The 112,518-nt window shown below is 62.9% G+C and carries 104 protein-coding genes, 1 tRNA gene and 1 pseudogene (2 of these 106 only partly in view); 43 read left to right on the top strand and 63 right to left on the bottom strand.

Features of this window, described 5'->3' with window-relative positions; all coding sequences use genetic code 11:
* A protein-coding gene (locus IE053_RS00530; RefSeq protein ID WP_189570418.1) for a cisplatin damage response ATP-dependent DNA ligase crosses the window boundary here: on the top strand, positions 1-993 show its 3' portion. Its footprint begins 603 nt before the window's first position; only the last 993 of its 1,596 coding nucleotides appear in the window; its start codon lies off the left edge, out of view; the stop codon is at positions 991-993.
* A 49-nt stretch (positions 994-1,042) separates the two neighbouring features.
* On the opposite strand, the gene cysN is transcribed toward IE053_RS00530, so the two are convergent.
* The gene (gene cysN / locus IE053_RS00535; protein WP_189570420.1) at positions 1,043-2,941 is read right to left on the bottom strand and encodes a sulfate adenylyltransferase subunit CysN; all 1,899 of its coding nucleotides are present in this window, start codon (positions 2,939-2,941) and stop codon (positions 1,043-1,045) included.
* Positions 2,941-3,834 carry a sulfate adenylyltransferase subunit CysD gene (cysD, locus tag IE053_RS00540; RefSeq protein ID WP_189574591.1) on the bottom strand — a complete coding sequence of 298 codons (894 nt, stop codon included), beginning with the start codon at positions 3,832-3,834 and terminating at the stop codon, positions 2,941-2,943. Before cysD ends, cysN begins: the two co-directional genes overlap by 1 nt.
* A gap of 365 nt (positions 3,835-4,199) precedes the next feature.
* On the opposite strand from cysD, the gene IE053_RS00545 reads away from it, so the two are divergent.
* Positions 4,200-4,700 (top strand): PH domain-containing protein, encoded by a 501-nt coding sequence (locus tag IE053_RS00545; protein ID WP_189570422.1) that lies wholly within the window; start codon positions 4,200-4,202, stop codon positions 4,698-4,700.
* On the opposite strand, the gene IE053_RS00550 is transcribed toward IE053_RS00545, so the two are convergent.
* Both IE053_RS00550 and IE053_RS00555 read right to left on the bottom strand, forming a co-directional pair.
* Positions 4,697-7,942, bottom strand: coding sequence for an error-prone DNA polymerase (locus IE053_RS00550; protein WP_189570424.1), 3,246 nt, complete (start codon positions 7,940-7,942; stop codon positions 4,697-4,699). The genes IE053_RS00545 and IE053_RS00550 overlap by 4 nt on opposite strands.
* Before the next feature lie 12 nt (positions 7,943-7,954).
* On the bottom strand, positions 7,955-9,451 hold the full coding sequence (locus tag IE053_RS00555) for a DUF6504 family protein (RefSeq protein ID WP_189570426.1): 1,497 nt from the start codon (positions 9,449-9,451) through the stop codon (positions 7,955-7,957).
* Positions 9,452-9,572: 121 nt separating this feature from the next.
* On the opposite strand from IE053_RS00555, the gene IE053_RS00560 reads away from it, so the two are divergent.
* The 3 genes from IE053_RS00560 (at position 9,573) to IE053_RS00570 (ending at position 11,220) form a co-directional block, all read left to right on the top strand.
* Positions 9,573-9,968 (top strand): hypothetical protein, encoded by a 396-nt coding sequence (locus tag IE053_RS00560; protein ID WP_189570427.1) that lies wholly within the window; start codon positions 9,573-9,575, stop codon positions 9,966-9,968.
* A 129-nt stretch (positions 9,969-10,097) separates the two neighbouring features.
* Complete coding sequence (locus IE053_RS00565) at positions 10,098-10,811, top strand: hypothetical protein (RefSeq protein ID WP_189570429.1); 714 nt, start codon at positions 10,098-10,100, stop codon at positions 10,809-10,811.
* Complete coding sequence (locus IE053_RS00570; RefSeq protein ID WP_189570431.1) at positions 10,801-11,220, top strand: PaaI family thioesterase; 420 nt, start codon at positions 10,801-10,803, stop codon at positions 11,218-11,220. Before IE053_RS00565 ends, IE053_RS00570 begins: the two co-directional genes overlap by 11 nt.
* 19 nt (positions 11,221-11,239) lie before the next feature.
* Here the strand turns inward: IE053_RS00570 and IE053_RS00575 are convergent, their stop codons facing one another.
* From IE053_RS00575 to murJ, 5 genes are all read right to left on the bottom strand, one after another.
* A complete protein-coding gene (locus IE053_RS00575; protein ID WP_189574594.1) occupies positions 11,240-13,102 on the bottom strand; it encodes a DEAD/DEAH box helicase in 1,863 nt (620 codons plus the stop codon).
* Positions 13,103-13,690: 588 nt separating this feature from the next.
* Positions 13,691-14,542 carry a S41 family peptidase gene (locus IE053_RS00580; RefSeq protein ID WP_189570433.1) on the bottom strand — a complete coding sequence of 284 codons (852 nt, stop codon included), beginning with the start codon at positions 14,540-14,542 and terminating at the stop codon, positions 13,691-13,693.
* Positions 14,543-14,637: 95 nt separating this feature from the next.
* Positions 14,638-15,648, bottom strand: a complete 1,011-nt coding sequence (locus IE053_RS00585; protein WP_189570435.1) for a peptidoglycan -binding protein — start codon at positions 15,646-15,648, stop codon at positions 14,638-14,640.
* Positions 15,649-15,651: 3 nt separating this feature from the next.
* Entirely contained in the window at positions 15,652-16,590 is a 939-nt protein-coding gene (locus tag IE053_RS00590; RefSeq protein WP_189570437.1) for a hypothetical protein, read from the bottom strand.
* Between the two features lie 80 nt (positions 16,591-16,670).
* A complete protein-coding gene (gene murJ / locus IE053_RS00595) occupies positions 16,671-18,254 on the bottom strand; it encodes a murein biosynthesis integral membrane protein MurJ (RefSeq protein WP_189570439.1) in 1,584 nt (527 codons plus the stop codon).
* A gap of 167 nt (positions 18,255-18,421) precedes the next feature.
* Here murJ and IE053_RS00600 point away from each other — a divergent pair, with 167 nt between their 5' ends.
* Positions 18,422-18,919, top strand: a complete 498-nt coding sequence (locus IE053_RS00600) for a hypothetical protein (RefSeq protein WP_189570441.1) — start codon at positions 18,422-18,424, stop codon at positions 18,917-18,919.
* Here IE053_RS00600 and IE053_RS00605 read toward each other — a convergent pair.
* Complete coding sequence (locus IE053_RS00605) at positions 18,916-20,361, bottom strand: hypothetical protein (RefSeq protein ID WP_189570443.1); 1,446 nt, start codon at positions 20,359-20,361, stop codon at positions 18,916-18,918. The genes IE053_RS00600 and IE053_RS00605 overlap by 4 nt on opposite strands.
* Positions 20,362-20,445: 84 nt before the next feature.
* Here IE053_RS00605 and IE053_RS00610 point away from each other — a divergent pair, with 84 nt between their 5' ends.
* Positions 20,446-20,943 (top strand): peptide-methionine (S)-S-oxide reductase, encoded by a 498-nt coding sequence (locus IE053_RS00610; RefSeq protein WP_189570445.1) that lies wholly within the window; start codon positions 20,446-20,448, stop codon positions 20,941-20,943.
* On the opposite strand, the gene IE053_RS00615 is transcribed toward IE053_RS00610, so the two are convergent.
* The 6 genes from IE053_RS00615 to IE053_RS14390 all read right to left on the bottom strand — a co-directional run bounded on the left by IE053_RS00615 (position 20,940) and on the right by IE053_RS14390 (position 24,241).
* A complete protein-coding gene (locus IE053_RS00615; RefSeq protein WP_189570448.1) occupies positions 20,940-21,455 on the bottom strand; it encodes an SH3 domain-containing protein in 516 nt (171 codons plus the stop codon). The genes IE053_RS00610 and IE053_RS00615 overlap by 4 nt on opposite strands.
* 75 nt (positions 21,456-21,530) lie before the next feature.
* Positions 21,531-21,722: a Trm112 family protein gene (locus IE053_RS00620; RefSeq protein WP_189570450.1), complete on the bottom strand. Its 192-nt coding sequence runs from the start codon at positions 21,720-21,722 to the stop codon at positions 21,531-21,533.
* 7 nt (positions 21,723-21,729) lie between these two features.
* Entirely contained in the window at positions 21,730-22,389 is a 660-nt protein-coding gene (locus IE053_RS00625) for an LON peptidase substrate-binding domain-containing protein (RefSeq protein ID WP_229785997.1), read from the bottom strand.
* Positions 22,390-22,441: 52 nt separating this feature from the next.
* Positions 22,442-23,392 (bottom strand): thioredoxin, encoded by a 951-nt coding sequence (gene trxA, locus IE053_RS00630; RefSeq protein ID WP_189570454.1) that lies wholly within the window; start codon positions 23,390-23,392, stop codon positions 22,442-22,444.
* Between the two features lie 51 nt (positions 23,393-23,443).
* Complete coding sequence (locus IE053_RS00635) at positions 23,444-23,944, bottom strand: prolyl-tRNA synthetase associated domain-containing protein (protein ID WP_189570456.1); 501 nt, start codon at positions 23,942-23,944, stop codon at positions 23,444-23,446.
* A 48-nt stretch (positions 23,945-23,992) separates the two neighbouring features.
* A complete protein-coding gene (locus IE053_RS14390) occupies positions 23,993-24,241 on the bottom strand; it encodes a MarR family winged helix-turn-helix transcriptional regulator (protein ID WP_229785998.1) in 249 nt (82 codons plus the stop codon).
* Between IE053_RS14390 and IE053_RS00645 the strand changes: the two genes are divergently transcribed.
* The 3 genes from IE053_RS00645 (at position 24,240) to IE053_RS00655 (ending at position 26,393) form a co-directional block, all read left to right on the top strand.
* Positions 24,240-24,695, top strand: a complete 456-nt coding sequence (locus tag IE053_RS00645) for a hypothetical protein (protein WP_229785999.1) — start codon at positions 24,240-24,242, stop codon at positions 24,693-24,695. The two genes, IE053_RS14390 and IE053_RS00645, sit on opposite strands and share 2 nt — an antisense overlap.
* 86 nt (positions 24,696-24,781) lie before the next feature.
* Positions 24,782-24,856 (top strand) — tRNA-Gly (locus tag IE053_RS00650).
* 127 nt (positions 24,857-24,983) lie between these two features.
* The gene (locus tag IE053_RS00655) at positions 24,984-26,393 is read left to right on the top strand and encodes a DUF6538 domain-containing protein (protein ID WP_189570461.1); all 1,410 of its coding nucleotides are present in this window, start codon (positions 24,984-24,986) and stop codon (positions 26,391-26,393) included.
* A 282-nt stretch (positions 26,394-26,675) separates the two neighbouring features.
* Here IE053_RS00655 and IE053_RS00660 read toward each other — a convergent pair whose 3' ends face one another.
* The gene (locus IE053_RS00660; protein WP_189570463.1) at positions 26,676-28,199 is read right to left on the bottom strand and encodes a hypothetical protein; all 1,524 of its coding nucleotides are present in this window, start codon (positions 28,197-28,199) and stop codon (positions 26,676-26,678) included.
* Positions 28,200-28,272: 73 nt separating this feature from the next.
* Between IE053_RS00660 and IE053_RS00665 the strand changes: the two genes are divergently transcribed.
* Positions 28,273-28,890, top strand: a complete 618-nt coding sequence (locus IE053_RS00665) for a TetR/AcrR family transcriptional regulator (protein ID WP_189570465.1) — start codon at positions 28,273-28,275, stop codon at positions 28,888-28,890.
* Here the strand turns inward: IE053_RS00665 and IE053_RS00670 are convergent.
* Positions 28,875-29,498: a TetR/AcrR family transcriptional regulator gene (locus IE053_RS00670; RefSeq protein ID WP_189570467.1), complete on the bottom strand. Its 624-nt coding sequence runs from the start codon at positions 29,496-29,498 to the stop codon at positions 28,875-28,877. The two genes, IE053_RS00665 and IE053_RS00670, sit on opposite strands and share 16 nt — an antisense overlap.
* A 47-nt stretch (positions 29,499-29,545) precedes the next feature.
* Between IE053_RS00670 and IE053_RS00675 the strand changes: the two genes are divergently transcribed.
* The 8 genes from IE053_RS00675 to IE053_RS00710 all read left to right on the top strand — a co-directional run bounded on the left by IE053_RS00675 (position 29,546) and on the right by IE053_RS00710 (position 35,621).
* The gene (locus IE053_RS00675; RefSeq protein WP_189570470.1) at positions 29,546-30,460 is read left to right on the top strand and encodes an alpha/beta hydrolase; all 915 of its coding nucleotides are present in this window, start codon (positions 29,546-29,548) and stop codon (positions 30,458-30,460) included.
* Positions 30,461-30,601: 141 nt separating this feature from the next.
* On the top strand, positions 30,602-31,189 hold the full coding sequence (locus tag IE053_RS00680) for a hypothetical protein (RefSeq protein WP_189570472.1): 588 nt from the start codon (positions 30,602-30,604) through the stop codon (positions 31,187-31,189).
* An 11-nt stretch (positions 31,190-31,200) separates the two neighbouring features.
* On the top strand, positions 31,201-31,629 hold the full coding sequence (locus IE053_RS00685) for an SRPBCC domain-containing protein (protein WP_189570474.1): 429 nt from the start codon (positions 31,201-31,203) through the stop codon (positions 31,627-31,629).
* A 62-nt stretch (positions 31,630-31,691) separates the two neighbouring features.
* The gene (locus tag IE053_RS00690) at positions 31,692-32,042 is read left to right on the top strand and encodes a YciI family protein (RefSeq protein ID WP_189570476.1); all 351 of its coding nucleotides are present in this window, start codon (positions 31,692-31,694) and stop codon (positions 32,040-32,042) included.
* Positions 32,039-33,271, top strand: a complete 1,233-nt coding sequence (locus IE053_RS00695; protein WP_189570478.1) for an RNA polymerase sigma factor — start codon at positions 32,039-32,041, stop codon at positions 33,269-33,271. The genes IE053_RS00690 and IE053_RS00695 overlap by 4 nt, the downstream gene beginning before the upstream one ends.
* A gap of 156 nt (positions 33,272-33,427) precedes the next feature.
* Complete coding sequence (locus tag IE053_RS00700; protein WP_189570480.1) at positions 33,428-33,646, top strand: type II toxin-antitoxin system Y4mF family antitoxin; 219 nt, start codon at positions 33,428-33,430, stop codon at positions 33,644-33,646.
* Complete coding sequence (locus IE053_RS00705) at positions 33,643-34,905, top strand: type II toxin-antitoxin system HipA family toxin (protein ID WP_189570482.1); 1,263 nt, start codon at positions 33,643-33,645, stop codon at positions 34,903-34,905. The genes IE053_RS00700 and IE053_RS00705 overlap by 4 nt, the downstream gene beginning before the upstream one ends.
* On the top strand, positions 34,905-35,621 hold the full coding sequence (locus IE053_RS00710; protein WP_189570484.1) for a hypothetical protein: 717 nt from the start codon (positions 34,905-34,907) through the stop codon (positions 35,619-35,621). The genes IE053_RS00705 and IE053_RS00710 overlap by 1 nt, the downstream gene beginning before the upstream one ends.
* Before the next feature lie 17 nt (positions 35,622-35,638).
* Here the strand turns inward: IE053_RS00710 and IE053_RS00715 are convergent, their stop codons facing one another.
* From IE053_RS00715 to IE053_RS14645, 13 genes and pseudogenes are all read right to left on the bottom strand, one after another.
* Positions 35,639-35,947 (bottom strand): DUF736 domain-containing protein, encoded by a 309-nt coding sequence (locus tag IE053_RS00715; protein WP_189570486.1) that lies wholly within the window; start codon positions 35,945-35,947, stop codon positions 35,639-35,641.
* A 4-nt stretch (positions 35,948-35,951) separates the two neighbouring features.
* Positions 35,952-36,188, bottom strand: coding sequence for a DUF2274 domain-containing protein (locus tag IE053_RS00720; RefSeq protein ID WP_189570488.1), 237 nt, complete (start codon positions 36,186-36,188; stop codon positions 35,952-35,954).
* Positions 36,185-37,456, bottom strand: a complete 1,272-nt coding sequence (locus IE053_RS00725; RefSeq protein WP_189570490.1) for a TraB/TrbI/VirB10 family type IV secretion system protein — start codon at positions 37,454-37,456, stop codon at positions 36,185-36,187. Before IE053_RS00725 ends, IE053_RS00720 begins: the two co-directional genes overlap by 4 nt.
* Before the next feature lie 4 nt (positions 37,457-37,460).
* The gene (gene trbG, locus IE053_RS00730) at positions 37,461-38,498 is read right to left on the bottom strand and encodes a P-type conjugative transfer protein TrbG (protein WP_189570492.1); all 1,038 of its coding nucleotides are present in this window, start codon (positions 38,496-38,498) and stop codon (positions 37,461-37,463) included.
* A gap of 5 nt (positions 38,499-38,503) precedes the next feature.
* The gene (trbF, locus tag IE053_RS00735) at positions 38,504-39,196 is read right to left on the bottom strand and encodes a conjugal transfer protein TrbF (RefSeq protein WP_189570494.1); all 693 of its coding nucleotides are present in this window, start codon (positions 39,194-39,196) and stop codon (positions 38,504-38,506) included.
* 207 nt (positions 39,197-39,403) lie between these two features.
* On the bottom strand, positions 39,404-40,714 hold the full coding sequence (gene trbL, locus IE053_RS00740; RefSeq protein WP_189570496.1) for a P-type conjugative transfer protein TrbL: 1,311 nt from the start codon (positions 40,712-40,714) through the stop codon (positions 39,404-39,406).
* A 6-nt stretch (positions 40,715-40,720) separates the two neighbouring features.
* Entirely contained in the window at positions 40,721-41,419 is a 699-nt protein-coding gene (gene trbJ, locus IE053_RS00745) for a P-type conjugative transfer protein TrbJ (RefSeq protein ID WP_189570498.1), read from the bottom strand.
* Between the two features lie 10 nt (positions 41,420-41,429).
* Positions 41,430-43,901, bottom strand: a complete 2,472-nt coding sequence (trbE, locus tag IE053_RS00750; protein ID WP_189570500.1) for a conjugal transfer protein TrbE — start codon at positions 43,899-43,901, stop codon at positions 41,430-41,432.
* Positions 43,895-44,152 carry a VirB3 family type IV secretion system protein gene (locus IE053_RS00755; protein WP_189570502.1) on the bottom strand — a complete coding sequence of 86 codons (258 nt, stop codon included), beginning with the start codon at positions 44,150-44,152 and terminating at the stop codon, positions 43,895-43,897. The genes trbE and IE053_RS00755 overlap by 7 nt, the downstream gene beginning before the upstream one ends.
* On the bottom strand, positions 44,152-44,487 hold the full coding sequence (locus tag IE053_RS00760; protein WP_189570504.1) for a TrbC/VirB2 family type IV secretion system protein: 336 nt from the start codon (positions 44,485-44,487) through the stop codon (positions 44,152-44,154). Before IE053_RS00760 ends, IE053_RS00755 begins: the two co-directional genes overlap by 1 nt.
* Positions 44,484-45,479 carry a P-type conjugative transfer ATPase TrbB gene (gene trbB, locus IE053_RS00765; RefSeq protein WP_189570506.1) on the bottom strand — a complete coding sequence of 332 codons (996 nt, stop codon included), beginning with the start codon at positions 45,477-45,479 and terminating at the stop codon, positions 44,484-44,486. Before trbB ends, IE053_RS00760 begins: the two co-directional genes overlap by 4 nt.
* Positions 45,480-45,817: 338 nt before the next feature.
* Positions 45,818-47,980: a protein kinase domain-containing protein gene (locus IE053_RS00770; RefSeq protein WP_229786001.1), complete on the bottom strand. Its 2,163-nt coding sequence runs from the start codon at positions 47,978-47,980 to the stop codon at positions 45,818-45,820.
* A 219-nt stretch (positions 47,981-48,199) separates the two neighbouring features.
* Positions 48,200-48,502: pseudogene (locus IE053_RS14645) on the bottom strand (winged helix-turn-helix domain-containing protein); the annotation flags it as partial.
* A 132-nt stretch (positions 48,503-48,634) separates the two neighbouring features.
* Between IE053_RS14645 and IE053_RS00775 the strand changes: the two are divergent.
* Genes IE053_RS00775 through IE053_RS00790 form a run of 4 tightly spaced genes read left to right on the top strand, consistent with a single transcriptional unit; the run spans position 48,635 to position 51,992 of the window.
* Complete coding sequence (locus tag IE053_RS00775) at positions 48,635-49,606, top strand: hypothetical protein (protein WP_189570509.1); 972 nt, start codon at positions 48,635-48,637, stop codon at positions 49,604-49,606.
* Entirely contained in the window at positions 49,603-50,433 is an 831-nt protein-coding gene (locus tag IE053_RS00780) for a hypothetical protein (protein WP_189570511.1), read from the top strand. Before IE053_RS00775 ends, IE053_RS00780 begins: the two co-directional genes overlap by 4 nt.
* The gene (locus IE053_RS00785) at positions 50,433-51,542 is read left to right on the top strand and encodes a thioredoxin domain-containing protein (protein WP_189570513.1); all 1,110 of its coding nucleotides are present in this window, start codon (positions 50,433-50,435) and stop codon (positions 51,540-51,542) included. Before IE053_RS00780 ends, IE053_RS00785 begins: the two co-directional genes overlap by 1 nt.
* Positions 51,543-51,554: 12 nt before the next feature.
* A complete protein-coding gene (locus IE053_RS00790; RefSeq protein ID WP_189570515.1) occupies positions 51,555-51,992 on the top strand; it encodes a hypothetical protein in 438 nt (145 codons plus the stop codon).
* 73 nt (positions 51,993-52,065) lie between these two features.
* Here the strand turns inward: IE053_RS00790 and IE053_RS00795 are convergent, their stop codons facing one another.
* Complete coding sequence (locus tag IE053_RS00795) at positions 52,066-52,479, bottom strand: ribbon-helix-helix protein, CopG family (RefSeq protein WP_189570517.1); 414 nt, start codon at positions 52,477-52,479, stop codon at positions 52,066-52,068.
* A gap of 3 nt (positions 52,480-52,482) precedes the next feature.
* Positions 52,483-54,444 (bottom strand): conjugal transfer protein TraG, encoded by a 1,962-nt coding sequence (locus tag IE053_RS00800; RefSeq protein WP_189570519.1) that lies wholly within the window; start codon positions 54,442-54,444, stop codon positions 52,483-52,485.
* Between the two features lie 231 nt (positions 54,445-54,675).
* Here IE053_RS00800 and IE053_RS00805 point away from each other — a divergent pair, with 231 nt between their 5' ends.
* Genes IE053_RS00805 through IE053_RS00820 form a run of 4 tightly spaced genes read left to right on the top strand, consistent with a single transcriptional unit; the run spans position 54,676 to position 65,132 of the window.
* Positions 54,676-55,518, top strand: coding sequence for a helix-turn-helix transcriptional regulator (locus tag IE053_RS00805; protein ID WP_189570521.1), 843 nt, complete (start codon positions 54,676-54,678; stop codon positions 55,516-55,518).
* Positions 55,515-59,027, top strand: coding sequence for a DUF8742 domain-containing protein (locus IE053_RS00810; protein ID WP_189570523.1), 3,513 nt, complete (start codon positions 55,515-55,517; stop codon positions 59,025-59,027). Before IE053_RS00805 ends, IE053_RS00810 begins: the two co-directional genes overlap by 4 nt.
* Positions 59,024-61,825, top strand: a complete 2,802-nt coding sequence (locus tag IE053_RS00815) for a DUF1156 domain-containing protein (RefSeq protein WP_189570525.1) — start codon at positions 59,024-59,026, stop codon at positions 61,823-61,825. Before IE053_RS00810 ends, IE053_RS00815 begins: the two co-directional genes overlap by 4 nt.
* Positions 61,826-61,838: 13 nt before the next feature.
* Positions 61,839-65,132 carry a DUF499 family protein gene (locus tag IE053_RS00820; RefSeq protein ID WP_189570527.1) on the top strand — a complete coding sequence of 1,098 codons (3,294 nt, stop codon included), beginning with the start codon at positions 61,839-61,841 and terminating at the stop codon, positions 65,130-65,132.
* A 61-nt stretch (positions 65,133-65,193) separates the two neighbouring features.
* Here IE053_RS00820 and IE053_RS00825 read toward each other — a convergent pair whose 3' ends face one another.
* The 17 genes from IE053_RS00825 to IE053_RS00905 form a co-directional block, all read right to left on the bottom strand.
* Complete coding sequence (locus tag IE053_RS00825; RefSeq protein ID WP_189570529.1) at positions 65,194-67,125, bottom strand: DUF3363 domain-containing protein; 1,932 nt, start codon at positions 67,123-67,125, stop codon at positions 65,194-65,196.
* Positions 67,126-67,333: 208 nt separating this feature from the next.
* On the bottom strand, positions 67,334-67,834 hold the full coding sequence (locus IE053_RS00830; protein ID WP_189570531.1) for a S26 family signal peptidase: 501 nt from the start codon (positions 67,832-67,834) through the stop codon (positions 67,334-67,336).
* Entirely contained in the window at positions 67,831-68,058 is a 228-nt protein-coding gene (locus IE053_RS00835; protein ID WP_013300171.1) for a helix-turn-helix transcriptional regulator, read from the bottom strand. The genes IE053_RS00830 and IE053_RS00835 overlap by 4 nt, the downstream gene beginning before the upstream one ends.
* Positions 68,059-68,132: 74 nt before the next feature.
* Entirely contained in the window at positions 68,133-68,972 is an 840-nt protein-coding gene (locus IE053_RS00840; RefSeq protein WP_189570533.1) for a DUF2285 domain-containing protein, read from the bottom strand.
* 148 nt (positions 68,973-69,120) lie between these two features.
* Entirely contained in the window at positions 69,121-69,444 is a 324-nt protein-coding gene (locus IE053_RS00845) for a DUF736 domain-containing protein (RefSeq protein ID WP_189570534.1), read from the bottom strand.
* A 454-nt stretch (positions 69,445-69,898) separates the two neighbouring features.
* The gene (locus tag IE053_RS00850) at positions 69,899-71,671 is read right to left on the bottom strand and encodes a ParB/RepB/Spo0J family partition protein (RefSeq protein ID WP_189570536.1); all 1,773 of its coding nucleotides are present in this window, start codon (positions 71,669-71,671) and stop codon (positions 69,899-69,901) included.
* A gap of 44 nt (positions 71,672-71,715) precedes the next feature.
* On the bottom strand, positions 71,716-72,192 hold the full coding sequence (locus tag IE053_RS00855; RefSeq protein ID WP_189570539.1) for a hypothetical protein: 477 nt from the start codon (positions 72,190-72,192) through the stop codon (positions 71,716-71,718).
* Positions 72,189-72,401 (bottom strand): hypothetical protein, encoded by a 213-nt coding sequence (locus IE053_RS00860; RefSeq protein ID WP_189570540.1) that lies wholly within the window; start codon positions 72,399-72,401, stop codon positions 72,189-72,191. The genes IE053_RS00855 and IE053_RS00860 overlap by 4 nt, the downstream gene beginning before the upstream one ends.
* A gap of 14 nt (positions 72,402-72,415) precedes the next feature.
* On the bottom strand, positions 72,416-72,979 hold the full coding sequence (locus IE053_RS00865) for an antirestriction protein ArdA (protein ID WP_189570542.1): 564 nt from the start codon (positions 72,977-72,979) through the stop codon (positions 72,416-72,418).
* Between the two features lie 566 nt (positions 72,980-73,545).
* Complete coding sequence (locus IE053_RS00870) at positions 73,546-73,839, bottom strand: UBP-type zinc finger domain-containing protein (protein WP_189570544.1); 294 nt, start codon at positions 73,837-73,839, stop codon at positions 73,546-73,548.
* 63 nt (positions 73,840-73,902) lie between these two features.
* Positions 73,903-75,390: an AMP nucleosidase gene (locus IE053_RS00875; protein ID WP_189570546.1), complete on the bottom strand. Its 1,488-nt coding sequence runs from the start codon at positions 75,388-75,390 to the stop codon at positions 73,903-73,905.
* Positions 75,387-76,673 carry an NADH:flavin oxidoreductase/NADH oxidase family protein gene (locus IE053_RS00880; RefSeq protein WP_189570548.1) on the bottom strand — a complete coding sequence of 429 codons (1,287 nt, stop codon included), beginning with the start codon at positions 76,671-76,673 and terminating at the stop codon, positions 75,387-75,389. Before IE053_RS00880 ends, IE053_RS00875 begins: the two co-directional genes overlap by 4 nt.
* Positions 76,670-77,503 carry an S-formylglutathione hydrolase gene (gene fghA / locus IE053_RS00885; RefSeq protein WP_189570550.1) on the bottom strand — a complete coding sequence of 278 codons (834 nt, stop codon included), beginning with the start codon at positions 77,501-77,503 and terminating at the stop codon, positions 76,670-76,672. Before fghA ends, IE053_RS00880 begins: the two co-directional genes overlap by 4 nt.
* Positions 77,504-77,572: 69 nt before the next feature.
* Entirely contained in the window at positions 77,573-78,430 is an 858-nt protein-coding gene (locus IE053_RS00890; protein WP_189570551.1) for a pirin family protein, read from the bottom strand.
* Between the two features lie 78 nt (positions 78,431-78,508).
* Complete coding sequence (locus IE053_RS00895) at positions 78,509-78,802, bottom strand: hypothetical protein (protein ID WP_189570553.1); 294 nt, start codon at positions 78,800-78,802, stop codon at positions 78,509-78,511.
* 264 nt (positions 78,803-79,066) lie between these two features.
* Positions 79,067-79,330, bottom strand: coding sequence for a hypothetical protein (locus IE053_RS00900; RefSeq protein WP_189570555.1), 264 nt, complete (start codon positions 79,328-79,330; stop codon positions 79,067-79,069).
* Entirely contained in the window at positions 79,331-80,437 is a 1,107-nt protein-coding gene (locus tag IE053_RS00905; RefSeq protein WP_189570558.1) for an S-(hydroxymethyl)glutathione dehydrogenase/class III alcohol dehydrogenase, read from the bottom strand. It abuts the gene before it with no gap.
* Positions 80,438-80,573: 136 nt separating this feature from the next.
* Between IE053_RS00905 and IE053_RS00910 the strand changes: the two genes are divergently transcribed.
* The 3 genes from IE053_RS00910 (at position 80,574) to IE053_RS00920 (ending at position 85,798) form a co-directional block, all read left to right on the top strand.
* On the top strand, positions 80,574-82,616 hold the full coding sequence (locus IE053_RS00910; protein ID WP_189570560.1) for an alpha/beta hydrolase family protein: 2,043 nt from the start codon (positions 80,574-80,576) through the stop codon (positions 82,614-82,616).
* A gap of 257 nt (positions 82,617-82,873) precedes the next feature.
* A complete protein-coding gene (locus tag IE053_RS00915) occupies positions 82,874-85,045 on the top strand; it encodes a sodium-translocating pyrophosphatase (protein ID WP_189570562.1) in 2,172 nt (723 codons plus the stop codon).
* Positions 85,046-85,096: 51 nt separating this feature from the next.
* Positions 85,097-85,798 carry an HAD family hydrolase gene (locus IE053_RS00920; protein WP_189570564.1) on the top strand — a complete coding sequence of 234 codons (702 nt, stop codon included), beginning with the start codon at positions 85,097-85,099 and terminating at the stop codon, positions 85,796-85,798.
* Between the two features lie 165 nt (positions 85,799-85,963).
* Here the strand turns inward: IE053_RS00920 and IE053_RS00925 are convergent, their stop codons facing one another.
* Both IE053_RS00925 and IE053_RS00930 read right to left on the bottom strand, forming a co-directional pair.
* The gene (locus IE053_RS00925; protein WP_229786003.1) at positions 85,964-86,359 is read right to left on the bottom strand and encodes an MmcB family DNA repair protein; all 396 of its coding nucleotides are present in this window, start codon (positions 86,357-86,359) and stop codon (positions 85,964-85,966) included.
* Positions 86,360-86,424: 65 nt separating this feature from the next.
* Complete coding sequence (locus tag IE053_RS00930) at positions 86,425-86,745, bottom strand: 2Fe-2S iron-sulfur cluster-binding protein (RefSeq protein WP_189570566.1); 321 nt, start codon at positions 86,743-86,745, stop codon at positions 86,425-86,427.
* Positions 86,746-86,828: 83 nt separating this feature from the next.
* On the opposite strand from IE053_RS00930, the gene tsaE reads away from it, so the two are divergent.
* From tsaE to trxA (IE053_RS00960), 6 genes are all read left to right on the top strand, one after another.
* Positions 86,829-87,296 (top strand): tRNA (adenosine(37)-N6)-threonylcarbamoyltransferase complex ATPase subunit type 1 TsaE, encoded by a 468-nt coding sequence (gene tsaE / locus IE053_RS00935; RefSeq protein ID WP_189570568.1) that lies wholly within the window; start codon positions 86,829-86,831, stop codon positions 87,294-87,296.
* Complete coding sequence (locus IE053_RS00940; protein ID WP_189570570.1) at positions 87,293-88,342, top strand: aminoglycoside phosphotransferase family protein; 1,050 nt, start codon at positions 87,293-87,295, stop codon at positions 88,340-88,342. The genes tsaE and IE053_RS00940 overlap by 4 nt, the downstream gene beginning before the upstream one ends.
* Positions 88,339-89,046 carry a nucleotidyltransferase family protein gene (locus tag IE053_RS00945; RefSeq protein ID WP_189570572.1) on the top strand — a complete coding sequence of 236 codons (708 nt, stop codon included), beginning with the start codon at positions 88,339-88,341 and terminating at the stop codon, positions 89,044-89,046. The genes IE053_RS00940 and IE053_RS00945 overlap by 4 nt, the downstream gene beginning before the upstream one ends.
* A gap of 16 nt (positions 89,047-89,062) precedes the next feature.
* The gene (gene addB, locus IE053_RS00950) at positions 89,063-92,128 is read left to right on the top strand and encodes a double-strand break repair protein AddB (RefSeq protein WP_189570574.1); all 3,066 of its coding nucleotides are present in this window, start codon (positions 89,063-89,065) and stop codon (positions 92,126-92,128) included.
* Positions 92,121-95,558 (top strand): double-strand break repair helicase AddA, encoded by a 3,438-nt coding sequence (gene addA, locus IE053_RS00955; protein ID WP_189570576.1) that lies wholly within the window; start codon positions 92,121-92,123, stop codon positions 95,556-95,558. The genes addB and addA overlap by 8 nt, the downstream gene beginning before the upstream one ends.
* 87 nt (positions 95,559-95,645) lie before the next feature.
* Complete coding sequence (gene trxA / locus IE053_RS00960) at positions 95,646-95,969, top strand: thioredoxin TrxA (RefSeq protein ID WP_189570578.1); 324 nt, start codon at positions 95,646-95,648, stop codon at positions 95,967-95,969.
* A 57-nt stretch (positions 95,970-96,026) separates the two neighbouring features.
* Here the strand turns inward: trxA (IE053_RS00960) and IE053_RS00965 are convergent, their stop codons facing one another.
* The 4 genes from IE053_RS00965 to hemC all read right to left on the bottom strand — a co-directional run bounded on the left by IE053_RS00965 (position 96,027) and on the right by hemC (position 101,569).
* Positions 96,027-97,571, bottom strand: a complete 1,545-nt coding sequence (locus tag IE053_RS00965; protein WP_189570579.1) for a heme biosynthesis protein HemY — start codon at positions 97,569-97,571, stop codon at positions 96,027-96,029.
* 36 nt (positions 97,572-97,607) lie between these two features.
* Positions 97,608-99,839 (bottom strand): mitofilin family membrane protein, encoded by a 2,232-nt coding sequence (locus IE053_RS00970; protein WP_189570582.1) that lies wholly within the window; start codon positions 99,837-99,839, stop codon positions 97,608-97,610.
* Between the two features lie 61 nt (positions 99,840-99,900).
* Positions 99,901-100,635: a uroporphyrinogen-III synthase gene (locus IE053_RS00975; protein WP_189570584.1), complete on the bottom strand. Its 735-nt coding sequence runs from the start codon at positions 100,633-100,635 to the stop codon at positions 99,901-99,903.
* Positions 100,616-101,569 carry a hydroxymethylbilane synthase gene (gene hemC / locus IE053_RS00980; RefSeq protein ID WP_189570586.1) on the bottom strand — a complete coding sequence of 318 codons (954 nt, stop codon included), beginning with the start codon at positions 101,567-101,569 and terminating at the stop codon, positions 100,616-100,618. Before hemC ends, IE053_RS00975 begins: the two co-directional genes overlap by 20 nt.
* Before the next feature lie 27 nt (positions 101,570-101,596).
* Between hemC and tsaD the strand changes: the two genes are divergently transcribed.
* Both tsaD and IE053_RS00990 read left to right on the top strand, forming a co-directional pair.
* Positions 101,597-102,676 carry a tRNA (adenosine(37)-N6)-threonylcarbamoyltransferase complex transferase subunit TsaD gene (tsaD, locus tag IE053_RS00985; RefSeq protein WP_189570588.1) on the top strand — a complete coding sequence of 360 codons (1,080 nt, stop codon included), beginning with the start codon at positions 101,597-101,599 and terminating at the stop codon, positions 102,674-102,676.
* Positions 102,676-103,671 carry an NAD(P)H-dependent glycerol-3-phosphate dehydrogenase gene (locus IE053_RS00990; protein ID WP_189570590.1) on the top strand — a complete coding sequence of 332 codons (996 nt, stop codon included), beginning with the start codon at positions 102,676-102,678 and terminating at the stop codon, positions 103,669-103,671. Before tsaD ends, IE053_RS00990 begins: the two co-directional genes overlap by 1 nt.
* Here IE053_RS00990 and IE053_RS00995 read toward each other — a convergent pair.
* Both IE053_RS00995 and IE053_RS01000 read right to left on the bottom strand, forming a co-directional pair.
* Positions 103,668-104,072: a hypothetical protein gene (locus IE053_RS00995; protein WP_189570592.1), complete on the bottom strand. Its 405-nt coding sequence runs from the start codon at positions 104,070-104,072 to the stop codon at positions 103,668-103,670. The genes IE053_RS00990 and IE053_RS00995 overlap by 4 nt on opposite strands.
* 132 nt (positions 104,073-104,204) lie before the next feature.
* Positions 104,205-104,342, bottom strand: a complete 138-nt coding sequence (locus IE053_RS01000; protein WP_189570594.1) for a hypothetical protein — start codon at positions 104,340-104,342, stop codon at positions 104,205-104,207.
* 28 nt (positions 104,343-104,370) lie between these two features.
* On the opposite strand from IE053_RS01000, the gene IE053_RS01005 reads away from it, so the two are divergent.
* On the top strand, positions 104,371-104,676 hold the full coding sequence (locus tag IE053_RS01005; protein WP_189570596.1) for an autorepressor SdpR family transcription factor: 306 nt from the start codon (positions 104,371-104,373) through the stop codon (positions 104,674-104,676).
* Positions 104,673-105,050 (top strand): hypothetical protein, encoded by a 378-nt coding sequence (locus tag IE053_RS01010; RefSeq protein ID WP_189570598.1) that lies wholly within the window; start codon positions 104,673-104,675, stop codon positions 105,048-105,050. The genes IE053_RS01005 and IE053_RS01010 overlap by 4 nt, the downstream gene beginning before the upstream one ends.
* Here the strand turns inward: IE053_RS01010 and rlmN are convergent, their stop codons facing one another.
* Both rlmN and IE053_RS01020 read right to left on the bottom strand, forming a co-directional pair.
* Positions 105,051-106,220 carry a dual-specificity RNA methyltransferase RlmN gene (gene rlmN / locus IE053_RS01015; protein WP_189570600.1) on the bottom strand — a complete coding sequence of 390 codons (1,170 nt, stop codon included), beginning with the start codon at positions 106,218-106,220 and terminating at the stop codon, positions 105,051-105,053.
* Positions 106,221-106,324: 104 nt separating this feature from the next.
* Entirely contained in the window at positions 106,325-107,473 is a 1,149-nt protein-coding gene (locus IE053_RS01020) for an acyltransferase family protein (protein WP_189570602.1), read from the bottom strand.
* 111 nt (positions 107,474-107,584) lie between these two features.
* Here IE053_RS01020 and IE053_RS01025 point away from each other — a divergent pair, with 111 nt between their 5' ends.
* Positions 107,585-108,439 carry a LytTR family DNA-binding domain-containing protein gene (locus tag IE053_RS01025; RefSeq protein WP_189570603.1) on the top strand — a complete coding sequence of 285 codons (855 nt, stop codon included), beginning with the start codon at positions 107,585-107,587 and terminating at the stop codon, positions 108,437-108,439.
* On the opposite strand, the gene IE053_RS01030 is transcribed toward IE053_RS01025, so the two are convergent.
* Positions 108,436-108,849, bottom strand: coding sequence for a DUF3052 domain-containing protein (locus tag IE053_RS01030; protein ID WP_229786004.1), 414 nt, complete (start codon positions 108,847-108,849; stop codon positions 108,436-108,438). The two genes, IE053_RS01025 and IE053_RS01030, sit on opposite strands and share 4 nt — an antisense overlap.
* Positions 108,850-108,853: 4 nt before the next feature.
* Positions 108,854-109,060, bottom strand: a complete 207-nt coding sequence (locus IE053_RS01035; RefSeq protein ID WP_189570606.1) for a helix-turn-helix domain-containing protein — start codon at positions 109,058-109,060, stop codon at positions 108,854-108,856.
* Between the two features lie 111 nt (positions 109,061-109,171).
* Between IE053_RS01035 and rdgB the strand changes: the two genes are divergently transcribed.
* Both rdgB and hemW read left to right on the top strand, forming a co-directional pair.
* The gene (rdgB, locus tag IE053_RS01040; protein WP_189570608.1) at positions 109,172-109,768 is read left to right on the top strand and encodes an RdgB/HAM1 family non-canonical purine NTP pyrophosphatase; all 597 of its coding nucleotides are present in this window, start codon (positions 109,172-109,174) and stop codon (positions 109,766-109,768) included.
* Positions 109,765-110,907: a radical SAM family heme chaperone HemW gene (hemW, locus tag IE053_RS01045; protein ID WP_189570610.1), complete on the top strand. Its 1,143-nt coding sequence runs from the start codon at positions 109,765-109,767 to the stop codon at positions 110,905-110,907. The genes rdgB and hemW overlap by 4 nt, the downstream gene beginning before the upstream one ends.
* Here hemW and IE053_RS01050 read toward each other — a convergent pair.
* Positions 110,853-112,518, bottom strand: the 3' portion of a protein-coding gene (locus IE053_RS01050) for a response regulator (RefSeq protein ID WP_189570612.1). It continues 167 nt past the right edge of the window; the window shows 1,666 of its 1,833 coding nt (coding positions 168-1,833); its start codon lies off the right edge, out of view; its stop codon occupies positions 110,853-110,855. The two genes, hemW and IE053_RS01050, sit on opposite strands and share 55 nt — an antisense overlap.

Raw genomic sequence — 112,518 nt, forward strand, 5'->3', positions numbered from 1 at the left:
GTCATGCTCAGCCATCCCGTTGAAGAAGCGGACAAGCCGAAGATCGACCTCGACAGAATGGCGGCGGAGTGGAAGTGGGACGGTATCCGCGTGCAACTCGTGCGCGAGGGTGGCGAGGCAAGGCTCTACTCACGCACCGGCGATGACATCTCGGATGCATTCCCCGACGTGATCGAAGGCTTCCCTGCTAATGCCGCGCTCGATGGAGAGCTCCTGGTCTTCGACCCCGACACCACCGACCATTTCGCTGTTCGTCCGTTCAATGACCTCCAGCAGAGGCTCAACCGCAAGAAAGTGTCGGCGAAGATGCTGAAGACCCATCCCGCCTTCGTCCGCGCCTATGACATATTGTGGGAAGAGGGCGAGGATCTCAGGACCCTGACGCTTGAGGAGCGTCGTCGGCGCCTCGAAGCAGTCATCGGCGAGGGCCTGCCGCGCGTCGATCTCAGTAAACGGATCGAAGCTGCTGACTGGGACGAACTGGCCAGGCTCCGGGCGGAACCGCCCATCGATGCGATCGAAGGCGTCATGCTCAAGTCCAGAGACGCTCCTTACGTCCCCGGTCGCCCCAAGGGGCCTTGGTGGAAGTGGAAGAAGGAGCCGTTCCTCATCGATGCGGTTCTGATGTATGCCCAGCGCGGGCATGGCAAGCGTTCGAGTTTCTACTCAGACTATACGTTCGGCTGCTGGCGCGGGGACGAGCTGGTCCCCGTCGGCAAGGCTTATCATGGGTACACGGACCAGGAACTCAAGAAGATCGACAAGTTCGTACGCGACAACACGGTGGAGCGCTTCGGACCCGTCCGCTCGGTGAAGGCTTCGCGCGACCACGGCCTTGTCTTCGAGGTGGCCTTCGAGGGCCTCAACCGTTCTCCGCGGCACAAGTCGGGGGTCGCGATGCGCTTTCCGCGGATCAACCGGCTTCGCTGGGACAAGCCGGCTGCAGAGGCGGACGAGCTCTCGACCCTCGAGGCGATGCTGCCCCGCCAATGAAAAAGGGGCGGCAGGAAGCCGCCCCTTTGCCGATCGTCGTCCGGCGCCATCAGCCTTCGAGATAGCCGTTCCTGTCGAGATATTCGACGATCATCTCGGCTGCTTTCTCGGCGGCTACTTCGGAGGTGTCGATCTCGATGTCCGGGTTCTCCGGCTCTTCATAGGGGCTGTCGATGCCCGTGAAGTTCTTGATCTCACCCTTACGCGCCTTGGCGTAGAGGCCCTTCACATCGCGCTGCTCGGCAACTTCGAGCGGGGTTGAGATAAAGATCTCGATGAACTCCCCGTCTTCCATCCGCTCACGGACGGCCCGGCGCTCCGAGCGGAACGGCGAGATGAAGGAGACAAGCGTGATAAGCCCGGCATCCACCATCAGCTTGCCTGCTTCGCCAACGCGGCGGATATTCTCCACGCGGTCGGCATCGGTGAAGCCGAGGTCGCGGTTGAGGCCATGGCGGACATTATCGCCGTCAAGCAGGTAGGTGAGCTTGCCAAGGTCGTGCAGGCGTTTCTCGACGAGGTTCGCCACCGTCGATTTGCCGGAACCCGAAAGCCCGGTGAACCACAGCATGGCCGATTTCTGGCCGAGCATCTTGCGGCGGCTGTCCTTGTTCACGTCCACGGCCTGCCAGTGCACGTTCTTCGAACGGCGCAGGGCATAATCGATCATGCCGACGCCAACCGTATGGTTCGTCAGGCGATCGATCAGGATGAACGAGCCCATGGCCCGGTTCTCACTGTACGGATCGAAGACCAGGCGCTGGGTCAGCGACAGGTTGCATTCGCCGATCTCGTTCAGCTTGAGCGTCTTGCCGGAGAGGTGCTCCAGCGTGTTGACGTCGATGCGGTGCTTGAGATCGGTGATCTGTGCCGGGATCATCCTGTTGTTCGATTTGAGGATGTATTGCCGTCCCGGCAGCATCTCCTCATCGTCCATCCAGAGGATCTTCGCCTGAAGCTGGCCAGCCTGTTCTGCAGGCTGGGCGGCGGCGGCGATGACATCCCCACGGCTGGCGTCGACTTCGTCTTCCAGGGTCAGGGTCACCGCACGGTTCTTGTCGGCAAAGGCCAGATCGCCCTCACGGGTCACGATGCTCTTCACCTTGGTGCGTTTGCCCGACGGCAGGATCACCACTTCGTCGCCCGGTGCGACCCGGCCAGAGACCACCGTGCCGGCAAAGCCGCGGAAGTCGAGATTCGGCCGGTTCACCCACTGCACGGGCATACGGAAGGGTTGCTCTTCATCCCTCGAGGTATCGACCGTCTCGAGATAGGGGAGCAGCGCCGCACCATCATACCACGGAGTGTTTGGAGACTTGGTCAGGATGTTGTCACCCTTGAGCGCCGAAAGGGGCATGCAGGTGATCGTCTTGAAGCCCAGCGGCTTGGCGAATTCGCGATAGGCTTCCTCGATCTCGCGGAACTTGTCCTCGCGGAAGTCCACGATATCCATCTTGTTGATGGCGACGACGACATGGCGGATGCCAAGGAGCGAGCAGATGAAGCTGTGACGCTTCGTTTGCGGAAGAACGCCGTGGCGGGCATCGATCAGGATGATCGCGAGATCAGCCGTCGAGGCACCGGTAGCCATGTTGCGCGTATACTGCTCGTGGCCGGGCGTATCGGCAACGATGAACTTGCGCTTCTCGGTCGAGAAGAAGCGGTATGCGACATCGATCGTGATCCCTTGCTCGCGCTCCGCAGCCAGGCCATCGACAAGGAGGGCGAAGTCGATCTCGCCGCCTTGCGTGCCGAACTTCTTGCTGTCCGAGCCGAGCGTTTCGAGCTGGTCGTCGAAGATCGATTTGGCGTCGTGAAGGAGGCGACCGATGAGGGTCGACTTGCCGTCATCCACCGACCCGCAGGTCAGGAAGCGCAGCATGTCCTTCTTTTCGTGCGTGGCGAGGTACTCGTGGATGTCGTCGCCATCTTTGAAGACGTCACTCATCAGAAGTATCCCTCTTGCTTTTTCTTCTCCATCGACGCCGACTGGTCGTGGTCGATAACCCGGCCCTGGCGTTCGGAGCTTCGTGAGAGGAGCATTTCCTCGATGATCTGCGGAAGGGTGTTGGCTTCGGACTCGACCGCACCGGTGAGGGGGTAGCAGCCAAGGGTCCGGAAACGGACCATCTTCTCTTCGACTTTCTCGCCTTCGTGGATCGGCATACGGTCGTCATCGACCATGATCAGCGTACCGTCACGCTCGACGACCGGGCGCTTCGCAGCGAGGTAGAGCGGCACGATCTCGATATTCTCGCGAGCGATGTATTGCCAGATGTCGAGCTCGGTCCAGTTCGACAGCGGGAAGACGCGGATCGATTCGCCCGGCGCGGTGCGGGTGTTGTAGATGTTCCAGAGCTCAGGGCGCTGCGATTTGGGATCCCAGCGGTGGTCCGCCGTGCGGAAGCTGAAAATCCGCTCTTTCGCGCGAGACTTTTCTTCATCTCGGCGCGCGCCGCCGAAGGCAGCGTCGAACTTGTAGTGGTCAAGGGCCTGCTTCAGGGCCTGGGTCTTCATGATGTCCGTGTGGACTGCAGAGCCATGCGTGAACGGACCAACACCAGCCTTCACGCCTTCCTGGTTCGTCCAGACACGGAGTTCGAGGCCAAGCCGCTCCGCGAGCTTGTCGCGGAACTCGATCATCTCGCGGAACTTCCACGTCGTATCGACATGGAGGAGCGGGAAGGGCGGCTTCGAAGGGTAGAAGGCCTTGAGCGCGAGATGCAGCATCACGGCAGAGTCCTTGCCGATCGAATACAGCATCACCGGGTTCTCCACCTCGGCGACGACCTCGCGCATGATGTGGATCGATTCCGCCTCGAGCCTGTCGAGGTGGGTCATCGCTTCGGGCGACAGCAGGCCCTTGGCCCGCGGTGTTTCGGCGACTTCCAGCTCGTCGAGCCTCCTGGACGCCTGCTCTAGGGTTTTTTCGGTCATTCCGCCCCCGTTCTTGATGCGGGCAAGCCCCTTTCCGTCATTGAGGAGCTTGCGGGAAATGGTGGTGAGAGACAGGCCAGTGCTCTCGCTCAGCCTCTCGGCGCGTCGTAAGAGCGTCTCTGTGTCGATCATCTGGGCCTCCGGGCATGGGACCTTGCGCCCATGCGTGGGAAAAGCAAGTGCAATCGGCATGCCAATCGTGGGAATGGTTTCCCACTCTCTAATTTACTTGGTTTCCGAGCCGTTAATGGCGCGAAAGTGAGAGCTTTATGGTATTCAGGAGTGCCCCGCTCGATGGGATTTCAAGGGTTTTGACGCCAGTCACGGTGCTTCTGTCCCTTGCTCTCCTGTTTCTTCCCACGATGATCGGGCCGGATGGCGACCTCGCCGAGCGCGGGACACAGGCGGTAGGGCTTGTCCTTCTCGTGAGCAGCATCGCGAGTTGGGCCGCGATGCCGAAAGCCTATAAGCTGTCGAGCGAGGGGCTGCTGATCGAAACCGGCGCAGGCGGCTCGCGCATCCCTCTGGACCAGATCGGCACAGTGCGCGCGATCCAGCCATCCGAAGCACCGGGCTTGCGCCTTTTTGGCGGCAGCGGTCTCTTCGGGCACTGGGGAACCTTCAGGACGAAGAGCGGCGATACCGTCTCCGTCCGGGCGACGCGTCTTTATCCTGCCGTCAGGATCGAGCGGCCGAACAGCCGCGATCTTATCGTTTCGCCAGCCGACGTGGACGGTTTCGTGGCGGCGGCGGAGAAGCTCCGGGCCTAGTGGAAATCGCGGCTGGCGAAGAGCCGTTTGGCCTGCTCCCTCGGATGCGCGACGCTGGGCTTGGCCGGCAAGGCCTTGGGTTGTTTCCGCGCAGGCTGCTGGACATTGTTCGGGCCCGGACGACGCGCTTCGTCCTGGCTTTCCCAGGTCGGGTCGATGGTCGCGCCATAGGCGTCGGCGTCGCCCAGTGTCTCGAGCATAGAGGAGCAGTCCTCGATCCGGTGCGCGACGATATGGGTGACAAGTCCCTCACGCTGGACCTCGCCTGAGATCTTGAGGAGACGTCCCGTCATCACCTCGCGCCTGTGGCGCTCGAACGTCTTGGGCCAGACGATGACGTTGATACTGCCGGTCTCGTCCTCCAGCGTGATGAAGATCACGCCGCTTGCCGTACCCGGACGTTGCCGCGTCGTGACAAGGCCGGCCACGGTCTGGCGGCTCTTCTCGGGCACCTCGCGCTGGGCTGCGGATTTGAGAAGCCGTCGCTCGGGGCTGAGGGCATTGTTGAGGAGGAGGACCGGGTGCTCACGCAGGGTCAAGCGCGTACTGACGTAATCCTCGAAGACATCCTCGCTCTTGGCCGGCGCGGGCAGGGCCGCCTTTGCCACCCGTTCCTCGGCCTCGAGCGCTGCGAGAAGCGGTGGGGCTTCGTTCTTGATTGCCTGCGCCTGCCACAGGGCCTGCCGTCGGTCGATACCGAAGGGTGCGAAGGCATCCGCCTCGGCAAGCTTGGTCAGGCAGCCAGGCTTCACCCCCGTCCGTGTCCAGACATCCTGGATCGAGCGGTAGCCTGCGCCGCGCGCGCCGGAGATCGCGTGCGCCTCATCCTCCTTGAACCCCTTGAGCTGGCGAAATCCGAGCCTGATCGCCAGCCGTCCGTGTCCGTCGGGTTCGAGGGCATGGTCCCAGGTGCTCTTCTGGATATCGATCGGCAGGACGATCACCCCATGCCGCCGCGCATCCGCCACCAATTGGGCGGGTGCGTAGAAGCCCATAGGCTGGCTGTTAAGAAGGGCGCAGGTGAAGATCTCCGGATGGTGCCGCTTCAGCCATGCTGAGGCATAGACGAGAAGCGCAAAGCTCGCCGAGTGGCTCTCGGGAAATCCGTAGCCAGAGAAGCCTTCCAGCATCTCGAAGCATTTGACCGCATACTCATAATCATAGCCGCGTTCGACAGCGCCCGTGACAAACCTCTCGCGAAACTTGCCCACATCGCCTGAGCCCCGGAAAGTCCCCACCGAGCGGCGAAGCTGGTCGGCCTCGGAAGGCGTGAAGCCTGCCGCGACCACAGCGATCTGCATCACCTGCTCCTGGAAAAGCGGCACGCCGAGCGTCCGCTCGAGCACGGCTTCGAGCTCTTTGGATGGGTACTCCACCACCTCCTCACCGCGCCTGCGCCTGAGATAGGGATGCACCATGTCGCCCTGGATAGGACCTGGGCGGACGATTGCGACCTCGATAATCAAGTCCCGGAACTCCCGTGGGCGCATGCGCGGCAGGAAGTTCATCTGGGCACGGCTTTCCACCTGGAAGAGGCCCACCGTATCCCCTTCGCAAAGCATGTCATAGACCACCGGGTCCTCAGGCGGCAGGGTCGCAAGGGTGTAGGGCTCTCCCTTCCACTCTTCGAGAAGTTTGAAACTCTTGGCGATACAGGTCAGCATACCGAGAGCCAGGACATCGACCTTAAGGATGCCAAGGGCGTCGATATCGTCCTTGTCCCACTCGATGACCGTGCGGTCCTCCATGGCCGCATTCTCGATCGGGCAAAGTTCGTCGAGCCGCCCCTTGGTGATGACGAAACCGCCCACATGCTGGGAAAGGTGGCGAGGAAATCCGACCAGTTCCTGCACCAGCATGCCGAGAAGGCGCACCCTGCGGTCTGTCTTCTGGAGCCCCGCCGCTTCGATCCGTTCGTCCTTGAGACCGCTCTCCGACCAGCCCCAGATCTGTGAGCTGAGGGAATTGATGGCATCGGCTGAGAGGCCCAGCGCCTTCCCCACTTCACGAATGGCTGCACGCAGACGAAAGTGTATCACGGTGGCGCAGAGTCCTGCGCGGTGACGGCCATATTTCTGGTAGATATGCTGGATCACCTCCTCGCGCCGCTCGTGCTCGAAGTCGATGTCGATATCTGGCGGCTCGTTGCGCGCTTCGGAGACGAAGCGCTCGAATACCATGGTGATGAGTTCCGGGCTGACCGACGTGACGCCGAGAGCATAGCAGACCACCGAGTTCGCGGCCGAGCCGCGCCCCTGGCACAGGATGTCCTTGGACCGGGCAAAGCGGACCACGTCATGGACGGTCAGGAAATAGCGCGCATAGTCCATCTGACGGATCAGCCGCAGTTCCTTCTCCACCATTGCCTGCACCTTGAGCGGCACACCATCAGGGTACCGCCTTCCAAGACCCCGCTCGGTCAGGGTGCGCAGGCGCTCGTCAGGGTCCTGCCCACGGCTGACTTCTTCGGGATATTCGTAGCGCAACTCGTCGAGGGAGAAGGTGCAGGCCTCGGCGATCTTCAGGGTGTTGGCGAGGGCATCGGGGTAGTCCGTATAAAGTCGCCGCATCTCGAAGGGCGTCTTGAGGCGCCGTTCGGCATTCGGCAGGGCCTTGAGGCCGAGCCTGTCGATCGTCGTCTTCTCGCGGATGCAGGAGAGAATATCGGCCAGCGCCCGGCGTCTGGCCCGGTGCATCAGGACATTGCCTGTGGCGACGAGGGGAACGCCCAGATCCTCCGAGAGCTGACGGGCCTGTTCGAAGCGCCTCTGGTCCTCGCCATCATAGAGCGGCGCGAGGGAGAGATAGATATCTTCGCCGAAGCGTTTCTTCCAGCGGGCGAGGGCGTCGAGGTCGAGCTTCGACGTCGTGTCCGCGATCAGGACCGAACCCTTGCCGAAATCATGCTTCTCGAGGTCCGCCGGGAAGATCTCGCATTGGCCCTTCACCGTCCTGCGCTTGCCGAGGGTGAGGAGCTTTGACATCCCTCCGTAGGCGTTGCGGTCCTTTGGGTAGGCGATCACCTCCATGCCGCAGGTGAACCGGAGCCGTACGCCGGGCAGATAGCGGACGCCCGCCTCCTTCGCCGCCACATGGGCGCGGACAAGCCCGGCAAAGGTGTTCGTGTCCGCAAGGCCTATCGCAGAAAGACCGCGTTCCTTTGCCCAGACAGCATATTCCTCAGGGTGCGATGCACCTGTGAGAAACGTGAAGTTCGACGTGATGGCGAGTTCGGCGTACATGGCGCACCAGCATCAGGGGAGTTCTCCGTAAACCGACCACTTACGTTTCGCTCCGGGCTCGGGGTCGGCGCCGAGCCAGAGGCGTTCCCCGCTCGCTGTTTCCACGCGCCAATAGTCGCGCGCCTCGTGGCGGCGGGGATCGTCGTGCCACCATTCGGGCAGCACCCGGCGGGGGCCGTCCGATCGCTTGAGCTTGAAAGCCTTGCCGCGCCAGCGGAAGCGCTCGGGCGGCCTTCCGGGTGCAAGAGGCTCCACCGGCTGTCCGGGGAAAAGCCGTAAAGGTCCGGGGGCGGAGGGCCTTGACCACTGCCCTGGCCGAGGCTGCGCGATCGCTGGCACCCGCGCTTCGTTAAAGCCGGGCAGGTGGCTCTCCGCAGGAAGGGGCTTGGTTACGCGATCAAAGCCGAGGCGGTTGCCAAGCGTGCCGATGAGGTCATCGATGCTGCCCTTTTTTGTCACCTCGCCCATGCCGGACTGCTTGACCTCGAGCGGGCCGTGGCCGCGGACGATGATACGCAGGACGTCGATGCCGAAGCCTGCGTCGAGCCTGCCGATCACCGGGCTCCACTGGCGCATGATCGCCGCGCGATCGATGGTCGGGCGGGCCATGCCGATGGTGTAGCTTTCGGAGGAGCTGTCCGCCTTCTGAACGATCAGCTCCAGCGCCGTGGTACCGCGACCGTCCTTCTCCAGCTTCTCGCAGAGGGCGGTGACGATCTTCTCGACGCCTGCCGTCACGTCATCAGTGAAGCCAATAGGTTCGGGAAAACTGAGCCGTGCGGAGTAACGCTTCTTCGCTTCGGTGGGGGCGACGGGGGTGGCGCTTCGCCCCAGGGCTTCCTCGAGCTTGCGCCCGAGATCGGCGCCGAAGCGCTTGGTAAGCTCCGCACCAGGAAGACGCGCGACATCGGCAAGGGTCTTGAGGCCGAGCCGCCTCAAGTGTCGGCTGTCTTGACCCAGCGCTGCGACCGGCAGGCGCTGCAGCATTTCCCATGTCTTGCCCGCCGGGGCGATTTGCGCCTCGTGGCCTGAGAAGCGGGCGAGAGCGCGTGCCGCGCCCTTGGTATCGGCAAGAGCTGCGCGGCTGTCGAAACCAAGGTCTTCTGCCTGCTGACGGACTTCGAGCAGCATCGCCTCCTCGCCGCCGAAGATATGGGCGCAGCCGGAGATGTCGAGCACCAGCGCGTCGGGCCTCTCCACTGCCACGAAGGGGGTGAAGCGGTGGGCCCAGCGGTGAAGGGCAGTAAGCAGGCGCTCCTCTCGCACGGGGTCCTCCACCCGGGTCAGGAGATGGGGCACCGCGGCGCGCGCATCGGCGAGGGCGGTGCCGGGGGTGAGGCCGATCTCCTCCGCCGCGCGGTTCAGGACCTTGAGCCTAAGCGTGCCTTTGCTCTCGGTCACCACGGCAAAGGGTTCGGCCGCATCGAGACCGTCACGCCGCCGCGCCTGGTCCGCTGCCAGCCTGTGAAGCCACAGATAAAGAACGCGTTTTCCAACTCCACGTGACATCCCACGACCCGTATGTTCCTTCTTTGTTCTTTTTAAGGCTCCAAGCCCAGCGAGTCGAGTCAGGATCGGGGTTCGGGCGTTGATGACACACCCAGCGGGTCGTCGCGGCGGTCGGGCGCTCATGCTCCGGACAGGCGAGAAGGCCTATGGTCCCGCCTGCCTCCGCCGCCAGTTGCAGGCGCCGGCTTTCGGTGAGGCTGGGCGGGCGGGGCAGTTCCAGAAGAACGCTGGAGACACTGCCCGAGCGCAAGGATGTCTCTGCCGCCCAGAGGATGTCCCGGACATCATGGACGTGGACAAAGAGGAGCGCCGCGGGATCGAGGAATGCCGCGAGTCCATGGGTATGCGGCTCCCCCGTCCCGAAGCGCAAAGCCCAGACAGCCCGCCCGCCCGCAGCAGCGATCGCGAGGGCAAGGAAGCTGAGCGACGCGCTGCCTGCGACCTCGTGCAGCCGCCCGAAGCTGAGGCCGGGCAAACCGTCCGCGAGGCGGGCTTTCGCACGCGTGGTGGGGCTTAAGGATTCCATACGGAACGATTCCAGAACACTGCCCGGGAGTCAAAGGATGTTCGGCATATGTTCTCAACAGTGTGAAGGGCTGGGCGGAGGCGGCGAAGACTGCTTATTCTGGGGGCCGGGAGGCCTCTCATGATGTCGAGTATCCGCCGGAGCGCCGAGCGTCGCGACTGGGCTATGTTGCTCTTTGAGCTGATTATTGTCGTGCTGGGTATTTATCTCGGCCTTGCGCTGGGCAACTGGAACGAGGAAAGAATCGAGCGGCAAAAGGCTGAAGCCCTGATCGGTCGTCTCGATGCGGAGTTTGAATCCCTTGCAGAACAAGCCGAGATCCTTGCCGAGGATTACAGGCGCAAGGCCAACCGGGCCGGAGAATTGTTCAAGATCATTCGGGGCGAAGGTGACGTGCCGCAGGACGATCTCGTCAACATCGTTGCCGATATTCAGACCTCGAGCCTGCCCGTCTTCCCGTCCGGGACCTATCAGGAGATGGTCGCGACCGGGACGCTGGGCCTGATCGAGAGCCCAGAGCTTCTCGAAGCGCTGGTCCAGTTCGACCAGAAGATCGAGCCGATCAATGCCGCATTCCTGTCGCAGATGCAGTCGATCGACGACAATGCCGAGATGATGCTGCGCTATGCGGAATTCGACGCCGTGGTCGATGAAGACGGGAACTACAGCCAACGGATCATCGGTGTCGATCTGGAAGGTATGCGGAGCGATCCGGAAGTCGCGGGCGCCATCCTGAGCTTTTTCGGGTTTTACGAAGGGATGGCCCTGGTAAGCGGGATCCAGAGGGACGACGCCAATCGCGTGATGCGGGAGATCGAAGCCTATGACGAGTGAGCCCTCCGTAGTCTCCGCCGAAGAGATCAATGCGTTTCTGGCCAAAGGCTTCGAAAGCGGCAGCTTGCCTGACGTCAAGCTGGCGGAGAGGGATCGCGTGATCCTTCGCCTCGACTGCGGCGCCGAGCACCTGCGTCCGGGTGGTTTCGTCTCCGGGCCGACCCAGATGACGATGGCCGATACGGCGGCCTATGTAGCCGTCTTTACCCGGATGGGCCTGACGCCCATGGCCCTGACCTCAAATCTCAACATCAATTTCCTCCGCCCCTGCCAGAGCACGTGGCTGGAAGCGGAGTGCCGTGTGCTGAAGTTCGGCCGTGCGAGTGTCGTGTCTGAGGTCAACCTGCGCGGCGAAGCATCAGACAAAGCAGTCAGCCACGCCACCGTCACCTATGTCCTGCCACGCTAGAAGCATGGGCGGATAAGTCCTAGCCGGTCCGCTTCTTCCTCGCCTTGTAGGGCTTGCCCGTATCGAGCCGCTTGCGCGGGCCCTGACCGTCGGTCGGCTTCTTGCTTTTCTTCGGCTTGCGTTTGAGGGCAGGCGGGGTGTCGGCAAGGACCGCGGTGTCTTCGGGACGCCAGGGTTTGTCCGTCTTCGGCTTGTCGGACTTCGCCGTGTCAAAGCGGGGCTTGTTGCTCTTTCCGGAGGTCCTGCCGCGCGGTTTGAAGGGCGGTTTCGGACCACGGCGTTCCGCCGGCGGAGGGCCTTTGGCGAGCCGGGCTTCAATGCCTTCCTCGATCTGCTTGCCGCGTTCCATGCCGATCAGGAAGTCGGAGGCACCCTCGGCATCGAGCTGGACGAAGGTTGTCTCTTCCTGGATGCGGATCGCACCGATGGCGCCTTTTCTGATGCCGGTGTTCTTGCAGAGCATCGGCAGGAGCCAGCGCGGCTCCGCGCGCTGTTTGCGGCCGACGGTCAGGGTGATCCAGACGGCGTCCTCGATCTCGTCGCGCTTCTTGCGCTCGCGCGGCTTGGTGGTTTCAGCGACCTCTGAGATCTCTTCGGGTGCCGAGCGGCCTGCCTGGTGCATACGGACGATGGCGGCTGCGAGATGTTCGGCGGAGTAGGCTTCGGCGATGCGCGAGGCGAGATCGCTTGGCTCTGCCTCTTCGGTCAGGACCGGATCGGAGAGCAGGCGTTGATCATCCCTCGCTCGGACTTCGTCGGCAGAGGGAGGGCTCGACCAGTGCGCATCGACCTTCACCTCGGCGAGGAGGCGCTCAACAAAACGGCGGGCGCGGGGCGGGACGATGAGGACGCTGGTGCCCTTGCGGCCTGCGCGGCCTGTCCGGCCCGAGCGGTGGAGGAGGCCTTCGCGGTTCTTCGGCAGGTCGGCGTGGATGACGAGTTCGAGGCCGGGGAGGTCGATGCCTCTCGCGGCAACGTCGGTGGCAACGCAGACCCTCGCCCTGCCGTCACGCATGGCCTGGAGGGCGTTGGTGCGCTCCTGCTGGCTGAGCTCTCCGGAAAGGCTGACTACGGAGAAACCGCGATTGGCGAGACGGCTTGTCAGGCGGGCGACGGCTGCACGGGTGGAGCAGAAGACGATCGCGTTCTCCGCCTCGTGAAAACGCAGGGTGTTGATGATCGCGCGCTCTGTATCGTGCTGGGCGGTGAGCATCGCGTGGTAGGCGATGTCGTCGTGCTGGCGCTGGGGACCGCTGGCGGAGATGCGCAGGGCGTCCGTCTGGTACTTGCCTGCGAGCTTGGCGATGCCGCCCGCGACGGTGGCCGAGAACATCAGGGTGCGGCGTTCTTCGGGGCAGGCTTCGAGGATGGCCTCGAGTTCTTCGCGGAAGCCGAGGTTCAGCATTTCGTCGGCTTCGTCGAGGACGACTGCCCGGAGGTTGTCGAGCCTCAGGGCGTAGCGGTTGATGTGGTCGACCAGGCGGCCAGGGGTGCCGACAACGATCTGGGCCCCCCGGCCAAGGGCCTGGCGTTCCGCGCGGACGTCCATGCCGCCGACGCAGGTGGCGACCTTCACGCCAGCCTCGGCGTAGAGCCAGCTCAGCTCCCGCGCGACCTGCATGGCGAGCTCGCGGGTCGGGGCCACGGCGAGGGCGACGGGGTCACCCGCGGGGGGCAGGTGGCCAGCCTCGTCGAGGAGATCGGCGCCGAGGGCGAGGCCGAAGGCGACGGTCTTGCCTGAGCCTGTCTGGGCCGAGACAAGGAGGTCGCGGCCAGCGAGCTCGGGGGCGAGCATCGAATCCTGAACCTCGGTGAGGGTGTCATAGCCCTTTGATTTCAGGGCGCGAAAGAGGACGGGCGGGAGGCCCGGCGCGTCAGTAATGGCGGTCATGGGTTGTCCAATGCGGTCGGGGCCGGCGGGCAGGATGGCCCGGCATCGGCCGCTCCTGCCTCGCAGCAGGAAGAATTCGTTGGACGCCCCTAGTCGAGACTTGACCGGAATGCACGCATTGATTCGTGGGGGTTTGTTGAGGTGGTTGGCGCTCCGATATCTCAGCCCGTCATCCCGGACGCCGGAGGCGAGCCGGGACCCATGGACTGCTGCTGCCGTCGGGCGCGCTCGCTCACTCTTTCAGCGATGGGTCCCGGATATTCGCTGCGCGAATTCCGGGATGACGGGTGGAGAGGAGCAGCGCCGATATCCGCCCGTGGGCGGTTTTTGGGAACTCAGGGACCGGAGCGGACGCTAGGGCTCGCTTCTAATGTAATTTGTATGCGGGCCGTTCGCGTCCGCTCCCGGTGTTTTAGCGAGGGGCCCACAGAGCACTTTAAGCCCTCGTCCAGCGCCCAGGGTTGTCATCCTAGAGCGAAGGAACACCGCCCCGCTGCCAAACCGTGACGAACCCGGATTGTCCTGAACAGCAGCAGGGACGGGTAGGATACGCTGGCTGGAGCGGGCGGGGATAAGTCCCTAGCGGAGGAGGGCTGCGCGGGCGGCGGTCGCAGCGTCATCGCTCTCGATGTCCGGCGTCAGGCCGCTGCCCTGCCAGCTTTCGCCGCCGGGACCGAGAAGCTCGCCGGTGCGGATGAGAAGGATGTCGCCCTCAAGGCCCAGGGGGCGCACGGTCTTGATCCCGGCTTCGCCAAAGGAGGTCTTTCCGACGAGGAGGGCGTCACGGCGGGAGCGGAGGGCGAGCGCGACGAATTCTGCGCCGGTTGCGGTCTTCTCGTTGATCAGTACGGCGATGGGTTTTCCGTCGAGGATGTCGCCGAGCTCCGCGATGTAGATGCGTGGATCGGCTCTCTCGCGGCTGCGGTAGGAGCCGAGGGGGCCGCCGCTGACGAAGAAGTTGGCGATGCTGATGGCGCTGTCGAGAAGTCCGCCCTGATGATCGCGCAGGTCAATGATGAGGTGCTCTGCACCTTGATCGAGGGCTTTGGCGACTTTGGCTTTGATCGTGGCGGGCGACTGGGCGTTGAACGGGCCGGGCGTGATCGTGGCGATGGTGCCGTCCAGCGAAAGCTCCGTGTTCTGCGTGTCGGGCTGTTCTTTCGCCCGTTGCTCCATCGACGCGTAGGTCACGTATTCGATGCGGTCGTTGAGGCCGAGGGCAGTGAGGATCTCGGAAATTTCCGTCGTGCCCTGATCGTTGAGCGCGTTGAGCGTCACCTCGTCAGGCTCGAAGGCGGGGTAGGCCTGGCGGACGGCGATCTTGTGGATCTTGTCGGCGGTGGTGGAGGTCGGCGCGGCGGGGTGCGGTTCCGGCGCGCTGGTCGTTGCGCAGGCCGCGAGAGCCAATGCAGCTGCGAGAAGGCGGATCATGAGATTTATCAGTCGTCGGATAGTGTAAGAGGTGGCCTTCACCCGAAATCGGAGATTTTGACCTCTCCCCGAGGGCGAGGTTGGGGGCGTACGGATCAGCGTTCGGTGAGTTTGAACTCGATGCGGCGGTTGATGGCGAGGCTGGCGGGGTCGCGGCCCGGGACGAGGGGTTGGTGCTCGCCGAAGCCTGCGGCGACGAGCCGTTTCGGCGGGACGCCTTGGCTCTCGAGATATTGGACGACCGAGATCGCCCGCTCGGCGGAGAGGTGCCAGTTCGAGTCATAGAGCAAGCGGCAGGCCGGGCCGAGGGGCTCCTGGTCGGCGTGGCCATCCACGCGGAGGATCCATGCGATTTCGGAGGGGATCTGGCCGCGGATCTCAAGAAGCACGTCAGCAAGTTTCTTCAGTTCAATCCGTCCTTGTGCGGAAAGAGAGGCGGAGCAGCTTCCGAAGAGGACATCGCTTTCAAAGACGAAGCGGTCACCGACGACGCGAATGTCATCGCGGTCGCCAAGGGCCTCACGCAGGGCTTCGAAGAAGCGTGAGCGGACTTCGGCCAGCTCCTGCACTTTCCTTGCAAGGGCGGCATTGAGCCGGGTGGAGAGGTTCTCGATCTGCGCCTGCTGTTCGAGATCTTTCGCCTCGGCGGCTTCCAGTGCTTCTTGAAGGCTGGCCAGCTGTTTCCTGAGCGCTGCGAGCTGGGCGTTGAGGGTGGCGATTTCGGAGGCCTGCTCTTCGGTCAGGGCCTTTTCGGCTTCGAGTTCTTCGGCGCTGGCGGCGATGGCACTGCCTGCAACGGCAAGTTCTTCCGTGAGCTGCGCAATGCGGGCCTCGCCCTCGGCGAGCTCATCCTCGAGGGTCGCAATCCTGAGTTCGAGGCGGGTCTTGTCGGCCCGGGCGAGGCCGAGGTCCTCGGCCAGCTTGGCGATCTGGGCGCGGAGGGAGTTAAGCTCGGTATCCTTCTGGGTGAGCTCCTCGCCAAGATAGAACTGCGCCACCACGAAAAGCGACAGCACCACCATCAGGACAAGGATCAGGCTCGACAGGCCATCGACGAAGCCTGGCCATATGGCGGCGTCACCGCCGCGGGAACGGCGCCGGGCCATCGCTTAGCGACCCTTCGGAGCTTTGCCCTCGAGGAGGGTGCGGCCGAGCTGGCGAATTTCCTGCTGCACCGCGCCTGCGCCTTCGTGCTGGGCGGAGGCGAGGCGGGAAATCGCCTTCTCAAGGCGATCGAGGGTCGCGTCGATGTCGGCTTCGGAATAGCTGGCCGACGCGCCGCCGGATCCGGCGGTGGTGGTGTCGGTGATTCCCGAGAGCCAGTCTTCGAGGTCGGAATAGAAGCGGTTTTGCGCCTGGCCGGCCTGGATATCGAGGAGGCCGAGGACGAGAGAGCCACCGAGCCCGAAGAGCGACGAGCTGAACGCCGTGCCCATACCGGAAAGCGGCTCGTTGAGATTGGCGATGAGGCTTCCGACCGCGTCGGAGCCATTGCCGTTCGAGGTACCAGCGAGGCTGCCAATGACGTCTGAGACGCCATTCACGGTCTGGAGGAGGCCCCAGAAGGTGCCGAGCAGGCCGAGGAAGACGAGAAGGTTGGTGGCGTAGCGGCCGATCTCGCGGCCTTCGTCGATGCGCAGACCAACCGAGTCGAGGATGGCACGGGTCGAGGCTTGGGACAGCCTGCCGCCGCGCTCGTCGGCGTCGAGAAGCATCCGCGAAACTGCGGTGATGAGCATCGGCGCGCGGGGAAGCCGGGTGCGCGAAGGGTCGACGGAGTTCCGGAAACTATTGATCCAGCTGACCGCCGGGCTGACCATCATCGCCTGGCGCAAATTGTACATCACGCCGATCAGCAGGACGAAGATGATGAGGCCGTTGAGATAGGGGTTGGCGTTGAACGCCTCGATCAGGAGATCGTTCGGCTGCGGGCTGAAGGGTGAGAGGTACCAGACGATCGCACCGACGAGGGCCAGCACGATGAGCATGTTGAGGACAGCTCCGCCTGCCCCGGTGAAACGGACCGAGCGGTCGAGCGAACGCGCCATGAAGATCTTCCCCTGACCAAGACCTCCACTATGCAGGGAATGGGCCGGATAGTGAAGAGTTAACAGGGGCGGCTTTCGCGTTAACCGGCTTTCGGCTTGAGATCAGAGACTTTGACTGCGCCGAGGAGGAGGCTGACGAGGCCGTAGCCCACGGCTCCTGCGCCTGCGAGGGCGAAGAGGAGGAGCCAGCTCTGGCCGAGGAAGACGGCTTCGAGGGCTTCGCGGTTGCCGAGGGCGTACCAAAGGCCTGTGACGAGGCCTGCCGTGGCAACGGTCATGGCGAGGAGCCTCGGGATCAGGGGCTTCCAGTTGAGGATGCCGCGCCTGTGCAGGGTGGTGGAGAGAAGCATGACCTCGGTCCAGCCAGCGATGACGGTGCCTGTGGGCACGCTCAGGAAGGCGATGAAGGGGAAGAGGCCGATGGAGATGACAGCGTTGATGGCGATCGCCGTGAGGGCGAAGCGCATCGGCGTCTTGGTGTCTTCGCGGGCGAAATAGGCGGCGGCGAACACCTTCTGAAGGACGAAAGCGGGGACGCCCCAGCCGAAGATGAAGAGGGCCGCGCCGACCATCTGGACGTCGGTGTCATTGAAGGCCGAGCCGCCTGCGCCGATGGATTTGGTGGCGGCGCCTGCGAGGTCTTGGAACAGGGCTTCGGCGATGAAGCTGCCGAGCATGATGAGGCCCGCGGCGGCGGGCACGGCGAAGAAGAGGGCGGTGAGGACGCCCTGCTGCAGGGTGCGGGCGGCCTTGGTCTCGTCGCCCGATTTCACGGCCCTGCCGATGGCGGGCATGAGGACGACGCCGAGGGCGATGCCGATGATGCCGAGGGGGAGCTGGTAGAGCTGGTCGGCATAGGCCAGCCAGGCGACGGCACCGATTTGCTGGCTGGCGATGTTGGTACCGACGATGGCGTTCACCTGCAGCGCCGAGGCGGCGATGAAGCCGGGTGTGCCAAGGGCGACCATGCGCTTGGCGGACGCTGTGATGCGGGGGATCCTGAGCCTGAGGAGGAGCTTCGACCGGCTGGCGCCCCAGACCAGCCAGAAAAGCTGGCTGATCCCTGCTGCTAGAACGGCGAAGGAAAGGGTGAGGCCCGTCACCTCGACATCCATCTGCGCAGTGACGAGCATCGCGGAGATCATGCAGATGTTGAGAAGGAGCGGGGCGGCCGCGGCCACGGCGAAGCGGCCGATGGCGTTGAGCATGCCGCCATAGATCCCGACCACCGACATGCAGGCGAGGTAGGGGAACATGATGCGGGCGTAGAGCACTGCGAGGTTGAAGCGCTCGGGATCATCTCGGAAGCCGCTTGTCAGGATCGAGATCGCCACGGGCGTAAAGACCATGACGAGGCCCGACAGGACCGTCAGGACCACCACGAGCCAGGCGAGAATATCTTCAGCGAAGCGGCGGGCCTCCTCGATGCCGCCCTCTGCTTCCTTTCCCTGGAAGAGGGGCACGAAGGCGGCCTGGAAGGCGCCTTCTGCAAGGAGGCGGCGGAACATGTTGGGCAGGCGGAAGGCGGCCATGAAGGCGTCGGCGACGGGGGTGCCTGAGGCGCCGATAATGCCTGCCATCATGAGCTGGCGCACGAAGCCCAAGAGCCGCGAGAGCAGGGTCAGTCCGGAAACGGTGGCCAGGGATTTGAGGAGTTTCGGCAAGGGACGCCCGCCTGAGTACTGCGCCAGAAAGCCCGGAATAGGGCCTCGGGATTAACCAAACAAGAAATCCCTCGACCCGGCATTCTTATCATGTGCTGCGTTCGGCTTGCGCTATCCTTTCTGGAGCGCTCTGCTGCGCTGCATCAGCGTAAAGAGGCAGGGGGCCTATGCGCGCAGAATTGATGGCCACGGCGCTGTGGACGCTGCTCGCGGCGTGCGGCGGCGAAGCAACCGGCGACCGCGCCTATCTAGACTCCGAAGGCCTGTGGGGCTGGCAGAACGGTGCGGGCTGCGAGGGGCTGAAGGATGCCGTCGAAGTCGACGGCAAGCGGATCGTTTTCTTCGAAGATGGCCGGCGGGTCGGGCGGGCGAAGCTTGTCGAGCGGACCTACGACACCGATGACGACGGCAGCGGCATGGGCACAGGCAGGGTGATGTTCGCCACGTGGACCTTCATCGCGCCGGATCCGCGGGCGCCATCCGACCTTGTCCGGCACGCCATGCGGTTCGAGGTCGAGCGGGACGGCGATCGGATCACGCGTCTTCGCGCGGTCGATACGCGGCGACTGATCGACCGCGCGAAGACCCAGCGGATCATCGACGAATCCCGCGCAGGCGATGGCCTTGCCCATTGCGACACGGGCGTGCCCCGCGCAACGGACTAGCGCGGGTGGATTCCCTTTCGGTCGCTCCGTGCACGGAAAGTGAACCCGGAAGGCTTGCCCTCGACATCGAGCTGAGGCGGAAGGCCTGCGCGTTCGAGAACTCCGGCGAGGAACAGGTCAGGGGCGTTCATCCCTTCGGTGGTCAGGAGCCTCAAGTCCTCGATCCGTTCCTGCGATCCGCCGAGCTTACTCAGGGTCTCCCAGTAAAGCTCTGCTGAAATCCTGCGATCGTTTTCCTCGACGGCGCTCGCCTTGAGGGCGTTCCAGAAATCGTAAAGGTCATGACGCGGAAGAATGGCATCGGTGGCGAGAGCGATGAAGTCGCCGCAGGCATAGTGGCCGGGAAAGGAGCCGCGCAGGCTCGCTTCATCGAGAGGACCCTCGCGGAGGGTTTCGAGGCAAGTCGACCAGGCATTCTGGTAGCTCTCGAGCAGGAATGCATCTGGGTCTGACGAAATGGCCGAGGTCAAGGCATAGGCCATGGTGTTGGCCGAGCCCTCGTGCATCCAGGCGTCGATCGTGTCGGAAGCCTGCACCTCGCCGTTCTGCTGGTAGAGGTGGGCGGCTTCGTGGCTGAAGAACCACAGCAGGTAGTTGCGGATTTCCTCGTCGGCACTTTCGAGCGCCGAGCCTTCGATTTCGAGGCCGAGGAGACCCTCGAAAGCACCCCCGGTCATGGAGAAGCCTTCTTTCTCGTAACCCTTGAAGGCGAAGAGGATCATTGCCTTTCGAGGCAGGTCGGTGCCCCAGCCATCGGACAGCTCACGGAAGATCATCTTGAGATCGCGGTCGAAGCTCTCCGCGATCCATGCCGGCAGGCCGGGGTCGATAAAGCCTATGAAACTCGAACCCTCTGTCGGCCGAGCATCGCCGATATAGGCGTAGGTGCCATCGCCGACGGGGGTCATGCGGACTTCCCCGCGATAGCGCTGGCCTGCGTAGTAGATCGGGCGCGGCGAGGAGATGACGACATCCATCGACAGTTTTTCGCCTTGCCACTGGCCCGGCGCACCTGCGGAGCGCTCGATCGCCTCGCGACTCTCGGCGTCGAGGAGGCGGAACTGCCCGGTCAGGACACCCCAGTCGCTGCCCGAAAAGTCGAGGAAGGGCGTGTATGCCTTGGGGAGGTTTTCGGTGAAGGGCTCGATCGCGAATGTGACGCTGGACGTGGGCCGTTCGAAGGTGAGGACATCGAAGGGGCCTATCGTCTCGACTCGGGCGCCAGGAGTCTGGGTTTTCCAAGCACCGGTGCGGTAGGCCCCGCCTGACTGGCCGAAGACAAGAACCGTCCGAGGCTCGGCGAATTCGAAGGTCACGGTGAACGAGCCGTCACGGGCCTCGGCGAGGGTCGCCACGGCATCGGGCTCCTTCGCGTGGAGCATGCCAGTGCAGGACAAGGCGAGTGCGAAGGCCACGATCGCCCGGCAGAATGTCTCGATCACGCGTGTTTCCCCGTTTGGTTCCTCCAACGTGCCCGTTCCTCGGGGCCTTTCAAGGTGTCCGGACACGCCCCAACTCATGTCCCGATGCAAAAACTGACGACAATCGGCCTCGGCGGCGGCTGTCACTGGTGCACCGAAGCGGTGTTTCAGGCGCTGCGCGGTGTGCAGGAAGTGGAGCAGGGCTTCATCGCCAGCCTGCCGCCGCATGATTTCGCGTCGGAGGCGGTCAGGCTACGCTTCGACGAGGCGGTGCTGCCGCTCGTGGTGCTGCTCGAGATTCATCTCCGGACCCATGCCTCGCAGTCGGACCATTCGATGCGGAGGAAATATCGCAGCGCTGTCTATGCAACGGACGACGCTATGGCGAAGCGTTGCGCAGGGCTGCTGGCGGAGCTGCAGGCCGGGTTCGAGAGGCCGTTGGTGACCAAGGTCCTGCCGCTGGTGCGTTTCGAGCTGAACGAAGAGCGCTTCCTGAACTACAGGGCGAAGCACCCTGACGCACCTTTTTGCAGCACGCATATCGACCCGAAGCTCGCGATGCTTCGCGCGCAGTTCCCAGCGTATACGGAGGAAGGTGCTTAGAAGGTGCCCCAGAGGTTCTGCTTCTCGGCCCAGCCGCGAAAGTCTTTCGTCTTCACCCGGCACCAGTCGCCTTCGCACATTTCGAGCTTGGCCATCACCCCTGGCTCGAGCCGCGCGCGTGGGAGGGCTTCCTCGGTGGGCTCGGCGAAGATCACCGTGCGCTCTTCGATCAAGGCGTGCTTGTTCTCTGCGAGCATGGATCGGTTGATCCAGACGCGGCGGCCGGTGTGGTCCTCGACCCGGCGCCAGACGTTGTCCGAGGTCTCGGCAATGACTTTCACGGGAAGGCCCTTCTTGCGGTAGATCACGACGACATCGAGATCGAGGCTCGGGCCAGCCCGGCCATTCACCACATCCTTCTTCAGGGCCACGAAGCGCGGGACCGGCAGGCCGGAGAAACCCGTCCGTGTCTCCTCGTCCTGCGCGCGGGCGCTGCCGGTGATGGCGGACACCATGCTGATGAGCGCAAGGATGAGAATGGACAGGCCAAGACGCTGCGGCATCGCGCGCATGAGCGGCTTCCCTCCGATGACCACGGGTACGCCTCAACCTCTGGGCGAGGATGGTAAACGGGAGGTTAAGCGCGCTCAGGCATCCTTGAGCGGGCGCGCCTCGCTTTCGAGCATGATCGGGATGCCATCGCGGATCGGATAGGCAAGGCCCGCCTGGTCGGAAATCAGCTCCTGCGCATCCTCGTCATAGCGCAGAGGCGCGCGGGTCACCGGGCAGACGAGCAGGTCGAGAAGCTTGGCGTCGGGTTTGAGTATGGTGTCGGCCATAGGGGCCTTATTGCAGCCGTTCGGCGCTGTCGTCATCAAGATCCTGGAGCTTCTGCGCGATGGCCATTTCCATCAGGGCTATGAGCGTCTCGCCGCGCTTCTCGATCGAGGGCGCTTCGAGGAGGGCCTGCTTCTCGTCCGGTTCGAAGGGGCAGGACATGGCGACGGAGTTGATGATGGTCTCGGCGCTGGCGCCGTCGATCGAGTCCCAGTCGGCCCTGAGCCCGACATCCTCGAGATATCGCATCAGGAGCTCGATCACCCGCTCACGCAGGAGGGTGTTCTCGTCCTGGTCGGCGTGGAGGTCGGCGGCGAAGCCGCCCCAATCAACCTCTGCGACGCGGAACCCGCCATCTGTGAGGTGGTGATTGAGCAGCCTGAAGCGCGAAACGCCGGTGAGGGTCAGCAGGAAACGGCCGTCGCCTGTCTCCATGAACGACGTGATCCGCCCCGCGCAGCCAACGTCGTAGAGGCTGGGATTGACGTCATCGCCGTGCCTCGGACGGACCATGCCGATCATCCGGCCATGACCGAGCGCGTACTCCGTCATGGCGAGATAGCGCGGCTCGAAAATGTTGAGTGGCAGCTGCGCCCTTGGCAGCAGGATGGCACCGCGAAGCGGAAAGATGGCGATCTCTCCAGGCAAGGCCTTGTCCTGTCCGCTCATACACGTTGATCCAACCATTGGACGGAGCGGGAATACGCTCCATCCCTAGGAGTTAGCTGAAAAGCAGGGAAGACAAGCGGCGGCGAGCTTTCTTGACCTCGGGATGGGCGGCACCGAGCGCATCGAAGACGGTGAGCAGCTTGGCCTTCGCCGCGCCCTCGTTCCACTCGCGGTCCTTCGCGATCATGTCGAGGAGGGTGGCCATGCCGCCTTCGGTGTCGCCTGCGCTGATCTGCGCTTCGGCATAGGCGAAGGCTGCTTCCTGGTCCTCCGGGTTGCGCTCGTGGGCGGCCCTGAGCTCCGCGAGCCCCGAGCTGTCGGTGGTGTCGCCGGCGAGTTCGAGCTGGGCGCGGACCTGGGCGAGGGCGGGGTGGTCCTGCTTGTCTTCGGGGATTTGCGACAATGTGGCGCGGGCGGCCTCCTTGTCGCCCGCGGCGAGCTGGACACGGGCAGCGCCCGCGATGGCTTCGACCTGCTCGTCGCTGCCGGGCTCGGCCTGCTGGGCGGCTTGGCCGAAGGCCTGCATCGCCATGCCCAGATCGCCCTGGGCGAGAGCCTGCTCACCGGCGGCGATGACCTCGCCGATGTTCAATGCCTGGGGCTGCCCGCCGCCAAGACCCATCTGCTCAGCGGCAGCGATGATACGGTCGAGGAAACTGTTGACCTCGCTCTCCGGCACCGCGCCCATGAAGCCATCGACGGGCTGGCCGTTTACGAAGGCCATGACCGTGGGCAGCGACTGGATGCGAAGCTGCTGGGCCAGCATCTGGTTCTTGTCGGTGTCGACCTTGACCATCTTGACCTTGCCGCCGCGGGCGAGGGTGGCCTTTTCGAGGATCGGGCCGAGGGTTCTGCACGGGCCGCACCAGCTGGCCCAGAAATCCACGATGACCGGGACCTCGGTCGATGCGTCGAGGACATCGGCCTGGAAGGTCTCGATGGTGGCGTCCTTGATGAGGTCGGCGGCGTCGGGCGCACCGCCCAGGTTCGGGGTGGGAGACATGGCGTCGGTCCTGTCGTTTTGTGCGTTGTTGCTGCGGAGATGGCCGCTCGCTCAGTCCTCGGCAAGTCCGAGAACGATGACGGCCCTGCTGTGAAGCTCGGCGAAGCGGCGGAGGTCCTCCGGCGCGATGGCCGTGGACGCCGTGTTACGCAAGGGGTGCGCCCAGACCGTATCAAAGCGGAAGAGGTCCTCGTCGAGCACCACTTGGCCGATGCGCATGGACCTGTCGTTGATGAGGGCGAAGGGGGTGAGGTGGCCAGGCGCGACGCCTAGCACCTCCTCCATGACCGCGCCCTTGGCGAAGCTAAGCCTGCCGCGAGCCCCGACAGCTTCCGCGATCTTCTTGAGATCAGCCCGGTTCGAGCCCAGGGCCGTGACGAGGGTCAGGCGCCCGTCCTTGTCCTGGAGAAGAAGGCTTTTCGACCGCCCTCCGGGAAGGCTTTCGGCGAGATGTCGGCTCTTTTCGACCGTGTGAGTCGCCTCGTGTTCCACCGTTTCGGCGGCGATGCCCATCTCCTCGAAGCGGGCAAACAAGCGGCGCTCTGCGTCCATTCTCTCTCCGCCCTGGCGGCCAGCCCCCAAGAAATCGGGCGTAATCTGTCAGGATTCGCGCTGGCTGGAAGCCAGCCGCTCCACGATCTCCCGGAGAAGCCCGTCGAGGGTCGCCACCTCGGCGTGGCTGATGCCTTGAAGGGCGCGCGCGACGCCTTGATAACGGCGGGACAGCGCCTCTTCGATGACCCTGCGGCCTTCGTCGGTGAGGGAGACGACGCGACCCCTGCGGTCATGGTCGCTGACCCTGCGCGTGACGTAGCCTGCGTCCTCCAGTCGGCCCAGGGCCGTGGTCATGGCGCCGGAGGTGCTCATCATCGCCGTCGTGGTGTGGCTGATCGCGGGGCGGAAAAGACGGGGCTTATTCGGGTGGGTCGGACTGAAGCCGCCGACAGGCGGTTCGATGCTGGTGGCCCTCGGCGTCTGGGTCGCCCTCAACATCGTGACCCTGCCGATCTACCTTTTCACCGGCCTCAAGGACCTTGCGAGCGGGGAGAACACCGTCGCTGCAGCGGTGGCGGAGCGGGGGCTGGCCCCTGATGTCCTGCTGCTGATCTTGCTTTTGGCCGGGGTCAAGACGGCGCTGACGGAGGAGATCCTGTTCCGCGCGGCGATCTTCCTCCTGCCGGGGGCCGCGGGTTGGCTGATGGGGTGGCTCAACGAGAAGGTAGGGAACGGATCGATCTTTCCCGGATGGCTGATGCATGCCCTTGGAAATGCTGTGTCCCTGACGTTTTTCGCAGCCTCCTGAGCCGGTGGAAAACTCACGCCGATTTTTCTCGAAAAAGGCGCTTGCACGGGGGCTTCCGAGGTGCTTATTACGCGGCTCGCCAGTGAGCGGGCGTAGCTCAGGGGTAGAGCATCACCTTGCCAAGGTGAGGGTCGTGCGTTCGAATCGCATCGCCCGCTCCAGATTTCTTTTCTCGAAACTTCATAAGCCATTGAAAAGCAAGGATTTACTTGCTTTCTCTGCGCATTCGAATCTTTTTCGTGCTATTTTTGGGCTAGAATATTGCTAGATTTTGGGCCATAAAATGCCATGGCCCGACCTCTTGATGGTGATCGATACCTCCGCCAGCGGGCGGGATGGTACTACTACTACCGGCACATTCCGCGCCGGGTTCAACCCTTCTATGAGAGCCAGACGATCCGCCTCGCGCTCAGCACTCAGTCACGCGACATCGCCCGGATGCGCCGGGATGAACTTGTCGAAGCGGATGACGCCTATTGGGCCCAACTCAAGCTCTCGCTTGACCTGGAAAAAGCCGGGCAAGCCATGGACACGGCCCACGCGCGCAAACGCTATGACATCGCCAAGGCGCGCGCGATGGCGGCGGGCTACACCTATCGCCCCGTGGACCAGCTCGCTGATCCGTCCCAGATTGAGGATATCGTCAGGCGGCTACTCACTGTCGAGCAGCAGACCACATCGGACGGCCGTCTGAACGAAGCTGTGGTCAATGCCGTCCTGGGCGGTGTCAGCGAACCGAAAACGACTGTTTCGGAAGCGATGGATATCTACAAGTCGAAGATCGCACTTGGCGAATTGCGCAGCAAGTCACCGGCTCAGAAAAAGCTCTGGCACGCCACAAAGGATAGGTCGCTTCGGTATTTTGTCGAAGTGATCGGCGACCTGCCTATCGCCGAGATCACACGCGAGCATGCGCAGGCCTATTTCGACTGGTGGAACCAGCAGCTTTCGCCGGATGATCCAGACGAAAAACCGAAGAAACCGAAAACCGCGGCGCGGCATTTCAGCGACGTTCGCAAGCTCTACGCCGAGTATTTCCGATACATGGGCGAAGAGGATCGCCAGAACCCGTTCCGCAACATGAACTTCAAGGGCAAGTCGCGGACGGTGATCCCCGCGTTTCCGGATGCCTGGGTGCGCCAGAAGATCCTTGTTCGCGGCGCGCTCGATGGCCTGACGGAGGAGCTTCATCTCGTCACCTTCATGCTGATCGAGACCGGCTGCCGCCCAAGCGAGATCATCAATCTGCGGCCGGAAGATATAGTTCTAAAGGCAAAGGTCCCACACATCGCCATCCGGGCGCGCGAAGACCGCGAAACCAAGACCGAAACCTCGATCCGCGAAATCCCGCTGGTCGGTGTCGCACTTGAGGCAGCCAAACGCGCGCCGGGCGGTTTTCCGCGTTATGTCGACAAGTCCAATTCCTTCTCTGCAGCGATGAGCGCGGCCTTCAGGCGCCGCGAGCTCTTCCCGACAGCGGATCACGTCATCTATTCGTTCCGGCATTCCTTCGAGAAGCGGATGCAGGAAGCCAACATCGACTACGCTCTGCGCTGCCTCCTGATGGGGCACAAACATGACCGCCCTAAATATGGGGATGGCGGATCGTTGAGCTATCGTCGTGATGAGTTGATGAAGATTGCGCACCCCGTGCCAAACGATTTGTTCGCAGACTTCGACGCGGCACGCACGGCCTAGTTTGGGCCGAGAGCGACTGAATACGGTCGAGTTTTTCGGTGAGTGACCTCCGGCGCTCGAAGTCTGCGTCGAGGATTTCGAATAGCGGCAGAAACTTGTCGCCGAACTCAGCAACGATCCGCGCAGCGACGGCGCGCGCCCGCTCAAGGTCTTCCGTCGAAACCGTCATGCTCGACATGATCAGACAGGACCGCAAGAGCCGCCACCTCGGAACCTCGTGAATGCGCGGGGCGATCGACCTGGATTTGCAAGGGTTCAGAAGATGGTTTGGCGACGGAACGGTTAGCGGGTGGTGGGGCGGAGGCGGACCATTCCCTGACGGACGCCAAAGACGATCGATCTGTCCGGCAGGAGGGCGTTGGTGTTCCCTCCATCGGTGAATTTCGCCGAGCGACCAAGTTCGACTTCGAAGGCGACGGCGCCCGTCCTCCGGTCAAGACCGCGATAAACGTAGCTGCAATCGCGGTCGCGACCGCTGCCATAAAGCAGGCCGGAGCCCGAGCTGAGTGTCATCACATTGTTGAAGGGAATGTCCGCATTCGCCCAGACAAGTTCGAGTTGGTCAGTGTCGGGATCCCACCGCACCATCTGCACTCCCCGGGGCGCATTCCGCCGGCACCGGAGCGAAATGCCAAGGCCCGCATACTGGGCGACGGCGATGTCATAACCCGAAACGGGCGGCGAGTTCTCCGCTGTGAACCCGTCACCTTCCCAGGTCGAATAGGGAAGCTCGATTATTCCTGCGATCTGCCGGTCCTGGCCGGCAAGGCCTTGCCAGTCTGCGGGCGGCTCGCCACGCCAGAAGGCGACGAGATTGTTTTTCCGATGACTGTCCACGGCGACCACAAGCTCATCCATGCCCGCACGGCCGACCAGGGTCGGCGTCGTCCCGCTGCCTGTGCAGGACTGGCCGGTGATCGCGCGGCGCTCCTCAGCCTGCCGGTCCTCCGATGCTTCATCACAGCCTGGGCCGCGAAAGTCATAGGGCGCGCGCCAGACAAGGGTGAAGCGCGCGCCATCCCAGTTCACCTTGGTCATGGCGAAGTATGAGGCGATGAAGATGTTGCCGTCTTCATCCATTGGAAACGAGTTGTGCGTGGAGAGGTCGTTGGTCGCCTTTCCGAGGTCGAACCACGCGGCCTCTGAAAAGTCCTGGCGAACCGCGCCGATATAGGCCGCATCGGTGACGTAGATCACCCAGCCGTCATAGGAGAGGTTCAGGACGACCGGCTCGCCCTTGACCTCGGGCGGCAGGGCGTAGCGTCCCTCGAGGATAATCGGCGAGCCAGGATCGGTGTCATCGGCCTCGCCAAACTTCAGGATTTCCCGCGTGTTTGGCGATGGCACGAAGGCCGTGTTGCCGACGGCCAGCTGCATGTTCCAGTGAATGTTCCAGTCCAGCGCCCGGGGTGTAATCTCATAGGCATCGACGAGTTCAAACCGGTCGCCCTTGATATGGACCTTGAACAAATGGGTGAGGTTCGTGGACCAGGCGGTGCGGGAGCCGTCCGGATAGGCATCCGATATGTGCATCTGCGTCGGCGCGCCGCCACGGCCGGGCATGCGGATGTATTGAACGTCCATGGCATCCCCCGGCTCGGGACCACGCGCGGTGGTGGAGGACTGTGCATAACCATTGCGGTGAAACTGGCCCCAGACATCGCCCGCTGCAAAGGGGTTTGCTGGCGCCTCTCCCTGCATGTCCAGCGGCGTTTGGGCCGATGCGGCAGGCGGCATGGTGCAGGAAATGATGACCAAGGCAAAACCGACCATCGCCCGATCAATAAATGCTCTGACCATCATCATTCCTCCTTATTATATGTGATCATAATAATATTTCGCACCTTTTGGAATGCCGCAGAAGCCCTATCGTGGCTGAATGACTGAAAACGCCGATCACGCCGTCGCCAGCCGGCGCCTGTCGCCGGAGGACCGGCGCCGGGCTTTGCTCGAGACTGGGCTGCGGCTCTTCGGCTCAGCTCCGTTCGACCAGGTTTCACTGGAGGACATTGCGCAGGCTGCAGGTGTCAGTCAGCCACTGATCCAGCACTATTTCGCCAGCAAGCGCGGTTATTTTGTAGCCGTTGCCCGCCACGGCCTCGACAAGTTGGAAGCGACCACTCGAACCCGTGCGGAAGGTGGTGCGTTCGAGGCGCTGGAAAGCAATCTCAGGGCGTTCTTCCAGTTCTTCGGCGACCATCCTGCGGTGGCGGGTCTCCTGAAGACCGCCACCGGCTTTCCGGAGGTGGCCGAAATGATTGATGCCTATCGGTCGCGCACTGTGGACATTGTTCTCGACGTCCTGCCGGTCGACGCGCGCACGGCGTACACCAAGGCTGCGATCCATGCCTGGAACGGCCTAAACCAGGCCCTTGTAACGCGGCTTCGCGATGATCCTTCCTTGACGGTCGACTGGGCTGCGCGGTTTTCCAGAGACGCCCTCTTGTCGCTATTGAAGCTGGCCGAGCACGGCGGCGTCCCTCAGGACAAGAGATAGCCCTTCAGCATCTTCGTGGCTTCGCTCGCCATGCGGTCGGCCGGCAGAGGTAGTCCTACCTCATCGATCAGCCACCGATGGGCCAGCGCATCAGCGGTATCGACCAGAAGTGTCGCCCTGATCCCGGGATCGCTGACATTAGGCGCAAGAGCTGCGGCGAGGAGGGAGATGGTGCGCTTGCGCAGGGCCTCGACACGGGCACGCTGCGCCGGAGAGACAGGAACCTCGCTTGAGAGGGCGCGGTGCAGGCGCGGATCATTTTCGTGCAGGCGGACGAAACCGGCCACCAGCGCCTCGACCAGGACTCCAGTGTCCGTCACTCCAGCCAGCGACGACGCTGCTGCCGCGAGCGTCTCTTCGGCCTCTGTCAGGTGCCGGTCGATGATCACGTCGAGAATGGCCTGCTTGTTGGGAAAGTATTCATAGACCGATCCAACTGATACGCCCGCGCGGCGTGCAATCGCATTCGTGTTCACGGCTGGCCACCCTGCCTCGGCCAGAATCCGAGCTGCGGCCTCCACGACAGCATCCACCGTGGCCTTCGCGCGGGCCTGCTGCGCCTGCCGCACGGCGCGCCTCGCAGGTTTTTTGGGCGATTGTCCGGCCATTGATAATCCGAGTACCAAAATCCGAATAATTGCTCAATAATATAGCTATGAAGCGTTTTCGCAATTCACGATCCTGGAAGCGATACAAGGCGGTCATCCGCGAGGCGTTTGGGATCAACCTTACCGTGGAACCCAACGAGATGGTGCGCGACATTCGCTGTCATCGCGTCCGGATCGATGAATGGTTGCCCGACGGCGTGCCGCGCGGAACGCTGCTGGCGGTGCATGGCGGGGGCGGCAATGGGCGCATTCTCGCGCCCTTGTGCGAACCGGCCGCGGCGTTGGGATGGCGAGTGCTGGCGCCGGATCTGCCGGGATACGGCCTCACCCGCCCGGCGAAGGGCTATCGCGGCGACTATGGCGAATGGATCCATGTCATCGCCGAACTCGCGGGCTCGGAACCGGGACCGGTGGTGCTCATGGGTTTGTCCATGGGCGGGCTGACGGCGTTCCTTGCCGCCCAGGAAAGCCGCAACGTGGCGGGCGTCATCGCGACGACCTTACTCGACCTGTCCGACCCCGAGGTCTTCGTCCATGCGGCGCGCTGGCGATGGCTCGGCCGGTTCAGCCTGTTTTCGATGTCTGTGATGCCGTGGGTCTTTGACCGATTCACGATGCCCTTGTTCCTGGCAACGCCGCTTGCGGCCATGAGCGACGACCGGCGCGTCCAGGACTATTTCCGGACCGATCGGCTGCTTGGCGCAAGCTGGAAGTCGGCCCGGTTCTTCCGCACCGTACACCAGCACCGCATAACGCGCTGGGACTGCCACTGCCCGCTCCTGCTGGTGCATCCGGGAGCCGATGCCTGGACGCCGACGCGGCTCAGCCTTGCCGTGTTCGACCGCATCGAGGCCGACAAGCGCTTCGTCGAGCTCAGCAATGGATCGCACCTTCCCCTCGAACAGCCTGCCAATGATGAGCTGATGCGGGAGTTGGCGGGCTTTCTGGGGGAGCTTGCCTGATGCTCGGGACGGGTCTGGCGCAAAGGGCTCCGGTTAGTGATCTGAAAAATAATCAGCCCATGTGTAGAAATCGATCCTGGCTCAACCGTCTTCTTTACGAAGCCGCCTTCTGGCTTCTCTCAAAGAAAGGAGACGTCAAACATGTTGAAACCTTCCCTGATCGCGCTCGCCGCCATGGCCTGCGTCCAACCTGTCGCAGCGCAGGATTTTGCGCCGCGCGAGGCCCTGCAAACTGTCGAGGGCACCTTCCGGAGCGCTGCTCCGGAGCCCTGGTATGGCGGCTTCGGCACCCGCGAATTCATCTTCGCCGACGGCCAGTGGCAGCTTGTCTTCACCCATGCGCTCGACCCGGCGATGACCCTGCGCACCTTCCAGTTCCGCACGGGTGGCCCGTTCGAGATCGGCGCCCCGTCGGAGACCGTTGCCGGCGCCTATCGCGGCGTGTTCCAGGAGGATTGGAAACATTTGACGCTGCTCACCGACAATCCGGAGATTGTCGCCGGAATGGGCATGGCCGGGTGCGGGCTGACCTTCAATCTGGAGACGGACATTTCCGAGACCGGATGTGCGTCCTGGCGGCCCGTGGCTGAATGCGGCGAAGATCATGACCTCTTCGCCATGGATGAGGTCGGCGTCTATTTCGGCGTTCGGCCAGCTGACAATAACATGTGTACGCCGGACAAGACGCCCACCGCGCTCCTGCCTGTCGTTGCACGCTTTGGTGAATGAGGGAGGCTGCGATGAGTTCCGATCTGCAAATCCACACCTTTATTCGTGCGCCGCGCGAGGCGGTCTGGGCTGCCATCACCGAGGCGGACCGTGTGGCGGCGTTTCACCCCGCCGGCATGCAGGCCAAGGCCCTGCCGGGCGGAGGCATAGCGCTTCACCGCCCCGATGACGGGTCTGTCTTCATTCGCGAACCGCTCCTGTCGCAGGAGGTTGGCACGCGACTGGAGCTTGGCTTTGAACCGGCCTGGGCCGACGTGCCCGGCGGCTCAAAGGTCGTGATCGAATTGTCCGACGATGCGCTCGGCACCAAGGTCACGCTGAGCCAGACCAATTGCGCCGCGCTCGGGATCGGCGACAATTGGGACCGGTTCCTGGCCTCCCTGAAGTCCTGGCTGGAAACTGGCGAGAGCCTTTACCGTGCGCCTGAAAGCGCCGCGTAAACCGAAACAACTGCGTCCCGTCGATCTTAAGGCGGGACGCCCTGAACCTTATGGAGAAACCCATGCAATACATCATCATGAATTATACTCCGCCCTCGGACGACGCCGATGCTGACTCGATCCGCGCCGCCGCAGATGGGGAGCTTTGGGGAGCGTACACACGTGCGCTCCTGGAAGCCGGCGTCATGGTCGGCGGCGAAGCGCTGCATCCGCCCCACACCGCAACCACAATCCGTGTGAAGGACGGCCAGCGCGAGGTGCAGGACGGGCCCTACGCCGAGACCAAGGAGCAGTTCGGCGGGTTCTACGTCATCGACGTTCCTGACCTCGACACCGCGCTGGAGTGGGCCGCGCGCAATCCGGCTGCCGCCAGCGGCGCGGTGGAGGTGCGCCCGGTCGTAATGCGTGCATGAACAAAGACCCGTCCCGTGCGGTCGAGCAGGTGGCCCGCTTGTCCTATGGCAGGCTGGTGGCGCAGCTTGCCCGACGGACCGGCTCCCTCGCTGATGCGGAGGACGCGCTGGGTGATGCGCTCGCCCGGGCGCTCGAAGCCTGGCCAGTGAGCGGCGTCCCGGACAATCCGCGTGCCTGGCTCGCCACTGTCGCATGGCGCCGCCTGACGGACCAGGCGCGACACCGGGCGCTGCCGGACACTTACCAGATGGAACTGATCCGCATGGCTGAGGAACGTGGCTCCACCGCAGAATGCACAAGTGATCCGCGCCTGGGGCTCATGTTTGTCTGTGCGCATCCCTCTATCGATCCAGCCCTGCGTGCGCCGCTCATGCTGCAAACCGTGCTCGGGCTCGATGCGCGGCGTATGGCCAGCGTGTTTCTGATACCGCCGGGCACGCTTGGCCAGCGGTTGACGCGGGCAAAGGCGAAGATCGAGGCGGCAAACATCCCCTTCGCACCGCCAGAGGGGCGGGATTTCGAGGGTCGGATGAGGGATGTGCTGAACGCGGTCTATGCCGCCTATGCAGTGGGCTATAACGGCATTCCTGCCGGTGATACCAAGTCGGTGGGCATGGCTCAGGAGGCGATCTGGCTGGCGAGCCTGATTGCAGCGGAGTATCCGCCGGAGTCCGAGGCCCATGCCCTGTTTGCGCTGATGCTGTTTGCTGAAGCGCGTCGACCAGCGCGTACCGACAAGGCTTCAGGCGCGCTTGTTCCGCTGGAGGAACAGGACACCGAATTGTGGGATGCCGCGTGCCTTGCCGATGCCGAACGCGCGCTCGCCCACGCGGTACGCAATCCTTCTCTTGGGCGTTATCAGCTGGAAGCATCCATTCAGGCCGTCCATGCCGCGCGCCGCAGGACGGGCAAGACGGACTGGCAGGAGCTTGCCCTGCTTTATACCGGGCTGGTGAGGATCGCCCCTACTATCGGCGCACGCACAGGGCACGCTGCAGCCCTCGCCAAGACAGACGGGCCGGAGGCGGCTTTGGAGGCACTCGACGCCATAGAGGCTGACAAGGTCGCGTCCTACCAGCCCTGGTGGGCAACCCGGGCGCACGTACTGGCCGAACTCGGGCGGACTGAGGACGCCATGGCGACCTTCGACCGGGCCATTGGCCTCTGCGACGATCCTGCCGCCCGTATTTACCTTGCTGGGAGAAAATCTGCCCTGCTGCATAGCTGAAACGAGAGGTCGCCAACGGTGTTTCCTGTGATCGAAATTCCCGAACGGGAATAAATCACTCAAAGAAGGCTCGACGCACACGATTATTCCCGTTCGGGAACATTTCTCTTGACGCCATCGCTCCGATTGAGTATCTTCCCGCTCAGGAAGATTACCATGACGACACCAACAGACATTGGAACCACCATACGCGCCGCACGCAAGGCGCAGGGCCTCCGGCAGGACGAGCTTGCGGCGGCGGCCAATGTCGGCGTGCGCTTTCTGATCGAGCTGGAAGCCGGCAAGGAAACAGCCCAGATTGGCAAGACGATGGCCGTTCTGGCTGCGCTCGGTATCGACGTTTCGCTTACCTTGCCTGACGGGGATGCTGCGTGACGCGGCGGCTGATCGTCTGGTGGAATGGGGCGCGTGTTGGCCAGCTTGCCTTGAATGAATATGGCGAACCTGAATTCGCCTATGCAGCGGACTGGCTCGCTATACCGAATGCGAGGCCGGTCTCTGCCTCATTGCCGCTACAGCCAGAACCTTTCGATCGGCGGGCGACTCTCCCCTTTTTCGAGGGCCTCTTGCCGGAGGCGTCGCAGCGAACCGCCATCGCGCAGGCGCTCGGTATCTCCGAACGAAATGAATTCCGCCTCCTGGAAGAGATTGGCGGCGAAGTCGCGGGGGCGATCGAAGTGTGGCCGGAGGACATAGAGCCCTCAGTACCCAGCGTAACCGGCACGTCCCGAATTCTGAGCGATGATGAGCTTGTCGCGCTGATCGACCGGCTGCCTACGCGACCCATGCTGGCGGGCGGCGAGGACGGATTGCGGCTTTCGCTCGCTGGCGCGCAGTCCAAACTGCCTGTGATCTACAAGGGTGGCCAGATCGCGCTGCCCGCACCGGGGGAGCCGACAACACATATCCTCAAGCCTGAAATCGCCCGGTTTGACGGCACCGCCGAGAACGAGGCCTTCTGCATGCGGCTCGCCCGCGCGATCGGGCTTGATGTGGCCGAAGTTCAGTATCGGACCGTTGGCGACAAGCGGTTCCTGCTGATTGCGCGTTATGACCGGCAGGCGAGAGAGGACGGGAAAACCAATCGTCTTCATCAGGAGGATTTCTGTCAGGCTCTCGGCTTCACCTCGGCGCGCAAATACGCTAGCGATGGCGGGCCGGTCTTTCGGGACTGTTTTGCGCTCGTCAGGCGAATGACAACCCGGCCTGCGGCTGAAGTTCTCAAGCTATTGGACGCCGCCCTGTTCAACGCGATCATTGGCAATGCCGACGCCCATGCGAAGAATTTCAGCCTGCTCTATCTGCCGGACCGAACGCAGCTTGCGCCGCTCTATGATCTGCTTTCCACGGTTGCCTACCCCGATCTCAGCCAGAGGTTTGCCATGAAGATCGGCGGACGCCGAACGCTGGAAGAGATTTATCCCGCCGACCTGGATAAGTTCGCGAAGGACATCGAGATCCGCGCGCCATTTGTCCGCAAGCGGATGGGCGAGATTGCAGAGGCCATCATTGGGCGATCGGATGAAGTTGCGGCAGCGCTTGCGTTGCCGAATGACCGGCGACAGCGGCTGAATGGGGTATGCGACAACGTTACAGGGCGAGCGAAGTTGCTACTGGATCGGCTCAAGTCCTGATGGATACCCAGTCGCCGTTACGCAATATCGAAACCGTTTCGCCCAATATCAGGATGGCGCGACTCTCCAACTGCGCGATCGCGCTGCTTGAGCATGCCGAAAAGAGCGGCGGTCTTGGGCTGACGCCTGGGCGTGCGCTCAAGCGCGTGCATGTCGATTGGGCGGCTGAGACTTTCGACTGGCCCGGTTACACATCCGACGAGCTCTATCGTGTGAACAAAGTGCTCAATGAGGAGGACGTGTTTCCGCTGTGGGTGATCCATCAGCTCTTGCTCGATACAAGGCATGCCCGTCACTTCAAGAGGCAACTCAGACCGACAAAGATCGGACGGCTACTCATCGGCAATCCCAGCCGCGCTTTCAATGAAATCGTTCCAAGGTTCTTGTTCGACATCGATCATGCCGCGATGGGGCGTGGGCGCTCGGAGATTCCTGGCGAATTGTCTGACTATCTCGACATGCTCAATCTTGCGGCAGATGACTGGATTTCTGTCAAAGATCTGACCGTACAACTGCGGGGTCCGTCTCCAAACCAATGGGACTACCGACCTTCATCACTGTATGTGAACGTCCTACGCCCGCTTGTCTGGGCTGGCTTGATGCTGGAAACCGAGGACAGCGCCGAAGAAAGGCACGTCCAGAAATCATCGCTCTGGCATGAAGCGCTGTCACTGCCTTCCGACAGCATGCGTGTTCATGGTGCCCAACCCAATTGATCGCAGACTTCGGCTATTCATTTCGCCCGGTTCCAGACCATGACGCCGGTGCCATCCTTTTCATTCTCGAAGAAGGCTGCGCGCATGGGGCTGGCAAAGCTTGGGTCATCAAGTTTGACGGCGAGATACGGGGTCTCCCCATCCTTGCTTTCCTGACGCCAGGCCGCGCCGAGTTCGGCCCCGCCGGCATAGAGGCGGAAGTCGGGTGCGCCGTCTGAGACCTTGTCCGCATTGGGAACAAGCTGCGCTTTGACATTGATGGTCATGGTGCGGATGGTGCCGGTATAGCTGCCATCTTTCAGGGTGAAGGTGCCGATCTGTGCCATGGGTTTAGGTCTCCTTGCTGGCATTGGAATGAAGGGCGCGGCGCGCCCGCTTAAAACCGGCGTCTGAGGCCAGGAAGCTTTCGATCATGGCCGGGATCAGCGCTTCAGGCTTTTCTTCCGCGCCATAGGTCTGAAGGTAGATTTCGGCATAGTCGCTGAGCGCGCTGGCGAGGTCCGGATCAACCGAGAGGCTCATGCGCACCGGGGTGCGGTCGGGAAGACGGTCAAGGCGAAGGGTCATCGTGTGGCTCCTTGTGGATGGGGTCTGAGAATGAGGTCGCGGGTGACGACCACGCGCAGCGGCCAGCCGGGCCGCACGCGGATGGTCGGCTGGATGCCAAGGTTGCGCTCGACGACCCGCTGACCGGCCTGATTGACGGTGTCCGTCGTGCCTCGCCGGATGGCGCGTTCGAGATCGCCGTCGCCGTCCGCGCCGAGTTCCGCGCCGACGCCGAGGATGGTGGCGAGGCCTGCGGCGATGAACACGCGGTCCCAGTGATGATCGGTTCTGTCAGACAGCCCGGCAAAACCTTGAGCATCAGCACCCGGCGCAGAAATCACAATCGAAGACCCGTCCGGGAAGATGATCCGGTCCCACGTGACGAGCGCGCGGTCCTGCCCGAACGAGACTTCCGACTGGTAGCGCCCGATCAGGCGCGAGCCCTGCGGGATGAGGAGGTATTGCCCGGTGACCGTGTCATAGACGGGCTGGGTGACCTGCGCGACGATCGTGCCCGGCAGGTCTGAGTTGATGCCCGTGACCAGTGAAGCCGGAATGAGCGTGCCCGCCATGACCTGATACGGCGACGCAGGGTCTTCCACGCCGTGTGGATTGTAGATGTCGCTGTCTGGACCTTCGCGCGCGAAGGCGAGCTTGCGGGATTGCAGGTTGGTATCGCTTGGCTGCCCAAAGGCGGACGGCGCACCCTGCGGCAACGCGGCGAGCGCCAGGAGTTCGGATCGGAGGTCGCCTGCAGGATCGCGCCACGCGGGGTCGGAGGCAGATACGGACTGACCTCCTGCTTCAGACTCAAGCCGGAAAAAGACAGGCGCCCGGGCCGCTTCATCGGCAAGAGCAGCTTCGCGCATACGCCGGGCCCGTTCGGCCTCATCGGCCGAATTCGGGCGGAAGTCGTCCTCGAACCGAGTCACATATTCCGGTTCGATGCCGAGTTCGCGTTCAGCCCGCAGCATGGTCGCGCCAAGGTCACCGGAAAGCGGCGGGCCGAGACGTGTAACTGGTTCCGGCCTTAGATCGCTGTAGCTGGTCGGAAGTGTGGAGAGGCCTTCAGGCTTTCTTGTGTTCGTCGTGTTGTAAAGCTCGCGCCTCGTGTCCGGGTCGACGGCGGTTGGCGGTTTGAGCGCAACGCTCATCGCGGCGAACAGGGCGAGCACGCCAAGACCTGCGCCGACCATCAGGACCTTGCGATTGATGCGCGTGACCGGCTTCGGGCTGGAGCGGATCTTCAGCCGCTCGGCATGCTCGTCGAAGGGAATTGGCTCGGACATTTTCCTAGCCCCCGAAGATCGCGGCAAGAGGCGAACGACGCTCGTTGCGGGAGATGCGCACAACGGTCTGGTTGCGCTCGCCCAGGCGCAGCTCGGCCGCGCGGAACAGCCGGTCCACGACATAATAGTTGCCGCGCACGCGGTAGTTTACGAGTTCTGCGTCACCGTCAGCGCTAAGCACAAAGAGCGGCGGCATATCGGTCGTGGCGATGTCTTCGGGCATCTGGATGAACACCTGACGGCCATCGTCGAAGACCCGGACGGGCTTCCAGTCCGGACTGTCGCCACCCATACGGTAATCGAAGTTGAGGCCCTCAAGGGTCAGGCCGCGCTCAATGCTTCCCGCGTCGCGGGCGATGGCGCGCTCATTGCGGGCGGTGAGGCCCGCCAGTTCATCGGCCGGATAGCGCCAGGAGAGCGCGGCCATGTATCCACCATCCGTGCTTTCGAGTTCGAGGTGATAGGTGCGCCGGTCTGTGGCGATCATCAGGTTTGTGCGGATGCCCGCGCTGATCGGTTTGACCAGCACATGGGCGCGGGCGGTGTTGCCGGAGCCGGAGATTGTGTCGCCAACCACCCAGCGCACCGTGTCACCCGCCGAGACCGAGACCAGTTCCTCGCCCGGCTGCAGGGCGATGTCGCTGACCTGACCTGGGCTCGCATAGAGCCGGTAGAGCGCGCCTTCGGTATAGGGATAGACTTGGATCGCGTTCACATAGCCATCGACAGAGGGTTCGATCAGGGCACTGGTGCGGCCCTGACGGATCGCTTCAGCGGGCGACACGGAAGACGTGGCAACGGTACGGGCATAAGTCCGCGTCACGCTGCCATCGGGATTGGTGGTGACGCGCGCGCCGATTGGCATCATCTGGCCGGGCAGCGGAAGCGCGACGGCGGTTTCGACGATCTCGATGGGATAGTCAGCGCGGTCCTCGACCGGCGTCGCGGCGACGAAGGCGCTGGCATCGATGGGTTCGAGTTCCGTCGTGGCGCAAGCAGACAGCAAGGCCAGTGCGGACGCGGCGGTGAGGATGCGAAGCATGGGGATCATTCTCCTGTGACGAGGTCCTGACCCCAATTGAGGGCATGGACGTATAGGCCGAGCGGATTGGCGCGCAGGGTCTCTGCGTCGGTCGGCGGCTGGGTGATGAGGGTGAAGTTGCCGGTGAACCGCTGTGCACGGACGAGCGCGCCATTCTCATAGGTCTTCTCTATCCAGCGGGCCTGGAAGCTGTCGTCTGAGACGCGTACGACGCTGACGACATCTACGGTACGCGACTTGCGGCCGACGTCAGCAAACGGATCATTGGCCGAGGCGTATTCGTTGAGCGTGGTGGCCGCGCGGTCGGTCACGAAGTCATAGGCCCGCAACCAGTTCTCGCGCACGACGACGGGATCGACGCTCAGGCCCCGGACATGCTCGATGAAGTTGGCTAGGTGATGCGCGATCTGCGCATCGGTCGGCGTGTAGCGTTCCGTCGCCGGAGCAACGGCGCGGGCGGCACCCGTCTCGTCGACCTCGACGACATAAGGCGTGACGGTGGATTGCATTGAGCGCCAGACCAGCGCGCCCGAGGTCGCAAAGCAGAGCCCGAGGCAGCCAAGGGCCATCAGACGCCAATTCTTCGCCTGAACGCGGGCGGAACCGATCCTTTCATCCCACACTTGCCCAGCCTTCTGATATGGCGTCTCGGGGAACGGGCAGGGGCCGTAGCTTGAAGATGAACGCTTGAACGCCATGGCTCAGACCTCCTGTCTTGTTGGGTTGAAGCGGGAGCCTGCGGGCCGCTGCCGCGGCGTTCTTCGCCTACAATCCATCCCCCGGATGGATTGTTTTGCCTGCGGCAAACCGGCTGCGAACTCCCAGATTTGACCCGCCTTCTGGTAAGGCGTTTCGGGAAACGGGCTTGGGCCATAGCTGGAGGAGGATCGCCTGAAAGCCATCGTCTAATCGTCCTTGTCTCTGAGGGTTGGGTTCGCGCCGGAGGCACCGCGATCGCCGTCGCGGATCGAATGGGCGGCCATCTGTCCGGCCTGGCCCATGCGCTGGCTGGTCTGCATGCGCCGCGCCCAGCCGGGACTTTGGGATGAAGGTGACGCTGGTGCGGAGGTATCCGAACCGCCGGAGCCGCCCGTGGCGCGCCAGGCGCCCTGACTGCCACGGCGGTAGGCGTCTCTGAGAGCTTGCGCCGGGCGGGATGCCGTGCGGCGCATTGCGTCCCCGCTTGCGCGGGCAACACCGGCGAGACCTGCGGCCACACCCGCTGCGCCTGATGCGCCGGAGGCGACGGAACCGAGCGTGTAGGAGGTGCGTGCCGCGCCGGCCATGCTGGCGCCGGCCTTGACGGCGGAGGACGCCCCGCCCGCGACCGCGCCGACTGCGGCGCGTCCGCCCATGCCGGCGACGTAGGTTCCGGCCGCGACGCCTGCGGCTGCCCCGGCTGCAGAACCTGCACCGAGCTGGGGTGCGCCGGTGATCAGCCCGCTTGCAATGCCGGGCGCAAAGATGCCCATCCAGAAGAAGACGATGGCGGCCAGCACGGTCCCCATGACTTGGGCCAGCGTGACATCATCGCCGGTGCGGAACGCGTCTGTGACGGAGGAGAAAAGCGTCGAGCCGATGCCGATGATGACGGCAAGCACCATGAGCTTGATGCCCGAGGTAATGACATTGCCGAGCACGCGTTCGGCGAGGAACGTCGTCTTGTTCCAGAGCGCAAACGGGACAAGCACAAAGCCTGCGAGCGTCGTCAGTTTGAACTCCAGGATCGTGATGAAGAGCTGCACGGCCAGCACGAAGAAGGCGACCATGATGATCGCCCAGGCGATGAACATCACCGCGATCATGATAAAGTTATGGAAGAAAGAGATTGGCCCCAGCATGTCGCTGATCTCTTCCAAGAGCGGCTGACCGGCATCGAGACCGACACCGGCAATGAAGCCGGGACGCAGGAGATCATCGGCGGTCATGGTCCCGCCGCCAGCGGTCACGCCGAGTTCTGCAAAGCTGTCAAAGACAATCCCTGCCAGCAGCGAAAAATTGCCGATGATGAACGCAAAGAAGCCGACATAGAGCACCTTTTTGAGGAGCCCGGCGATGACGTCCGTGTTCTGAGAGAGGGCCCAGAACAGGCCCGCTAGCGTGATGTCGATGGCGATCAGCGTGGTCGACAGATATGCGACATCGCCCGCCAGCAGGCCGAACCCGCTGTCGATATAGGCGATAAAGGTCGCAAGGAAGGTGTCGATCACGTCCATCTTCCATCACTCTCCGAGGAAGGCCCGTGTCCGCGCCCGGCCGCGTTCGGCCTCGGCAAGCTGGCGCGCGCGCTCCAGCGCCTCGGCGCGGTAATGGGCCGCCATCATGGCTTCCATCTGCATGAGCTGCTCGGTTTGCAGCGCCTCGATCTGGTTGCCCGCTTGCGCCACCTGGAGATTGCCGACGGCGGACTGACTGTCGGCAATCAGGCTGTCGAGGCTTTCAGAGTCCTCGCGCGCCGATGAGACGACTGAGGCCGTGACCTCAAGGCTCTCGCGATAAGCCGTGCGGGACTGACGCCAGCGGGCGCGGGCCTCTTCGACGAGCACGGCCTGACGCGGCGGCTCGGCTCCATAGTCTTCCGGATACGCCTCTTCATACTCGCGCTCGATTTCCTCGACGCGGTAGCCGATCCCTTCAGCCTCGCGCATCAGCTCCTCAATGCGGCGCATACGGCGCAAGATGTCATCGGCGATGCTATCGGGCAGCGCTTCGAGATCGCGCGCCATGTTCTCCAGCATCTCGATCTCATGGGTGAGCTGCTGGATTTGCTGGTTCACTTCCTGAAGGGAGCGGATGGCCTGGTAGATGTTCTGGATGTGGTTGGCCGGGTCATAGACCGTCCATTGGGCGGATGCTGGCGGCGCTGTGATGACAGAGAGCGGCAAGGCGCAAAGGGCGGCGGAAATGAGAAGGCGTTTCATTGCGGGGCTCCTATTCGGCGGCGAGGATGTGAGTGGGGTTGAAGGGCGCGTTCGCCTCGGTCTCCGGCGCATGTCCGGGCCAGCGCGTCAGCAATTCGGCGGCCCAGGGCAGGCCCTTTTCGATGAGCCAGCAGGCGGCAAAGCCGTCGCCTTCGGTTTCCGCCCAGATACGATCCAGGCGCGCCTGATCGTCGGGCGAGGACGCGCCGCAGACGGACAATGCAATCGGCCCGAGACCGAGATCGAAGATGCGCGCGCCGAGCGGCGATTGATAGTAATAGTCGCGCTTGGGCGTGGCTCTCGAGATCAGTTCGACCTGGCGGGCATTCAGGCCAAAACGCTGATAGGTTTCTCGGGCGAGCGGTTCCTGCGCGCGTTCATTCGGCAGAAAGATCCGTGTCGGGCAGGATTCGACGAGTGCTGGCGCTATCGACGAGTTCGCGATGTCCGCAAGGCTCTGTGTTGCGAACACAACGGACACGTTCTTCTTGCGCAGGGTCTTCAGCCATTCGCGGATGCGCGCGGCGAACATCGGATCATCGAGGAAGAGCCAGGCCTCATCGAGGATGAGGAGTGTTGGTGTGCCGTCGAACCGCTCTTCCAGCCGGTGGAAGAGGTAAGTGATGACCGGGGCCACTGCGCCCTTTGCGTGCATCAGCTCTTCCATTTCGAAACAGACAGTATCGGCGAGCGTGAGGCTTTCATGATCGGCATCGAGAAGCCGACCGTGCGAGCCTTCCAGCGTGAAGGGGTGCAGGGCTGATTTGAGCGTATCGTCCTGCAGCATCAGGCTTAGGCCGGTCAGTGTGCGTTCGGATTCTGGGGCTGTGCTGAGGGACTGGATGGCGTCCCAGAGACGTGCCTTGAGGTCCGGCGTCATGCTGACGCCTTCGTTCGTGCAGAGACCCGCCAGCCAGTCGGCGGCAAAGCTTGCCCCGGCCTCTGCGTCGATGTCCGTCAGGGGCTGGAGGCTTGGGGCGTTCGAGCTGCCAAGATCAATATGCGCGCCGCCCATGCAAAGCGTCGCCGCGCGGGCCGAGCGGCCCTTGTCGAAAATGAAGACCTGGGCCCCGTCGTATCGCTTCCATTGCAGGGCGAGGAGCGAGAGCAGCACCGACTTGCCCGCGCCGGTGGGGCCAACGACCAGCGTATGGCCAACATCGCCGATGTGGAGGTTGAGGCGGAACGGCGTTGTCCCATCCGTCTGCGCCTGAATGAGTGCAGGAGCTTGCAAGTGTCTGTTGGTGTCCTCGCCTGCCCAAACGGCAGAGAGTGGCACCATATGGGCAAGGTTCAGCGTGTGCAGAATGGGCTGGCGGACATTGGCGTAGGGGTGACCGGGCAGTGAGCCGAGCCAGGCATCGACGGCGTTGAGGGTCTCGCGGATCGCGGTGAACCCGCGGCCATTCACGATGCGCTCGGCGATGCGGATGTGTTCGTCCACAGTGCGCCGGTCTGGGTCGGCAACGGTAATCGTCGTTGTGACATAGCCATAGGACACGAGGTCGGAGCCGAGTTCCTGGAGGGCGGCATCGGCGTCACTCGCCTTGTTGTCAGCGTCATTGTCGACGAGCGCGGCCTGTTCATTGAACATGGTCTCGCGCAGAACAGCGCCGATGGATTTGCGTTTTGCGAACCAGTGACGGCGCTTTTTGCCCAGGACCTTCTCGGCCTCGGCTTTGTCCATGGCGATGAACCGCGTCGCCCAGCGATAGGCAAAGCCCTGTCGGTTCAGCTCATCGAGAATGCCGGGCAGCGTCGAGGCCGGAAAGCCGAGAATGGTCAGGGTTCTTAGGTGCCCGTCGCCGATCATCGGCTCCAACCCGCCTGCGAAAGGCTCATCAGCGAGCACCGCATCGAGAAAGACCGGCAGCTCGGGCGTGACTACCGGATGGCGTTTGGTCGAGATCGTTGAGTGGAGATAGGTCAGCGTCTCATCATCCGAGAGCTTGGCAATCTCGGCGAGGCAGGTGGAGAGGAGATCAAAGACGCGGCCCGCGTGCTGCTCGAAAGTCTCCAACCGGTGACGCCAGGTGGCCGCATCTTCGGTCTCGGCGCGCTGGATCAGAGCCTTCTCGGCCCGGCCTGTCGTATCGGCGGGTGGTAGCCAGAGGAGTGTCAGATAGTAGGAACTCTCAAACCGCGTGCCGCTTTCTTCGGCTTGCAGTGCGCGTTCCTGATCAATCAGCCAAGTCAGGGCATCGGGAAACTCCGCCTCCGGATAGTCGTGCACCTCTTGGCGCTGCGCCTCGAAGAACAGCGCCCAGCCCGAGCCGAAGCGGCGCAGCACATTGTTCACCCGCGCCATGACCGAGACGAGTTCTTCCTCTGTCGAGCTTTCTAGGTCAGGGCCGCGATATTTGAATGTCGTCTGGAAACTGCCATCCTTGTTAAGGACGACGCCCGGTGCGACGATACAGGCCCAGGGCAGATAGTCTGCCAGAAGCGTGGGTGTGTCGGCATATTCTCTGAGGTTCAGCATGTCAGATGCTCCTTGTGCCGCGTCGAGCGGCTGGCCACGGCCATGAAATCCGGATCAGATCGCGCCATGAACACGGCGGCTGAATGCCCGACGACCCAAAGCACGAGGCCGGGAAGCCAGAGCTGGAGGCCAAGGCCGACGGCGGCAGCCAGTGTCCCGATGGCGATGGCTGCTGTGCGCGGCGCGCCCGCCATCAGGATCGGCTCGGTGAGGGAGCGATGGAGGGGGATTTCATAGCCGTCGGCAGACATCAGATGAGCGCTCCGCCGCCGAAGCTGAAGAAGGTCAGGAAGAAAGAAGTCGCTGCGAACGCGATGGAGAGGCCGAACACGATCTGGATCAGCTTGCGCATGCCGCCACTCGTCTCGCCAAAGGCCAGCGTCAGGCCGGTAATCGTGATGATGATGACCGCCACGATACGTGCAACCGGGCCCTCGATTGAGGTCAGGATCTGATCGAGAGGGCCTTCCCAGGGCATGCCGGAGCCTGCCGCATGGGCTGGCCCTGCGATCAGCAATCCGAGGCCGATACAGGCTGCGACCTGGACCGTTCGGTTCACCGTCTGAAGATGGGTGTAGAGCGTCATTGGGTTTCTCCGTGTTGGACGAGGGACAAAGAGCGGGAGACGAGCGGCTGGGTCTGGTAGCCCTCGCCGTCAAAACCGGTGACGCGCAGCGCCTCTTCGACGCGGCGCTGGCCGCCCGCGCGGGTCATGAACACGACGACGTCGATCGCCTCGGCGATGAGGTCGAAGGGCGCGCGCGGTGTGGCCTCCAGCGTGAGCTGTTCGAGCCGGGTCAATGCGCCGTGGGCGGAGTTCGCATGCAGCGTGGTGATCCCGCCGGGATGGCCTGTGTTCCAGGCCTTCAGCAGGTCTAGCGCTTCGGCCCCGCGCACCTCGCCGACAATGATCCGGTCGGGTCGTAGTCTGAGGGTCGAGCGCACAAGGTCCTGCAGGCTGGTGCTGCCGCGATGGGTGCGAAGCTGGACGACATTGGGCGCGGAACATCTCAGCTCGCGGGTATCTTCGAGAATGACAATGCGGTCGTCATGCAGGGACGCCTCTGCCAGCAAGGCATTGGTAAATGTCGTCTTGCCGGAAGATGTCCCGCCCGCGATCAGAATGTTGGCATGCGTTGCAATCGCGTCCTGGAGTGCCGCCGCCAGCGCAGGCGCGAGCGCGCCCTGGGTGACATAGTCGCCAAGTGAAAAAGGCGTCGTCGCGGGCTTGCGGATCGAAAAGCATGGGCTCGTCGAAACAGGTGGGAGAAGCCCTTCAAACCGCTCGCCGCTGCCGGGGAGTTCGGCAGAAACGATGGGTGCGGATCGATCGCAGGCCTCGCCTATGCTGCTCGCGACAAGGCGGATGATCCGCTCGCGCGCCGCCGCTGAAATGATGTCGGGACTGACCTCGACCCCTCGCCCGGCACGCTCGATCCAGATTGAGCCATCCGGGTTGGCGAGGATTTCGATTACGTCGTCAGTTTCCAGCGCTGCCCGCACCGCGCCTTCGCAGGCAGACCGCAGCATGGATACGCGTCGTTGGTCGGTCTCAAGCGTTCGGGCGGGTGCGGACATCGGGGGAGAGGCTCCTGTCGTTGCTGACAGGTCCAATCCTCTGATGTCGTGCTAGTTTCTGACAGTTGGGAAAGTCGCAAACGGTCGGAACGTATCGAGAGGTCTTGCAAGAGAGATCAAATCAGGTCTGCTGTAGCTTCACCAAGCTGGTCCGAGTTCTTCGCGAGTTTCCTTGCACCGACGGTCAAGTGAAAACGCGGCCGCTACAGTTTTCTACTCCTACTTAGCAAAGCAACCACCGAGATCAGATTTATCTCTTGGTTCGCCAGACTGAGTCGCCATTGCTAGCGGTGTTTAGGGCTGAGTTGGATCCTGTGAAGAAAACTAGGGTTTGCACGTCATAAATCTCTTTCGTGCCGGGCAATTAGCGCCTCGTCAGCCTTTTCTTCATGGAAGTTCGAAATGGCCCGCGCCAGCAATTCGCGCCCGCGTTCGGCGGATCCGCTACGCACCAGGTAACTTCCTTGGAGTGCGTCCAGTCTGGATCGCCATTGGGTACTGGGAGCCCCTGCTTCCAGCCCCTCGACCGTCAACGTCGGCAGCAGTGCGCTGACGGCTTCAAGGTCTCCGCCCTCAAGATGAGCGGCGGCGAGTTGATAGCCCATGACTTGAACGGCTGGCGATGTTTCGCCCATCAGGCCAATGAAGCCATTTCGCGCCACCGTCAGATTCTCTATCGCGCCAGCAATATCGCCGGTTTCGATCCGCGCCACGCCTTCATTGCCGATTTGCAGAAGGCAGGCGACATGGTCATGACCATGGGAGTCGCAAGCCGCTTTCCGTGCAAAGACGCGCTCCTCGAGCGCCTTAGGCCATTGCCCCATATCGGCGTAAGCCTGGCTCAAGACGCCCCGGGCTTCGGCGACTTGTGGTGCGTCTTCCCCATAAATCGATTCGAGTTCCTCGATCGCCTGAAGCAGAACGGGTTCGGCGTCGTCTGGGCGGACATCATAAAGCAGAGCCGCACCATAGATCATCCGAGTACGGGCGAGCCGCCAATCAGGGATAACGCCCTCAGTGAAAGGCGGCTCAACAAGAGCGCCAAGGATTTCTGCTGCTTCGCGCGTCTGCCCGAGCCGGCTGAGCCCCTGGGCCAGGTCGATATCGATGGCGTGGCGCAAGACCAGGTCGTCTGGCGCCGCCTCGGGCAACAACGCTTTGGCCAGGCTGTACTGGTCGGCGGATCGCTGGAAGTCCAGCTGGACAAGCGCCAGGCGACCCTTTGCAATCGCAGCGCGCAGACGGGTCTCAGCCCCCTCAATCCCTGGGTTCGACGCCTGCTGGTCCGCTTCGGCGATCATCGCCTCAGCCTCGTCGTAGCGGCTGGCGCGGATCAGGGCTTCGGCCAGCTGATAGCGTTCCTGGATTGTTTGCGGCGCCGTTTCGCCATGAAGGCGTTTCAGCAATGTCAGACGGCGATCGCGTTCGGAAACCTCCGCATCGAAATCTGCAAGTCCGTTATAGACGTCGATCAGGGCGCTGCTGATGAAGAGCTGCGTCTGCACATCGTTGTCAAAGCGCTCGGCGACGGTGTCGCTGGCGCGTGCGAGCGCATCGCGGACGCTCGCATCGGGGCCGACGCCCGGCGTGCGCGGGTCGGCCGAAAGAATGATGTCCTGTAGAAATCCGTTCGCGGCTTCCGCCTGCGCAGTGCGCATCACCGCTTCTTGCCGCGCCGTATCGGCTGACCTGGCGAGGAAAAGCGATGTGGCGAGCCCTGCGGCGAGCACCGCCCCGGTGGCGTAGACCCACGGTCGTCGAGCTCTGATCGCATTGAGCGAGGCCTGCGCCTCTGCATATCGCGCCTCGTCGGCCGCCGCGGCGGCGGCGGCGTGTCTGCGCGCCTCAAGGGATTGGAGGCTCGCTTCGAAATCAGCAGCCGATGCAAACCGTCTTTCGGGATCCCCGGCGGTCGCTCGCGCGATGTCTTCGCGCAAGAGCGGATCGGCGATATCCTCCTCCCAGCCGGTTGTCAGCGGCTTCTTCATATCACCAGCGAGGACCTGGTAGGCGAGAACTCCGAGGGCATAGATATCGCTTCGGATCGTATGGGCCTGACCCGCCACGATCTCCGGGGCCATGTAGAGCGGCGTTGAGCGCCCGCTGCCTTCACCGTCGAGCGTCAGGCCAAGCGGCGTCACGCCAAAGGCGTCCAGTCGATCGCGGTCATGCACGCCGCTGCTTCCGAAATCCACGAGGCGCACGACACGTCGGCCGCCGTCCGTCGAGATCAGGACGTTGGCGGGCTTCAGGTCCTTGTGGAGAACGCCGGTCTCGTGGACCGCGGCGACGGCGGCGGCGATTTCGGACACAAGCTCGAGACGCTCGTCAAATGTCGAGCCGGCGTCGGACCCCAGACGCAGCAAATCCTCGCCTGCGTCGTCGCATTCGATGAAGAAGGGTGGGGTTTCGAAGTTCCAATCGATAATCCGGGCGAACGGCCCGTCCTCCCCGATGCTTGCGGAGAGGAGCCGAAAAATCGTCGTCTCCCGCTTCAGCATACCGAGCCCGGCGCCGTCGCTTGCAAACTTGAAAATGCGGGACGCGCGGGTTTTCTCGTGGTGCGCGCGCCAGACCTCGCGGCCCTCTGCGGCGGATAGCTGGGTCGTAAGTTTGAAGTGGGTCCGTCCGGGTATGGATGCGCCGGCCTTGAGCTCCAGGGCGCTCGCGATTTTCCGTCCGCTCGCCAAACGCTCCACGGGCCCGTCAAAACGGTAACCGATCCTTGGCAGCGTCTGCAGACGACCTGAGAGGTCGGGTCCGAGCGCCTTTCTGAGTTTGGCGATCGCGTTGGCGAGAACGTTCTCGACTGTTGTCTGTCCCGCCCAGACCGTGTCGAGCAGCTCGTCCTTGGTCAGGACCTCCCCCACATGGGCGAGCAGCGCGGACAGGAGCTCCAGTGGACGGCGTTCGAGATCGATCGGTTCGCCATGGATGACGAGCGACATTGCGGCTTCGTCGAATTCGGCCCCGTCGAATGTGTATTTGTAAGCAACGTTGTTGGTCAGTTTTTCTGTCGACATGGAGCAAAGAGAAGCTGCGAGAACGAGTTGATAGTGCTCGTTTTTTTAGCCCGTTATGAAACCGTTAGCCAGTCGTTAGGACGCGCAGTCGCTTGAGGAATAAGTCATCGCTCATTTGCGAGGTTTGGCGACATGCGACGAATTCTGTGCCCCAAGAACGCCCTGTTGATTTCGAGCGCATGCCTCGTTCTGGCGGCTTGCGGCGGCGCTACGGACTCGGAAACCACCTCAAGTTCGACGACCGGGCGCTCGGACGCTGACGTGGCGGAGCGAACCATCGCCCCGCGTGTCGATTGCCGCGCCGTTGCGCGATCAGCGGATGACGCCAAGAGCGAAGGCGCGGCCTACGATATTCGCGGTCTCAAGCCTGGGCTGAGCTATGATGATGCGTTTGCTGCGGTGTCCTGCGCCGAAGGCATTGCGCGCGTCGAGGATGGCGGCGCTTTCTTCCGCATGAACACCCATGGGTTTCCAACACGACAAAAACTGATCGCCTCCAACGGCGTCGCATGCACCTCGGACGATGCGGTTCGCGGACGATACGGCCAACCCGATTACGAAAAGGGCGGTTGCGACAACCGCCTGCGGGGGTTCTCCCAATACTTCAAGAATGTCGATGACGTCATGATGCTCGCCTTTACCGGCGTCGAGGGCGAAGAGACCCTTCGAGGGGTCTGGCGGGCTCGGTATTTCGACGCGGGATCGCGTCCGTCCTATGATGCGATGCGCGCCAGCCTCGTCGAGAAGTATGGCGAACCGCACTTCACGACACACACGGATGCCTGGCTTTCATGGGTGTTCGATGCACGCGGCCGCCCCATGTCGCAAAGCGATCCGAACTTTATCACCTGCGCAAACGGCAGTCCGATGCTTGACGGCGCTATCGGGTGGAACGCGGCTTGCGGGGTCACGCTCGCGGCGTACCTGCACCGGAGCCGATCGGACCCTGCGCTGATCGAGAAACTCGACATGGGTCTGATCGACCAGGCGGGCCTGTATGAGGGCGCCGAGGCGATGCAGGCCGCGCTTGATGCGATGCATGCCGAGCGCCAGGCGGCGGAGGCGTCCGAGGCGAGCAAGTCGCTCTCGGCGGATGATCTGTGATCGGGTCGCCATCCCGGAAAACAGCGATTGCAGCCTGGCTCTTGCTTGGTGCGCTCACCGCTTGCGACAGCTCGGACGGCGCCGTTGCGGAGCGCCAAGCCGATCCGGTCAGCGCCCGAACGGACGCCGGGCGGAAGACGTCCGACGCGTCGGTTTCCGCCGCACTCATGGACGCATCGGACGTCCGTATCAAGGAAGAGCGGACCAGACAGATCGATCATCCTGACCCGGACATGATCGGCTGGATCGCGCTTGACTGGCTCGACCGGTCGGCGCCGCTCGATGAATGGGCGCGGCGTGATGTGGAAAGCGGCCGCTTTGGCCCAGGGCGGATCAATGAATTCAATCGCGACGAATATACCGCCCAGGCGCGCACGGCGCTGGAAGACCAGAAGAAGGCTGGCATGGGCGTCGGTCGCCTGCGCCTCAGCGTCAACGCGCGGCTCAGCGATTATGACCCAACCTATGAGGAATTCTATCTCGGCGCGCTCTCGCCCGGCTCGCATCTCACCTATCGCCCGTTTGGCGCGTATTTTCCAAATACGTTGAGCGCCGGCGTGCGTGTCGAGTTTGCAAACGCCCGCGAAGCATCGGTTCTGTCGGTCACCCCGGCCGAGGCGGAGGCGATGATCGAACGGCTCGACAATTTCCGGAACGTCACCCTCGACCTCGACCTGAGCATTCTGGATGTGACGCCAGCGAGCCAGAGCGCTGTCATCCGGACACGGATAGACCGCTACACGATCGTTTCAAAAGGCCGCCCCGGACCCGGCGGCGTGTCGGAGCGGATCGTTCGCACCGTTTCGCTTGGAGGAGGAGAGGACTGATGGGGCGTCTGCAAACCGTGTTGAGGGCCAAGACGGCGAAGGCCGTGATCCTCCTGTTGGTCTGGCTGGGGTTGGCGACGCCGGCGCTCGCCACAAATCCCGTACCCGATAGCGCTCTGCCGGAACTCGAGACCCATATCGTCAACGGTCCGTGGACGTCTCATATTGATCGTCCGAGGAACGGAACCGCCCTTTACATGTATCATTGGCGCCATTGCCCCTATTGCCGGGCCTTCATGGAGTCGGAGAAACAAGCGCTCCTGTCCGCAGGCGTCGATATCAGGCTGCTGCCGTTTCCGGCGAATTCCGACAGCGCCGACGAACTCGCCTATGTCGCCCATCGAAGAAGCCTCGCCCTCTGGCAGGATTTCGACGCCGGGCGCCCGCTTGGCGCGCCGAGCGCCCAGAGCGATCAGGCGCTCATCGACGCGTTCAACGCCATGATCGCCTCCGTCACCTTCGCGCGAAGCGTGCTGCAGGCGCAGGGCCAGTTCGCGGGAACGCCGCTCTTTGTCTATCAGGACAAGGACGGTCAATGGTTCGCCGTCGCAGGTTATTCAGAGGAGGTGTTTGCGCCTGTCCGGACCGCGCTCCTCGAGCGTGCAACCGCTTCCAAGACAGTAGAAGCTGATACAGGCGCAAGCGTGGTCATACCTGGCTGTGATGCGTTGATTGACTGGGCGGAAGCGGCGGGGATTCGCGACGCCAACATCACCGGCGCGCAAATCGCCGGCGGTGCGCGCCCTGGCGGACACCTGCTTTGGGGCCTGCGCGACGAACAGCTTGAACCGGTGTTTCGTGCGACACTGGACAAATGGACAAGAGGCGACGTCGCACGACTGAAAGCCGCCGCCCTGCCTTGTCTTGCCGCCCAATACGAAACCTACCGCGCGGCGCAGGCCCGCTTTCATGCGTCTGGCGGGAGGCTCGACCGATCCGTCTTCCAGGCGCCCGCCGACCGGCATCGAAACGCCAGTCTGTTCCTGAACAACATGCTCCACATGGACCGGCCCGTCCGCGACCAGTTCCACTTTGATGCGGTCATGGCGAACCAGATCGCCCTCCATGCGAGAGACCTGGCCCTGCGTCGGGCTGAAAGCGCTCAGTGAGGGGACGACGTTATGGGTTCGGAAATACTAAAGGGGCAGATCTCCGATATTGAGAAGGGCGCTGTCACCGAAGGTCGTGTTTTCGAGCGCGGCGGCACAATCGACACGTCAGAGACGGTTACCTTTCGAGTTGGGAAGAGGGCCGTGTCGTTTAAACTTGGAAAGGCCTTCAAGAATCGCCAGCTCAGCCTCAAGGAAGGGGATCACGTCACCATCGTCGGCAAGCCGAGCGCCGGGGAGTTCACAGCGCGCGCCATGCGTAACGATGATACCGGCGTCGTATACGCGCCGTCGCCCTCTCATTTCTGGGGCTGGTTTATTGGCCTCTTTGTTGTTGGATTGTTGCTGAGCGTCGTTTTCATTGGCCTTGCGCTTATTCCGGTGTCTTTTCTCATGATCCTCGAGGCGCTTAACGCTCAAAGAATCAACAATAAGCTCCGAAATGCTTAAGAAAGCATCTGCTGGGTAGGTCGAGACGAGAAGACAATATTTAGCGGCACGTTCTAATCCGACATGCATTCTCTTAACTTCTTGTTTCATCGGAGGTAGACAAAGCCCGCTTCGATAGCGGCTCATCGGATGCTACGCGTCTCGCAACCTGATCTATGAAGAACTCGAACCGCCGCTGACCGAGCAGCTGGGCGGCGTCGCGTTCAGCTTCGGGTATCGGGTCTGTCCGGGTCAGCCAGTAGAGGACGAACTGGCCGAGGGTTTCGAGACACAGGGCGAGGTCCCGCTCCATGGCGTTCTGGCGTGTCTCGATCCGGTCGAGGCGCTGTAAAAGGATATCATCCCTCGCCGCTGTGCGCTGTGGATCGAGATAGGCTCTCAGCGCATCTTCCATGATCGCTGATTTCGTCGCGCCGGGCGCAAGGACCATCTCTTCGAGCTGGCGATGCATCTCATAGGACAGGCGGATGTTGACGCGTGGCTTCATGGATCAGAATTTCGGAAAGAAGTCGCCGTCCGCGCGGTCCATGCCGAGAGCGCGCTGGGCGGGTTTGAGGGGCTTCACCGCGAGATCATCAATGTCGCCATCCTGATACGGCGCATCAGGCGCCTCCTCGCGCGCGGGCGCTTCCTTTTCCGGTGGGTCGAGGCTCGGTGTCTGGTTGTGTTGCAGACCGCCCTCGTCTGACCCGGTCGGGCCCGCAGTTTGCGGAACAGGCTCAGCGCTGGCCAATAAACCAGCCCAGTCATGGCCCCGTCTCTCCGGGAGAAGCGGATCGACTGGCGCCGGCAATACGCGCGAGGTGAAGTTCTGGTCTAAAAAATAGCGAAGCTTCTTCGCCTTCAGGGGCCGCGCGCCCGAGACCATGACAAGCTCTTCGTCAGGAGGCAGCTGCATCACCTCGCCCGGTGTCAGGAGGGGGCGCTGGGTTTCCTGAGCCGAGACCATGACGTGGGAGAGCCAGGGCGCGAGGCGGTGACCGGCATAGTTGCGCTGGGCGCGTTGCTGCGTAGTTGTTCCGAGGGCGTCGGAAATCCGTTTCGCCGTTCGCTCATCATTGGTCGCAAAAGCGATGCGCACATGACAGTTGTCTAGGATCGCATTGTTCGGCCCATAGGCCTTTTCGATCTGGTTCAGGGATTGGGCGATCAGATAGGCGCGCATGCCATAGCCCGCCATGAAGGCGAGCGCGCTTTCGAAGAAGTCGAGCCGTCCGAGTGCGGGAAACTCATCCAGCATCATCAGGAGCTTGTGCCGCGCGGCGCCCTTCTTGGGCAGTTCTTCCGTCAGCCTGCGTCCGATCTGGTTGAGGATCAGGCGCACCAGCGGCTTGGTTCGGGATATGTCTGAGGGCGGGATGACCAGATAGAGCGAGCATGGGTGCTCGCCCTCGATCAGGTCTGCGATACGCCAGTCGCTGTCGCTGGTCGCGCGCGCGATAACCGGGTCGCGATAGAGCCCCAGAAAGCTCATGGCGGTGGAGAGCACGCCGGAGCGTTCATTCTCTGACTTGTTCAAAAGCTCGCGCGCCGCCTGAGCGACAACGGGATGTGCTGACGCCCCCAAATGCGGGGTTGTCATCATGGCGGACAGGGTCGCTTCGAAACTGCGCTCCGGGTCAGACAGAAACCGCGCGCAACCGGCCAGTGTCTTGTCTTCTTCGGTATAGAGCACGTGCAGGATGACGCCCACAAGCAAGGCATGTCCTGTCTTTTCCCAATGGTTTCGGCGCTCCAGAGACCCTTCGGGATCGACGAGGATATCGGCGATGTTCTGGACGTCGCGCACTTCATTGTCGCCGCGCCGCACTTCGCTCAGAGGATTGAACCTGACGGAATCGGCATGGGTCGGTTCAAAGCGCAGGCAATGGGAAAACCGCGATCGCCAGCCCGAGGTCAGGTCCCAGTTCTCTCCCTTGATGTCGTGTATGACCGCGCTGCCGGTCCAGCCGAGAAGGGTCGGAACGACAAGGCCCACACCCTTGCCGGAGCGGGTCGGTGCGAAGGCCATCACGTGTTCCGGCCCGTCATGGCGCAGATACGCATTTTGCCATCGCCCGAGAAACACGCCGTCATCGACCAGAAGGCCCGCCTTGCGGACATCGCGCGCACTGGCCCAGCGGGCGGACCCATAAGTGGTCAGGTGCTTCTTTGATCGCGCGCGCAAAAGCGATCCAATCACCGCAACAACAGCGCCCAGAAACCCGCCGCCTGCCGCCATGAACCCGGCCCGTGCAAACACGCCTGGAGCATACGCTTCGTAAGCGTACCACCACTGGAACAGGCGCCAGGGGCGATAGATGGGCGTATCGCCCAAGATGAACCAGGGCCGCCCCAGTCCGGGCTGGTAGCCCAGCTCATGCGCCGTCCACTGCGTCGCCCCCCAGGTCGAGAACACAATGATCAGGCAGACTAGACAAAAGGTGCCGATAAGAACTTTGGTGCCGGTCATGATCCGCTCCGAACAGACAAGAGGAGCGCTCCAGCATTCGGCAAGACTACGCCGCCGACCAGTTGGGAAAGGCGCAAAAGTTCGCAAGTCCTCGATGTTGCGCTTTTCAACTTGAGCGCGTCATTTTCCTGATTGCAGGAATCGTTAATCCCGCTTAACGTACGCGTGCAACTAGTTTCTGTGTGGGCAAAGTTTCTGGATCAATCATGTCGGCAGGAGGACATGGGTGTAATGAACAAGTCGGAGCTTCGCTGGGGCGTCGAGCGGCGTCTCGAATTCATCGAGTTCCGGCTGTATTGGGAGGGGCACGTGAACCGCGGCGATCTGATGGAAGTTTTTGGCGTCTCGGTGAACCAGGCCTCCACCGATCTTAACCGCTATCTCGAGCTCGCGCCGGGCAACATGGCCTATGACAAGAGCGAGCGGACCTATGTCCGTGCCGATGGTTTCGCGCCGAAGTTTTTGGAGCCCGATGCGGGACGATATCTCTCCCAGCTCCGTCTGCTGGATCAGGGGATCGTGGAGCGGTCCGACGCCTGGCTCGGCAGTCTGCCGGAATTCGAAGCCTCGCCAACCCCTGCGCGCGGTGTCGATGCGCCGATTCTCCGTTCGGTCCTGAAGGCGATCGAGAACCGGGAGGCGATTGAGGTTCGCTACCAATCCATGTCGCAACCTGAACCGGCCTGGCGTTGGATCGCACCCCACGCGCTCGGATTTGACGGGTTCCGCTGGCACGCCCGTGCATGGTGTTTCAAGGACGAGGGTTTCAAAGACTTCTTACTTTCGCGCATCCTGAAGGACCGCGCGCGCAAACCGTCAGAAATTGATCCGCAAACGGATAGCGACTGGCACAAGAAGGTCGATCTGGTTGTCGCGCCACACCCTGACCTGTCGGATGCGCAGCAGGCCGCTGTCGCTCTCGATTACGGAATGAAAAATGGCCGCACCACCCTCTCGGTCAGGAGTGCGATGCTCTACTACACATTGCGGCGTCTCGGCCTCGACACCGATCCTTCAGCACGCGCACCGAAGGACCAGCAGATTGTGCTTGTCCGGCAGGAGATGACAGCATGAACCGGCTCGAAGACTTGAAACCCGGCAGCCTCGTAACAGGGGTCGCGCCCGGTCCCGCGGTGGAGATAATTTCGGTTGAGTGGATTGGCGACCAGGCCATCAATGTCGTTTATCGCTCCTCTTCAGGTGCACCTTCGGAGACAACGCTTTATCGGGATGACGAGTTTCGTCTGAAGGTCGAGGAGTCGGGAAGGCTTTGGTCCTTCGATGCAGACGGGTCGATGCTGCGTCTTGTTACTGAAGCCAATCGCATAAAGCTCGCACACTACTTCGACCCTTATCTTGCAATCCATACGAGCCTCGTCGACCCGCTTCCACATCAGATTTCCGCTGTTTATGGCGAAATGCTGCCACGACAGCCTCTTCGCTTTCTTTTGGCTGACGATCCCGGTGCAGGAAAAACAATTATGGCCGGCCTCCTCATCAAGGAGTTGATGGCGCGAAGCGACCTTGATCGTTGCCTTGTCGTTGCGCCTGGAAGCCTTGTTGAGCAGTGGCAGGATGAACTTGGCGAGAAATTCTCGCTTGAATTCGACATCCTCACCAAGGACATGATCGAAACTTCGAGGTCTGGAAATGCCTTCAATGATCGAAACCGCTTAATTGCGCGCCTCGACGTGCTCGCACGGAATGAGGATCTCCAAGAGAAGCTGGCGGCCTCTACCGAATGGGACCTGATCATTTGCGACGAAGCCCATCGCATGTCGGCGAGCTATTTCGGTGGGGAGGTGAAATACACGAAGCGATATCAGCTTGGACAGCACCTTGGGCGGTTGTGTCGTCACCTGCTCCTGATGACCGCCACACCTCATAACGGCAAGGAAGAGGACTTCCAGCTGTTCATGGCCCTACTTGACGGGGATCGCTTCGAAGGTCGATTTCGGGACGGCGTCCACTATGCCGACAGCGCGGACATGATGCGGAGGCTGACCAAAGAAGAGTTGCTGAAGTTCGACGGTCGTCCGCTCTTCCCCGAGCGGAGGGCCTACACTGTCAAATACGATCTCTCGCCGGAAGAAGCTGCTCTCTACAGTGCTGTGACCGAATATGTTCGCAATGAAATGAACCGTGTACAGCGGTTTGCAGAAACGGACGGCAGAAAGCGAAACAATGTAGGCTTCGCGCTTCAGATTCTTCAGAGACGCCTCGCCTCGTCACCGGCGGCGATTTACCAGTCTCTCAAACGACGCCGGGAACGGCTCGAAAATGAACTTGCAGAAGCGCGGCTATCGCGAAGAGGCGCACGGTCCGGTCTGGATGCAGAGGCGGTTTCAGACGAAGTCCTGAAAAACATCGAGGAGCTTGGTCAGGACGAGATTGATGATCTTGAGGATCTGATCTCAACAGGGGCCACAACTGCCGAAACGGTTGAACAGCTCGAACTGGAAGTCGAGACCTTGAAAGGCCTCGAATCGATGGCCCTTGAGGTTCTGCGTTCAGGCAAGGATACCAAGTGGACGCAGCTTGACCGGATCCTCGACGATGATCTGATGATCGATAGCGACGGCAATCGCCGCAAACTGATCATTTTCACAGAGCCGAAGGACACCCTCTTTTATCTCACAGAGAAGGTACGTGCACGTTTGGGGCGTCCTGATGCTGTCGAGGTCATTCACGGCGGCGTCACGCGTGAGGAGCGCCGCAAGGTCGTAGAGCGGTTCATGCAGGACCGTGACATGCTGGTTCTGATCGCCAATGATGCGGCTGGCGAGGGCGTGAACCTCCAGCGCGGGCATTTGATGGTCAATTATGACCTGCCCTGGAACCCCAACAAGATCGAGCAGCGGTTCGGCCGTATACACCGGATCGGACAGATGGAGGTTTGTCATCTCTGGAACCTCGTTGCGGCCGATACGCGAGAAGGCGAAGTCTACGCGCGCCTGCTCGACAAGCTTGAGGCCGCACGTGAAGCGCTCGGTGGTCGGGTCTATGATGTGCTTGGCGAACTCTTTGAGGGCACTGCCCTGCGCGATCTCCTCTTCGAGGCAATCCGCTATGGCGAGCAGGATGATGTAAAAGCCAAACTGTTCGAGGCGGTGGACGGCGCGGTCGATCAGCGACATCTGATGGATCTCTTGCAGCGACGCCAACTCACAAATGACACAATGCCTGCCGCGCGAGTGCAGGAGTTGCGGCTCGAGATGGAACGGGCTGAAGCGCAGCGCCTTCAGCCGCATCATATCCAGAGCTTCTTCGTGGAAGCGTTCAAACAGCTCGGTGGACAGATCAAGAAGCGTGAGGAAGGCCGGTTCGAGATCACACATGTGCCGATGAGCATTCGCGAACGCGACCGGCAAATCGGCACTGGCGCGCCGGTCCAGAAGAAATACGAGCGCATCTGTTTTGAGAAATCCCGCATCAACCAGCAACCGGTCGCGGCCTTTGTCTGTCCCGGTCATCCGCTCCTTGAAGCCGTGATCAGCCTGATCCGGGAACAGTATGACCACCTGATGAAGCAGGGCGCGGTGCTCGTGGACGACACCGACTCCGGCGAAGACATCGGTGCGCTCTTTCTGCTTGAGCACAGCGTTCAGGACGCTCGTCCCACAGCGACCGGCAAGCCACATATCATATCCGAACGACTGCAATTCGCGACCATCGACAAGGCGGGTCAGGCTACCAATGCCGGTATCGCACCTCATCTCAATCTCAGTCCGGCTGAGACATACGAAATCGACGCCGTGCGCGATCTTCTCGATGCGGACTGGCTGCGCGGTAATCTTGAAAAGACAGCGATCGGGTTTGCCACCATTGAGCTCGCACAATCCCATGTCGCCGAAGTCAAGGCGCGCCGCCTCCCGGAAATTGACAAGGTCGAGCAGGAAGTTCAGGCGCGCCTGAAGAAGGAGATCAATTACTGGGATGCCCGCGCCTTCGAACTGAAGGAAGAAGAACGCGCCGGCAAGAAGACCCGCGTCAATTGGCAGAATGCGGAGCGCCGGGCCGAGGACCTGGCCGAACGCCTGAAACGTCGCATGATGGTGCTGGAGCAAGAGCGGTTCATCTCGGCCCAGCCGCCCCGCGTGCGCGGCGGCATGGTGGTCATTCCACGTGGGCTCTTGGGTGCTCGCCTGCCGCGCCCAGACGTGGCGGGTGGAAAACCCTCTGGCTTCGCCGAGGACCCGGTCGCGCGCCGCGAAATCGAGCTGAAAGCGATGGACGCCGTGATGGCGGCGGAGCGGGGCCTCGGGAATACGCCAACGGACGTTTCGGCCCAGAAGGTTGGATATGACATCGCCTCGTTTGATCCGAAAACGGAGCACCTTCGCTTCATCGAGGTGAAGGGGCGCATTGATGGCGCGGACACCATCATGGTCACGCGCCAGGAAGTCATCACCTCGCTACACGAACCGGACAAATTCATTCTGGCCATTGTGCAGGTGGAGAACGGGTTTGCCCGAGAGCCGCGCTATGTGCGCCGCCCCTTCACACAGGAACCGGAATTCGGTGTGACCGCTATTCAGGTAAACATGAAACAACTTCTTGAACGCTCAGAAAGCCCCGCATGACCCCCACGCCCTACAAAAAGAAACTCATCGAAGTGGCCATTCCGCTGGAGGCGATCAATGCGGCGTCGGCGCGGGAGAAGTCTATCCGGCACGGGCATCCGTCGACGCTCCATCTGTGGTGGGCGCGGCGGCCTTTGGCGGCGTGCCGGGCGGTGTTGTTTGCGCAGCTGGTGGATGATCCTTCCAGCCATCCGGACAAGTTCCCGACGCCGGAAGATCAGGAGGCGGAACGCAAGCGCTTGTTCAAGATCATTGAAGACCTCGTGAAGTGGGAGAACTCCACCAATGAGGAGGTGCTGGAGCGGGCGCGCGCGGAAATCCGCAAGAGCTGCGGCGATGAATTGCCGCCGGTCTACGACCCGTTCTCGGGCGGCGGGTCGATCCCGCTGGAGGCGCAGCGCCTCGGCCTGCCGGCTTATGGGTCGGACCTGAACCCCGTGGCGGTGATGATCGGCAAGGCGATGATCGAGATCCCGCCGAAGTTCAAGGATCAGCCGCCCATCCATCCGGGGCCGAAGGCGCGGACGCATTACCGCAATGCGGAGGGCCTCGCCGAGGATGTGAAGTATTACGGCGAATGGATGCGCGAGCGGGCGTTCGAGCGCATCGGGCATCTCTACCCGCAGGTGGACCTGCCGAAAGAGTATGGCGGCGGCAAGGCGACGGTGATCGCCACGATTTGGGCGCGCAGCGTGCCGAGCCCGGACCCTGCCTTTTCAGATGTTCACGTTCCGATTGCATCCAGCTTTCTCCTGAGTTCAAAGAAGGGGAAAGAAGTCTGGATCGAGACAGTCGTAAACAAGCAAGCAAAGACGATTAGCTACCGCATTCGACACGGTGGAACGAAGGCAGAGATCGCGGCCGCAAAAGATGGCTCCAAGGCCGGACGGGGCGCTAACTTCCGCTGTTTGTTCTCCGGAGCCGCGATTACACCGGAGCACGTCAGGAACGCGGCCAACACTGGAACATTGTCTCAATCACTCATAGCCATTGTGGCCGAGGGCACGCGCGGCCGTGTCTATCTTGATCCTACTTCGGAACAGGAGAGTGCGGCATTCGCGGAGCCCCCCCAAGAGCGACATGACATCAGGTTCGAACCGAAGGCTCTGGGCTTTAGGATTGGCAACTATGGCATGACAACCTTCGGCGATCTCTTTACGGATCGCCAGACAATCGCCCTAAATACATTCAGTGATCTGGTTTTCGAAGCGCATCAAGAAGTCGAGCGGGATGCATTGTCAAAAGGTTTCGACGGAGACCAGAAATCCCTTGCTGATGGCGGCAAAGGGGCGCCCGCTTATGCAGATGCAGTAAGTGTATACTTGGCCTTCGCGGTTGGACGCTCTGCGAACACACTCTGCACCCTGGCGAGGTGGACACCAGATCGGCAGCAGACTGTAACTGTCTTTTCCCGCCAAGCCCTGCCAATGACGTGGGATTATCCCGATGTGAACCCGTTCAGTGGGGCGGCCGGCGACTACACTACTTCGATCTCAGGCGTCACAAAGGGTTTGTTTGGATTGGGCGCTGGTGAGTTTGGTCTTGTCAAACAAGCAGACGCTCAAACTGTGGAATATCCTCCGCAGGTAGTCATCTCAACCGATCCGCCCTACTACGACAACATTGGATACGCCGACCTCTCTGACTTTTTCTTTCATTGGATGCGCCGCGGTCTGAAGCATCAGTTTCCTGACCTTTTTGGATTGCTTGCAGTGCCGAAGAACGAGGAACTCGTTGCAACGCCGGTACGGCATGGTGGTCCGGAAGCGGCACATGACTTCTTCCTCAATGGAATGCGTCAAGTGGTTGGGAATATGGCTCGTCAATCGTCTGACGATATCCCAGCAACAATTTATTATGCGTTCAAGCAAAGTGAAATCGATCAGGAGGGAATCAGCTCTACCGGCTGGGCCACATTCCTCGATGCGGTAGTCGCGGCAGGCTATCAGGTTGTGGGAACTTGGCCGATGCGCACCGAGTTGGCGAACCGAATGCGAGGTATTGGCGCGAACGCCCTCGCCAACTCGGTCGTTCTCGTCTGCCGCAAGAAGGAAGCCTCGGCCGAGGTCATCACCCGCGCCGAGTTCATCCGCGCCCTGAAACGCGAACTGCCCCCGGCCATTGCCGAACTTCAGGCCGCCAATATCGCCCCGGCCGACATGCCGCAATCGGCCATCGGCCCCGGCATGGGCGTGTTCTCGCGCTATGCGGCTGTGCTCGAAAGTGATGACACCCATATGAGCGTGAAGACCGCGCTGCAGCTCATCAACAAGGAGCTGCAAGAGTATCTGGAGGGCGTCGTTGGTGATCTTGATGACGAAACGCGGTTCGCCATAACCTGGTACGAACAACACGGTCTGAAACCGGGCGATTACGGCGTCGCCGATAACCTCGCACGCGCGCGCGGCATCTCCGTTGAAGCCGTCAAACATGCCGGGATCGTAGAGAGCGCGGCGGGCAAGGTGCGTATTCTGCGCCGCGATGAGCTGGACGCGGACTGGGCGCCGGAAACGGACAAGCACCTCACCATCTGGGAAATGCTGCAGTATCTCATCCGCCTGCATGAGGCGAGCGGGCTGTCCGAGGACGCCGCCGCGCTGCTCAAGCGCTATGGCGCGCAGGCCGACGCGGTGAAAGACCTTGCCTATTGTCTCTATGACATCGCCGCCAATAAGCGCCGCGAGGCAAGCGAGGCGACGGCCTACAACGCGCTGATTGCCGACTGGACAGAACTCAGCCGCATGGCCGCCAGCGTCTCCCTCGAAGACGCAAACCGCCAGCTGTTCTTTGATGTTTGAGGAGTAAACCGAGATGGCGAAGAGTACACGTCAGCATGTCTTTGAAGGCATGGAGATGCTCCCCGAGGGACTGATCCCGTTCGTGGAAAAGCGGCTGGAAAGCTCGCTGAAAGGCCATTGGCAGGTGGAGCTGATGGAGCGGGTGCAGGGCCTGCGGGCCACCTCCGATGGCGGTATCAACTGGGACCAGCAGGGCCTCTTGAAGACGATGATGTTTCTCTGGAAGGAGGCGTTTGGCACCGTGCTGGGGCATCAGGAACGCTCCTATGTCTCGGAACTCTTGGAGGTGCGCAACAGGCTCTCTCACAACGAGACCTTCACCTATGACGATGCCGAACGCGCGCTCGACACGATGCGCCGCCTTCTGGAAGCCGTCAGCGCGAAGGAGATCGCCGAGAAGATCGGCCATGCGCGCGACACGGTGCTGCGCGTCAAATATGCCGAGCTCGCCCGCAATGAGGAACGCCGCAAAACGCAGCGCACGGATATTTCCGTTGAAACGGTGGCCGGCCTTCTGCCCTGGCGCGATGTGGTCGAGCCGCATCAGGATGTCGCCACGGGCGAATTCCAGCAGGCCGAATTCGCGGCTGACCTCGCCAAGGTGCACAATGGTAGCGCGCCGTCAGAGTACAAGAACCCGACCGAGTTCTTCGCACGCACCTATCTGACCGAGGGGCTGAGCAATCTCCTGGTCGGCGCAGCGAAGCGCCTGAACGGCAGTGGCGGCGACCCGGTGGTTGAGTTGCAGACCAATTTCGGCGGCGGCAAGACCCACTCCATGCTCGCGCTCTATCACATGGCGAGCGGTACCGTAGTGCAGGATCTTCCGGGGCTTGATCAGCTTCTCTCCCGCCATGACCTCAGCGTGCCGAAGACAATCAACCGCGCTGTGCTGGTGGGCACATCACGGGGCCCGCAGGATGTGATCAAACTCGAAGATGGCAAGACCATCCGCACAACTTGGGGCGAGCTTGCCTGGCAGCTTGGCGGCGTGGCCGGTTTTGAAATGCTCGCCGAGAATGACGCCAATGGCATCGCGCCCGGATCGAACCTGCTCGAAGCCTTGTTCAAGGCGTTTTCGCCGGCGCTGATCCTGATCGACGAATGGGTCGCGTATCTGCGCCAAATCTACAAGGTCGAAGGACTGCCATCAGGCTCATTCGATGCGAACCTCTCCTTCGTTCAGGCCCTCACAGAAGCGGTGAAAGCCAGCCCCGGCACCTTGCTGGTCGCGTCGCTGCCCGCCTCACAGATCGAGGTGGGCGGTGAAGGGGGACAGGAAGCGCTCGCCCGCCTGAAGCAGACCTTCAGCCGGGTGGAATCCTCCTGGCGCCCGGCCAGTCAGGAGGAGAGCTATGAAATCGTTCGGCGACGTCTCTTCAAGGAGATACCTGGCGACAAGTATATGCACCGGGACAATACGCTGAAGCAGTTCGTCAAACTCTACCGAGAAAACGCGAACGACTTCCCGCAGGGCTGTTCTGACGAGGATTACCGGCGCAAGCTCGAAAAGGCCTACCCGATCCACCCGGAACTGTTCGATCAGCTTTATACGAGCTGGGGCTCGCTCGAAAAATTCCAGCGCACGCGCGGCGTCCTCCGCCTGATGGCGCAGGTCATCCATGAACTCTGGATGGGCGGCGATCCATCAGTGATGATCATGCCGGGCAGCGTCGCGATCAGCTCCGCGCGGGTTGAGCCTGAATTGCTGCACTATCTCGACGCCAGCTGGCAGTCGATCATTGCTGGCGACGTGGATGGCGTAACCTCGACACCCTACAAGGTTGACCAGTCCGCCCCCGGACTGAACCGCTATTCGGCGACGCGACGCGTCGCCCGAGCCGTGTTCATGGCCACTGCGCCAACGCACGGGCAGGAAAACCGCGGTCTGGATGACAAGCAGATCAATCTCGGCGTCGTTCAACCCGGCGAACGCCCGGCCATCTTTGGGGATGCGCTCCGCCGTCTGACCAATCAGGCCAAGTTCATGCACAGCGATCTTGGTCGCTACTGGTACTCTATGTCCGCCAGCCTCAACCGGATTGCTGCCGATCGCGCCGGTCAGTTTGAGGAAGCGCTGGTTCTGATGGAGATCGACAAGGCACTTTCGACCTATATCAACGGCCTCGCTGACCGGGGACATTTCGATGCCGTACAGGTCGCGCCGGGCAGTTCATCGGACGTGCCAGATGAACCGGGCGGTGTGCGCGCCGTTATCCTTGGCGTCGCCCATCCCCATAGCGGGCGCGAGGGCTCGCCCGCCCTGACAGAGGCGAAAGACATTCTGATGCAGCGCGGCTCGACGCCGCGTGTCTACCGCAACATGCTGGTGTTTCTCGCCGCAGAACAAAGGCAGCTGGATAATCTGAAAGCGGCGCAACGCTCGGCACTGGCCTGGGGTGAGATTGTCGGACAGACGGATCGCCTTGACCTGAAGCAGAGCGATGTTGCGCTGGCCAAGGCGAAGCTCTCCGAAGCCACAGAAACCCTGAAGACGCGCCTGAAGGAAGCGTGGTGTTACTTAGTCTATCCCGTTCAGGAATCCGCGCAGTCGGATGTGGAATGGACATCCTCGAAGGTCCCCGCCCAGGACGGACTTCTTTCACGCGCCAGCAAGAAGCTCGTGAGCGATGAAGGATTGTTGCCAGAACTGGGACCGGCACGACTCGACCGCGAACTCCAGAAGTACATCTGGAACGGCAAGCCGCACCTCCACCTGAAAGACCTTTGGGAGTATCTCAATCGATACACCTATCTTCCTCGCGTGAAGAACCGATCGGTCCTGATCAATACGGTGCGGTCAGCGGTTGGCGGGATGTTGCCGGGTCCATTTGCCTACGCAGATCGTTGGGATGAGACCAAGCAGACCTATCTGGGGCTGGCGATATCGGGCGCCGCCAGCACGCAGGTCGTGATCGACAGTGACGCTGTCATCATTAAACCTGAAATCGCAGAGGCCCAAAGACCGCCGGAGCAAGAGCCAAAAAGCACGCAACCTGAAGCCACCGGAACTGGAGGCGCGACAACAAGCTCCGGCGGTGCATCCGGCTCAGGCGGTGTTGTTGACGAAGAACGGATGCCCACCCGCTTTCAGGGGACGGTCATGATTTCCGCTGACAGACCGGCGAAAGAGATTCACCAGATCGTCGAAGCGATCGTTGAGCAACTCACCACGCTTCCCGGTGCAGAGGTCAGCCTGAAACTGGAGATCGATGCGGAAGCGCCAAGCGGTCTTGATCGCGCCAAGGTCCGAACACTTCTGGAGAACGCGGCAACGCTCGGCTTCATAGACAAGAAAGTCGAATAAGCCGTTTGTTAGGGAACGGCTCCGCATAGTCATCTGACGGTGTCCTCACACCAAGCCCGAGTCACCGCCCAATCCCTTTGCTTCTTCCCACGCTCCAGTCGATGCCGCCCGTGCGAGCTTTCACGCTAATCTCCGCGCCGCGATAGCGTTCCAATTCCGGCCGCCAGGGGACGAGCGTAAACTCCTTTGATCGTGTCACGAGTGCGAACCGGCCCTGGGCTAGGTCCACCGGGCGCTCATAGACCCCGCTGATTGACATGCCGTCTTCCAGTTTCAGGAACGCGCCTTTGCCTTGAATTCTATCGGCGGCAGATTTTAGTTCCTCGGCGGCGAGTTGGTCCCTCATGCCGGGCTTCAATTGGCCGTCCTCCCCAAGCCAGCCTTCACGCTCCAGAAAGGCGCGCCTTGCGCTCAGCGCTGAGGCGGTTTGCTGACCAAATCCTTTGCCCGTCAAACTCTCGCGTTCAGCGCCGTCCAACCAGACAGGTGCCCGCCGCGTGATCTGCGCCTCGACAGAGAGCCAGGATTTCACCTCAACCCGCACACCACCTGTGCGGGCCGTTTCGAACCGTGCCGCCTTGGCCAGATAGTCCGTACCGACGGCAAAGCGCCCGTCGCTGTCACGGGTGACAAAACCTGCCCGCCGCAGGGCTTCGAGACGGCGAATATGGGCCAGGCGATAGTCGGCCCGTGAAGCGGGGTCGAAGGCCTCGTGCAAGCTGTCTGAGTAAAGGCCACCATTCAAAGCGGCGATACGGGCAATGGTTTTATCTGACGCACGCGGGCTTCTGGCTGCAGGCGAAATTTTCACCACCGCATCTATCGGCGGCACCGCGCCCGGCAGGGTTTCACCAAGGCCGACATGCCAGCGCTCCCCATCGAGGGCTTCGACGATGAGATAGCGGCGATTGCGCAGCTCATCTTCCGGGCCGTCGGTCACGACACGACAGATGATCGCGGGCGCATTCTCATGGGTCGGATCATAGACCCTGCCGGAAAGGCCATCGCCTGTCTTGCAGGCGGCGGCGATTTCACGGATGCGGTCGCCTTCGCGGCCAATGGTTTGCAGTCGCTCCTTCCAACCGTCTTCAAGCGCCCACGTTTTATCGCTACGGGCGGATGCAAGTCCCATCCCTCGCAAGTGTTCCAGCCGCCTCTGGATCAGTGTACGGTCAAACCGGCTCAGCTTCGACATCCCCTCCGGGCGCGTCAGGTCACCGCCCCGCGCCAGCTGTTCGATTTTCGCATCGAGCTGCGTCATCCTGCCCGCTGTCACATCGCGTTCCTGGGCCCTGGCAATCTCAAGCTCGCGTCGGGGCCCCAGTTCATCCGTCACAATCGCGCTGGCGCGCTCTCGCAGGCCTCCGGTCAGATAGTCCCGGGCGATGATGAGATCGCGTCCCAGCTGATCCTTGCCGCGCAGGACGATATGGGTGTGGGGGTGGCCAGTATTGTGGTGATCGACGGCGACCCAGTCGAGCCTTGTGCCGAGATCCTTTTCAGCCTGGGCCATAAGGGCACGCACCGTCTCTCTCTGATCGCTGAGGTCTGAGGCGTCCTCGGGCGAGACGATGAAGCGAAACTGATGGCGGTCACCGGCGCTGCGCTCCTCGAACGGGGACCCGTCCATTCTGTCTGCGTCTCTGCCATAGAGTTCACCGCCTTCACCGTCTCGGTCCACACCGTCCCGCTGGATGTATCGAAGATGCGCCCGGAACGCGGCGGGGCCAAGGCCTCGGGCGGCGCGCGCGATTTGCACCTTCACCACGACGCGTCGCATGCGGAATGTCGGGTACGGCGACTGACGAAACTGACTCGCCCGTCCCGCACCGCTGCCACGGGCGATCTGCGCCCCGCTGAATGCTGTCTTGCCGGTGCTGGAAGAGAGGCGTTTTGCGGCGCGGGTGACCTGCGATTTGAATCGCCTGCCGCCCGCAGCGCCGACATCGCGAGGCCTGCCAAGTCGCGGGGTGAACTTATCCTCCCCGCTCATAAGGTAGCCGCCGCTGGCGCCCTCATAAGCACCTGTTTCCAAGGCGAATTCTCACAAAGAGGGCGCCACAAGGTCTTGCAAGAGACGCCAAAAAAGTGATGTGCAGACAAGGGGTTCAGGGGCCGAGGGCGCCAACCCTTTAATCTTGCCCTCCGGGTCCGCTTTCCAAATCCTTGCCAGCACTTGCAAGCGCTTGCGAGATCGCCGGTCATCGCAACCTCCACAAGAGGATCGCCACGCCATCAAGATCACTTTCCTTCATGACCCCGAAATACCGCCCATCGAGGGATTGCGGATGTTCATTCAGGAGGAAAACCTCGCCTTCCTGAAGTACGTAGCAACCTTGCCAGCGGGGAAGATCAAGGCCGCTGGAGGCCTGTATGAGCGCCTCGGCGACGAGGTTTTGATTGATCGATACCGCCTCATTTTCGCGGCAAATTTCATCGCCGGGAAGCCCTCTGATCAATTTGATCAGGGGCCAGTCAGCCCCTGTAAATCCGTGCGCTGAAGCCCACTTCGCAGCCTCTGATCTGGCAGAGACGACGGCCCACCCGTTCAGGGTGAGAGGGCCGTCGCTCCGCCAGTAGAGGCCGACAGGCGCGCTCTCCGTGCGGTTCCAGATCAGTCGGTTCTGATCGGAAATCACGCTCGCTGAGCCCATCAGGACTATGGCAATACCTGATAGAATGAGAGCTATTCTGCGCTTCACGGACGCACCCGTGTCGCGCTGTCCTTGAACTTTCTGCGTTCGGACCATTCGATGAGATCATCGATGTGATAGAAGACGAGACCGCCATGTTTGCGGTAGCTGGGGCCGCCCCCGATCCAGCGATAATGTTCAAGGGTGGATCGGGTCAGCCCGAGATAGTCGGCGGCTTCCTGCGCTCTCAGAAACGGGCTCTTGCGTCCGCCATTTTCATGGGTGTTTGTCATTGTGCTCTGTCCTTTCCGGTCCTTTCGTGACCGGGGCAAGGTCAGCACAAATCGCAAGAATTCAGGGGGATCGTTTAGCCTGCAGGGATCAGCGATCCCCCTCCGGATCGCGCCGGATTCATCAGATCAAGATAGCCGCCTTGCATCAGGGCGAGGCCTTTCTTGCGCAGTCTGCGCATACGGTTTCTCACGCTCTCGTCCGGCGATTTGTAACGCTCAATCCCGTCTGTTTCGCCATAGATGACGATCGCCGCATCGCGGTGTGAGCCGCCTTCAAGGTGGACATCGAGGGCGATCAGCGCGTCGCGCAAGCCAAGCGCAGTGCTGGTCCATTGCGGGCCTGCGGGCTGCTCGGGAAGGAAGCCGTCATAGACCATTTTCAGTCTGCGTAGTGTCTCGATCTTTGCATCAACCGGCCCGAAAAACCGCAGCATGAAGCGTAGATCGACATCGCCCAGAAGCAGGCTGTCGCCCTCGCAGCGCAGCTGGATCGAGCGTTTGCAATAGACGATCCGAAGGTGCTGCGCACCATCATGATCGATGAACAGGGACCTGCGACAGGTCAGTCGCGAGAGGTTGAACAAGCCTTCGAGACATCGGTCCGTAAGGCTTCGCTCAACCGCTCGAACATCCACCGTGGTGACGCGGTGATTGGCCTCTTCCGTCCAGAAAATCGGCGCATCAAGACAGGTGCGACGCGGGCTGACGAAGAAGGAGAGCCCGAATCGCGCCGCATCAGGCTCCGGCCTCGACAGTTCCAGGATTTCCATGCCGCAGGACTGTTTGGTCCGCGTCAGGGCGCCGTCGCGATGGTCGGCATGCGCGTCTTCATATTGGGGCCAGCGGCGGGCGAATTCCCAGGCCCAGCTGCCCAGCGTTACGTTCTTGAGATAGGCGTATTCGTCTGCATTCAAACGCTGAAAATCCCCAACCTTTTCAATCCATAAGAGCAAAATTCGTGCCAACACGCGTCGCGCGAGCGACGCGAATGGCATGAAGGCGAACGCAAGAACCGCCCCGGAGATGATCTCCAGAGCGGCTCGATTGCGATGGATGCCCCCCCTAATCTCGAGGGTTCCAGAGGATCACATGGCGGCCTTTCTTGCCTTTCACGGGGGCGAGGTTTGCGTAGATCTTGCGCGGGCCGATCTGGGGGTCTGCGAGCGTGATGGAGACATATTCGCGACCCGAGGCTTTGGCTTTGCGAAGCCAGCCACCGCCGATTTCTGTCGAGGTTTCTCCGGCGAAGATGCGGTAATCGGGCTGTCCGTCGGCTGACTTCTCCGCGTTCTTCTCGATGCGGATTGCAGCGGCGAGGTTCATCATTGCAAGAGCGCCTTCGAAGCCGGTCTTGGTTTCGCTGACATATCCGAGTGCGTTGGCCATGGTGTGGTTCCTTTCGTTTCCATGTTGTCTTCGGAGACCCCTTGTCCCCGTCGACGCCGGACCGCTCGGACGGCGCGGGGCGGGCCTGAACCGCTTGCGGGCGAAACGAAGTGGAGCACCGGACAGGCAAGAAAACTTGATCCGCGAGGAGCCGCAAAGTGGCGGGGAAGTTTTCTTGAATAGCCGGTTTCAAGGCCCGACAGGCGTCGTCCAGGTCACACGGCAAGAGACGGGAACAAGGGGATCTGAGCGCATCATTCGGAAACGGATGGACCAACGCTGGCCTACCTTTCGGAAGGCCCAGCGATACCCAAAGACGGGCGATTTTTTTCCGGCGCGGTTCAATCAATGAACCCCTTGCCTGCGCCCAGACTGCATCCATCAGTGCGCGGAAAACCGCCCGGCGACTGTCACCGGGCGGCTCCGTCATCCGCCTGACAAGGAGACTGATAGGTCAGGCGGCGTGTGGCTGATCGAAGGTTTCGGCGTCGGCTGACTCAATGTCTTTGTGCCCCTTGAACAGGCCCGTAATCCGCGCCCATGCGTCTGCAGGCGGTGAGCCTGCACCCTCGAGAAGGCGGGTTGGCGGCACATGCATCCATGCGGGCCGCCAGTCGAGATTTGGTTCACATCCATGACCCATGATCCGGTTGCCGATGATCTGTTTCTGGATTTTGGCGGTGTCGCTCGCGCAGCTTTCCGCAAGCGATTTCGATCCAATATCAGCGACCATGGCATTGATGGCCCGCTTGTCGCGGAGCAGGTCGAAAAAGGCCGGTTCCGGCTTCCAACAGGCTGACAAATTCGTCTCGCAGACATGCAGAACGGCTTCGACAACCGGCCCACCTGCCTCCAGCGTCTGCGCCATGGTGAAAGCCAGAACCTCCATGACTTCCTCGTCCGACATGGCAAGAAGCGCGGCGAAGACTTCGCAAAGCCGGTAAGCGTCACCGTTGCGCCGCGCCTCGCCGTTCACGCCCAGCGCCTTGAACAGGGAGGCAATGCGGGTGCCTTCTTCTTCCATTTGTGCGGCGGCTTTCGATGTCTCAAGGCTGGCGCATGTGTCCTCCTTGCGGGAACGGCATTCATGGGCGCGGACTTGCCAAAGGGCGCTGCCGGTCATCGCGTGGGCGACCATCAGGCGAAGGGCAATGGCGGGCTGCGCGACAAGGCTCGCCTGCGCCGCGCCATGGCGATGCAGAAGAATGTATTCCGCGAGTGGGCCGGACATCTCCGGTTTCACGGGAGCGGCGGGGCCGTCGCCATCACCGGTCTTTGCCTTCTCCTGCCGCCGCGCCTCGGCCTGTGAGATATAGCCCTCATGGAAGGTCACAGTGCCGTCATGGCGAAGCTCGACATAGACCTTGCCGCCTTGTTTCTTCGTGCGGGTCTGATGGTCCCAGCGATGGAAGAACGCCCCGCGTTCAAGGCAGACAACGTCCTTCCAACCGTCTGCAATGTAAGCCTCAATGCGCTGCGCCACGGCGGCGGACTGCGCCTTCCAGAAGGCGTCGGGATCGGCGAACACGCCATGTTGTCCGAACAGGTCTGCAGTGATCTGGCCGTCATAGTCTGCAATGTCGAACAGCGCCTTGTCGGTGGTGATAATCGCCCCGCCGGTGATCCATGCCTTGCAGTTCCGGCCACGCGGGGCGCGATCGTCTTCGCTTTCGTAGAGCCGCAGCCACTCGCCTTGCCGGTCCTCTGTGGCGAGCGTCAGGGCGCGGATCGTCTCGCGGTCGATCTCGTCCTCGGCGTAGAGCTTGCGGATAGGTTCGGACAAAGAGGCGAGCGCCAGAACACGGCGCACCAGAAGCTCCGTGACGCCAAAGAAGGCGGCGATCTCGTCCACGCTGCGGCCTTCATCGTGCAGGCGTTTGAAGGCGGTGTACTGCTCCATTTCCGACGCTGGCAGGCGTCCGACATTCTCGATGACCGACGCAGCAATGGCGCTGGCGGCGTCTTCCTCGGTCATGATCGCGCATGGGACATGCGGGGTCTCGCCGGTCTCCTTCTCGATCTCTTTCAAGGCAAAGAAGCGCCGCCGTCCGGCGACGACGCCATAATGATCGCCCTCTTTACGAACGAGCAAAGTCTGGCGAATGCCGCTCTCGCGGATCGATGGCAGGATGTCGGACACATCCGGCTTCTTGCGGCTGTGGCGCATGTTGAGTTTAGAGATTTTCAGCTGGTCGAGCGGGATGGTTTTAAGAATGGGCTGGGCCATGATCTGGCTCCTTCTTGATTGGCTTTGAGATTGGGGGCGCGCCGTCAGGCGCGCGCCCCGCTGGTATCCAGCGCCGCACAAAGGCGGCGGGCGGCGGCGAACCCTGCGTCCAAGGCTTCGGGCAGAAGTTCCTTCGCGACATCGGTCAGATAAGCGTTGTCGCTGCCCGGATAGTTCGCCTCGATGCCCCAAAGGCTGGCGGCATGGGTGTCCAGCGTGACGCCCTCCAGCGCGACCGACAGAACAATCCCGCAATAGAACCATTCGTCCTTGCGCCATGCGGCCATGACGGCTTCGGCCTTGGCCTGCGCCTCGGCGAAGCGCTGGCGATGGTTTGGGCCGGGACCAATGAACCCCGGCGCGTCCTTGTAGAGCGAAGGCCAGAATCCGTCCTGACGCTCATCCGGTGCATCGGGGCAATCATCGCGCACAATCCGCGCGGTGATCTCGAAGCCTGCAACCCCGCAGGTGATGCTGTCGCCCTCGCAAACGAAGGTCTGGAAGCGCTGCGTGAACGTCATGCCGCGCCCTCCTTGAAGAGTCCGGCAATCGCGATCCAGTGCGGGCCGTAGACGGCATGTTCGCCGCATTCGTCGCAACGGTAGGCGCTCGCATCGGGTTCGCAGCATCCGCGCGGGGCGCGGCAGGCCAAGCAGAAGCCTTCCGACCAGTCGTCAGCCTGCTGCAGTTCTTCCAAAGTGAAGCGATAGCGGGTGGTTTCGGGAGTCATGTCCAAGCCCTCCGCTATCGTGACCAGAAAATGTGGACTTCATCGAAGCCCGTCTGGAAGACCATGATCTCGCCATTAAGCGCCATGTCGCGGGCGAGGGCCTGCCAGTCGATGTAGTAGCGAAGCGAGTCCGGAATCTCGGTGCCGGTGTCCTCGTGCAGCTGCTCGGCAAAGTCTGCGGCGCTGCGATATTCGCCTGCGTATTCGTCGAAGGCGGCGCGCGCTTCGGCGAGGTCGTCGCCGAAATGGCTCAAGACCTTGCCGCCAAGCTCGCCATGTTCCTCGATGAAATCCGCAAGCTCGCACACCGTCTCGAATGAGGCGTATTCGGACAGGTTCGCCCCCTCGAAGCCCTCATAATCGTGGATCGCCCATTCTTCCGCGTCCGGCTCCGGCGATGCCGCCAGCATGGCGCGCACCTGTTCCCCAATCTCGTTAGGGGTGGTGGCATCAATCCATCGCCCATGCAGGCAACCCGAATTGTAGGCCGCAAGGCAGGCCACATAGATGCGCGGTCTCTCTGCTGGCGCGGGTGCGGGCGTTGCCGCATGCGCGTGGGTTGCGAGTTGGTCAGTCATGTCAGTCTCCTTCCCCGCCCGCGTTCTTTTCCCGACAGTCGGGTGGGCGGCGAGGAGGTGCTCAGCCAGAGCGTGATAGGGCGGCGCGCAAGGGGAAGCTGTAGGTATGACGCCTAAAGACGATCAGAGATGACGAAGTCCCGCCCCCTTGCGCGGCGACCGCGCTCTGGCAGACGCACCGTCCGCCCACCTGACTGATGGGAAGAGATATTGAGGCGGAGGGAGACTCAGGTGGCGTTGATCGTGAGGGGAAGGAGCTAAGCGTTAAGACGCCTAACGTGCGAAGCGTTGCAAAATGATCGTCATTGAGGCAGCCGACTGCCTTGCGTTTCGTTTTCCGGGCAGGCATTCGAATCACAACGCCGCTTCGAACGATTTTGCGATCGTGATTTGGGCCATAATTTTATCAGATTTTGGGCCATAATTTGGAAGAGCAGAATTTATAACATATTGATATTATTGGATTATTTTTCTCATTTGGCGCGCATCGCCCGCTCCATTTTCCTCCCCCACCCCAGGGAGAACGACGAGGCGGCCCGAGGGCCGCTTTTTTTGTTGCCTGCGATCTAGCGGCCCCGGTCGCGGGGAATTTTCAGGGCAACCTCATCTTCGAAGCAGTAGGACCAGATTTCCTTCGGCTCCATGGAGCAGATGACCGGGTGGCTGTGGGCAGCGGCGTGCTTGCGCGCGTGCCGGTTGGGGGAGCTGTCGCAACAGCCGACCTGTCCGCAGTGGAGGCACTTCCTCAGGTGCACCCATTGCCCGCCCATCGCGATGCAATCGGCGCAGACCGCGCCTTCTTTCTCCTCCTCGCGAGGCACGAGATATGTGACGGATGCTGCATGCTCGCAATTGGCCATGGGCACTCCTCCCCAGACAGAGAACATAGCCGGGAAGAGCGCGGGTGTGCGGATTTTCCGCAGTTAGCGGAAAAGAGGCTCGTCGAAGCTCCTGAGCTTGCGCGAATGGAGCGAGCCTGCATCCGCCTCGGAGCGGAGGAGCTCCAACGTCCGTAGACCGATCTTGAGGTGCTGGCCGACGCGCTCCTGGTAGAAGGCGTTGGCCATGCCGGGGAGCTTGATCTCCCCGTGAAGCGGCCTGTCCGAAACGCAGAGTAGCGTGCCGTAGGGGACGCGGTAGCGGTAGCCCGCTGCGGCGACGGTGGCGCTCTCCATGTCGATAGCGATGGCACGGGACTGGTTGAGGGTCACCGCGAGGTCCTCGAAGCGGAGCTCCCAGTTCCTGTCGTCAGTGGTCACGACCGTCCCTGTACGGAGGTGCCGCTTGAGCTCCCGCCCCGAGAAACCGGTCTCTTGCTCGACAGCGGCGGTGAGGGCGAGCTGCACCTCGGCGATCGTTGGCAGTGGGACGGCCGGGGGCAGGGCGTGGTCAAGGACGTGATCTTCCCGCAGGTAGGCGTGGGCGAGGACGTAGTCGCCAAGCTGCTGCGTCCGGCGCAGGCCGCCGCAATGGCCGATCATCAGCCAGACATGGGGACGAAGGACGGCGAGATGGTCCGTGATCGTCTTGGCGTTGGACGGACCGACGCCGATATTGACGAGGGTGACACCGCGATTGCCCTTCCGCACGAGGTGATAGCTCGGCATCTGCGGGGCTTTTTCCAGCGGATCACGGGAAGGCTTGCCGTCGGCCTTGGTGATCCGGTCACCGGGCTCGACCAGACGCTCGGCCCTGCCGGCTTTCACCTCTTCGAGCCCCCATTCGACGAACTCATCGACATAGCGCTGGTAGTTCGTGAACAGTATATAAGGCTGGAAGTGCTCCGGACTCGTCGCAGAATAGTGGCGGATGCGGTTCAGGGAGTAGTCCACCCGTTCCGCGGTGAAGAGCGCAAGGGGCGATGGGCCGCTGCGGTTCAGGATCTGCTTGCCGTCGACGATGTCGTCATTGGTGGAGACGAGGTTCGGCGTGAAGAAGAAGTTCTGGATCTGGTTGCGCTGCTCCGTCGTCAGGGTGGCCGTGGCGGCTTCGAGCGCGAAGGAGAGCGGGATCGGACGGTTCGACAGGCCGACCTTGATCGTGGCGGAGAAGCGCTTCTGGATCTTGTCGAGCTGGCGCATGAAATACTGCCGGAACAGCGCAGGCTGGGTCACCGTGGTGCCGAACAGGTGGCGCGACGCGATGCGGCCGAGAGCGAGGCTCGAGGTCATCGTTGCCTGCTCAGCCGGGATGGCGACGGTGAGGGCCGGGTAGACGCCGTGGAGGTCGTCCTGCGGATCGAGTGATCCGTCTGCGAACTTCTCGAAGCGGTCCTTGATGATGCCGACCTGCTGCTCGTAGAGTTCGATCAGGCGGTCGGCGGCCTCTGCGGGCGTTTCGACAATCTCGCCGCCCTGCAGAATGAGGGGGCCGTTGGAGTCAGGTAGGTTCACGTGCGTATCGTCCGTCATTTCAGGGCGCGCGCTTTCTTCGCCATGGCTTTCTGCCCACGGATGAAAGCAGCGAGGATGTTCATGTTCTCGACAGGCTCTTTCCCGTCGGCGATGCGCGCAATGTTTTCGTAAAAGAAGGCCATGACCGCGAAGCCGTTGAGGGTCTTCATGATCTTGAGCGGTGAGTGCGGTCCTAAAATGCCAGGTCCAATTCGGAGGTTCTTCTCATAGGACTTCACCGCGTCGACTTCACCGCTTAAAAGCTGGTTGGGAAACTCCGGTTTGACGCAGAGCGGCCGTGCAATCCCGATGATGTCGCAGGCGCCGCTTTCGAGGGCTTCGTTCATCCCCTGCCGGCTGCGGAAACCGCCGGTGACCATGAGCGGCATGTTCGTGCGTGCACGGACGGCTTCAGCGAATTCGAGGAAGTAGGCTTCGCGCTTTTTGGTGCTTTCGGCTTTCTTTTCCTCGTAGCGCTTCTCCATGCCTTCCATGTCCATCATGGCCGGCTGCTCGTAGCTGCCGCCGGAGATTTCGAGGAGGTCGACGCCGGAATCCTCGAGCCATTCGGCGACCTGGAGGCTGTCCTCCGTGGTCAGGCCACCTTTCTGGAAATCCGAGGAATTGAGCTTGACCGAGAGGATGAAGTCCTCGGGAAGCTCCGCGCGGATTCGGTCGACGATGGTCATCAGCACCTTGGCGCGGTTTTCGAGCCTGCCGCCATAGCGGTCGGCGCGGTGGTTCGTCAGGGGGCTGAGGAAGCTGGAGAGAAGGTAACCGTGGGCGGAATGGACCTGCACGCCGGAGAAGCCTGCCTCCGAAGCGACATGGGCGGCCTGGACAAACTGGCCGATGACCGTGTCGATCTGGGCCGAGGTCATCGAGCGCGGCTCACCGAAATTGTTGCCGGGAAGATCGACCTTCACCGCGGAAGGGGCCAGGGGCCGGGTGTTGACGAGGATCGGCGTCTGGCGGCCTGCGTGGCTGAGCTGCATGATCGCGCGGGCGCCGTCCTGCTGCGCCGACCGGGCGAAGCGGCGGAAGAGGTCCATGGACGGCCCGCCGGGCTTCCTGTCGATGACGATGTTGCCTGGGTGCTCGAGATGCTTGCGGTCGACCTGGACGTTGCCCGTGATGATGAGACCGGCCCCGCCCCTCGACCAGCGCTCGTAAAGTCGGAAATGCCGTTCGTTGGGCATCAGGTCGCTGTTCGCGAGCTGTTCGGTCATGGCCGCCTTGGCGAGGCGGTTCTTCAGCGTCGTGCCGCAGGGGAGGCGGAATTTGTCAGCAATCGTGGTCACGCAAAGAGCTCTTGCCGGTGATGACGGACATGGTCGTCCATGAACGTCGAGATGAAGTAATAGCTGTGGTCATAGCCCGGTTGCCGCCGGAGGGTATAGGCCTGCCCGGCGGTGCGGGCCGCATCTTCGAAGATGCCATGAAGGAGCTGTTCGGCCAGGAACTGGTCGTCCGTCCCCTGATCGATGAGGATGTGTGCCTGAGATGGCTGGCGTCCGACGAGGATTGCGGCGTCGTAGTCAGCCCATCTGGCCCGGTCGCTGCCAAGATAGGCGGTAAAAGCCTTCTCCCCCCAAGGACACTGACTGGGCGCGGAGATCGGGGCGAAGGCGGAGCAGGTCTTGTAGAGGTCGGGGTTCTTGAGGTGCAGGGTAAGGGCGCCGTGCCCGCCCATGGAGTGGCCGAAAATGCCCTGCCGTGCTTCTGCGACCGGGAAGCTGTCGGTGACGAGCGTCTGCAGTTCGTCCGTGATATAGCTGTCCATGCGGTAATGCTTCGACCACGGAGCTTGGGTCGCTGTCAGGTAGAAGCCTGCGCCCTGACCGAGGTCATAGCCCTCGTCATCGGGGACCCCTTCGCCCCGCGGAGAGGTGTCCGGGGCGACGATGGCGAAGCCGTGGCCCGCGGCTGCGCGGGTGATCTCGCCTTTTTCCATGACATTTGCCCAGGTGCAGGTAAGGCCGGAGAGATACCAGAGACACGGAACCGGTCCTTTCTCCGCCTGCGGAGGGAGATAGGCGGCGAACTGCATGGGAACGCCAAGGGTCTCGCTGTCATGCTCGATGACCCGGACCTGGCCACCGTGGCTCTTGATCGTCTGGACGGTCTTCATCCCGCGCGTGCTCCGGATGGCTGCTGGCGCGCCCTTGGTCGCGTCACAGCCCGCCGGGGTCAAGCGCTGTCAGCCTAGCCTGCCATTCTGGAAATCCTCGAAGGCCTGGCGCAGCTCATGCTGGCTGTTCATCACGAAGGGGCCATGGCGGGCGATGGGTTCGCGGATTGGACGGCCAGCGACGAGGAGGAATTCCGCACCGTCAGGACCCGCCTGCACGCGGACTTCCTCGCCCTGGGAAAGGACTGCGATGGCCGGGTCACTGACTTCAGGCTGGGGTTCGCCCTCGGCAAGGCCGGTGACGCTGCCGCCATAGACCGCGAGGAAGGCGTTGTGCTCCTCAGGCAGGCGCTCCTCGAAGGTGGCGCCGGGCTCGAGCTTCACGTCGAGAAGGCGGATGTCGGTGTCTCCCGCAGAGCGGCCGGGACCTTGCCTGCCTTCCTTGGTCGAGCCGGCGAGAACGCGAACAGTACCGCCTTCGCGTTTTTCGACGGGCACGGTCTCCGCCGGATGGTCGTGCCATTCGGGTTCGATCATCTCCTTGCTCGCGGGCAGGTTCACCCAGAGCTGGAACCCGGACATCCTGCCTTCGGCCTGCTCGGGCATTTCGGAGTGGATGAGGCCGCGGCCCGTGGTCATCCACTGGATGCCGCCGGGCGCGACGACGCCTTCGTTGCCGCGGCTGTCGCGGTGGCGCATCCGGCCTTCCTTCATGATCGTGACCGTCTCGAAGCCCCGGTGCGGGTGGTCCGGGAAGCCTGCGATATAGTCGTCGGCGTTCCCTGAGCGGAAATGGTCCAGCATCAGGAACGGGTCGAGGTCGGGCAGCTGCTGCGTGCCCAGCATCCGGGTCAGCTTCACCCCGGCCCCGTCCGATGTGGGGATGCCGCGGGTCGTGAAGATGATGCGTCTGGTGGTGGTCATCATGGCCTCCTAACGCGAAGAACATGGGCTGCGTTCATGTCAGGAATGAGACGCTGGCGACTGAAAGCTGATTTGCCGCGATCACTCAGGCAGCGTGTAGAAGGTGAAGCCGCGCTTCGGCGCCTTGGTCGTCAGCCGCTTCCAAAGGGATAGCGGGACGATGCCCTCGATATCGACATGGGGGGCGCTGGCCCGGTTGCGGGCCTGGTAGCCGCCGTCCCGCCACTCAATGGCAATCGCCGTCTTGGCCGCCTTGATGGCTTCCTGCTCGTCCGGTGCCTTGATCCGGCGCGAGGTCGTGAAGCCGATGATCGGGTCGTCGACCGAAGGAAGGTCGATGCCGGTGGCGTTGATGATGACGTCGTAGGTGGGCACGGGGTTGGTTTATCCGGGCTTTGTTAAAGACCTGTGCCGGTTTGGGGTGGGTTGCAAGGGCCGTGCGGGTTCTCGGGTGTGGTGTGGTGGTGCAGTCATCCCGGGACGCTCGAAGACCGGACCCGGGACCCTTGGCGGGCGCTGTTTGGGTTCCGGGCGCTGGCTGCGCCAGCCCCGGAATGACAGCGTAGAGCGGAACGTCGGAGACGATCCGCCTTCGGTGGCTGGATAGGGGGTAGGCGGATCGCTGCCGCGTTCCGCCTGCTACGGCGAATTTACTGCGATCGTCAGGCTTGTCGTCGAATCCGGAGCGATTTCGGCCTTATCTATGGTGAAATGACTTCCACCGACGCCGTTCTCGACGAGCTGAAGGATCCGCACAGCCACATGGAGCAACGCCGATCGATCCCCAGACAGCAGCATTTCGCCGTCCGAGAACTCAAGGCTTGCTTCCAGCCCGTGCTGGCTGGCCAAGTCGTCTCGAAGCCTTTGGATCTCACCAAGGATGATGGGATTGAGCCTGCTCACCTAAAACTCCACCACACTGCGAATGCTCTTGCCTCCATGCATCAGGTCAAACGCATCGTTGATCTTCTCGAGCGGCATTTTGTGGGTGATGAGGCTGTCGATGTCGATGCGGCCTTCCATGTACATGTCGACGATCTTGGGAACGTCCGTACGCCCCCTTGCGCCGCCGAAGGCTGAGCCTTTCCAGACGCGGCCGGTGACGAGTTGGAAGGGGCGGGTGCTGATCTCTTCGCCTGCGCCTGCGACGCCGATGATGACGCTTTCGCCCCAGCCCTTGTGGCAGCATTCGAGGGCCTGGCGCATGACCTCGACCTTGCCGATGCATTCGAAGGAGTAGTCCGTGCCGCCGCCGGTGAGTTCGACGAGGTGGCCGACCAAGTCCTTATGATCGTTTGGGTTGACGAAGTGGGTCATGCCGAATTGTTCGGCCATGGATTTCTTGTCTTCGTTGATGTCGACGCCGACGATCTGGCGTGCACCGACGAGTTTGAGGCCCTGGATCACGTTGAGGCCGATACCGCCTAGGCCGAAGACAACGGCGGTGGAGTTCGGCTCGACCTTGGCGGTGAACATCACGGCGCCAATACCTGTGGTGACGCCGCAGCCGATATAGCAGATCTTGTCGAAGGGCGCGTCCTGCCGGACTTTCGCGAGCGCGATTTCAGGGAGCACGGTGTAATTCGAGAAGGTCGAGGTGCCCATATAGTGGAGGAGCTTGCTCCCCTTGTAGGAGAAACGCGAGGTGCCGTCGGGCATGACGCCTTGCCCTTGGGTCGAGCGGATGGCCTGGCAAAGGTTCGTCTTCGGATGAAGGCAGTAGTCGCACTCGCGGCATTCAGGCGTGTAAAGAGGAATGACGTGATCGCCGGGCTTGAGCGAGGTGACGCCGGGGCCGACCTCCTGCACGATCCCTGCGCCTTCATGGCCGAGGATCGCGGGGAAGGCGCCTTCGGGGTCGGCGCCTGACAGGGTGTACGCGTCGGTGTGGCAGACGCCAGTGGCCTTGATCTCGACGAGGACTTCGCCGGCTTTGGGGCCTTCGAGGTCGACCTCCACGATCTCCAGCGGCTTTCCGGCTTCGAAGGCGACGGCTGCGCGGGTTTTCATGGTGCTTCCTCCTGAGGTTTTCGCGGGGCGTAGACTTAAGGCGCGGCGCGCGTCCAGCGATGCAACTGCAGAGCGTGGTTCCGTCTCGCTGCGCGCGCCCTATGGTCCGGGCGATCAAGTGGTGAGGGAGTCCGAGATGAAGCACGCTATCCTTGGCCTTGTGGTTTTGGCCCCGGCATTGGCGCTGGCTGACGACCATGAAGATGTGAAGCGGTTCACGGCCGCGAAGGTGTTCGAGATCGAAGTCGCGAACGACCCGCAGATTGCGCCCGACGGCGAGAGCATCGTCTATGTCCGCCGCTCGATGGATATCGAGAAGGACCGGCTGGCAAGTGCGCTTTGGGTCTATGATCTCGATGAGGACCGGCACTATCCGCTGCTCGATGGCGATAGCGCGGGGAGCGCGCCGCGATGGTCGCCGGACGGCGAACGGATCGCGTTCCTGTCGAGCCGCGAGGGCAAGCCGGACCTCAAGGTTCATGACCTCGAGACCGGGCGGACATTCTCTCTGGCCAAGCTGCAGGAAGGGACCTCGCCGCCGGTCTGGTCGCCTGACGGGGATCGGGTCGCCTTCTCGATGTTCGTGCCGGAGAAGCCCGAGCCGCTGATCTCCCTGCCGCCGAAGCCCGAGGGTGCGGAGTGGGCCGAGCCGATCCGGGTCTACGACAAGCTCCGCTTCCGCGGCGACGGGCAGGGCTATCTCGAGCCGGGCGAGTATCAGGTGTTCGTTCTGCCTACGGATGGCGGGACGCCGCGCCAGGTGTCGAGCCTTGAAGGCGGGACAAGCAGCCCTGTCTGGCTGGACGAAAAGACGCTGATCGTGTCCGGCAATGAGGATGAGAAGCGGGACCTGCAGCCGCAGGAGAACCGGCTCTACCGGATCTCGCTGGAGGATGGATCCGCCGAGGCGCTGACGGAGGAGGGGAGCGCTGCGTTCTCCCCGACGCTGGGGCCGCGGGGCAGCCGGGTAGCCTACCTGATGCAGCCCAATGGCGAAGAGGTGCATCAGCAGACGGATCTTGTGATCTGGGATGTCGATAGCGGAGAGAGCCGCAACCTGACCGAGGAGTATGACCGCTCGCCGGTGCAGATCGCCTGGCATCCGAATGGCAATGCCGTGCTGGGCCTCGTCGAGGATGAGGGGCTGTTGCGGCTCGTGGAGTTCGGCGTGAATGGCAATGTCCGGACGCTGACCGATGAGGTCGGTAGCGCGGGAACCGGGCGGCCCTATGGCGGCGGGTCGTTCTCTGTCTCCGATAATGCACGGGTGGCGTTCACCCAGAGAAACGGCGTGCTGCCTGCGGAACTGGCGGTCCTCACGCGACGCGGGACACGGACACTGACCAGCCTCAACGACGATGCGCTCGGCGATGTCACGCTGGCGCGGGTCGAAAAGATGAAGGTCCCTTCGAGCGTCGGTGACTACGACATTGATGCGTGGGTGGCGTTCCCTCCGGGCTATGAGAAAGACGGAAGCTATCCGATGATCCTCGAGATTCACGGTGGTCCGTATGCGATGTATGGCCCACACTTCTCGGCAGAGGTGCAGCGCTATGCGGCCGAGGGCTATGTCACCGTGTGGACCAATCCGCGCGGCTCGACCGGCTATGGCGAGGAATTCGCGCAGGAAATCGACCTCGCCTATCCCGGCGAGGACTATGACGACCTGATGAGCGTGACGGACCATCTGGTGGACGAGGGTTATGTCTCGGAGGACCGTCTCTTCGTCACTGGCGGGTCTGGCGGCGGCGTGCTGACAGCCTGGATTGTAGGTAACACGGACAAGTTTGCCGCGGCGGCATCGATCAAGCCGGTCATCAACTGGACGTCGGAATCGCTGACGGCCGACCTTGCAGCTTTTGCGGTGATGGACTGGCTGCGGGACTATCCGTGGGAGAACCAGGAGCTCTACTGGGAGCTCTCGCCGCTGTCGAAGGTCGGTAACGTGACGACGCCTACCATGCTGATGGTGGGTACGGAGGACTGGCGCACGCCGATGTGGGAGGCGGAGCAGTTCTACACCGCCCTCAAACTGCGCGGGGTGGACACGCTGCTTGTCCATGTGCCCGGCGCAAGCCACTACATCGCGGCCCGGCCGAGCCACCTGATCGCCAAGACAGAGGCCATCATGGCGTGGTTCGAGCGATATGATCCGGAGGCGGCCGAAGACGAGGAATAGGGTGTTGAAGTGATTACAGCTTCTCGTGACAGCCCTCCGGGGCGTTGCAGGATAACGTTCGGCTGCAGCAGGAAAATGCTCATGCTGCAGTTGCGAAGGGTTTGCTGCGCCTGCGAAAGACTAGGCGAGAACACACTTCATGTGATGCAGTCACATTATTCTACCGCTGCTTACGATTGATTTAGAGAAGCGGCCCTGTCTAGGGTTCTCGCGATTCCCGGCGCTTCCTGCGCCTGTGGCAGTTTGAGGGAGTTCTCATGACCTTTTCGCTGATGCTCGTCATTTTGGCGGGGTTGGTTGCCGTGGCCTATGGCATCGTCACCACCAGGCAGGTGATGGCGGCGCCCGCGGGCAATGAACGGATGCAGGAGATCGCAAGCGCGATCCAGGAAGGCGCATCCGCCTATCTCACGCGGCAATACACAACGATCACCATTGTCGGCGTCATCGTCGCCGTCATTCTTCTCTTCGCCTTTGGATGGATTGGCGCGGTGGGCTTCGTGCTCGGCGCGGTGCTCTCCGGCGCGGCAGGCTTCATCGGCATGCTGATTTCGGTGCGCGCCAATGTGCGGACAACGGAAGCCTCGCGCAAAGGGCTGCAGGAAGGCCTCGATATCGCCTTCAAGGCCGGCGCGGTGACGGGGATGCTCGTCGCGGGCCTCGCGCTTCTCGGCCTTGCGGTCTATTTCTGGCTGTTGACGGGCCCGGTGGGCCTTGGCGAGGGAAGCCGTGACGTGGTCAACGGCCTCGTCTCGCTCAGCCTCGGCGCTTCGCTGATCTCGGTCTTCGCGCGCCTCGGCGGCGGCATCTTCACCAAGGGTGCGGATGTCGGCGGCGACCTCGTGGGCAAGGTGGAAGCAGGCATCCCGGAGGATGACCCCCGCAACGCGGCGACCATTGCCGATAACGTCGGGGACAATGTCGGCGACTGCGCGGGCATGGCGGCGGACCTGTTCGAGACCTATGTCGTGACCATCGCGGCCACCATGGTTCTCGCCTCGATCCTGTTCGCAGGCGCAGCGCCCGTGGACGAGGGCATGCTGACCGAAGTGCAGCGCTTCATGCTCTACCCGCTGGCCATCGGCGGGGCGTGCATCCTGACCTCGATTGCGGGCACCTATTTCGTCAAGCTCGGCAAGGGTTCGACCAATGTGATGGGCGCTCTTTACAAGGGCCTGTTTGTCACCGGTCTCCTGTCGATCGGGGCTCTGGCTGCCGTCACCGGATGGGTCGTTCCCTTCGGCCAGGAGTTCACCTTCGTCAGTGCCGGAAGCGAGGAAGTCAGGACCTTCACCGGCATGAGCCTGTTCCTCTGCGGCCTTCTCGGCCTCGCCGTGACATACGCGATCGTCTGGGTCACCGAGTACTATACCGGTACTGGTTTCCGCCCGGTGAAGTCGGTGGCCAAGGCTTCGGAATCCGGACACGGAACGAACGTCATCCAGGGTCTCGCGGTCTCGATGGAGGCGACGGCGCTTCCGGCGATCATCATCATCGTCGGCATCATCATCGCCTTCAACCTCGCAGGGCTCTACGGTATCGGCATTGCGGTCACCACGATGCTGGCGCTGGCAGGCATGGTCGTTGCCCTCGACGCCTTCGGTCCGGTGACGGACAATGCCGGCGGCATCGCGGAAATGGCAGAACTCGACGGCTCTGTCCGGGACACGACGGACGCGCTCGACGCGGTGGGCAACACCACCAAGGCCGTGACCAAGGGCTACGCCATCGGCTCAGCGGGCCTTGGCGCGCTCGTGCTCTTCGCAGCGTATGCGGAGGACCTCCGCTATTTCGCCTCGAAGCCCGAGACCTATCCGTTCTTCGACGGGATGGTGGTCGATTACTCGCTCATCAACCCCTATGTCATCGTCGGTCTGTTCTTTGGCGGGCTGCTGCCGTTCCTGTTCGGCTCCCTCGCCATGCAGGCGGTGGGGCGGGCGGCCTCGGCCATCGTCGAGGAGGTGCGTCGTCAGTTCAAGGAGAAGCCGGGCATCATGGACCGCACCGAGAAGCCGGACTACGGCCGCGCGGTGAACCTGCTGACGGGGGCGGCGATCAAGGAGATGATCGTCCCCTCGCTGCTGCCGATCCTCGGGCCCATCGTCCTCTACATCCTCGTCGGGATGGTCGCGGGAACGGCACAGGCACTGGCAGCCGTTGGCGCGATGCTGATGGGCGTCATCATCACGGGCCTCTTCCTCGCGCTGTCGATGACGGCGGGCGGCGGCGCTTGGGACAACGCCAAGAAATACATCGAAGACGGCCACCACGGCGGCAAGGGCTCCGAAGCCCACAAGGCCGCGGTGACTGGCGATACGGTGGGTGATCCGTACAAGGACACCGCAGGTCCTGCGGTGAACCCGATGATCAAGATCACCAACATTGTCGCACTGCTTCTTCTCGCCTACCTCGCTAGCGTGGGGGCGTAAGAGGCGGACAGCTCTGCCTCGACCCCGAGCGGCTGAGGCAGAGGTGACACCATGGCGATCGGCGCCGTCCTTTTTGATTGCGACGGCGTCCTCGTCGACAGCGAAATCGTCGGGCTGGAAGACAGCGCCGAGTTCCTGAGGTCCAACGGGTTCTCCTGGAGCCCCGAGGACCTCATTCGTTTGTTCACGGGCAAACGCGACGACCTCTTCCGCAAGGGCCTGATGGAAGGCTTTGCGGCGGTCCTGGGGCGGGAGCCGCGCGAAGCCGAAAAAGAAGCGCTCTACGAAGGCCTGATCGAGGCGCGCAGGGCCAACCGACACAAGATGAAAGCGGTGCCCGGTGCGCTGGAGACGGTCAAGCTGGTCTCGGAGCTTGGCATACCGCTGGCCGTCGCGTCGTCATCCAAACAGGTCTATCTCGACAGCAAGATCGAGCGCTATGGCTTCGGGCCCTATGTCCTGCCGCATGTCTATTCGGCGGAGTTCGTGGACCATGGAAAGCCGGCGCCGGACATCTTTCTCCATGCCGCAGAACGGCTGGGCGTGGCGCCCGATTCGTGCATCGTGATCGAAGACAGCCCTTTCGGGGTGGAAGCCGGTGTCGCAGCAGGCATGGAGGTCTGGGGTTTCACAGGCGGAGGGCATTGTCTCGAAGATCACCCTATGCGCCTGAACCAGGCGGGTTCCTCAAGAATTCACGCCACTCATTCTGCGCTGCAACAAGATCTCGTTCGCGTTATGGAGGAACAGTAGGAAAAAAAACCCGCTTTACGCGAACTCGATAATTGCTATTTAACTAGTGAGGCAGCGCTTCCCCCACCCACCATCGCTGCCGGAATCCAAGGCACACGCGATCGGCCTTTGGACACGCGGCGGCGCTGACCCCCACAGCGCCGCCGCACCTTTTTGGAGAATGCTTCAGCCGAGCGAACGGAAAGCCGCATGCCGCGCAATGCGGATGAGAGCGGTCTTGCGTCGGGCGCCGGCGAGGGATGCGGTCTCGGACTCCCGGACGACGGCCCCGCCAAAGGCATCGGCGATAATGAGACCCTCATCTTCGGGCAGGAGGTCCCTCGGGAAATCCTCGGCCACGCCGAAATAGAAGCGGTCGCAGTACTCCTTGTACTCTGGCCATTTGCTGTCGACGTCGAAGTCTGCGCGGCAGGACTTCACTTCGACCATCACAATCTCGCCTTTCGGCGAGATTGCCGTCACGTCGGCGCGGCGACCATTGGGAAGGCTGAGCTCGAGGACAGGCGCATAGCCCATCTCGATCATCACCCGGCAGACGCCGCGGGTGACGGCAGCCGTCACCTCCGGCCGGGCATCGCCTGCCGCAGTTGCGGCTCCGGCGAGGTCTTCGGGGGTCGGGTCGTTCCTCAGCCCTGGAACTCCGGCACTTTCACCTTGAGGCCCTCGAGCTTCTCCGAGACGCTGATCTGGCAGGAGAGGCGGGAGTTGTCCTGGCGCTCCGACGCGAAGTCGAGCATCGACTCCTCCATCGGCGAAGCCTCGCCCACAACGTCTTTGAAGGCGGGATCGACATAGACGTGGCAGGTCGCGCAGGCGCAGGCGCCACCGCAATCGGCATCGATGCCGGGCACGCCGGCCTTGACCGCCACCTCCATCAGGGTCAGGCCCGTCTCGGCCTCAACCTCGTGTTCCTGCCCGCCATGTTCGATGAAGGTAACTTTGACCACGTCACATCCTCTTGTCGCTGCACCCCGACTAACGGGCCAGGGGCAATGTTCCAAGCTATCAGCGTTATCGGCGCGGTGAAAGAATGACGACGATCATCGTCTCCACCCAAGACGAGATGACAGCGCTCGGGCGGAAGCTGGCGCGGGGGCTGACGCGCGGGGACTGCGTCGCGCTGCGGGGGGATCTCGGTGTGGGCAAGTCCGTGCTGGCGCGGGCAATGATCCGCGAGGTGGCGGGCGAGCCGATCGACGTGCCGAGCCCGACTTTCCCGCTGATCGAGGCCTACCCCTTCGAGCCACCGCTCCATCATGTCGACCTCTACCGCCTGGACGGGCCGGAGCAGGTGATCGAGCTCGGACTCGAAGACCTGATCGACCACGGCGTCACGCTGATCGAATGGCCGGACCGGGCCGAGGGTATCTTGCCCCATAACCGACTCGATGTGACGATCACAGAACGGACGAATGGAGAGCGGATGGTGGAGCTGATGCCGCGGGGCGAGGGCTGGTCGCGCAGGATCGAAGCGCTGCTCTCGGGAGGTATCGTTTGACCCCCGAGGCGGAACGGAAGGCTTTCCTTGCCACCACCCCCTGGCGGGACGCGGAGATCGTGCCGATCCCCGCCGATGCCTCCGTGCGGGAATATGCGCGGCTGGTTGGCGGGCCGAGCGCGGCGATGCTTATGGATGCAGAGGCAGCCGCGAAGACGCCTCCCTGTCCGCCGGACGCGGATGAAGAGGAGCGAAAGAGGCTTGGCTATCCGGCAATGGTGCGCAGCTCGGGAAGCGCGCTCTTGGCGTTTGAGGCGGCTTCGAAAGTGCTGGCGGAGCGCGGCGTGATCGTGCCGGAGGTCTGTGTCTCTGACCATGGTCGAGGGCTCGCCGTGATCGAGGACCTTGGGGCACGGATGATGCGCGATGCCATCGAACACCGTCCAGATACAGAGCTTTCGTTTTATAAAGAAGCGGCGGCGGTGCTGGAGAAGCTTCGAGGAAACCCGGTGGAGCCGGGAGAGCGCCACGCCTGGCCGTTCCAGACCTATGACCGCCTCGCCTACCGCGCGGAGGCTGCGCTGCTGGAGGAGTGGTACCTGCCGAGGGTTCTGGGACTGAGGCTGCCTAACGAGGATGTGGCGCGGCTGGGTGAGGCTTGGGACGACGTGCTCAGTGGGCTTTCGAAGGCGGACAGGCTCGTCCACAGGGATTTCCATGCCGAGAACCTTCTGCTCACGGACCGCGGCATTGCGGTCATCGACTTTCAGGACATGATGGTCGGGCAGGCGGCCTATGACTGGGCTTCGCTGCTGGAGGATGCGCGGCGCGATGTATCGCCGGAGGTGCGGGATGCGGTTTATGCCCTGGGTGTTCAGGGAGCGGAGGACCCGGAGGCCTTCGAGCGGGACTACGCGATCCTCGCCGCGCAGCGCAATGCCAAGATCCTCGGGATCTTTGCACGGCTGATCCATCGCGACGGCAAACCGAAATATGAGCGCTTCATCCCGCGGGTGGCGGCGCTCCTGAAAGCAGACCTCGCGCGGGAGCCGCTTCGTCCGGTGGCGGAGGTCCTGCGCGTGGTGGCTCCGGAGATCGTGGAATGAATATCGATACGGCGATGGTGCTGGCCGCTGGCCTTGGCACGCGGATCAGGAGCCTTGATCCCGAGACGCCGAAGCCGCTGATCAAGGTCGCAGGCATGGCGCTGATCGACTACTCTTTCGAAATGCTGGCCGATGGCGGTGTGCGCAAGGCAGTGGTCAACGTGCATCACCGCGCCGACCAGCTCGAGGCGCATCTCGCCGGTGTCGAGCGGCCCGAGATCGCGGTCTCGGACGAGCGGGAAAGGCTGCTCGAAACCGGCGGCGGAATCCTGAAAGCCCTGCCGATGCTGGGCAAGGATCCGTTCTTCTGCACGAACACTGATGCGATCCTGCTCGGCGGGTCGGAGAACCCCGCTTCGTTCCTGCGCAGGCAGTGGACGGAGGATTGCGATGCGCTGCTTCTCATGGTTCCCCTTTCGGAGACCTCAGGCTATCAGGGGCAGGGTGACTTTTCGCTGACGCCAGAGGGGCTTATCGCCGACCGTTCGGAGGGAGCACCGCTTGTTTTCACCGGGCTGCAGATCCTCCGGCCGGCCTTGTTCGATGGCGCCGAGGTGGAGCCTGTGTCGACACGGGCTTTCTGGGAGAAGGCGCGGGCGGCGGGCCGGATGCGCGGCGTCCTCTTTGACGGCCGCTGGATGCATGTCGGGGATCCCGAGGGTCACCGCCTGGCCGAGGAACGCCTCGGAAAGGAAGTGAACTGATCGTTTGGGAGCACCCATGGCTGTCTTTGACCTCGCCGGAGAACCGGCTCCGCATGTTTACGCCATGGCGCCGGGAAGGCCGTTTTTCGACGATCTCGTCGGGGCCTTGCTGTCGGATTACGCGGGCAAGCTCGATGCGCTGACCGCGATCGAGATTTTCGTTCCCAGCCGAAGGGCTGTCCGTTCCCTGAAGGAAGCCTTCGCGGCGCAAGCGCCCAGCGGCGTGATCCTGCTGCCGAGAATAACCGCCGTGGCCGACCTCAGCGAAGACGATACGCTGACCGCATCTCTCGAGCGGGTGGACCGGGCAGTAAAGGACGCGCCGTCCGCAGCGATCAAGCGGTTGAAACTCGCGGGCATCTATCGCGATGCGCTGGCAGAGGCAGGTGAGCCGATAAGCTGGGTCGGCGCCCTGCGCGGGGCGTCGGAGCTGGGCAAGACCTCGGATCAGTTGACGGAATACGGGATCGATGCCGGGCGCCTTGCCAAGCTGCGCGACGAGCCAGCAATCGCTGGGTCGGCGGAGCATTGGCAGGCGAATGCCCGGCTGTTGAGTCTCGTGACCGAGGCGTGGCCGGCATGGCTGGCCGAACAGGACCTGATGGACCAGCGCGAGCGGCGCGCCCTGCTGCTATCGGCGCTCTGCGACCGCCTCGAAGACCAGAGCGATGCCGAGCTCATCCTTGCTGCGGGCTTCCTCGGCACCTCTCCGTCATCGGAGGACTTTTTGCGCAGGGTTGCGAGACTGCCGAATGGCGCCGTGATCCTTCCGGCGCTCGACATGCACATGCCGGATGACGCCTGGGAGGAAATCCGCGCGCCTGATCCGCAGTCAGCCTATCGGAGCCTTCTGAAGGATGGCTTCGGCGTGCCGCGGAGCCATGTGCGCCCGGTTCCTCCAAAAGGCACCGACGAAGGCGAAGCGCGACGGCGGCTTCTTTCGCTCGCGCTGATGCCGGCGAAGTCGACCAGCGGCTGGGCCGAGGCGTTCGCCGCGTTCAGGGACGATCCCTCAGCAAGCGGAGCACGTGACGGCCTCGAGGTGGCGGTGGCCAAGACGATGGAGGAGGAAGCCGACTTCATCGCGCTGACGCTGAGGGCGCAGCTCGAGAAGCCGGGCAAGACCGCGTTCCTTGTGACCGCCGATCGCGGGCTCGCAAGACGGGTGGCCGCAAAGCTGGCGGGCTGGGGTATCGACATTGACGACTCCGGCGGCGCGCCGATCGCGGGGTCCTACCGCGCGACGTTCCTGAGGCTGATCGCTACGCTGATGGCCGAACCTTCGGACCCGGTGGTGCTGGCAGGGCTGGTGCAGCACCAGCTCTTCGGGCTCGGGATGGACGCCCAGGAACGGCGTCCACTGGTGCAGGCCCTGGATCTCTTCCTGCGCGGGCGTGCGCCGCGGAAGGGCTGGGACGGGCTGTTCCAGTCCCTCCACGATGCCTGGCGGCCGTTCATGCCGCAAAAGCGCGACGAGGCCGAAGAGCTGACGGCACGGATCGAAGGCTTTCTCCGTCGACTGAGGGATGTATTCGAGAAACCTGTCGAACAGGCCGGGACGTCAGTCGGCGCTCTCCTCGATGCGCATCTCGAGATTGCCCGAACACTTGCGGCGACTCCGGATGAAAACGGCGAGGAGCGGCTCTTCCGCTTCGAGGATGGCGAGGTGCTGGAGCCCCATCTTGCACAACTGCGGGGCAGGCCGGAGCTGCTTGGCGAGGTTCCGCTCAAAGACTATCCGGAGCTGTTCACGGCGCTTCTTCAGGGCCCGGCCTTCCGTCCTCCCGGTGGCCAGCATCCGCGGCTGGCGATCTATGGCATTCTCGAAGCGCGCCTGCAGACCGCGGATCTCGTGGTCGTCGGCGGCTTGCAGGAAGGGGTCTGGCCGGGGGATGCGGCGGTGGACCCTTTCCTGTCACGGAGTATCCGCAAAGCGCTCGGCATGCCGTCACCCGATGCAGAGATCGGGCGTGTGGCCCACGATTTCCTCGACTTTGCCGCGCAGCCGCAAGTGCTGCTGACGCGCTCGGAACGGGCGGGCCGCTCGCCGGCACGGGCGTCACGCCTGATGATCCGTCTCGAGAGTTTTCTCGCGAAGCTTGAACCTGAACGCAGCTATGATGCCGCGCCGCGACTGCGCGCATGGCGGCAGGCCCGGTATGGTGCCGACGGACCAGCCGTGCCAGCGCCCCGGCCGAGACCCGCGCCCCCGGCTGACGAGCGGCCGCCGCGGTTGTCGGTCAGTGCTGTCGCCACCTGGCTGCGCGATCCGTATGCGATCTATGCTGGTCATGTACTGGGTCTCAAACCCCTTCGTGCGTACAATGAGGCCTTCGGTGCGCGAGACCGTGGGGACATCCTGCACAAGCTGCTGGAGAAATATGCTGACTGGGCCAAGGAAGATGATGGCCTCTCGATCGAGGAGCGTCTGCGAACGATGCTGCCGGATGTCCTTGACGAATATGATATGCCTGAAGCGCAACGCGTGCTGAACGACCGTTTTCTTCATCAGGCGATTGCCAATTTCGCTGTCTTTGAACGCGAGGCGCAGCGGAGGGGGAAGATCATCGCCGTGGAAGAGCGCGGCGAGATGGAAGTGCCTGCAAGAGAGAGAAGAATTCTGGTCCATGGACGTGCCGACCGTATCGATCAAACTACGGAGGGGCTTGCGCACGTTATCGACTACAAGCTCGGTGGTGCGGCGACGATCGCGGAAGGGGCGGCGTTCTCGCCGCAACTGTTCCTGCTGGCGATGATGCTGCGCGATGGCGGCTTCGCGAAGCTCGGGGCAATCGAGCCGGGGCAGGTGTCGTTCATCAAGCTGACCGGTAGGGACAGCAGGGAAGTCGAGAAGATCTGGCATCCGTCCACCACCACAACAAGGCGGCATAGCCTTGGCGATCAGCTCAAGGATGATCTTGAAGGGTTTGAAGAGAAATTCCACGCCTGGCTGGACCGGAGCTACTCCGACGAAACGCCGATGACATCGCAGCTTCATCCCTATCGCTCTGACATCGCTGGGGACTTCGATGACCTCGCGCGGCGGGCCGAGTGGGAGCGGGAGGCCCCTGACGATGAGTGAGCTCAAGGACTTCAAGGAGAGGACTGACCAAATCCAGAGCGAAGTGGGCAATCCTGCGAACTCGGCATGGGTGTCGGCGAATGCCGGGACGGGCAAGACCTATATCCTCGTGCGCCGCGTCATCCGCCAGCTTCTGGCAGGTGCCAAGCCTGCGTCGATCGTCTGCATCACTTTCACCAAGGCCGCGGCGGCGGAGATGGCGGACCGCCTGCTCGGTATGCTGAGCGACTGGGCGCTCATGGAGGACGAAGAGCTCGTCAGGGCTATCAAGGAGGTCACTGGAGGCGCTCCGGACAAGGAAAACCTCGGGGAAGCCCGCCAACTGTTCGCGGAGGCGCTCGAGAGTCCGGGCGGCCTCAAGATCCAGACCATTCACAGCTTCTGCTCGAGCATCCTGTCACGCTTTCCGGCCGAGGCGGGCCTGCCTCTGGGCTTTCGCGCCCTCGAAGACGATGAAGCCAATGCCCTGCTGCGCGAGGCAACGCGGATGGTGGCAGAGGTGGCAGCAGACCCGCGTCATGATCTGCATGCAGACCTCAACGCGGTGACGGAGCGATTCCAGGGGGAGCAAGAGGAACGGGCAGGGTTCGAGGTGACTCTGGAGGACGCGCTGCGGACCTTCGCCCGGAAAACGCGCGGGGCAGATGCCTTGCCTGAAGAGTCCGGAGCGTTGCCAAAGATTCTCGATGACGTTCTGGGGCCGAAGCAAAGCGAGGAGGACATCGTCAAGGCGTGTTTCGATGGCCTCACCGGAGAGCATCGGGAGTTCCTCGCCGAGATCGAAGCCAATGCCGCCAGGGGCAAGAAACGGGCAAACCAGCTGGCCGCGGCGGTCCGTGCGACGCTGGAGGCCGGCCCCTCGCTGGAGCTGTTGGAGAATCCCTTTGCTCTCAAGAATGACGGGACGCCTTACGCACCGGGCCATTTCGGGAAGGACTTCGAAGCGAGCATCCCCTCTTTCGAAAGGCGCTACATGGCGCTGTGCGATCATATCCGAGCGCACCGCGAAAGGTTGTTCCTTGCACGGATCAGGAAGGAGAACGACCACTTCATCAAGCTCGCATGGCTGTGTCTCAAGCTCTACCGCGGGAAGAAGGCGGCGCAGCAAGGGCTCGACTATGATGACCTGATCGAGAAGACCCTCGAGCTCCTGACCGAGGTCGAGAACGCCTGGGTTCAGTACAAGCTCGATGCCGGTATCGAGCATGTCCTGCTCGACGAAGCGCAGGATACCTCGCGGGTGCAATGGGAGCTGTTCAAGCAACTGGTTGCCGAAATCGTACAAGACGATCCGGACACGGCGGGCGTCGATCGCCAGCGCAGCCTTTTCGTCGTGGGAGACCCGAAGCAGTCGATCTATGCCTTTAACGGGGCGGAGGCGGCGCTCTTCAACGAATATCTTGGTCACTATACTGACCGGCTCGGTCCGCGTCTCGCCAGTCACAGACTGTTCTTGTCGTTCCGAACATCACAACCAGTGCTCGACATCGTGGACGCGGTGTTCGACGACGAAGCGTTCCGGACCGTTTCGGGAGACTATGAGCGGCACCACTCTGCCCACCCGCAGCGCAGCGGGTCGGTCGAGTTCTGGCCGCCTTTTCCCGATCCTGGAAAAAAGGAGACGGATATCTGGGACACGGTGGACCGTCCGGCCAAGGACAGTATCGACCGGCAGGCTGCAATGGCGATCGCCAAAGATATCCAGCGCCGGATCAAGGTCGGCGTGAAGCTTGCCTGCAAGGGGGGGCGACCCTTGCGCGCGGCCGATGTGATGGTCCTGTTCCAGCGCCGCGGCCCCCGCTTCCGTGAAACGCTGCGGGCGCTCGCGGAGATGGGCATCCCGTCGGCGGGCACGGACCGGATCGAGGTTGCCAAGGATCCGGCTGTGCGTGATATGCTCAGCCTGCTGCGGTTCACGGCGAACCGCGATGACGGCCTCAGCCTTGCGGTGCTGCTCAAGTCGCCATTCTTCGGGTGGGATGAGAAACAACTCTATGACCTTTGTCATGGGCGTGAGCGACAGGTCCTGTGGTCGGAGTTGCAGCGACGGGCGCAGGGGACAGACAGCCTCAGCGAAGCGGCAGCGACGGCGGTGCGAGAGTTGCGGCGGATGGCCGATACTGGCATGCGTCACGGGCCCTATCGTCTTCTCGCTTCGTTCCTTGACGGCGGCGAAGGGCCACCAGGGCGTGCACGGATCGAGAGACGGCTGGGGACCAGCTATGTGGATGCCGTCGAGGCGCTCCTCGACGAGGCGCTGAGCTTCGAAGACAGCGAAGCCCGCAGTATCCATGGCTTCCTGCACCGGGTCGAGTGCCTGAACTATGACATCAAGCGCGAGATCGCCGGTGAGGAAATCACCGGTGTGCGGGTGATGACCGTGCACGGAGCGAAGGGGCTTGAGGCCCCCCTCGTTTATGTCGGGGATGCGGATTATCTCAAGAAACCTGCTGACGCTGCGCGGCGGGAGCCATTCGTCATGGCGGAGCATCCGGCGGTGAAGGGCGAGCTGCCGATCCTCGTCCCGATTGGCTCGAAAAACGATCCTGCGCCGATTGCGGTCTTGAGAGCCGATGGCGAAGAAAAACGTCTGCAGGAATACCAGCGGCTTTTCTACGTGGCGGCGACGCGAGCCGAAGAGCATCTCGTGATCTGCGGCGGCAAGGAAGCAGAGTCCAAGAGTTGGTACGGGATGACCGAAGCGGCCTTTGCGCGACTCCAGATGCATGCGGAGCAGTCGGAAATGGAGGCGCCGTGGGGCGGCATGATCCGGAAGATCGAACAGGTGGGTACGGACGACGCAGCCACCAACAAGCCGCGGAGCCTGCCTAGCTTCCAGGTGCCGCAATGGCTCAACGCGCCGGCGCGCGAGGAGGTGGCCAATCCCGTCATCTATCCCTCCGCCATCGGGTCAATCGAGGACGAGCGCGGGGAAGCGAGGCCCGTCGCAGGGCCATTGGGTGACCCCCGTCGGCGCGGCCTCCTGGTCCACAAACTGCTCGAGTTCCTGCCGCGCTATCCAAAAGGCCAGAGAAGGGCCGTTGCCTTGCGGCTGGCAGAAACGGACCGGCAGGCCCTCGGCGAGGGATCCGTCGCAGAGGCTATCGACGGGGTCTTGGGGATCCTCGACAACCCGCGCTATGCTGAACTCTTTGGCGAGCGCTCCCGCGCAGAAGTCTCGATCCAGGGACAGGTCGAAGGCGTGACGGTGAGCGGGCAGATCGACCGCCTGCTGCTGACCGAAGACGCCGTTGTCGCCGTCGAGTTCAAGAGCTCACGCTGGGTTCCCGAGAGCGAAGCGGGCATTCCAGTTGCGCACAGGCGGCAGGTGGAGACCTATCTCAAGCTTCTGAGGGCGATGGACCCGGCGCGCGAAGCCCGTGCTGTGCTGCTCTACACGGCCGGGCCCGTGGCCTTTGACATCCTGTGAGATTTTCGCGAACCGGGGACGAGAAACATTCACGTCTTGCGCTGCGAACAGGCGCGCATAACTCTCAGCCTTCGAAAGGACACCGCTATGAGCACGAAGACTGTCACCGACCAGAGCTTTGCCACCGACGTCCTCGGCGCCGATGGCCCGGTTCTCGTGGATTTCTGGGCGACCTGGTGCGGCCCCTGCAAGCAGATCGCTCCGGCTCTCGAAGAGCTGGCGGAAGAGTATGCGGGCAAGTTGACCATCGCCAAGATCGACATTGACGCGAACCCGAACACGCCCGGCCAGTATGGCGTTCGCGGCGTGCCGACGCTGATGCTGTTCAAGGACGGCGAGCTTGTTGCGACCAAGGTCGGCGCTGCACCGAAGGGCCAGCTCGATGCCTGGATCAAGGAAAATCTCGGCTAAGAAAGCCGGGCGGAGCTTGATGCGAGAACGGCGCCCCTTGGGGCGCCGTTTTTGATTCTAGCCGAGCTTGATGACCTTGCCGTCGTCCTGGTCAACGGTTTCCGCCTCGTCGTCCGGTGCCACCTCTTCGGCTTCAGCTTCGGTTTCGGCGTCTGGTTCCGTGGGCGGTTCGTCCGCGGCTGCCTCCGTCTCCGGTTCTGTGCTGGGCGGCGCCTCGTTGGTCTCGTCCGCGACCTCGGTCGTGGCGAGGGGGGTTTCGGGGGCAGGGGGCATGAGGAGTGCCCGGACCTCGTCGGCACCGATCTCGGGGGTTTCGACCTCCAGCGGCGGCGGAGCGAGGCGACCGTGTTCAGAGAACTCGCGAATAAGGCGACGCCAGCCCTCGGTTGTGTAGTGGAACGTTCCGTCAGCACCCGGAATGACCTCCTCAGGTGCAGCCTCGGCGCGGATGCGCCACGCGGTCGCGGCAGCCTCGCCATAGCGGGCCTGCGTGATGTCGGCCATGGTCCTCAGCACACGGCGGTTAGGACGGCCGATGAGGAGGGGTTCCAGCGTTTCCTGCGCTGCGGCGGGATCACCGCCTTCGAGCTGGACCTGGGCGAGCAGGAGCTTGCTCTCAGGATGGTCGGGATTGCGCTCGGTCAGCTTGATCAGGCGACCGCGCACGCGTTCGTCGCGTTCATGGGCGAAGATCCTGCGCAGGACGGCAGCAAGACCGGGATGCGGCTCGGCTTCCCATGCGTCGGCGAGGATCTTGGCGGCTTTGGAGCGGTGACCGGCATTGACTTCGATCTCTGCTGCGAGAGCGGCGGCTGGAGTGAGGGTCGGCGCTTTCTTGAGTGCTGCCAGAGCATCCTTGAGGGCCTGGTCGTGGTCCTCGGCATCAAAAGCGCCGTAGGCTTGGGCCGTCAGGAGCGCGCCTTCCATGCGGCGGTATTCAAGGCTGTCCGCGATGTTGTGCTTGCGGGCGAGGGAGAGGGTATCGAGCGCATCACCCCACGCGCCGCGCTCGATATTGAGGTTGAGCACGCTTTCAAACGCCCATGAGGTTCCCGGACGAAGCTGGAAGGCGCGCTCGGCATAGGCGCGGGCCTTTTCGCGGTCACCCGACTGGAGCGCCTGCATGTAAAGGCCGCGCAGGCCGAGAAACTCCGTCTCCGGAGCTTCGAGCATGGCTGTGTAGCTGAGCTGCGCAGTCTCGGTATCCCCCGCGAGCTGGGCGGCCTGGGCGGTAAGAAGCCGGGTGAGGGCAGGCTCGTTGAGGGATTTGTCCGCCAGCCTTGCGAAGCGCTGGGCGTCGGCGGCGTCGCCTGCCGCGACGGCCTCGAGACCGCGGGTCAGCGCCGTCATGCCCTTGGCGCGGCGGCGCTCTTGGCTTCGGCGGCGCAGGCGTCCGGGAAGGGCGGAGACCCAGCTGACGAAGGCGCCGCTGAAGAAAAAGAAGAGAACGGCGAGCACGGTGAGGACCGCGAGGACGCCCGTCTGGACGTCGATCCGCTGCCCGTTGATCTCGATCACGGTGTAGCCCGTGAGGTCGAGGAGCGTTCCCAGCCCCCACGTGGCGACCAACACGACAACGATGAGGGTGAAGATCCTGATCATCGATCCATCCGTGCGCTCATGGCTGCACGCCTTTTTCTAGTTGGTCGACGTTCCCGTCACCTGTTTTTCGAGGGCAGCGAGGCCGCGATTGGCGGTGGCGCGGGCTTCGGCGGCTGCGATCCAGTCCTGGAAGGCTTCGGCGGCACCGCCCTCGAGATCCCGCAGTTCGTCTACCGCTGCGCCGATATTGCCGTCCTCGAGCCGGGCTTCGGCCCTGGCGATGATGGCGCCGGGATCGTCGCCCTCGGCCTCACCGATCGGGCGGACCGTGAACAGGCTGGAGAAGTTCGAGCCAAGCCGGTCGAGAACGCCGTCCGATCCTTCGCGCTTGCTTCGTGCCAGGGCTTCGCGGGCGGCGATGTCAAACCGTGAACGAAGCTCGTCGTTCGTCGGCAGGCCTTCGTCGGCATAGGTGCGGAGGGAAGACAGCTCGGTTTCTCCGCCCACGATTGATTCGACGGCATTGAGCTGGCGGCGGAACGGCCGGCCTGCGTCGATATTGTCGCCAAGTTCGGTCAGGGCAACGAGCAGTGCCCCCCGGCGGGCGACGGCGACATCGCGGGTGGCGATACGGTCAATGCGGTTGTCGAGTTGCGAGAGCTGCTGTGCCTGCGCCTGCTGCTGCTCGGCGAGGGTTTGTTGCAGCTCGGCAAGACGCTTGTTCGTCTCCTCCACCTGCGCCCGCGTTTGGGTGACGGCCTGCGATGTCTGGGCGACCTGGGCGCGGGTTTCATTGACGGCCTGTTCCGCCTGCTGAACGCTCTGTGAGAGCTGTTCTTCGGTCTGGGCGAGGCGGGTGTCGAGGACGCGCTCGGTTTCCGCAAGCACCTGGGTGCGAACGCCCTCGACCTCTGAGGCAAGCTCGCGCTTGAGGTCTTCGAGACGTTCTTCGGGGATAACCGCGGCGACCATGGTGCCACCACCGCCGTTGCCGTCAGCAACGACACCGCCGCCGCCAGCGCTATCGCTTTCGGCAACGACACCGCCGCCGCCAGCGCTCTTGTCGTTTGCGTCCTGTTGCGGCTGGTCGTCCTCGGCGGCTCCTCCGGAGCCAGCCACGCTGCCATCCTGCGCGCCTTTCGCAGCACGTTCGGCGGCGGCTTTCTCGGCGGCCTGGCGCTGGGCGGCGCGTTGTTCGGCAAGGCGGCGGAGCCCCAGGACGCGCTCTTCGGAGGCGGTGCGTTCGGCCTCTTCCTCGGTGGCCTGTTCCGCGAGAGCTTCTGCCGTGCGGGCTTCGGCTTCCTGCCGCTCCGCAGCAGCGGCAGCGTCGGCTTCCGCGCGCTCTTGCTCTGCCTGCTGACGTTCGGCCTCGGCCTGTTCTTCGGTGGCGAGGCGCGCAGCGCGCATCTCTTCCTGACGCGCGCGGTCAGCATCGGAGAGACCAGCCACGACGGCTTCGCCTTCTTCGGTGTTCGCACTTTCGGCGAGGTCCGCCTGCGCTTTTGCTTCCGTGACGGCGTCGCCAGCGGTGCGGTCGGTGGCGACCGCATTGCCTGAGATGCTATCATTGCCCTCGGCCAATTCAGTTGGCGCGATGGCGGCGTCGCCGGGGTTGGCGCGATCGGCCGCGGCCGCCTTCAGGCTGGCCACGAGCGCGAGGGCTTCCTCGCTGGGCTCAACGGCTTCGGCCCCGGCTGTCTGCGAACCTGTGGTGTCTTCGGCCTCTTCGGCAGGGATTTCGGCAATCTCGGTCTCTGCCGGTTGAGAAGGCTCCGCCATGTCTGGTGCCGGAGCGGGCTGTTCGGCCGTGGGGGACCCGGCGGTCTCTGCCGGGACGGGCATGGCCGGGGGGACGTCCGCTGCGGGTTCGCTCGCAGGCGTGGTCCGGGCACTGAGCTGGTTCTGGGGGAAGAGAACCACCTGCTGCTCGCCGTCTTCGGTGATGACAACTCCGTCCTCCGCGATGGCGGGAGGTTTTTCGTCACCGTCGTTCAAGAAGATGACGGCACCGACCACCACGGCGGCGAGGCCGCCGACGGCGATCCAGGTCAGGTTCGAACCGCCCCCGGAGGAAGGCGGCGGGGTCTCGGCCTTCATCTCCTCGTCAGCGGGCTGATCGTCGCCCTGGGCTTCCATCGCCTCGACAAGACCGGCTTCATGGCGGACGTCGTCTTCGTCGACGATCTCGGCTTCGACGGTTTCGGGCTCGGAGGTGCCTTCGTTGTCCGCTTCGACCTCGCTCGCAGTCGCCTCGGTGGCTTCCGGCGTGCCGGCGTCGTCCTTCGCGGGCTCGTTCTCGTCGTTCTTCTTCTTGTCGTCGTCGGCCATCTCGAACCCCCTTCGAGTCATGGGTAAAAACCGGGCCGGAGAGGAGTTCCGGCGCCTCGGTTTATGTGCAGCGCGACAGGGCGAAGTCAACGAAGCGCTCGGGCTCAGGCTGCCCCTGGGAACAAGTCTTCGCGAAGCGGCCGGTGGTTTTCGCGGCCTCTTCGACGCGGGGACTGAGGCAAAGTGCCGTCAGGGGCGGCAGAGCGCCTGCCGATGCCTCAGCAAGAGTGAGGGACGTGAAGGTTTCTGCCACGCGAGCTGACAGGAAAGTCACATAGTGAGGGCCGGGCGCAGCGAAGAACCGGCGGAGGTCTTCGGGCGGCGAGGCTACGGGCGCGGAGCGGTAGGTGACGACCCGGCGGTAGTTGACCCCGCGAGGCTCGAGCAGCGGCGCGGGGTCGGTGGCAACAGTCTCGCCGCAGAAATGGAGGAGGCGGGTGCCGGGTGGAATGAGCGCAGCGAGCTGGTCGCCGATTCGGCCCGGGCCTTCTGCGAGGACCGTAAGGCCAGCCGCGCGGGCGGCTTTCGCTGATGCTCCGCCTACAGCGTAGACGGGAAGGTTGGCGTAGTGTGCAGCTGCTTCGACCGCGCGGGGCGAGGTGATGAGGAGAGCGTCGAAGCGGGTCGGGTCCGGCGGAGTGAAGGGCGCCGGCTCGGTCTTGGCGAGGGGGGCCTTGAAGACAGAGAGCCTGGATCGCTCCGCAAGCTGACGGGCGAGGTCCGTGGCGCCGGGTTCGGGGCGCGTGACGAGGATCGCGCCCTCAGCTTTGGCCCACTTATCCCTGGCCGATGACACGGCGGAGGTCTTCCGGGGTTTTGGCGAGGAGGGAATCGGCGAAACGCGCGCCTTTGGCGAGGGCGTCGGTCACGTCCGAGGTGTCGAAATGCTCTTCATGGCTGACGTGGGAAGAGCCATCTGGGTGCAGAATTTCGGCGCGGAAACGGATCTTGCCGCCGTCCATGTGGGCGTGGCCGGCCATTGGCGTGCGGCAGGAGCCATCGAGCCTAGCAACGAAAGCGCGCTCGACCGCGGTCGTCAGCTCGGTCGTTTCATGGTTGATTGAGCGGCAGAGGCTCAAGACATCCTCGTCGCCCTCGCGGGACTGGATGCAAAGGGCGCCCTGGCCAAGGGCTGGGAGCATCTCGTCCGTGTCGATGGGGCAGCGCCTGACATCGTCCCTACCCAGACGGTTGAGGCCCGCCTGGGCGAGGAAAGTGCCCAGGGCTTCGCCACGCTCGAGCTTGGCAAGGCGGGTCTGGACGTTTCCGCGGAACTCGATGATCTCGACATCAGGACGCATACGGCGGAGCTGGGCTGCGCGCCGGATCGAGCTCGTGCCGATGATGGCACCGTCGGGCAGCTCGTCAATCGGCGTGCCAGTGAGCGAGACGAAGGCGTCGCGCGGGTCTTCGCGCTCGGGCACGGCAGACTGGACGAGGCCGTCGGGCATCTCCGCCGGCATGTCCTTCATCGAGTGGACGGCGATGTCCGCGTCCCCCGTCAGGAGTGCCATCTCGATCTCTTTGACGAAGAGGCCCTTGCCGCCGACTTCGGCGAGGGAGCCCTGCAGGGCCCGGTCGCCCGTGGTGACGAAGGTCTTGATCGGGAAAGCCGCTTCCCATGAGTCCCCCGGAAGGCCGGCGGCGCGGCCGAGCATGGCGCGGACGGCCTTCGCCTGGGCGACGGCGAGGGGTGATCGGCGGGAGGCGATGACGATGGGTTTCTGCATGCGTCCGGCGTTGCTACGTGCGTCCCCATGCAGCAGCAAGCGCGTTATGTCTTCGGGGTGGAGTCGAGTTGCGACGACACCGCCGCCGCCGTCCTGAAAATCACCGACAAGGTGGAAGTCTTGTCCTCGGTCGTCCTCGGCCAGGATGCAGACCATGCGCCCTTTGGCGGCGTGGTGCCGGAGATCGCTGCACGGGCCCATGCCGAAAAGATCGACAAGGTGGCCTACCAAGCGCTGCTGCAGGCGGATGTGCCGCCGGCCGATCTCGACCTGATCGCTGCGACGGCGGGGCCGGGGCTGATCGGCGGCGTGATGGCGGGGTTCACCTTCGCCAAGGGGCTGAGCATGGCCACCGGGGTGCCGCTGGTGCCGGTGAACCACCTCGAGGGCCATGCGCTTTCGGTGGGCCTCGAGGCGGACGTGGCGACGCCGTATCTCCTGCTGCTGGTGAGCGGGGGGCATACGCAACTTCTCGTGGTCGAGGGGCCGGGGAAGGCCCGGCGGCTCGGCACGACGATCGATGACGCGGCGGGTGAGGCGTTTGACAAGACGGCCAAGCTCATGGGGCTCGGCACGCCGGGCGGGCCTGCCATCGAAAGGGCTGCGAAGGAAGGTGATCCGGACCGCTTCGAGATGCCAAGGCCGCTTCTAGGGCGTGGCGGCTTCGATTTCAGCTTTTCGGGCCTGAAAACGGCGGTGCGGCAGGCGGCGGAGGAAGCGAGCCCACTTTCCGATCAAGACCGCGCCGATCTTGCGGCATCGTTCCAGAAGGCTGCCATCGAGCACCTTGCGCGACGGACCAGGGCTGCCCTGGAGGAGACCGGTGCAAAGACGCTGGTCGCGGCTGGCGGCGTGGCGTCGAACCAGATGCTGCGCGGACGGCTCGAAGAAATCGCCGAGGGCGCGGGGGCCGCATTCGTCGCGCCGAGCCTCAGGTTCTGCACCGACAATGCGGCGATGATCGCGCTTGCGGGCTACCTCCTGCATGAGGCGGGCATGGCCCCTTCGCAGGAGGACGCGCTGGCGCTTGCGCCGAGGCCGCGCTGGCCTCTGGACGAGAACGCGGCTCCTGTGGTCGGCAAGGGCAAGCGCGGAGCCAAAGTCTGATGACGAAACCGATTTTCGTAGCCGGCGCGGGAAGCTGGGGCACGGCGCTGGCTGTGCTGGTGGCCGGTACCGGGCGCGATGTGATCCTCTGGGCGCGCGACCCCGAGAAGGCCGGGGCCATCAATGCCGCGCGGGAGAACAGGCGCCACCTGCCGGGGGTGAAGCTGCCCGAGACCCTCTCGGTCACGTCCGACATGGATAAGATCAGGAAGGCGGAGGGCTGCCTCTTCGTCGTGCCGGCACAGGCCGCGCGGGAGCACCTTGAGGCCTTTCGCGAAGCTTCCGGCAGGGCGGCCATGCCGGTGGCCCTCTGCTGCAAGGGGCTCGAGCGGGCGACCATGGCGCCGATGCACCGGGTGCTGGAAGAGGCCTGGCCCGAGGCGAAGGGCTCGGTCCTGTCAGGGCCAAGCTTCGCGTCCGACGTCGCGAAGGGCCTGCCAACGGCGGTGACGCTGGCGTCGAGGGATGAGAGCCAGCGGAACTTCTGGCTCGACCGTCTCGCCACCTCGACCTTCCGGCCGTATGCGTCGGATGACCCGCTGGGGGCAGAGATCGGCGGTGCCGTGAAAAACGTGCTGGCCATTGCCTGCGGGATTTCTGCTGGCAAAGGTTTCGGCGAAAGCGCCAAGGCGGCGTTGATCGCGCGCGGCTTTGTCGAAATGTCGCGCTTTGCGCTTGCGCTGGGAGCCAAGCAGGAGACGCTCTCGGGGCTCGCAGGGCTCGGGGACCTCGTCCTCACTTGCAATTCGAGCCAGTCCCGGAATTTCTCGCTCGGCTACGCGCTGGGGCAGGGGGAGGAGGCGCAAAGCTATCTCGCGGCGCAGAAGTCCGTGGCCGAAGGCGCGGCAACGGCCCGGCCGCTGGTCCTGTGGGCGCGCAAGATCGGCGTCGAGATGCCGATCTCGGAGGGTGTCGCGGCGATCATTGATGGCGAGGCAAGCGTCGATGAGGTCATCGACGCGTTGATGACACGGCCCCTGAAGGCCGAAGGCTAGCGGTAGTCGTCCGGGCGGCAGCTGCGACGCTGGCGCGGCTCGGCGGAGGCATCCATTGCGCCGCGCTCGAGTGCGGCGGCACCCTTGGCGCCGAGATTGTCGTAACAGGTCTGAAGCTGGCCTTCGAAGATCACGCTCTCCGGGCCGATCCTCTCGCGGACCATGTCGTAGCCGAGGAAATAGCACTCGCAAGGCTTGGTCGGCGCGACATAGTCCTCGGGATCGTCGCTGAGCAGGCCGCTGAGCGAAGCCTTGGTCATCAGGCGCGCGCGGGGAGTTTCACTGGCTGCAGAGCTCGCCGATGCGGTGCTCGAGCCCGCGGAGCCAAAGAACACGAAGGCAAAGACTGCGAGAATGCCTGCCGCGAGCAAACCGCCGAAAATCGTCTCGATCCGTGTCATGGCCTGACTTCCACCCTGTGACCCTCGACGGACCTTAACCTGAACGCGAGGTTAAGAAAAGCGCCGAGCCGTTCTTTCGTTACGCACCGCGGCTTTCATTGGTGGCGCTGACCTCCCGTCTGAGGCCCTGCATCAATCCTGAGCGGGGTCGGTGTCGGTGGGGCGCTTGGGAAATGCCGGGATCTGGCTGGTATCGAGGGACGCGCCGCCCACTGGAAAGGCTCTCCCGAGCCCGGCCGGGTTCTCGTCCATGAAGGGCGGGCTTGACATTGTTAGTCATTTAGCTAATTATCTTTCCATGGCTTCGGTGTTCAAAGCTCTCTCTGACCCCACGCGGCGCAAGGTGCTCAGCCTCCTCAAGGATGGGCCGATGTCGGCAGGGGAGATTTCGGAGCATTTCGATTTCTCGAAGCCGACTATGTCGGCACACCTCGGTGTGCTGAAGGAAGCGGGGCTGGTCCTCGACAAGAGGGATGGGCAGCGGAAGATCTATCATCTTCAGATCTCTGTCCTCGAAGACGCGCTGCTCGGCTTTGCCGATCAGTTCGGGTTCGGAGCATCCCTCAGGAACGGGGCGGAGGAGCCCCGGGGAGAAAAGACATGAACAATCAAGTTGTCTCGAGCCTCGTCTGGGCAGGGCTAATGGTCGGTAGCGCGGCTGCGCTCACGGCCCTTGAAGGGGCGGGCATCCTGCCCGATGGCGGCGAGCGCGGGTTCGGCGTGGTGATGGGACTGGTCCTAGCCTGGACCGGCAACATGATGCCGAAATGGGGCGCGGACAAGAAATGCGCCAGCGACGGCGAAGCGTTCCGTATGAAGCGCTTTGCCGGGATCACCATGATGCTCGGCGGGATCGGCTACGCCGTCGCGTTCTTCGTCGCTCCGCTGGAGAAGGCCCCTTACTGGGCGATGCTGCCCGTGGTGATCGCGCTTCTGGTCATCTTCCTCATGGTGCTGACGAAGAGGCGCATTGTCTGATCACTCAGGCAGCTGGCCGTCGCCGTACAGGGCTTCGGCCCGCAGCTCTGACGCGCGGCGCTTGACGCTTTCGGTCTTGAGCTGGCCACAGGCTGCGCCGACGTCCCGGCCCCTGGGAGTCCTAATCGGGGAGGCGTAGCCGGCGCGGTTGACGATCTCGGCGAAGGCCTCGATCCGGTCCCAGTCAGAGCATTCGTACTCGCTGCCCGGCCAGGGGTTGAAGGGGATCAGGTTGATCTTGGCCGGGATACCCTTCAGCAGGCGGACCAGTTCCTTGGCTTCGGCGTCGCTGTCATTGACGCCTTTCAGCATGACATATTCGAAGGTGATGCGGCGCGAATTAGACGTACCCGGATAGTTGCGGCAGGCATCGAGGAGCGCCTCGATGTTCCACTTCTTGTTGATCGGGACGAGGACGTCGCGAAGCTCGTCATTCGTCGCGTGGAGCGAGATGGCGAGCATCGCCTCGGTCCGCTCACCAAGGTCGTGCATCTGGTTGACGACGCCCGATGTCGAGACGGTGATCCGCCTACGGGAAATCGAGATGCCCTCGCCGTCGGAGATGATGTCGATCGCCTGGGCGACGCCGTCGAGATTGTAGAGCGGCTCGCCCATACCCATGAAGACGATGTTCGAGAGCTGGCGCTCGTCCTTGCCCGACGGCCACTCCTCAATATCGTCCTTGCACACCAGAACCTGCGCGACGATTTCCTCGGCCGTCAGGTTACGGACGAGGGCCTGGGTACCTGTGTGGCAGAAGGTGCAGTTGAGCGTGCAGCCGACCTGGCTCGAGACGCAGAGCGCGCCGGAGCGGCCAACGCCGGGGATGAAGACCGCTTCGGCTTCGACGCCCGGAGCGAAGCGAAGGAGGTATTTTCGCGTGCCGTCGCGGCTGACCTTGCGCTCGACAATCTCGGCGCGGGGAATGGTGTACCAGTCCTCGAGCTTCTCGCGCATGGCTTTCGCGATATTGGTCATGGCGGAGAATTCGGTGGCGCCGATATTGTAGATCCAGCCCCAGATCTGGCGTGCGCGCATGCGCGCCTCCTTTTCGGCGAGGCCGAGATCCGACTGGAGCCGCTCGGCGATTTCCTTGCGGGTAAGGCCGATGAGGGAGGTGCGCTGATCGGTGCTGACCGCAGGGGCGCGGTCGAGGAGGGTCGTGCTCATGTGCTTCCGCCTTGTGACAGGACTTGTGGAAAAGAGAGCGGCGGATACCGGTTTGTTGGAGGGGGGGCAAGTGACGCTTTCGCTGACATTCCGGGATGACAACCTCAGGATTTGATACCGAAGGCGATGCGGAGGACCGGGATCCGGCGGAAGACCTCATAGCTGATCGCGCAGGTGGCCACGGTGCCGAGCGTGACAATGGCCAGTTCGACCGGGCCGGGGACCTCCCTTCGTCCGAGGAGAGCGACGAGGGTCACGATCGCGGTCTGGTGGACGATGTAGTAGCAGAATACCGCGCCGGTGAGATAGCGTAGCGCCTTCGATGGCCCTGTCAGGAAGCGCTGGGCGAGTCCGAGGAGGCCGAGGATCACGGCCCATGCGTACAGAACATTGGCGAGCGGCCATGTGGCGGCTGCGAGCGTGAGCCAGAAGCCTTCGATGACGATCTCGACGTCGTCGGGGATCGTCTCGACGAAGGCGCGCCAACCGCCGAGCATGACGGCGGCGATGAGAAAGACCGGCAGTCCGCGGCGGATCCCTTGCCAGAACGCCTCGGACTTTGCAGCGAGAACGCCCAGCAGCGTGACGGTGAAACTGACAGCGTGGGTGTTCCAGTCGCCGAACAAGGCGTGGGTCGTCTCGAAGCGCGGGTCGAGGACGTAGCGGTAGACGACAAATGGCAGGCTCAGGCCGAAAAGGAGCCCAAGCGGCCGACGAGCGATTGCTTGCCACGGACCGCTCTCAGTGATCGAGCGGACGACTGGCATGAGCGGCATCAGGATGAGAACGTAGAGGAGCAGGTAGACGATGTACCAGAGGTGGTTCCACGTCGGGGTGAGGATCGAGAATTGCTGCTCGAAAGAGAGGTAGCGGGGCCAGAACGCGAGGATGCCCGGTTCGATCTCGCCATAGCGGAGGAGCTCGAAATAGCTCTGGGGCATGACGATCACGGCCATGCCGAAGACGATCGGCAGGCCAAGGCGCAGGAGGCGGGATGCCGCGAACTTTCCGGGGCCGAGCTTGTCGCTGGCGAAATGGATCGCCACCCCTGAAATGAAGAACAGCAGGGCGAGCCGCCACGGGTTCACCATCAGCATGGGCAAGCGCCAGGCTTCGGAGCCGTGGGGGCTTTTGACGTGCCAGTCCCAAGGCACATAGGCCATGCCGATATGGTAGAAGATGAGAAGCCCGAACGCGATAACGCGCAGCCAGTCGAGATCGTGGCGGCGGGCGGAGACAGGGGGAAGAGACATCGGATGACCGACCGGGTTGCTGACAATCCAGAAACTGGCGCGACCGCCCTTGCTGCACGAGCGAGAGGTGATGGTCGGCGGCGGGAAGTGATGTCCGGTCAAGGGCTTGGGATGAGCGGCGAGGCCTCAGGGACGAAACCGCTGACCCCTGACGAGGAGGACGCGCGGGCCGACCGCAAGACGTTCTTATGGTTCGCGGGGCTGACCGTGGCGATGCTGGTTGTCGGGGTTCTGTCTGCCGGAACTGAAGCCTCGCGGGGCAGCCCGGTCGATCCAGGCAAGATGCTTCTGTGGGACTCGACCAGCATCCTCGTTATCTTCGCACTCATGCCCGCGGTGGCGCAGGTCGTCTCCCGGGGGATGCCCGGCGTGCATAGCTGGTCGCGGATCGCAGCGGTCCACTTGCTTGGCGTGGTTGCTTTCTCGGTCGTCCACATTCTCGGGATGGTGCTGCTGCGGAAGCTCCTCAGTCCTTTGGTGTTCGGCGAGCCTTATGTCTTTACCGACAACCTGCCGCGCGAGTTCGTCTATGAGTTCCGCAAGGATGCGCTGACCTACTTCATCCTCGTGATGTTCCTGATCCTCGGGCGCGAGCTGGCGCAGAAAAAGCGGGCCTTGGAGGAAGCGAAAGCTTCGGCCGCACCGCGGATGCTGACCTACCGCTCCGGCGGACGGACGATCATGCTGGCGGCGGGTGATGTCCTCTGGGCCAAGGCCGAGGGCAATTATGCCGAACTGCACACCCGCAGCGGAACCTATTTCGTGCGAACGACCCTCAAGGCCGTGGCGGAGGATCTTGAAGGCGCTGGAGCCGAGGCGGTGCGGGTTCACCGCTCTTATCTTGCCGTGCCGCGGGAAGTCCGGCAGGCGGCACCGACAGGCAATGGCGATCTCAGGCTGACCATGTCGGACGGGGCGGAAGTGCCGGTCAGCCGTCGCTACCGCGGTGGGCTCTCTCTCGGCTAGCGAGATTTGCGGCGCAGGAATTTGAGACCAGACCAGTCCTTGTCGACGGCGCAGACCTTCACGTCGACGAAGCCGGTCGGCAGGATCACCTCGCGCAGGTCATCCTCGGTGAGATCCTTGAACAGCGGCGAACTTTTCTTCGGCCAGCTCACCCATAGCATGCCGCCGTCCGCAACCTTCCCGAGGGCGCTTTCCAGCCTAGTGTTCAGGGCCTTCCGGTCTGAGCAGAAGAGATGGACGAGGTCGGCCACCTTCGCCCGGACGCGCCAACGGACATCGTCGGTCTTCGGGACGAGATCGTGGTAATGCGCGGGCGCGCCGATCGTCAGCACGGTCATGCCTGGCCTGATACCGAGCTTATGAGCGAGAGGCTTGCCGGAATAGCCGTGGGCTGCGCCTCGATCCGGCACGGCGCTAATCCGGGACGTATTCGAGAATGTCGCCGGGCTGGCAATCGAGAACCTGGCAGATCTTGTCGAGCGTCGTGAAGCGCACGGCCTTCGCCTTGCCGGTTTTCAGGATCGACAGGTTGGCGATGGTGATGCCGACCCGCTCGGACAGTTCGGTCAGCGACATATCGCGTTCGGCGAGTATCTTGTCCAAGGTCACGCGGATCGTCACTGCCTACATTTATCCTTTATCGATAATCAAAAAAGGCCCACGGGTGATGAACGATCTTTCACTTCGTCGCAACCCTTCCGGACGTTTCACCGCAGGAAGGAAAGGATCATCATGGAACTGTTTCCCGGCAACCGTCTAGTTCTCGCGACTCGCAATGAAGGAAAAGTGCGCGAGATGCAGCGGCTTCTCGAGGGGCGCGGCGTCGAGGTCACAACTGCGGCAGCGCTTGGTCTCCCTGAAGTGGAGGAGACGGGGACGAGTTTCGAAGAGAACGCAACCCTCAAGGCGGAAAGTGCGGTGAAGGCTTCAGGCTTTGCGGTGCTCGCCGATGATTCCGGCCTGTCCGCGGATGCTTTGGGCGGAGCGCCGGGGGTTTACTCGGCGGACTGGGGCGGGCCCGAGCGGGACTTCGGCAAGGCCATGGCGAGGCTTGGGCGCGAGGTGAAAGCCGCCGGCGACGATCGCGGAGCGAAATTCGTCAGCGTGCTGGTTCTTCTGTGGCCCGATGGCCGCCGGGTCGAAGCGCGCGGCGAGGTGCGAGGGACGCTGGTCTTCCCGCCGCGGGGCGAGGGCGGCTTCGGCTACGACCCGTGTTTCATCCCCGAAGGCGAGGACCGGACGTTCGGCGAGATGGCTGCGGAGGAAAAGGCGCGGTTCTCCCATCGAAGCCGGGCGATGGAGGCCCTGATGAGGGAGCTTCTCGGGTGAGGCCACTGGGGCTTTACGTCCATTGGCCCTATTGCGCACGGATTTGTCCGTATTGCGATTTTACCGTGGCGAAGGCGCGAGCCGTGGATGCCTCGGGCTGGAGCCGCGTGTTGATGGAAGACCTGAGACGGCTGGCAGCGATGACCGAGAGGCGGGCCCTGACCAGTGTCTACTTCGGTGGAGGGACGCCTTCACTCATGCCGCTTTCGGTTGCCGGTGCGGTGCTTGAAGAGGCTGAGCGGCTTTTCGGGTTCACCGATGGAATCGAGCTGACTGTGGAGGCGAACCCGGACGATCTTTCCCTTCTCGAAGGTCTGGCCGGGGCCGGGTTCAACCGGCTTTCCCTTGGTGTGCAGAGTTTTGATGGTGGAGAGCTCGAATTTCTCGGCAGGATCCATGACGGCCGGGAGGCCCGCGCCGCCGCGGACACCGCCTTGCGGCTGTTCCAGCGGGTCAGCCTGGACTTCATCTACGCTTTGCCCGAACAATCGCTTGGGGATTGGGAAAAAGCCTTGCGCGAGGCGGTAGAGGTCGGTGCGGGGCACCTCTCGCTTTACCAGTTGACGATCGAGCCCGACACGGCGTTCGGGAAGGCTGCCGAGCGGGGTAAGCTCGTTCCCGTGACGGATGATCGGTCTGCGGATTTCTACGAACTGACGCAGGATGTGACGGCGGATCTCGGCCTGCCGGCCTATGAGGTCTCGAATCACGCACGGGCGGGAGAGGAAGCCGTTCACAATGCGCTTTACTGGTGCGATGCGGAGTGGCTCGCGATCGGACCCGGAGCGCATGGACGGCTTGGCTCCCCCGAAGCGCGCCTCGCAACCGAAGGCATGAAGCGGATTTCGCAGTACACGTCGCTCACCGATGGTGAGAGAATTTCGATTTCTTCCCTGTCGCTAGCAGAGCATCGACTCGAGGTCCTGAGCGGAGGGCTGCGCCCGGTGAAGGGACTGGACCTTGCGCGCTTGGGGAGTGACGCGGAGGGGGTCCTTTCCCGAGCGAAACCTCTCATCGAACAAGGCTTTCTTTCCTTGGGTGGAGGGTATCTCGCGGCGAGTCAGGCAGGTCGGCCGCTGATTGATCAGCTTGCGCTGCTTCTTTCCGAAGGGCTTGCCGACCCGGCACCGGAGGCATAGCGGTCGATCAGGCCGAGAAGTTCTTTCGGTTCGAACGGCTTCGAAAGGAAATCATCCATGCCCGCTGCAAAGCAGGCATCCTGGTCCTCCTGGAGGGCATTGGCCGTCAACGCGATGATGGGGACGCGCCTGCCGCGTTCCTCAGCGCGGATAGCCTTCGCCGCTTCGAGACCGCCCATGACAGGCATGTGCATGTCCATGAGCACGATATCGTAGCTCTTGGTGCGGACGGCCTCGACGGCGGCGGCGCCGTTCTCGACGACGTGAAGGGAGTGGCCCCCGCGTTCGATGACGGCGCGCGCGAGGACAGCGTTGATTTCGTTGTCCTCCGCCAGCAGCACGTCGTAGGTCCGGTCAGACCGTTTTGTCTTTTTCTCCTCCGCGGCGGCGCGGTCGAGTTCCTCCATCGTCAGGCTGAGATCTTCGCCCGAGAGAACGCGGTTGAAGCTCCGTTGGCGGATGGGCTTCGTAAGGTAGACGTCGAAGCCTTCCTGCATCACCTCTTCAACGCTCGATCTTTCGCTGGCCGGAAGGAGCAGGATGGCCCGCTCGGCGAGGGCGTTGGCTTCGGCGGCCTGCCTTGCGAAGGGATAGTCGCATAGGAACAGGCCGTTCCGCATACTGCGCAGGAGTGACGTTGCCTCCGCGAGATCGTGGGTGGTCTGGACTTCCTGCGCGCCGCCCATCCTCAGCTGGAGGCTGAGGGCGCGAGAGAGAACCGTGTTGTCGGTCAAGAGAACGACCTTGCTGTCGGCGACGGGTTCCGGCCGCTTCTCGGGCGCAGCCTCAGCCACGCCGAAGGGCAGGGTCAGCATGAAAGTGCTGCCGACATTCTCTTCGCTCTCGACACGGATGGTTCCGCCCATCTTCTCCACGAGCTGCTTGACGATGGCGAGGCCCAGGCCGGTGCCTTCGATCGAACGCTCCTCCATCTTCTCGTCGCGCGAATAGGCATCGAAAAGGCGCGGCAGGAGCGTTTGCGGAATGCCAACGCCGGTATCGAGGACATCGATCGACAGCTCTGCATGGTCCTTCTCGATACGGAGCGCCTTGACAGTGATGATGACGCCGCCCTTGTCCGTGAACTTCACGGCATTGCCGACGAGATTGATCAGAAGCTGGCGTAGCTTCGAGACGTCGCCAGTCAGCTTCTTCGGCACCCGCGGATGGACAAGGGCCGTGATCTCGATACCCTTCTCGATCGCCTTCGGGGCAAGGAGCTCGGCAACGTTTTCGCAGGCCGCGGCAGGGCTGAATGTCTCAATACGAAGCTTGGCACCATCGCTGTCGAGCTTGGCGTAGTCGAGGATTGCGTTGATCAGGTCGAGGAGCGCGTGGCCGCTCTGCTTGATGTTGCTGGCAAAGTTCGCCTGATTCGGATCGAGGCCGGTGTCCAGGAGCAGGTCCGCCATGCCGAGGATGCCATTGAGGGGCGTGCGCATTTCGTGGCTCATGGTGGCGAGGAATTGCAGCGTCCGCTCGGTGCCTCGCGCGGTCGTATCGCGCGGCTCGGCGGCGATGTGGACGACAACCCCGTCGGTGGGTTGCCCCGAGATCACGCGGATCGTCCGTTCGCGACCATCGCGCTGAACTTGGAAGTGGTTGTCCCCG

The sequence above is a fragment of the Parvularcula lutaonensis genome, assembly GCF_014651915.1.
GTDB classification, from domain to species: domain Bacteria; phylum Pseudomonadota; class Alphaproteobacteria; order Caulobacterales; family Parvularculaceae; genus Parvularcula; species Parvularcula lutaonensis.

What these genes read in the sequence shown, in the direction of transcription:
- cysN (WP_189570420.1), bottom strand. Translation starts at nt 2,941, where the DNA reads ATGAGTGACGTCTTCAAAGATGGCGACGACATCCACGAGTACCTCGCC.
- cysD (WP_189574591.1), bottom strand. Translation starts at nt 3,834, where the DNA reads ATGACCCACCTCGACAGGCTCGAGGCGGAATCGATCCACATCATGCGC.
- IE053_RS00545 (WP_189570422.1), top strand. Translation starts at nt 4,200, where the DNA reads ATGGTATTCAGGAGTGCCCCGCTCGATGGGATTTCAAGGGTTTTGACG.
- IE053_RS00550 (WP_189570424.1), bottom strand. Translation starts at nt 7,942, where the DNA reads ATGTACGCCGAACTCGCCATCACGTCGAACTTCACGTTTCTCACAGGT.
- IE053_RS00555 (WP_189570426.1), bottom strand. Translation starts at nt 9,451, where the DNA reads ATGTCACGTGGAGTTGGAAAACGCGTTCTTTATCTGTGGCTTCACAGG.
- IE053_RS00560 (WP_189570427.1), top strand. Translation starts at nt 9,573, where the DNA reads ATGCTCCGGACAGGCGAGAAGGCCTATGGTCCCGCCTGCCTCCGCCGC.
- IE053_RS00565 (WP_189570429.1), top strand. Translation starts at nt 10,098, where the DNA reads ATGATGTCGAGTATCCGCCGGAGCGCCGAGCGTCGCGACTGGGCTATG.
- IE053_RS00570 (WP_189570431.1), top strand. Translation starts at nt 10,801, where the DNA reads ATGACGAGTGAGCCCTCCGTAGTCTCCGCCGAAGAGATCAATGCGTTT.
- IE053_RS00580 (WP_189570433.1), bottom strand. Translation starts at nt 14,542, where the DNA reads ATGATCCGCCTTCTCGCAGCTGCATTGGCTCTCGCGGCCTGCGCAACG.
- IE053_RS00585 (WP_189570435.1), bottom strand. Translation starts at nt 15,648, where the DNA reads ATGGCCCGGCGCCGTTCCCGCGGCGGTGACGCCGCCATATGGCCAGGC.
- IE053_RS00590 (WP_189570437.1), bottom strand. Translation starts at nt 16,590, where the DNA reads ATGGCGCGTTCGCTCGACCGCTCGGTCCGTTTCACCGGGGCAGGCGGA.
- IE053_RS00600 (WP_189570441.1), top strand. Translation starts at nt 18,422, where the DNA reads ATGCGCGCAGAATTGATGGCCACGGCGCTGTGGACGCTGCTCGCGGCG.
- IE053_RS00610 (WP_189570445.1), top strand. Translation starts at nt 20,446, where the DNA reads ATGCAAAAACTGACGACAATCGGCCTCGGCGGCGGCTGTCACTGGTGC.
- IE053_RS00615 (WP_189570448.1), bottom strand. Translation starts at nt 21,455, where the DNA reads ATGCGCGCGATGCCGCAGCGTCTTGGCCTGTCCATTCTCATCCTTGCG.
- IE053_RS00620 (WP_189570450.1), bottom strand. Translation starts at nt 21,722, where the DNA reads ATGGCCGACACCATACTCAAACCCGACGCCAAGCTTCTCGACCTGCTC.
- IE053_RS00625 (WP_229785997.1), bottom strand. Translation starts at nt 22,389, where the DNA reads ATGAGCGGACAGGACAAGGCCTTGCCTGGAGAGATCGCCATCTTTCCG.
- trxA (WP_189570454.1), bottom strand. Translation starts at nt 23,392, where the DNA reads ATGTCTCCCACCCCGAACCTGGGCGGTGCGCCCGACGCCGCCGACCTC.
- IE053_RS00635 (WP_189570456.1), bottom strand. Translation starts at nt 23,944, where the DNA reads ATGGACGCAGAGCGCCGCTTGTTTGCCCGCTTCGAGGAGATGGGCATC.
- IE053_RS00645 (WP_229785999.1), top strand. Translation starts at nt 24,240, where the DNA reads ATGGCGCCGGAGGTGCTCATCATCGCCGTCGTGGTGTGGCTGATCGCG.
- IE053_RS14390 (WP_229785998.1), bottom strand. Translation starts at nt 24,241, where the DNA reads ATGACCACGGCCCTGGGCCGACTGGAGGACGCAGGCTACGTCACGCGC.
- IE053_RS00655 (WP_189570461.1), top strand. Translation starts at nt 24,984, where the DNA reads ATGGCCCGACCTCTTGATGGTGATCGATACCTCCGCCAGCGGGCGGGA.
- IE053_RS00660 (WP_189570463.1), bottom strand. Translation starts at nt 28,199, where the DNA reads ATGATGATGGTCAGAGCATTTATTGATCGGGCGATGGTCGGTTTTGCC.
- IE053_RS00665 (WP_189570465.1), top strand. Translation starts at nt 28,273, where the DNA reads ATGACTGAAAACGCCGATCACGCCGTCGCCAGCCGGCGCCTGTCGCCG.
- IE053_RS00670 (WP_189570467.1), bottom strand. Translation starts at nt 29,498, where the DNA reads ATGGCCGGACAATCGCCCAAAAAACCTGCGAGGCGCGCCGTGCGGCAG.
- IE053_RS00675 (WP_189570470.1), top strand. Translation starts at nt 29,546, where the DNA reads ATGAAGCGTTTTCGCAATTCACGATCCTGGAAGCGATACAAGGCGGTC.
- IE053_RS00680 (WP_189570472.1), top strand. Translation starts at nt 30,602, where the DNA reads ATGTTGAAACCTTCCCTGATCGCGCTCGCCGCCATGGCCTGCGTCCAA.
- IE053_RS00685 (WP_189570474.1), top strand. Translation starts at nt 31,201, where the DNA reads ATGAGTTCCGATCTGCAAATCCACACCTTTATTCGTGCGCCGCGCGAG.
- IE053_RS00690 (WP_189570476.1), top strand. Translation starts at nt 31,692, where the DNA reads ATGCAATACATCATCATGAATTATACTCCGCCCTCGGACGACGCCGAT.
- IE053_RS00695 (WP_189570478.1), top strand. Translation starts at nt 32,039, where the DNA reads ATGAACAAAGACCCGTCCCGTGCGGTCGAGCAGGTGGCCCGCTTGTCC.
- IE053_RS00700 (WP_189570480.1), top strand. Translation starts at nt 33,428, where the DNA reads ATGACGACACCAACAGACATTGGAACCACCATACGCGCCGCACGCAAG.
- IE053_RS00710 (WP_189570484.1), top strand. Translation starts at nt 34,905, where the DNA reads ATGGATACCCAGTCGCCGTTACGCAATATCGAAACCGTTTCGCCCAAT.
- IE053_RS00715 (WP_189570486.1), bottom strand. Translation starts at nt 35,947, where the DNA reads ATGGCACAGATCGGCACCTTCACCCTGAAAGATGGCAGCTATACCGGC.
- IE053_RS00720 (WP_189570488.1), bottom strand. Translation starts at nt 36,188, where the DNA reads ATGACCCTTCGCCTTGACCGTCTTCCCGACCGCACCCCGGTGCGCATG.
- IE053_RS00725 (WP_189570490.1), bottom strand. Translation starts at nt 37,456, where the DNA reads ATGTCCGAGCCAATTCCCTTCGACGAGCATGCCGAGCGGCTGAAGATC.
- trbG (WP_189570492.1), bottom strand. Translation starts at nt 38,498, where the DNA reads ATGCTTCGCATCCTCACCGCCGCGTCCGCACTGGCCTTGCTGTCTGCT.
- trbF (WP_189570494.1), bottom strand. Translation starts at nt 39,196, where the DNA reads ATGGCGTTCAAGCGTTCATCTTCAAGCTACGGCCCCTGCCCGTTCCCC.
- trbL (WP_189570496.1), bottom strand. Translation starts at nt 40,714, where the DNA reads ATGGACGTGATCGACACCTTCCTTGCGACCTTTATCGCCTATATCGAC.
- trbJ (WP_189570498.1), bottom strand. Translation starts at nt 41,419, where the DNA reads ATGAAACGCCTTCTCATTTCCGCCGCCCTTTGCGCCTTGCCGCTCTCT.
- trbE (WP_189570500.1), bottom strand. Translation starts at nt 43,901, where the DNA reads ATGCTGAACCTCAGAGAATATGCCGACACACCCACGCTTCTGGCAGAC.
- IE053_RS00755 (WP_189570502.1), bottom strand. Translation starts at nt 44,152, where the DNA reads ATGTCTGCCGACGGCTATGAAATCCCCCTCCATCGCTCCCTCACCGAG.
- IE053_RS00760 (WP_189570504.1), bottom strand. Translation starts at nt 44,487, where the DNA reads ATGACGCTCTACACCCATCTTCAGACGGTGAACCGAACGGTCCAGGTC.
- trbB (WP_189570506.1), bottom strand. Translation starts at nt 45,479, where the DNA reads ATGTCCGCACCCGCCCGAACGCTTGAGACCGACCAACGACGCGTATCC.
- IE053_RS00770 (WP_229786001.1), bottom strand. Translation starts at nt 47,980, where the DNA reads ATGCTGAAGCGGGAGACGACGATTTTTCGGCTCCTCTCCGCAAGCATC.
- IE053_RS00775 (WP_189570509.1), top strand. Translation starts at nt 48,635, where the DNA reads ATGCGACGAATTCTGTGCCCCAAGAACGCCCTGTTGATTTCGAGCGCA.
- IE053_RS00785 (WP_189570513.1), top strand. Translation starts at nt 50,433, where the DNA reads ATGGGGCGTCTGCAAACCGTGTTGAGGGCCAAGACGGCGAAGGCCGTG.
- IE053_RS00790 (WP_189570515.1), top strand. Translation starts at nt 51,555, where the DNA reads ATGGGTTCGGAAATACTAAAGGGGCAGATCTCCGATATTGAGAAGGGC.
- IE053_RS00795 (WP_189570517.1), bottom strand. Translation starts at nt 52,479, where the DNA reads ATGAAGCCACGCGTCAACATCCGCCTGTCCTATGAGATGCATCGCCAG.
- IE053_RS00800 (WP_189570519.1), bottom strand. Translation starts at nt 54,444, where the DNA reads ATGACCGGCACCAAAGTTCTTATCGGCACCTTTTGTCTAGTCTGCCTG.
- IE053_RS00805 (WP_189570521.1), top strand. Translation starts at nt 54,676, where the DNA reads ATGAACAAGTCGGAGCTTCGCTGGGGCGTCGAGCGGCGTCTCGAATTC.
- IE053_RS00810 (WP_189570523.1), top strand. Translation starts at nt 55,515, where the DNA reads ATGAACCGGCTCGAAGACTTGAAACCCGGCAGCCTCGTAACAGGGGTC.
- IE053_RS00815 (WP_189570525.1), top strand. Translation starts at nt 59,024, where the DNA reads ATGACCCCCACGCCCTACAAAAAGAAACTCATCGAAGTGGCCATTCCG.
- IE053_RS00820 (WP_189570527.1), top strand. Translation starts at nt 61,839, where the DNA reads ATGGCGAAGAGTACACGTCAGCATGTCTTTGAAGGCATGGAGATGCTC.
- IE053_RS00825 (WP_189570529.1), bottom strand. Translation starts at nt 67,125, where the DNA reads ATGAGCGGGGAGGATAAGTTCACCCCGCGACTTGGCAGGCCTCGCGAT.
- IE053_RS00835 (WP_013300171.1), bottom strand. Translation starts at nt 68,058, where the DNA reads ATGACAAACACCCATGAAAATGGCGGACGCAAGAGCCCGTTTCTGAGA.
- IE053_RS00845 (WP_189570534.1), bottom strand. Translation starts at nt 69,444, where the DNA reads ATGGCCAACGCACTCGGATATGTCAGCGAAACCAAGACCGGCTTCGAA.
- IE053_RS00850 (WP_189570536.1), bottom strand. Translation starts at nt 71,671, where the DNA reads ATGGCCCAGCCCATTCTTAAAACCATCCCGCTCGACCAGCTGAAAATC.
- IE053_RS00855 (WP_189570539.1), bottom strand. Translation starts at nt 72,192, where the DNA reads ATGACGTTCACGCAGCGCTTCCAGACCTTCGTTTGCGAGGGCGACAGC.
- IE053_RS00860 (WP_189570540.1), bottom strand. Translation starts at nt 72,401, where the DNA reads ATGACTCCCGAAACCACCCGCTATCGCTTCACTTTGGAAGAACTGCAG.
- IE053_RS00865 (WP_189570542.1), bottom strand. Translation starts at nt 72,979, where the DNA reads ATGACTGACCAACTCGCAACCCACGCGCATGCGGCAACGCCCGCACCC.
- IE053_RS00870 (WP_189570544.1), bottom strand. Translation starts at nt 73,839, where the DNA reads ATGGCCAATTGCGAGCATGCAGCATCCGTCACATATCTCGTGCCTCGC.
- IE053_RS00875 (WP_189570546.1), bottom strand. Translation starts at nt 75,390, where the DNA reads ATGACGGACGATACGCACGTGAACCTACCTGACTCCAACGGCCCCCTC.
- fghA (WP_189570550.1), bottom strand. Translation starts at nt 77,503, where the DNA reads ATGAAGACCGTCCAGACGATCAAGAGCCACGGTGGCCAGGTCCGGGTC.
- IE053_RS00890 (WP_189570551.1), bottom strand. Translation starts at nt 78,430, where the DNA reads ATGATGACCACCACCAGACGCATCATCTTCACGACCCGCGGCATCCCC.
- IE053_RS00905 (WP_189570558.1), bottom strand. Translation starts at nt 80,437, where the DNA reads ATGAAAACCCGCGCAGCCGTCGCCTTCGAAGCCGGAAAGCCGCTGGAG.
- IE053_RS00910 (WP_189570560.1), top strand. Translation starts at nt 80,574, where the DNA reads ATGAAGCACGCTATCCTTGGCCTTGTGGTTTTGGCCCCGGCATTGGCG.
- IE053_RS00915 (WP_189570562.1), top strand. Translation starts at nt 82,874, where the DNA reads ATGACCTTTTCGCTGATGCTCGTCATTTTGGCGGGGTTGGTTGCCGTG.
- IE053_RS00920 (WP_189570564.1), top strand. Translation starts at nt 85,097, where the DNA reads ATGGCGATCGGCGCCGTCCTTTTTGATTGCGACGGCGTCCTCGTCGAC.
- tsaE (WP_189570568.1), top strand. Translation starts at nt 86,829, where the DNA reads ATGACGACGATCATCGTCTCCACCCAAGACGAGATGACAGCGCTCGGG.
- IE053_RS00945 (WP_189570572.1), top strand. Translation starts at nt 88,339, where the DNA reads ATGAATATCGATACGGCGATGGTGCTGGCCGCTGGCCTTGGCACGCGG.
- addB (WP_189570574.1), top strand. Translation starts at nt 89,063, where the DNA reads ATGGCTGTCTTTGACCTCGCCGGAGAACCGGCTCCGCATGTTTACGCC.
- addA (WP_189570576.1), top strand. Translation starts at nt 92,121, where the DNA reads ATGAGTGAGCTCAAGGACTTCAAGGAGAGGACTGACCAAATCCAGAGC.
- trxA (WP_189570578.1), top strand. Translation starts at nt 95,646, where the DNA reads ATGAGCACGAAGACTGTCACCGACCAGAGCTTTGCCACCGACGTCCTC.
- IE053_RS00965 (WP_189570579.1), bottom strand. Translation starts at nt 97,571, where the DNA reads ATGATCAGGATCTTCACCCTCATCGTTGTCGTGTTGGTCGCCACGTGG.
- IE053_RS00970 (WP_189570582.1), bottom strand. Translation starts at nt 99,839, where the DNA reads ATGGCCGACGACGACAAGAAGAAGAACGACGAGAACGAGCCCGCGAAG.
- hemC (WP_189570586.1), bottom strand. Translation starts at nt 101,569, where the DNA reads ATGCAGAAACCCATCGTCATCGCCTCCCGCCGATCACCCCTCGCCGTC.
- tsaD (WP_189570588.1), top strand. Translation starts at nt 101,597, where the DNA reads ATGCAGCAGCAAGCGCGTTATGTCTTCGGGGTGGAGTCGAGTTGCGAC.
- IE053_RS00990 (WP_189570590.1), top strand. Translation starts at nt 102,676, where the DNA reads ATGACGAAACCGATTTTCGTAGCCGGCGCGGGAAGCTGGGGCACGGCG.
- IE053_RS00995 (WP_189570592.1), bottom strand. Translation starts at nt 104,072, where the DNA reads ATGACACGGATCGAGACGATTTTCGGCGGTTTGCTCGCGGCAGGCATT.
- IE053_RS01000 (WP_189570594.1), bottom strand. Translation starts at nt 104,342, where the DNA reads ATGTCAAGCCCGCCCTTCATGGACGAGAACCCGGCCGGGCTCGGGAGA.
- IE053_RS01005 (WP_189570596.1), top strand. Translation starts at nt 104,371, where the DNA reads ATGGCTTCGGTGTTCAAAGCTCTCTCTGACCCCACGCGGCGCAAGGTG.
- IE053_RS01010 (WP_189570598.1), top strand. Translation starts at nt 104,673, where the DNA reads ATGAACAATCAAGTTGTCTCGAGCCTCGTCTGGGCAGGGCTAATGGTC.
- rlmN (WP_189570600.1), bottom strand. Translation starts at nt 106,220, where the DNA reads ATGAGCACGACCCTCCTCGACCGCGCCCCTGCGGTCAGCACCGATCAG.
- IE053_RS01020 (WP_189570602.1), bottom strand. Translation starts at nt 107,473, where the DNA reads ATGTCTCTTCCCCCTGTCTCCGCCCGCCGCCACGATCTCGACTGGCTG.
- IE053_RS01025 (WP_189570603.1), top strand. Translation starts at nt 107,585, where the DNA reads ATGAGCGGCGAGGCCTCAGGGACGAAACCGCTGACCCCTGACGAGGAG.
- rdgB (WP_189570608.1), top strand. Translation starts at nt 109,172, where the DNA reads ATGGAACTGTTTCCCGGCAACCGTCTAGTTCTCGCGACTCGCAATGAA.